79 protein-coding genes and 1 CRISPR repeat array (1 of these 80 only partly in view) are annotated in these 97701 nt (G+C 61.8%); of the genes, 41 read left to right on the top strand and 38 right to left on the bottom strand.

Annotated elements, in window-relative coordinates; translation table 11 throughout:
• The 7 genes from NCR98_RS18675 to cas6f all read left to right on the top strand — a co-directional run.
• Window positions 1-185, top strand: a 185-nt coding sequence (locus NCR98_RS18675) for a hypothetical protein (protein WP_250526910.1), incomplete at its 5' end; no start/stop codon positions are given.
• 231 nt (window positions 186-416) lie between these two features.
• Window positions 417-1409: a type I-F CRISPR-associated endonuclease Cas1f gene (cas1f, locus tag NCR98_RS18670; RefSeq protein WP_250526909.1), complete on the top strand. Its 993-nt coding sequence runs from the start codon at window positions 417-419 to the stop codon at window positions 1407-1409.
• Window positions 1406-4912 carry a type I-F CRISPR-associated helicase Cas3f gene (cas3f, locus tag NCR98_RS18665; RefSeq protein ID WP_250526908.1) on the top strand — a complete coding sequence of 1169 codons (3507 nt, stop codon included), beginning with the start codon at window positions 1406-1408 and terminating at the stop codon, window positions 4910-4912. The genes cas1f and cas3f overlap by 4 nt, the downstream gene beginning before the upstream one ends.
• A 263-nt stretch (window positions 4913-5175) precedes the next feature.
• Window positions 5176-6573 (top strand): type I-F CRISPR-associated protein Csy1, encoded by a 1398-nt coding sequence (gene csy1, locus NCR98_RS18660; RefSeq protein ID WP_250526907.1) that lies wholly within the window; start codon window positions 5176-5178, stop codon window positions 6571-6573.
• Complete coding sequence (gene csy2 / locus NCR98_RS18655; RefSeq protein ID WP_250526906.1) at window positions 6570-7637, top strand: type I-F CRISPR-associated protein Csy2; 1068 nt, start codon at window positions 6570-6572, stop codon at window positions 7635-7637. Before csy1 ends, csy2 begins: the two co-directional genes overlap by 4 nt.
• Window positions 7638-7704: 67 nt before the next feature.
• A complete protein-coding gene (gene csy3 / locus NCR98_RS18650) occupies window positions 7705-8721 on the top strand; it encodes a type I-F CRISPR-associated protein Csy3 (RefSeq protein ID WP_250470189.1) in 1017 nt (338 codons plus the stop codon).
• 5 nt (window positions 8722-8726) lie between these two features.
• Window positions 8727-9293 carry a type I-F CRISPR-associated endoribonuclease Cas6/Csy4 gene (cas6f, locus tag NCR98_RS18645; protein WP_250470187.1) on the top strand — a complete coding sequence of 189 codons (567 nt, stop codon included), beginning with the start codon at window positions 8727-8729 and terminating at the stop codon, window positions 9291-9293.
• 131 nt (window positions 9294-9424) lie between these two features.
• Window positions 9425-13550: a CRISPR direct-repeat array (repeat unit 28 nt; unit sequence GTTTGCTGCCGCGTAGGCAGCTGAGAAA).
• Window positions 13551-14226: 676 nt separating this feature from the next.
• Here the strand turns inward: cas6f and NCR98_RS18640 are convergent.
• Both NCR98_RS18640 and NCR98_RS18635 read right to left on the bottom strand, forming a co-directional pair.
• Window positions 14227-14559 (bottom strand): hypothetical protein, encoded by a 333-nt coding sequence (locus NCR98_RS18640; protein WP_250526905.1) that lies wholly within the window; start codon window positions 14557-14559, stop codon window positions 14227-14229.
• 55 nt (window positions 14560-14614) lie between these two features.
• Window positions 14615-15313, bottom strand: a complete 699-nt coding sequence (locus tag NCR98_RS18635) for a M35 family metalloendopeptidase (protein WP_250526904.1) — start codon at window positions 15311-15313, stop codon at window positions 14615-14617.
• A gap of 1544 nt (window positions 15314-16857) precedes the next feature.
• On the opposite strand from NCR98_RS18635, the gene NCR98_RS18630 reads away from it, so the two are divergent.
• Complete coding sequence (locus tag NCR98_RS18630) at window positions 16858-18309, top strand: aldehyde dehydrogenase family protein (RefSeq protein WP_244829239.1); 1452 nt, start codon at window positions 16858-16860, stop codon at window positions 18307-18309.
• 192 nt (window positions 18310-18501) lie between these two features.
• On the opposite strand, the gene NCR98_RS18625 is transcribed toward NCR98_RS18630, so the two are convergent.
• Window positions 18502-18846 carry a hypothetical protein gene (locus NCR98_RS18625; protein ID WP_250493641.1) on the bottom strand — a complete coding sequence of 115 codons (345 nt, stop codon included), beginning with the start codon at window positions 18844-18846 and terminating at the stop codon, window positions 18502-18504.
• Window positions 18847-18943: 97 nt separating this feature from the next.
• Window positions 18944-19888 (bottom strand): LysR family transcriptional regulator, encoded by a 945-nt coding sequence (locus tag NCR98_RS18620; RefSeq protein ID WP_244829679.1) that lies wholly within the window; start codon window positions 19886-19888, stop codon window positions 18944-18946.
• 438 nt (window positions 19889-20326) lie between these two features.
• On the opposite strand from NCR98_RS18620, the gene oxlT reads away from it, so the two are divergent.
• The 5 genes from oxlT (at window position 20327) to NCR98_RS18595 (ending at window position 24975) form a co-directional block, all read left to right on the top strand.
• On the top strand, window positions 20327-21679 hold the full coding sequence (gene oxlT, locus NCR98_RS18615) for an oxalate/formate MFS antiporter (protein WP_244829241.1): 1353 nt from the start codon (window positions 20327-20329) through the stop codon (window positions 21677-21679).
• Window positions 21680-21688: 9 nt separating this feature from the next.
• Window positions 21689-22630, top strand: a complete 942-nt coding sequence (locus NCR98_RS18610; protein ID WP_250526903.1) for a LysR family transcriptional regulator — start codon at window positions 21689-21691, stop codon at window positions 22628-22630.
• Window positions 22631-22907: 277 nt separating this feature from the next.
• Window positions 22908-23921, top strand: a complete 1014-nt coding sequence (locus tag NCR98_RS18605) for a 2-dehydropantoate 2-reductase (protein WP_250526902.1) — start codon at window positions 22908-22910, stop codon at window positions 23919-23921.
• Window positions 23922-24032: 111 nt separating this feature from the next.
• Window positions 24033-24254, top strand: coding sequence for a hypothetical protein (locus NCR98_RS18600; protein WP_244829244.1), 222 nt, complete (start codon window positions 24033-24035; stop codon window positions 24252-24254).
• Complete coding sequence (locus tag NCR98_RS18595; protein WP_244829245.1) at window positions 24244-24975, top strand: GntR family transcriptional regulator; 732 nt, start codon at window positions 24244-24246, stop codon at window positions 24973-24975. Before NCR98_RS18600 ends, NCR98_RS18595 begins: the two co-directional genes overlap by 11 nt.
• A gap of 203 nt (window positions 24976-25178) precedes the next feature.
• Here NCR98_RS18595 and sucD read toward each other — a convergent pair whose 3' ends face one another.
• Window positions 25179-26051: a succinate--CoA ligase subunit alpha gene (sucD, locus tag NCR98_RS18590; RefSeq protein ID WP_250467436.1), complete on the bottom strand. Its 873-nt coding sequence runs from the start codon at window positions 26049-26051 to the stop codon at window positions 25179-25181.
• Window positions 26052-26065: 14 nt separating this feature from the next.
• Entirely contained in the window at window positions 26066-27265 is a 1200-nt protein-coding gene (gene sucC / locus NCR98_RS18585; protein ID WP_250526901.1) for an ADP-forming succinate--CoA ligase subunit beta, read from the bottom strand.
• Between the two features lie 310 nt (window positions 27266-27575).
• Between sucC and NCR98_RS18580 the strand changes: the two genes are divergently transcribed.
• The 4 genes from NCR98_RS18580 to NCR98_RS18565 all read left to right on the top strand — a co-directional run bounded on the left by NCR98_RS18580 (window position 27576) and on the right by NCR98_RS18565 (window position 33765).
• Window positions 27576-29342: a thiamine pyrophosphate-binding protein gene (locus NCR98_RS18580; protein WP_250526900.1), complete on the top strand. Its 1767-nt coding sequence runs from the start codon at window positions 27576-27578 to the stop codon at window positions 29340-29342.
• 38 nt (window positions 29343-29380) lie between these two features.
• Window positions 29381-30637 (top strand): formyl-CoA transferase, encoded by a 1257-nt coding sequence (gene frc / locus NCR98_RS18575; protein WP_250526899.1) that lies wholly within the window; start codon window positions 29381-29383, stop codon window positions 30635-30637.
• A gap of 81 nt (window positions 30638-30718) precedes the next feature.
• Window positions 30719-32917 (top strand): acetate--CoA ligase family protein, encoded by a 2199-nt coding sequence (locus NCR98_RS18570; RefSeq protein ID WP_250526898.1) that lies wholly within the window; start codon window positions 30719-30721, stop codon window positions 32915-32917.
• Between the two features lie 59 nt (window positions 32918-32976).
• Window positions 32977-33765 (top strand): fumarylacetoacetate hydrolase family protein, encoded by a 789-nt coding sequence (locus NCR98_RS18565; protein WP_250526897.1) that lies wholly within the window; start codon window positions 32977-32979, stop codon window positions 33763-33765.
• Between the two features lie 112 nt (window positions 33766-33877).
• On the opposite strand, the gene NCR98_RS18560 is transcribed toward NCR98_RS18565, so the two are convergent.
• From NCR98_RS18560 to NCR98_RS18550, 3 genes are all read right to left on the bottom strand, one after another.
• Window positions 33878-34132: a CsbD family protein gene (locus NCR98_RS18560; RefSeq protein ID WP_244829251.1), complete on the bottom strand. Its 255-nt coding sequence runs from the start codon at window positions 34130-34132 to the stop codon at window positions 33878-33880.
• 109 nt (window positions 34133-34241) lie between these two features.
• Window positions 34242-34598, bottom strand: coding sequence for a response regulator (locus NCR98_RS18555; RefSeq protein ID WP_250526896.1), 357 nt, complete (start codon window positions 34596-34598; stop codon window positions 34242-34244).
• Window positions 34595-36106, bottom strand: a complete 1512-nt coding sequence (locus NCR98_RS18550; protein ID WP_250526895.1) for an ATPase domain-containing protein — start codon at window positions 36104-36106, stop codon at window positions 34595-34597. The genes NCR98_RS18555 and NCR98_RS18550 overlap by 4 nt, the downstream gene beginning before the upstream one ends.
• 1056 nt (window positions 36107-37162) lie before the next feature.
• Between NCR98_RS18550 and NCR98_RS18545 the strand changes: the two genes are divergently transcribed.
• Window positions 37163-37894 carry an OmpA family protein gene (locus NCR98_RS18545; protein WP_244829254.1) on the top strand — a complete coding sequence of 244 codons (732 nt, stop codon included), beginning with the start codon at window positions 37163-37165 and terminating at the stop codon, window positions 37892-37894.
• 76 nt (window positions 37895-37970) lie between these two features.
• Here NCR98_RS18545 and NCR98_RS18540 read toward each other — a convergent pair whose 3' ends face one another.
• From NCR98_RS18540 to NCR98_RS18530, 3 genes are read right to left on the bottom strand one after another with little or no spacing between them, the layout of a single operon-like run.
• Window positions 37971-38483 (bottom strand): methylated-DNA--[protein]-cysteine S-methyltransferase, encoded by a 513-nt coding sequence (locus NCR98_RS18540; RefSeq protein WP_244829255.1) that lies wholly within the window; start codon window positions 38481-38483, stop codon window positions 37971-37973.
• A 23-nt stretch (window positions 38484-38506) separates the two neighbouring features.
• A complete protein-coding gene (locus tag NCR98_RS18535; RefSeq protein ID WP_250467427.1) occupies window positions 38507-38767 on the bottom strand; it encodes a hypothetical protein in 261 nt (86 codons plus the stop codon).
• On the bottom strand, window positions 38760-39518 hold the full coding sequence (locus NCR98_RS18530) for a DNA/RNA non-specific endonuclease (protein ID WP_250526894.1): 759 nt from the start codon (window positions 39516-39518) through the stop codon (window positions 38760-38762). The genes NCR98_RS18535 and NCR98_RS18530 overlap by 8 nt, the downstream gene beginning before the upstream one ends.
• Window positions 39519-39719: 201 nt before the next feature.
• Between NCR98_RS18530 and NCR98_RS18525 the strand changes: the two genes are divergently transcribed.
• Complete coding sequence (locus NCR98_RS18525; RefSeq protein WP_409014884.1) at window positions 39720-40787, top strand: alpha/beta fold hydrolase; 1068 nt, start codon at window positions 39720-39722, stop codon at window positions 40785-40787.
• A gap of 20 nt (window positions 40788-40807) precedes the next feature.
• Here the strand turns inward: NCR98_RS18525 and NCR98_RS18520 are convergent, their stop codons facing one another.
• Window positions 40808-42187, bottom strand: coding sequence for an MATE family efflux transporter (locus tag NCR98_RS18520; protein ID WP_250526893.1), 1380 nt, complete (start codon window positions 42185-42187; stop codon window positions 40808-40810).
• 72 nt (window positions 42188-42259) lie between these two features.
• On the opposite strand from NCR98_RS18520, the gene NCR98_RS18515 reads away from it, so the two are divergent.
• A complete protein-coding gene (locus tag NCR98_RS18515) occupies window positions 42260-42580 on the top strand; it encodes a YnfA family protein (RefSeq protein ID WP_244829259.1) in 321 nt (106 codons plus the stop codon).
• Window positions 42581-42601: 21 nt separating this feature from the next.
• On the opposite strand, the gene NCR98_RS18510 is transcribed toward NCR98_RS18515, so the two are convergent.
• Window positions 42602-43618: a DUF2891 domain-containing protein gene (locus NCR98_RS18510; protein ID WP_502799769.1), complete on the bottom strand. Its 1017-nt coding sequence runs from the start codon at window positions 43616-43618 to the stop codon at window positions 42602-42604.
• A gap of 330 nt (window positions 43619-43948) precedes the next feature.
• Between NCR98_RS18510 and NCR98_RS18505 the strand changes: the two genes are divergently transcribed.
• Together NCR98_RS18505 and NCR98_RS18500 are read left to right on the top strand one after the other, a co-directional pair.
• On the top strand, window positions 43949-45244 hold the full coding sequence (locus NCR98_RS18505) for an MFS family transporter (RefSeq protein ID WP_244829262.1): 1296 nt from the start codon (window positions 43949-43951) through the stop codon (window positions 45242-45244).
• A gap of 269 nt (window positions 45245-45513) precedes the next feature.
• On the top strand, window positions 45514-46191 hold the full coding sequence (locus NCR98_RS18500) for a hypothetical protein (protein WP_250467421.1): 678 nt from the start codon (window positions 45514-45516) through the stop codon (window positions 46189-46191).
• Between the two features lie 3 nt (window positions 46192-46194).
• On the opposite strand, the gene NCR98_RS18495 is transcribed toward NCR98_RS18500, so the two are convergent.
• A complete protein-coding gene (locus NCR98_RS18495; RefSeq protein ID WP_250467420.1) occupies window positions 46195-46344 on the bottom strand; it encodes a hypothetical protein in 150 nt (49 codons plus the stop codon).
• A gap of 61 nt (window positions 46345-46405) precedes the next feature.
• A complete protein-coding gene (locus NCR98_RS18490) occupies window positions 46406-47479 on the bottom strand; it encodes an AraC family transcriptional regulator (protein WP_502799767.1) in 1074 nt (357 codons plus the stop codon).
• Between the two features lie 157 nt (window positions 47480-47636).
• Between NCR98_RS18490 and NCR98_RS18485 the strand changes: the two genes are divergently transcribed.
• From NCR98_RS18485 to NCR98_RS18475, 3 genes are all read left to right on the top strand, one after another.
• The gene (locus NCR98_RS18485; protein WP_305038183.1) at window positions 47637-48770 is read left to right on the top strand and encodes an acyl-CoA dehydrogenase family protein; all 1134 of its coding nucleotides are present in this window, start codon (window positions 47637-47639) and stop codon (window positions 48768-48770) included.
• A 55-nt stretch (window positions 48771-48825) separates the two neighbouring features.
• Window positions 48826-50523 carry an AMP-binding protein gene (locus tag NCR98_RS18480; RefSeq protein ID WP_250526890.1) on the top strand — a complete coding sequence of 566 codons (1698 nt, stop codon included), beginning with the start codon at window positions 48826-48828 and terminating at the stop codon, window positions 50521-50523.
• Between the two features lie 107 nt (window positions 50524-50630).
• A complete protein-coding gene (locus NCR98_RS18475) occupies window positions 50631-51350 on the top strand; it encodes a hypothetical protein (protein ID WP_502799766.1) in 720 nt (239 codons plus the stop codon).
• A 152-nt stretch (window positions 51351-51502) separates the two neighbouring features.
• Here the strand turns inward: NCR98_RS18475 and NCR98_RS18470 are convergent, their stop codons facing one another.
• The 3 genes from NCR98_RS18470 to NCR98_RS18460 all read right to left on the bottom strand — a co-directional run bounded on the left by NCR98_RS18470 (window position 51503) and on the right by NCR98_RS18460 (window position 54710).
• Window positions 51503-52132, bottom strand: a complete 630-nt coding sequence (locus tag NCR98_RS18470) for a DUF6572 domain-containing protein (RefSeq protein WP_250526889.1) — start codon at window positions 52130-52132, stop codon at window positions 51503-51505.
• A 188-nt stretch (window positions 52133-52320) separates the two neighbouring features.
• Window positions 52321-53478 carry an AI-2E family transporter YdiK gene (gene ydiK, locus NCR98_RS18465; protein WP_244829269.1) on the bottom strand — a complete coding sequence of 386 codons (1158 nt, stop codon included), beginning with the start codon at window positions 53476-53478 and terminating at the stop codon, window positions 52321-52323.
• 314 nt (window positions 53479-53792) lie between these two features.
• Window positions 53793-54710, bottom strand: coding sequence for a LysR substrate-binding domain-containing protein (locus NCR98_RS18460; protein ID WP_250467415.1), 918 nt, complete (start codon window positions 54708-54710; stop codon window positions 53793-53795).
• 104 nt (window positions 54711-54814) lie between these two features.
• Here NCR98_RS18460 and NCR98_RS18455 point away from each other — a divergent pair, with 104 nt between their 5' ends.
• A complete protein-coding gene (locus NCR98_RS18455) occupies window positions 54815-55804 on the top strand; it encodes a glutathione S-transferase family protein (protein ID WP_250526888.1) in 990 nt (329 codons plus the stop codon).
• An 8-nt stretch (window positions 55805-55812) separates the two neighbouring features.
• Here the strand turns inward: NCR98_RS18455 and NCR98_RS18450 are convergent, their stop codons facing one another.
• Both NCR98_RS18450 and NCR98_RS18445 read right to left on the bottom strand, forming a co-directional pair.
• A complete protein-coding gene (locus tag NCR98_RS18450; RefSeq protein WP_244829272.1) occupies window positions 55813-56664 on the bottom strand; it encodes a 3-hydroxybutyryl-CoA dehydrogenase in 852 nt (283 codons plus the stop codon).
• A gap of 51 nt (window positions 56665-56715) precedes the next feature.
• Window positions 56716-57195 carry a 2,4'-dihydroxyacetophenone dioxygenase family protein gene (locus NCR98_RS18445; RefSeq protein WP_250510247.1) on the bottom strand — a complete coding sequence of 160 codons (480 nt, stop codon included), beginning with the start codon at window positions 57193-57195 and terminating at the stop codon, window positions 56716-56718.
• A gap of 128 nt (window positions 57196-57323) precedes the next feature.
• Between NCR98_RS18445 and NCR98_RS18440 the strand changes: the two genes are divergently transcribed.
• From NCR98_RS18440 to NCR98_RS18425, 4 genes are all read left to right on the top strand, one after another.
• Entirely contained in the window at window positions 57324-58244 is a 921-nt protein-coding gene (locus tag NCR98_RS18440) for an ABC transporter ATP-binding protein (protein ID WP_244829274.1), read from the top strand.
• Window positions 58245-58289: 45 nt separating this feature from the next.
• Entirely contained in the window at window positions 58290-59051 is a 762-nt protein-coding gene (locus NCR98_RS18435; protein WP_244829275.1) for an ABC transporter permease, read from the top strand.
• Window positions 59052-59097: 46 nt separating this feature from the next.
• On the top strand, window positions 59098-59598 hold the full coding sequence (msrB, locus tag NCR98_RS18430; RefSeq protein ID WP_250526887.1) for a peptide-methionine (R)-S-oxide reductase MsrB: 501 nt from the start codon (window positions 59098-59100) through the stop codon (window positions 59596-59598).
• A gap of 230 nt (window positions 59599-59828) precedes the next feature.
• Entirely contained in the window at window positions 59829-60353 is a 525-nt protein-coding gene (locus NCR98_RS18425) for a hypothetical protein (RefSeq protein WP_250526886.1), read from the top strand.
• 22 nt (window positions 60354-60375) lie between these two features.
• Here NCR98_RS18425 and NCR98_RS18420 read toward each other — a convergent pair whose 3' ends face one another.
• Window positions 60376-61539 carry a metallophosphoesterase gene (locus tag NCR98_RS18420; RefSeq protein WP_250526885.1) on the bottom strand — a complete coding sequence of 388 codons (1164 nt, stop codon included), beginning with the start codon at window positions 61537-61539 and terminating at the stop codon, window positions 60376-60378.
• A 214-nt stretch (window positions 61540-61753) separates the two neighbouring features.
• On the opposite strand from NCR98_RS18420, the gene NCR98_RS18415 reads away from it, so the two are divergent.
• Window positions 61754-62362, top strand: coding sequence for a hypothetical protein (locus tag NCR98_RS18415; RefSeq protein ID WP_250510243.1), 609 nt, complete (start codon window positions 61754-61756; stop codon window positions 62360-62362).
• A gap of 57 nt (window positions 62363-62419) precedes the next feature.
• On the opposite strand, the gene NCR98_RS18410 is transcribed toward NCR98_RS18415, so the two are convergent.
• Together NCR98_RS18410 and gabT are read right to left on the bottom strand one after the other, a co-directional pair.
• The gene (locus NCR98_RS18410; protein WP_250467406.1) at window positions 62420-63880 is read right to left on the bottom strand and encodes an NAD-dependent succinate-semialdehyde dehydrogenase; all 1461 of its coding nucleotides are present in this window, start codon (window positions 63878-63880) and stop codon (window positions 62420-62422) included.
• A gap of 61 nt (window positions 63881-63941) precedes the next feature.
• Entirely contained in the window at window positions 63942-65267 is a 1326-nt protein-coding gene (gabT, locus tag NCR98_RS18405; protein WP_502799765.1) for a 4-aminobutyrate--2-oxoglutarate transaminase, read from the bottom strand.
• 253 nt (window positions 65268-65520) lie between these two features.
• Between gabT and NCR98_RS18400 the strand changes: the two genes are divergently transcribed.
• Complete coding sequence (locus NCR98_RS18400; RefSeq protein WP_250526884.1) at window positions 65521-66705, top strand: M20 aminoacylase family protein; 1185 nt, start codon at window positions 65521-65523, stop codon at window positions 66703-66705.
• Between the two features lie 217 nt (window positions 66706-66922).
• Here the strand turns inward: NCR98_RS18400 and NCR98_RS18395 are convergent, their stop codons facing one another.
• From NCR98_RS18395 to NCR98_RS18370, 6 genes are all read right to left on the bottom strand, one after another.
• Window positions 66923-68464, bottom strand: a complete 1542-nt coding sequence (locus NCR98_RS18395; RefSeq protein ID WP_250526883.1) for a methyl-accepting chemotaxis protein — start codon at window positions 68462-68464, stop codon at window positions 66923-66925.
• A 125-nt stretch (window positions 68465-68589) separates the two neighbouring features.
• The gene (locus tag NCR98_RS18390) at window positions 68590-68751 is read right to left on the bottom strand and encodes a hypothetical protein (protein ID WP_244829287.1); all 162 of its coding nucleotides are present in this window, start codon (window positions 68749-68751) and stop codon (window positions 68590-68592) included.
• An 18-nt stretch (window positions 68752-68769) separates the two neighbouring features.
• Window positions 68770-69345 carry a glycosyltransferase family 9 protein gene (locus NCR98_RS18385; RefSeq protein ID WP_250510240.1) on the bottom strand — a complete coding sequence of 192 codons (576 nt, stop codon included), beginning with the start codon at window positions 69343-69345 and terminating at the stop codon, window positions 68770-68772.
• A gap of 94 nt (window positions 69346-69439) precedes the next feature.
• Window positions 69440-71728, bottom strand: a complete 2289-nt coding sequence (locus tag NCR98_RS18380; protein ID WP_250526882.1) for an FdhF/YdeP family oxidoreductase — start codon at window positions 71726-71728, stop codon at window positions 69440-69442.
• 162 nt (window positions 71729-71890) lie between these two features.
• Window positions 71891-72385 (bottom strand): hypothetical protein, encoded by a 495-nt coding sequence (locus NCR98_RS18375; protein ID WP_250467402.1) that lies wholly within the window; start codon window positions 72383-72385, stop codon window positions 71891-71893.
• 164 nt (window positions 72386-72549) lie between these two features.
• Complete coding sequence (locus NCR98_RS18370; RefSeq protein WP_250467401.1) at window positions 72550-74049, bottom strand: UdgX family uracil-DNA binding protein; 1500 nt, start codon at window positions 74047-74049, stop codon at window positions 72550-72552.
• Between the two features lie 214 nt (window positions 74050-74263).
• On the opposite strand from NCR98_RS18370, the gene NCR98_RS18365 reads away from it, so the two are divergent.
• Window positions 74264-74986, top strand: coding sequence for a glycosyltransferase family 2 protein (locus tag NCR98_RS18365; RefSeq protein WP_250467400.1), 723 nt, complete (start codon window positions 74264-74266; stop codon window positions 74984-74986).
• A gap of 157 nt (window positions 74987-75143) precedes the next feature.
• On the opposite strand, the gene NCR98_RS18360 is transcribed toward NCR98_RS18365, so the two are convergent.
• From NCR98_RS18360 to NCR98_RS18345, 4 genes are all read right to left on the bottom strand, one after another.
• Window positions 75144-75731, bottom strand: a complete 588-nt coding sequence (locus tag NCR98_RS18360) for a nucleotidyltransferase family protein (protein ID WP_250526881.1) — start codon at window positions 75729-75731, stop codon at window positions 75144-75146.
• Window positions 75732-75860: 129 nt separating this feature from the next.
• Window positions 75861-78083, bottom strand: a complete 2223-nt coding sequence (locus NCR98_RS18355; protein WP_250526880.1) for a xanthine dehydrogenase family protein molybdopterin-binding subunit — start codon at window positions 78081-78083, stop codon at window positions 75861-75863.
• The gene (locus NCR98_RS18350; protein ID WP_250526879.1) at window positions 78080-79069 is read right to left on the bottom strand and encodes an FAD binding domain-containing protein; all 990 of its coding nucleotides are present in this window, start codon (window positions 79067-79069) and stop codon (window positions 78080-78082) included. Before NCR98_RS18350 ends, NCR98_RS18355 begins: the two co-directional genes overlap by 4 nt.
• Before the next feature lie 10 nt (window positions 79070-79079).
• Window positions 79080-79796 (bottom strand): 2Fe-2S iron-sulfur cluster-binding protein, encoded by a 717-nt coding sequence (locus NCR98_RS18345; RefSeq protein ID WP_250526878.1) that lies wholly within the window; start codon window positions 79794-79796, stop codon window positions 79080-79082.
• A gap of 434 nt (window positions 79797-80230) precedes the next feature.
• On the opposite strand from NCR98_RS18345, the gene NCR98_RS18340 reads away from it, so the two are divergent.
• Window positions 80231-82255, top strand: coding sequence for a tetratricopeptide repeat protein (locus NCR98_RS18340; RefSeq protein ID WP_250526877.1), 2025 nt, complete (start codon window positions 80231-80233; stop codon window positions 82253-82255).
• Here the strand turns inward: NCR98_RS18340 and NCR98_RS18335 are convergent.
• The 3 genes from NCR98_RS18335 to NCR98_RS18325 all read right to left on the bottom strand — a co-directional run bounded on the left by NCR98_RS18335 (window position 82240) and on the right by NCR98_RS18325 (window position 84902).
• Window positions 82240-82512: a DUF4148 domain-containing protein gene (locus NCR98_RS18335; protein ID WP_244829301.1), complete on the bottom strand. Its 273-nt coding sequence runs from the start codon at window positions 82510-82512 to the stop codon at window positions 82240-82242. The genes NCR98_RS18340 and NCR98_RS18335 overlap by 16 nt on opposite strands.
• A gap of 209 nt (window positions 82513-82721) precedes the next feature.
• Window positions 82722-83507, bottom strand: a complete 786-nt coding sequence (locus tag NCR98_RS18330) for a transporter substrate-binding domain-containing protein (RefSeq protein ID WP_244829302.1) — start codon at window positions 83505-83507, stop codon at window positions 82722-82724.
• Between the two features lie 120 nt (window positions 83508-83627).
• Complete coding sequence (locus NCR98_RS18325; RefSeq protein ID WP_244829303.1) at window positions 83628-84902, bottom strand: inositol monophosphatase; 1275 nt, start codon at window positions 84900-84902, stop codon at window positions 83628-83630.
• 188 nt (window positions 84903-85090) lie between these two features.
• On the opposite strand from NCR98_RS18325, the gene NCR98_RS18320 reads away from it, so the two are divergent.
• The 7 genes from NCR98_RS18320 (at window position 85091) to NCR98_RS18290 (ending at window position 96888) form a co-directional block, all read left to right on the top strand.
• Complete coding sequence (locus NCR98_RS18320; protein ID WP_250526876.1) at window positions 85091-85513, top strand: GFA family protein; 423 nt, start codon at window positions 85091-85093, stop codon at window positions 85511-85513.
• Window positions 85514-85807: 294 nt separating this feature from the next.
• Window positions 85808-87391 carry a S53 family peptidase gene (locus NCR98_RS18315; RefSeq protein WP_250526875.1) on the top strand — a complete coding sequence of 528 codons (1584 nt, stop codon included), beginning with the start codon at window positions 85808-85810 and terminating at the stop codon, window positions 87389-87391.
• 53 nt (window positions 87392-87444) lie between these two features.
• Window positions 87445-89136 carry a S10 family peptidase gene (locus NCR98_RS18310; protein ID WP_250510226.1) on the top strand — a complete coding sequence of 564 codons (1692 nt, stop codon included), beginning with the start codon at window positions 87445-87447 and terminating at the stop codon, window positions 89134-89136.
• Window positions 89137-89257: 121 nt separating this feature from the next.
• Entirely contained in the window at window positions 89258-91414 is a 2157-nt protein-coding gene (katE, locus tag NCR98_RS18305) for a catalase HPII (protein WP_350029512.1), read from the top strand.
• 196 nt (window positions 91415-91610) lie between these two features.
• The gene (locus tag NCR98_RS18300) at window positions 91611-94829 is read left to right on the top strand and encodes an ATP-binding protein (RefSeq protein ID WP_250526874.1); all 3219 of its coding nucleotides are present in this window, start codon (window positions 91611-91613) and stop codon (window positions 94827-94829) included.
• Window positions 94830-94933: 104 nt separating this feature from the next.
• Window positions 94934-95506, top strand: coding sequence for a hypothetical protein (locus tag NCR98_RS18295; protein ID WP_244829310.1), 573 nt, complete (start codon window positions 94934-94936; stop codon window positions 95504-95506).
• 383 nt (window positions 95507-95889) lie between these two features.
• Entirely contained in the window at window positions 95890-96888 is a 999-nt protein-coding gene (locus NCR98_RS18290) for a L,D-transpeptidase (RefSeq protein ID WP_502799764.1), read from the top strand.
• Window positions 96889-96891: 3 nt separating this feature from the next.
• On the opposite strand, the gene NCR98_RS18285 is transcribed toward NCR98_RS18290, so the two are convergent.
• Window positions 96892-97701, bottom strand: the 3' portion of a protein-coding gene (locus tag NCR98_RS18285; RefSeq protein WP_250526872.1) for a DMT family transporter. The gene runs 66 nt beyond the window's last position; only the last 810 of its 876 coding nucleotides appear in the window; its start codon lies beyond the right edge, outside the window; the stop codon is at window positions 96892-96894.

The following is a 97701-nucleotide window of genomic DNA, read 5'->3' as shown; positions in this document are numbered from 1 at the left end:
TGCGCTGGCGCGGCTCGGAGGACACGAGCAACTTCGGGGCGTGGTGGAGGTCGCTGCCCAAGTGCATCGGCAACGTATTGAGGGAATTGGACTCGACGAGCTACGACTACGACGAGCGCGGCAATCTGATCACGAAATCGGGCGGCGCTCAGCTGAGAAAACCTACGGCCGGTCACGAACATTGAGCCCTGCTATTTGCCGCCGCATAGGCAGCCAGGAACAACAGCTCCCGTCGCTCGACAACTCCGATCCCCAAAACACACCCCCTTCCAGCGCAATGCAATCCGCCAGCGTTGATCGCCAGGTTTCCGAGATGACGCAAACCTTAAAATAAACACACCGACACCACGTCCACAAAAAGCATTCGATCTCAAGCCTCCCAAGAAGCAAAGAAGCGAATAAAAAAAATCAAAGAAATGGATCACATAAAACCCACCGATCTAAAAACCATCCTCCATTCCAAACGCGCCAACCTCTACTACCTCGAACACTGCCGCGTCCTGGTGAATGGCGGCCGCGTCGAGTACGTCACCGATGCCGGCAAAAGAAACCTCTACTGGAACATCCCTATCGCGAACACGACCAGCATCCTGCTTGGCACCGGCACGTCCATCACGCAAGCCGCGATGCGCGAACTCGCCAAAGCAGGCGTGCTCGTGGGCTTCTGCGGCGGTGGTGGCACACCGCTCTTCAGCGCCAGCGAAATCGATATCGAAATCGCCTGGATGTCGCCGCAAAGCGAATATCGGCCGACGGAATATCTGCAAGCTTGGGTGCGCCTCTGGTTCGACGACGGCGCCCGCTCTCACGCCGCCCGACATTTGCAAACGAGCCGTCTCGCGCGACTTCGGCACGCGTGGACCGCGCGCGCCTTACGCGAGGCCGGATTCGCAGTCGACATCGAGCGTTTTGAAGCGCTGGTGCAGCAGTTCGGCAAACCGATTGCCGATGCCACCGATTCCGCCGCGTTACTACTCATCGAAGCACGTCTCACGAAAGCCCTGTTCAAGCTCGCGGTCGATGCAGTCGGCTACGGCGATTTCACGCGCGGTAAGCGCGGCAGCGGCACCGATCCCGCTAACCGGTTCCTCGATCACGGTAACTATCTGGCCTATGGTCTCGGCGCGACAGCCACCTGGGTGCTGGGCCTGCCTCACGGTCTGGCCATCCTCCATGGCAAGACACGGCGCGGCGGTCTGGTGTTCGATGCAGCCGATCTCGTGAAAGACGCCGTCATCCTCCCGCAAGCGTTCCTGTCTGCCATGCGCGGCGACGACGAGCAAGCGTTTCGCCGCAACTGCATCGAGGCGCTGACGCGCGACGAGTCGCTGGACTTCATCATCGACACGCTCAAGGCCATTGCGCTCGAAACTCCACATGGCATGCAGACATCGGATGCACGCTCATGAACGTCCTGTTCGTCTCGCAATGCTCGAAGCGCGCGCTTACCGAAACCCGGCGCATTCTCGATCAATTCGCCGAACGCCGCGGCGACCGCACCTGGCAGACGCCCATCACCCAGGCGGGTCTCGATACGGTACGCAAACTGCTGCGGCAAAGCGCCAGAAAAAACACGGCCATCGCATGTCACTGGATACGCGGGCGCGATCACAGTGAACTGATGTGGATAGTCGGCGACGCGCGGCAGTTCAATACGGAAGGCGCCGTGCCGACCAACACGACCACGAGCGACATCCTCCGCGCCGACGATGAAACAACGTGGCACCGGCTTCCCCTGATCTCGGCGCTGAGCGCGTTGGCCGCGCTGCTGCATGATCTCGGCAAGGCCACACAAGCATTCCAAGACAAGTTACGTAAGCCCGGCGTGCACGAGACTAACCATTATCGTCACGAATGGATATCGGTACGCTTGTTTCAGGCCTTTGTCGGCGATACGCGCAACGATGCCGACTGGTTAAGCCGCCTCTCATGTTGCGCCGACGAAGACATCGATCCGAAGACATTTCAGGCGCAATGGCTCGACGGCTTGCTGCGCGACGAACTGGATGGACTGAGTGCCCAGGATTGCAAGCCTTTTGCGACGCTGCCGCCGCTGGCGCAAACCGTTGCCTGGCTGATACTGACGCATCACAGATTGCCATGCTGGCCTGTGGAGATGACACATGGCAGCGTCGCCGACGATGTCGATGACCAGTGTCGCAAGTGGCGGCACTTTGGCGCGTACCCGGACGATATCAACCGGTCTCGTCTAGTCGACTTGCTCCGTCAAGTCGATGCCGACTGGAACCAGCCTCGCGAGGTGGTCGGCCGCGCCACGCTCGATGCGCATTGGCGTTTCAAACACGGCTTGCCGGTGGCAACGTCGCACTGGCGCAAACAGGCCGCGCGGTACGCGGGCAAGCTTTTGGAGTTGCACCGCCTGACGCTCGCTGCCGCCACGCTCGACGATCCATTCGTCAAGCATGTCTCGCGGCTGTGTCTGATGCTCGCCGATCATCACTATTCCAGCATAGAGGACGATGATCGTCGCAAGCGCTATCGCAATCCAGGTTATCCGTTGTATGCGAACACGCGTCGACAGCCGGGCGATGGACCGTCGCAAGAGGCGCGCTTCAATCAGACGCTCGACGAACATTTGCTGGGCGTACAGGCCCATGCATCGCTGGTGACGCGTTCCTTGCCGACGCTCGCGCGCAGTCTTCCCGCGCTGCAAAATCATCGCGGCCTCAAGAAGCGTAATACGGATGCGCGGTTCCAATGGCAGGACAAAGCGGCGGATCTTGCGGCCGGTATTCGGACGCGCGCGGCCGCGCATGGTGCGTTCGTGGTCGACATGGCATCGACGGGCTGCGGCAAGACCCTGGGCAACGCGCGGATCATGAATGCGCTGGCGGACCCGAAACTCGGCATGCGCTGTGCGTTTGCAATTGGTCTGCGAACGCTTACGCTTCAGACGGGCCGAAGTTATCAGCGCGACCTTGGTTTGAACGACGAGCACCTGGCGATCAAGGTGGGTGGCATCGCCAGTCGAGCCTTGTTCGATTACTGGGAAGCTCGAGCAGAAGCCACCGGATCTGCATCGTCCCAGGCACTGCTCAATGAAGACGGGCAGGTGCTTTTCGAGGGCAACGATCATCATCCGCTGCTGCAGCGACTTACCGACGACCCGAAAGTGCGTTCCCTGATCGCCGCGCCAATGCTCGTTTGCACCGTCGATCATCTGACGCCCGCGACCGAGAGCTTGCGAGGCGGACGCCAGATTGCACCGATGCTGCGCCTGATGACGAGCGATCTGGTGCTCGACGAACCCGACGATTTCGACATGGCCGATCTTCCGGCGCTGACCCGGCTCGTGCATTGGGCCGGAATGCTTGGCGCTCGGGTCTTGCTGTCTTCGGCGACGTTGCCGCCCGATCTCGTTCATGGATTATTTCTGGCTTATTTGGCCGGTCGAAGTCATCACCAGCGCAATCGCGGAGAGAGGCCGGCTGAGGTGCCGCGCGTGGCGTGTCTTTGGGTGGATGAATTCGCGCAATCTCATGCCGATTGTGCCGATGGCGAGACGTTCGCTCAAGCGCACGATGCCTTCGTGCGCAAACGCTCGGCGCAACTCGCCAAAGCCGAAGTGCGACGACGCGCGCAGTTGATCGCGATTCCGCTGCAAACATGGCGAACCATGCAGGAGCGGGATCGTCGCGATGCGTTTGCGGCACTCGTTTTGCAGTCTGCGTGGAGCTTGCATCAGGATGAGCAGAATCACGATGTCGATGCAACGACCGGCAAGCGCGTGAGTTTTGGCCTTATCCGAATGGCCAATATCAAGCCGTTGTTCGATGTTGCCCGGGCGATGTATCGGCAAGGCGCGCCAGCATCCGGTGTGCGTGTTCACTTGTGCGTGTATCACTCGCAGTTTGCGTTGCTCGCGCGATCGCATATCGAACAGCAACTGGATTCGGCGTTCGATCGTCGGGCGCAGGGACGCGGCGGGAATCCTGCGTTGCGGCATTCATCGGTGCGCGCGCTGCTCGATGCGCATCCTGAGGAAGATCATCTGTTTATCGTGCTGGCGTCGCCGGTGTGCGAGGTCGGGCGCGATTGGGACGCTGACTGGGCAATTGCCGAACCGTCGTCGATCCGTTCGCTGATCCAGCTTGCGGGGCGCGTGCGGCGGCATCGGGCGGGGGCGGTGGCGCGGGCGAATATCGCTGTGCTCGACACGAATCTTCGGTACTTCGAGCGACGTAATCAGAAGCTGGACGCGGTGTTCAGCAAGCCGGGGTTCGAGATGTCAGGCGGCGTTTCTCGGGAGTCGGGCGAATCGGCCTATTTCTTCCATTTGCAAACGCACTTCTTGAGCGAGCTGTTACCGCTGCCTGAAGGCAGTCATTCGTGGCCGATCGATGCTCGGCCGCGTATTTGTCGCGCCGACAAGTTGAAGCCTTCCAAGAGCCTGATCGACCTGGAGCATGGCCGAATGCGTGACACGATGCGGCCGCGCGATGCGAGCAGCATGTCCCGTACGCGCATATCGCACGATGCCACGCGGCATTGGCACGCCACGGACGACGAGCGCGTTCGAATCTGGTTGACGGGTGTGCTGCCGCAGATGCAGCGCTTTCGTCACGATCCACTGCGACGCGAAGATATCGCGTTGCTGCCTTCGGAGGACGAGGATGAGTTGCGGTTGCATCGGGTTATCGGTCGGCGGGAGCGAGGGAACGCGCCGTATGTCGATATTCACCACAAGTTCAAGCCGATAGCTGATTCCGAGTTAGTCGGCCCGGGGATTGGTTCGTGGTGTCATGTCGAATTGATGGACCTATTACGGCAATGGGCGGACGCGCATGGACAGAGCGCGTTGGCTAGCGCGGAGAGGGTTGCTACGGTTAGCTTGCATGAATCGCAGAATGGGTGGTGGTTTCACTCGGTGCTGGGGTTTAGGGAGGAGTGAGGCTTTGCTGCCTGTTCGGCAGGAATGACAAACACTATAGATTTGACTTTTGCTCAGCTACCTGCACGGTAGATCCAACAAACTACGTTAGCACGTTTGCAATTCACACATTTAAGAATTTTCGAACCACTAAAGATTTGACTTAGTGAAGTCTGCTCCCTTAATCTATTTCAGGCGAGTTCAGTAGTCAATCAAACACCGAATCTCGCCAATAAAGTTGAGTGGTCCGTTGACTGCTTTTTTAAGGAAAGTTAGGAGAACACATGTCATGTTCACATGCGCCGGGAGCATCTGATTGCTTCCGCGCAGCAATTGACGCCTTCTTGCCTGACCGTCTCCAAGCCAAACTGGACAAGCTTCCCCTCGATGATGCAAAGCGATCAGAACTGATCGCCAAGTATCAACGCGGTCCGTGGCTTAATGACGCGGCAAGGCGTGTAAAGCATATACAGGTCGTCACGCATTCGCTGAAGGCGATGCATCCACGAGCACGCGGCACTAATCTCTACATTAAACCTACGGAGTTGCCTTCTCTTAGTGAAGTTGGCAGTCATGCGTTAGGTAATCACTTTGTGGTCGACGTAACAGGTGATGCGGGTGCTCTTGACGTTTACAAGCTGCTTAAGATCGAGTCCGGTGGACGCAGTTTGCTTCAGGCTCTGCTGGACGACGACCAGGCGGCTCTACAGGCTCTCGCGGACGATCCTTCCGAGGCCAAGACGTTGCGAGAGGCGCTGATTAGCATCGTGGCCGAACGCGACGGCGGTCCTGCTTCCCACGGATACGCAAAGCAGTTGTACTGGCTGGTTGGCGACAACGCCGATGACGACGCGCAGTATCACCTTATTTCTCCGCTGCACCCAACCTCGCTTGCTCAGGTCATATACGAGGAAGTGCAAGACGCCCGCTTTGGTGATTCCAACAAGTTGGCGCGTCAAGCATATCGCGATGGCTCGATGTACGAGGGCGCTTATCGTGATTACCGTGATCTCGCAATCCAGAAATTGGGTAGCACTAAGCCGCAGATAGTCTCACAGCTCACTAGCGAGCGCGGGGGGAATAACTACCTGTTGTCGTCACTGCCGCCAATATGGAAAGCCCAACGCAACTTTCTTCCGGTACATACTACATCGATCTTCGCGCGATCCTTCGGCGCACGTCGCTCAGTGCGTGCTGCCGTTCACAGATTGCAGGAGCATTTGTCGAGCAGCCGTCCGAACAACATGCACTTTCGTGACCGCACGAATCGGCTAAGAGAAAGGATCGTCGACGAATTGGTTATCTATGCCGGAGAGCTATTGCTCCAGCCAGCAGGCTGGACGCGGGAACCTTGCTTCGACACGCTCGCTGAAGAGGAAAAGCTCTGGCTCGACCCGTTGCGTGCCGAATTGCCGGAAGAAGGCGACTTCCTGCAAAGGTGGCTCGTTATGGACTGGCCCGCGCAGATTGGCATCGGCTTCGGCAACTGGCTCAACGGCCAGTTGCAGGACAAATTGACTCGTGTCAGCTTTGAGGAGGCTCGCGAATGGCGTAAAAAATTGCTAGGCGAGGGCAGTAGCTGGGTGCAACACCTGCGTGATTTGCGAGATCGACTCGGGGCACCCCACTACATCCCATTTCGCAAGACGCATGGCGAACTGACGGAGCATGAACGCGCATGAAGAACATTAACAGCGCTAACACCGCCAAGGCGTTGCTCGTGTTGCCTCATCTGCACGTACAGAATGCCAATGCCATTTCCGGCGCGTTTACGCACGGCTTTCCGTCGATCACCGCAACAACCGGACTCATGTGGTCTTTGCAGCGCAAGCTCACCAATGAGGACGTTCCGCTAAGGCTGCAACAGGTTGGCGTGATCTGTCATCGATACGACGAGCAGGTGGCCCAGGGCTACGTCAAGACATTCCGTTTGACACGCAATCCCTTGGGCCGTGATGGCAAGCCATCCACGATCGTCGAGGAAGGACGAATGCACCTGCACATCACATTGGTGTTTCAGGTTTCAATCGACGACGCTATCGCTTCATCGATACTGGACCATGAAAAGCAATATGCCGAATGGGCCGATAAAGTTGGAGAGATCGTGTCGCGCATGCGAGTCGCTGGCGGAACGTTGCTGCCGGTCGGTCCCATGCCCGGACGGCGGACCAAACCCTGGATGGCCGAGCTCGCGGATAGCCACGACAAACGGTCGCGCGATTTCGCCCGATGGCGCCGTCAGTGGCTTCCGGGCTACGCGCTTATCGGCCGCGACGATATTTTGAAGAACCGCCACGACGCGTTGCGCGAAAAGCACCCTGACGCCAGCTTGATCGATGCCTGGCTGCACGCTGCTCGATTCAATTATCAGCCCATGCCGGAAAATGAAGCGGCCGATGACGCTGCATCGTCCACCGCACCCAAGCGCGTGCGTTGGGCCGATCCCGACAGACAAAAGGGCGAAGGCTGGACCGTGCCAATACCCGTGGGCTACGCCGCGCTCACTAAACCGTATCCGGCGGGCAGCGTCGAAAACGTGCGCGATCCGTCCATTCCCTGCGTATTCGTAGAGACGGTGTATTCAATCGGTCAGTGGATCAGCCCGCATCGGCTGAATAGTCTGGATGATTTGTTATGGCGAGCGGAAACCAATACGGAGTTCGGCTTGTATCGCTGTCGTAGCGGTTACGTACACGATCGCTCCGATACCGAGTTGGACGATGACGACGAATACGAATTTGATTGACCGCAGCGACCTTTCGCGTTCGTCGTGGTGTCTTTTGTTTTTATCTTGATTAGGAATATATAAAAAGATGTCTGAGAAAATTGCTACTGCTTCTGTCCTCGCTTTTGAACGTAAGCTGGATCCGTCCGATGCGGTCTTCCACTCTGGCCGTTGGGATGAACGCGACAACGGATCGAAATGGTCGCCAGTTCGTATCCGCGTGAAATCGGTTCGTGGGACGATTTCGAATCGGCTCAAGGCAAAGGGCGGTGATGCAGCCAAATTGGATGCAGCCGTCAATCATGCAAACCTGCAGACCGTGGACGTTGCCACGCTGCCGGCCGATGCCGACACGCTCCGAGTCACTTTCTCGTTGCGCGTTCTGTCGGGCACGGGCATGCCTTCGGCTTGTAATAACGCAGCGTATCGAGTGCGGCTTCAAAACGTGGTGAATGATTATGTCGCCAAGCATGACTTTACTGAGCTGGCTAATCGCTACGCCGCGAATCTGGCAAACGGACGCTTCCTTTGGCGTAACCGTATAGGTGCGGAAAGCGTGGCGGTCGAAGTATCGCGTCAAAAGAACGGCGAGTGCGTACAGAAGCTCACGTTCGATGCGTTGTCGCTTGGCTTGCGCACGATGGATCAATTCGATTCGAATGTGACGGCGCTAGGCGGACTTATTGCCGACGGGCTTGCGGGTAGAACCCATGTGCTTCTGCGCGTGACCGCGTATGTGCGTCTTGGCTTTGGTCAGGAAGTATTCCCGTCTCAAGAGCTGATTCTGGAGAAGACGGAAAAGAGCAAGACGCTTTATCACGTGGAGAACGTCGCGGCTATTCACTCGCAAAAAATCGGCAATGCCTTGCGAACGATTGATACTTGGTATGAGAACGCGCTGGAATCTGGCCCGATTGCGGTCGAGCCTTATGGGTCGGTCACGACTCAGGGCACGGCGTATCGCCATCCGAAGCTGAAGCCGACGCAAGACTTCTACAACCTCCTCGATGACTGGTTGCTCAAGGACAAGATGCCGGCGGTCGAGCAGCAGCACTTCGTCATGGCCGTTCTGATTCGCGGCGGTGTTTTTGGCGATGCGAACTGACGGCCATGACGAGTCACTATATCGACATCACGTTACGGCCCGATCCGGAGTTTAGCCGTGTCCATCTGCTTGGCGCTTTGGTGGCGAAACTGCATCGCGCGTTGGTGGAGTTTCGTGCGGACGACATCGGGATTAGCTTTCCGCAATACAGTTTGAGCCCGCGTTTTCTGGGCGACGTGTTGCGCCTGCATGGCGACGAATCGCGATTGCAGGAGCTGATGGCACGCGGTTGGATGCAGGGTATGCGGGATCATGTGAAGCTGACGGACGTTATGCGCGTTCCGTCGGGGGCGATGCATCGCGTCATACAACGGCGTCAGTTTAAAACCAATGTCGAGCGGATGCGTCGGCGTCGAATGCGACGTAAGGGCGAGACCGAAGCGCAGGCCGCTGCGGCGATTCCGGATACGGTCGAGCGTCGGCCTGATTTGCCTTACGTGCATTTACGTAGCGCGAGTACAGGGCAGCCGTTTTGTTTGTTTGTCGATCAAAAGGGCGAGGTGGCTGCGAGCGTGCCGGGGACGTTTAATAGTTATGGGTTGAGTTGCGGAGCAACTGTGCCGTGGTTCTAAACCCTTTTTCTGGAGCGCTGGTTTGTTGATTGGGAAATCAATGAGTTAGCGATATAGGGAGAATTTGGGTTGGTTTGGCGAGAACGGTGTCTTTTGTTGAGTAATCAAGGGGATGGCGTTTGAGTCGGCTAGTTTGCTGCCGTGTAGGCAGCTGAGAAACATCTCTTGAATCAGCGGCTCCATTTGATTGTGTTTGCTGCCGTGCAGGCAGCTGAGAAAATAAGTAGACCGCCCTGGATGCCGAGCGTGCTGTTTGCTGCCGTGTAGGCAGCTGAGAAAAGGCCGCGGCTTCGTCGAGCTTTGCTTTGATCGTTTGCTGCCGTGTAGGCAGCTGAGAAACATCGCAGGAGCAAGCAAATGACCGAACGTGAAGTTTGCTGCCGTGTAGGCAGCTGAGAAAATTTATCGTGGCTTTGCCCTCGCACGCTACAAGTTTGCTGCCGTGTAGGCAGCTGAGAAATGTATGCGCAATCATTGCGGAGATGAATAAATGTTTGCTGCCGCGTAGGCAGCTGAGAAAATATTCGTTACCGGTTCATCGGTGGACATGCCGTTTGCTGCCGCGTAGGCAGCTGAGAAAAGACGATGACGGCTCCGCCGCAGGCAGCGACGAGTTTGCTGCCGCGTAGGCAGCTGAGAAAGCTCGCGCGTCGCGCGATCGATGAGCGATTTGGTTTGCTGCCGCGTAGGCAGCTGAGAAAGACGAAAAAAAGGCGCGTCGCGAAATCCAGCTGTTTGCTGCCGCGTAGGCAGCTGAGAAACTACATGATCTCGCGGATCGACTCGGCATACGAGTTTGCTGCCGCGTAGGCAGCTGAGAAATCGATGCGCGGCCGCCGGCGCTGGCCGGCCCAGTTTGCTGCCGTGTAGGCAGCTGAGAAAGGCTTCATCGAGCTTTGACTTGATCCAGCCCAGTTTGCTGCCGTGTAGGCAGCTGAGAAATTCTTGCGAAGCGGCTCGGCGAGCTTGCAAGAGTTTGCTGCCGTGTAGGCAGCTGAGAAAGGCGCGGTTGCCGACTATTCGGGTTTGGAATTGTTTGCTGCCGTGTAGGCAGCTGAGAAACTCAAGCGGGTCAGCGGTGCGCGCAACCGGCGCGTTTGCTGCCGTGTAGGCAGCTGAGAAAGCGAGCGACGCAAGGGCAATCACACCGGACGCGTTTGCTGCCGTGTAGGCAGCTGAGAAAGACTCGATGCCGCGAACTTCGGCGATGGTGAAGTTTGCTGCCGTGTAGGCAGCTGAGAAAAATGGGCGAACGGTGTTCCTAGCTGGACACGTGTTTGCTGCCGTGTAGGCAGCTGAGAAAGCATGTCAGCGATGTACGGTGCGCGCTTCGCTGTTTGCTGCCGCGTAGGCAGCTGAGAAAGTTGGACGTGCCGCGACTGCGACTGCGTCGTGAGTTTGCTGCCGCGTAGGCAGCTGAGAAATTCGATGGTTTAGCGTTCTCGGGTTGCGCATCGTTTGCTGCCGCGTAGGCAGCTGAGAAAATAAAGGAGAAGAACGTGAGTGAACAGGCTGTGTTTGCTGCCGCGTAGGCAGCTGAGAAAGTCTCAGTTGATAGGCTCTTAGGGATTCGCTTGTTTGCTGCCGCGTAGGCAGCTGAGAAAATACGGGGGAAACTGCACGACGCCGATGTACTGTTTGCTGCCGCGTAGGCAGCTGAGAAAGACGACGCACCGCTGGGTCAAACATCCGCCGATGTTTGCTGCCGCGTAGGCAGCTGAGAAAATCAACAAGATTGCGCTGGCACTGAAGACGAAGTTTGCTGCCGCGTAGGCAGCTGAGAAAAACCGACGGCTTCGATTTGCGTGAGCAGAGCGGTTTGCTGCCGCGTCGGCAGCTGAGAAAACGTTGCGAGCAACGAGAACGAACGCAAGGAAGTTTGCTGCCGCGTAGGCAGCTGAGAAAGCTTTGGGGCCGATCGATATGGGTCGCGCAAATGTTTGCTGCCGCGTTGGCAGCTGAGAAAATCTCCTCGATAGCTCGCTGCGTGATCGGCTGGTTTGCTGCCGCGTAGGCAGCTGAGAAACACCCGTCGAGCAAAATCCGGTCGCACCAACTCGTTTGCTGCCGCGTAGGCAGCTGAGAAATGGTTCTCGGGCCTCGGTGCGAAATTCGCCGAGTTTGCTGCCGCGTAGGCAGCTGAGAAACGTGTTCGGGGTCTGCAACATGCAGCGCGAGGTCGTGTGCTGCCGCGTAGGCAGCTGAGAAAGCTGCAGCCACTGCCACAGCGATCTGTCTTTCGTGTGCTGCCGCGTAGGCAGCTGAGAAATTTTCTTTGCTGTCACCAACAGCGCGCGCTCGGTGTGCTGCCGCGTAGGCAGCTGAGAAATCGCCGTCGAAGTGCGCGAGCTCGATGGAGAAGTGTGCTGCCGCGTAGGCAGCTGAGAAAGCAAACGGGCAATATACGGGCATGCAAGCGCTGTGTGCTGCCGCGTAGGCAGCTGAGAAAATCAAGGTCGAAGTCTGTTCCGAGTCCGCCACGTGTGCTGCCGCGTAGGCAGCTGAGAAAAGCGTAAGTGATGAGAGAGAGCGCCCGTGCTGCGTGTGCTGCCGCGTAGACAGCTGAGAAGAAAGCGGCTGCGGCTGCCGTCATCGAGCAGGCGTGTGCTGCCGCGTAGGCAGCTGAGAAAGACCGTTCGAGTGGCGTGACTGCCGGACGCATGTGTGCTGCCGTGTAGGCAGCTGAGAAAAACGGCTCACCGGAGGCCATGCCGATCCTCCAGTGTGCTGCCGCGTAGGCAGCTGAGAAATTTCCCTCCCCCAAGTAAGAATTCGCCTAATGGTGTGCTGCCGCGTAGGCAGCTGAGAAAGCACAGATGACGTCAGGAAACACGAAACTGCTGTTTCTGCCGCGTAGGCAGCTGAGAAACGCCGCAGCTCATGGGCATTGTGCCGAGCAACGTTTTCTGCCGCGTAGGCAGCTGAGAAATACAACGTTGCACCGGAGGATGTGGCGGCAGCGTTTGCTGCCGCGTAGGCAGCTGAGAAACGGCAGGAACCGCCCTCCGTCCGAGTCGTACGGTTTGCTGCCGCGTAGGCAGCTGAGAAAAGTCCGGCAAAACGGAAGTCGCGCAAAACTGGTGTTTGCTGCCGCGTAGGCAGCTGAGAAAGGAACTTCGGCAACGGCGGCGCTGGCTCGACGGTTTGCTGCCGCGTAGGCAACTGAGAAAAGACTGCCGCCGAGCGGGACGAAGCAGTCAGAGTTTGCTGCCGCGTAGGCAGCTGAGAAACGCCATTGAATTGGCAATGCAGCCGGCTTCCCCGTTTGCTGCCGCGTAGGCAACTGAGAAATCGCAGCGCTGCAGCCGGGCCATGCCGAGCTACGTTTGCTGCCGCGTAGGCAGCTGAGAAACACGACGTTCAACAGCATCCCGATCCTCGCTGGTTTGCTGCCGCGTAGGCAGATGAGAAAAATCATCTGTTCATCAGTATCGAATCCGATGAGTTTGCTGCCGCGTAGGCAGCTGAGAAAAGGTACTGTGCGCCAGTGAATCGTTGCATGGTGTTTGCTGCCGCGTAGGCAGCTGAGAAACGGCTGAATGCGCCACGCCTCGGAGCGGCCATAGTTTGCTGCCGCGTAGGCAGCTGAGAAACACGATGGGGTTTCGAAGAGGGAGCGGCTCGCTGTTTGCTGCCGTGTAGGCAGCTAAGAAACGCGAGCACCTCGGTCGGCGCAGACTTCATATTGTTTGCTGCCGTGTAGGCAGCTGAGAAACAGAAATGACGAAGCGCGGGGTGACTGAAATAGTTTGCTGCCGTGTAGGCAGCTGAGAAATTCACGATGACATACACGATGGAGCTCGATGACGTTTGCTGCCGCGTAGGCAGCTGAGAAATCATGATCGAGCCAGTCCTTCTGTGCCTCTGTTGTTTGCTGCCGCGTAGGCAGCTGAGAAAAGTATGCTTGTCTCGGGGGCGCTCACGTTTGTGTTTGCTGCCGTGTACGCAGCTGAGAAAATTCACTACCGCAAGTATCAGCGAAACGCGGCGTTTGCTGCCGTGTAGGCAGCTGAGAAATGCAGTGTCGCCCGGCAACGTACTAACGGTGAGTTTGCTGCCGTGTAGGCAGCTAAGAAATCGTAAACGGACGCCGCGCCCGCCCCGCTTCTCTTTGCTGCCGTGTAGGCAGCTGAGAAAAGTCTCGGCGCCGAACACCTTCGCTTCGTGGGGTTTGCTGCCGCGTAGGCAGCTGAGAAACGACACGCGCGCAGTCACGGGGTCGATCCGCGGTTTGCTGCCGCGTAGGCAGCTGAGAAAGCGTAGAGGAAGCGATGGCCGATTTTGCCGCCGTTTGCTTACACGCGATCTTTCTCAGCTGCCTACGCGGCAGCAAACACGGCAATTACCGGCAGCCCGACTTTCACGTCTTTCTCGGCTGCCTACGCGGCATGTCCGCATTTTTAATCGCCTTATTAGGTTGGCCTTCCTCGTGCGAACACGGTTCCTCGTTTGCTGCCGCATAGGCAGCTGAGAAAGCATAAATTGGGAATGGTTCGGTTCCCACGTACATAACGCGGGGTGTTAAACATACTCTCCATCGAGCGTTACCATGGTGTCCACAAATGCGTTGCTTCGTGAATGATCGTAGATACTCTAGAGTCGCCATAAGCGCTCCAATCCCGCATTACGCAGAACGCCTTACTTACGGCAAAAGTGCGCGTTCTAGTATCCGGCGCGCAAACGTGCGCTGCCTTGCCGCGCGATGTCTATCGCCGCCTGACAAATAAAACAAAAACGCCCCGCAAGCAGCGTTGAACGATACGATCTTGCCATCGGGACATTGAGATCATCGAAACCGAAACGGAGGGCATCGTTGAACTCCGCAACTAGACCAACGGGCGGGCCTGAAAGAAGACGAAGCAGGATGGCAATAGAGAAGCCCGCTCGAAAGCGGGCTTGAGTGGACCTGGGCTTCTACACCGCTGGCGAAAGTTTAACCGCAAGGGTTTTCGCCAGGCAGGAACTCGATGAGCAATCGATCGCGCTCTGAAGAAGGAACTGTCGCTTCTCCCTTCAACTGCTCAACATCTCTGTTTAGCCTTGCGTCCGATACACCTAGTTGCCGTAGATATGCGATTGCAGAGTCTACTCGCATGTTCGCAATTGCACGTGCGCTTGGCCGATCAGCCTCGATGAAGCCATAGACAACAACGGCTCCATTTCTAGCAGCACTGTTCTTTGCGTCGATGAAGAGCTTCGCTATTTCCACGCGATCAAGATTGGAGATAGTCGCGTCGTTCGGTTCAATCTTGGCGGCATATTGCATCGAGAAACTGCAAGCGTCTGCGTTCTCAGTGTGCAAAAGCAAGCCAAGCATAATGCTACTCGTCAGCGCTGCAAACGTACCACGCAATATTATCCGCATTTTTCATCGCCATGTTTGGTTCTTCAATTGCGAGTCTTTGTGCCATGAATTGACCATAGTAGATGGATTTATAATCAACAGTTGCAAAGGTATCTTCGAAATGCGAGCATTCGTGTACGAGAGTAAGCTGCATCGAGTCTCTTCTGCTTTTTGTTACCTGTGGCAGCGTGCAAAATTTCTCGTGAATGGCAATGGTATGCGTAGCCGTGTCGGGTGAGCAAACATGCGCTACTACCCCGTCAGGGGCATTGATATTTGGCACGCAACCCAACACCTTTTCGGCTTCCGGGTCGGGACGAATAAAATTTTTTGGCCGCAATCCATTCATAACCCCGCTTAAGGCGTTTGATTTTTTGACTAGTTCTTGCCGCATCGCCTCGTCCGTGCTGCCGAAGTAGGCCTTGACTCGAGCTTGCTCTTTGGCCCAAAGCGTAGATAAGGCCAGCACTCGAAGATTGATAAGTTTGAGCGCGTCATCCCGCAATCTCATCATCAATTGCCGAAATTCGGCGTTCGTCATGTTAGGGCAGATGGGCGTCGTATTGACAAAAACATCAACCGTCAAACCTTCTACCGTGTTTGTCATCGCTTCGCCGACCGTGAACCATTCTGGATGATTCCCTCCACCCGGTGGCATGCCGTAAGTACTTTCCATTCCTTCTATCCTTTTTTCAACTCGCGACGTTTTTGCATTGCTTTTTTAATGCCGACGGTTTGCCTTGTGCGTCCGTGGTCCCGTCGAGCGTCAAACCCGAAGCCGTATGCCGGCGATATCGCACGCCGCACAACGGTTGAACAGTTTCGTCATGTTGAACGACCTGCTGGTTATAGATGACTAACGGCCTGAACAGACCGTCATGTTGCTTGTTGCTGAATGTCCTGCCGCACTGCCGCTGCTGTCTTCAATAAGAATGTCGGCATTACTTCCCGCATCACGCTATCCATGTCGCACGGGCACCGCACGCGGTTCCCGTTCAGCACGCTTGGGCGCACGTTCAACGTGAGAGTGTCACCGCTACCGTGTATGTTGAACCGGCGTTCGCATATCCCACACGTAGCCTCTCTAAATGAAGGGCTACTCGTTTCGCTTCATCGAAAGTTGTCGAGATAATGGCGAGTACCATGCCGCCCGTGGTAGTCCTATCGGCGTGTCGTACGGCAAATTTCATCATAGCTGTACGTCGAGTTGGATTGAGCCGGGTTTGCTTGTCTTGATGCGTTGAGTTCGCCCAGCTGTGTCCGTGGTTCCCTCAAAGAAGGCCCCGGAACCGGTACGCACGCGATAGCATACATTCGCGAGGGGTTCGCCTGTCGCATGGTCGCGCAACGTGAATGTTTCGTCATAGTTTAAGGCGGCGGACGACTTCGCGAAGCCGCTTGACACAGCGACCTCGGCCGACGCGGGGCGCGCTTCGCTGTCGTCAATGATCCTGTGCCGACGGCCGTAGACCGAAAAGATAGTAGGCATGGTCGCACATTTACACGCTACATGATCGCCGTCTACAGCCTGAAGTCTGCCGAGAATGTTCGTGCGTCGATGCCGCCTAAGCCGTGCGCCTTCGACAATCGTTCCCTCCGTGCCGCATGCGGCACAGAAAGCAAAGTCGCCGATACGTGCCGCAGTTCGGAGTCGGCCGCTTTGATCCGCGATCCTGAAAGGGGCGGCCCCTCGAATGACATAACTGTCTTTGTGACTGCTAAGTGGATCGCCTTCTACCGCAGCATAATAAATAGTCATGCCGTGCTCTCACGTCGTTAGCGCGCACAGATACTTAGTTTTGCCGTCTTGTGTGCTCACGTTTTATCTCCGTCCAAGGTTAAATGTCCTATGACGGTATCGCGAAATAGTTCGATGGAGCATTGAAATTTGTAAAATCAGTCTTGCAATGAGAGCGTTGCTAAGAGGCAGCGAGTGCGCAGCCGACCGAGAAAACTTAAGTTTGCCGACGCTTAGGCTTAGAAGTCGACCGGGAGCTGCAGCCTAGTGCAGAAGTTGTCTGCCGCCGCGTAGCCAACCGCCAAATAACCCCGACTGAAAAGCCATCACCCAAACCCCTCCGCCCGCTCGCCCAAGCCGCCAAAGAAACCCGAAACCACCCACCCATACACCCCACCCTATACAAACGATAAGAATGTTTTTCTATCGACAACGCCGTAAGTGCCCCACCATGACACGATTCGATAAAAGCGGAGACGATCATGGCAAGCACCACGGATTTGAAGCGCTACGAACTGCTGATCGGCGGCGAGTTCGTCCGGCCCGGCGGCGCGGAATACTCGACGAATCTCGATCCCGCCACTGAAGAGCCGATCGCCTACGTCGCGCAAGGCACCGCCGCCGATGTCGATCGCGCCGTGATCGCCGCCCGCGCAGCGCTCAAGCCATGGAACGCCATTCGCGCGGCGGATCGCGGGCGCATTCTGATGAAGCTCGCCGACCTCCTGCGCCAAAATCAGGACGAACTCGCCGCGCTCGAAAGTCTCGACGGCGGCAAACCGATCGCGGCCGTGCATCGGCAAGACGTGCCCGCCGCCATCGACACGCTGACCTACTACGCCGGCTGGTGCGACAAAATCAACGGCCAGGTCGTCCCCGCGCGACCCGACGCGCTCACCTACACCGTGCGCGAGCCGGTCGGCGTCGTCGCGGCCATCGTGCCGTGGAATTTTCCGCTGATGATCGGCATGTGGAAGATCGCGCCCGCGCTTGCCTGCGGCTGCACGCTGATCGTCAAGCCCGCCGAAATCACGCCGCTCTCCGCGCTGATGATCGGCCGGCTCGCGCTCGAAGCCGGCGTGCCGCCCGGCGTGCTCAATATCGTGACGGGCAAGGGTTCGGTCGTCGGCGATGCGCTCGTCGCGCATCCAGGCATCGACAAAGTGACGTTCACGGGATCGCCATCGGTGGGACGCGGCATCCTGCAAGGCGCGGCAGGCAACTTCAAACGCGTCACGCTAGAGCTGGGCGGCAAATCCGCCAACGTTATTTTCGGGGATGCCAACATCGACGGCGCCGTGCGCGCGGCCGCCTCGGGCATCTTCTTCAACGCAGGGCAGGTGTGTTCGGCGGGCTCGCGCATCCTGGCGCAACGCACGGTCTACGACGAAGTGGTCGAGCGCCTCGCCGAACGCGCGCGCACCATCAAGCTCGGCGATCCGTCGAAGCGCGAAACCAACATGGGCCCCGTCATCTCCGCCAAACAGATGCAGAGCGTGCTGAATTACGTGGACATCGGCAAGGAGGAGGGCGCGTCGCTCGTGACGGGCGGACGGCGCGTCGGCGAGCGCGGTTACTTCGTCGAGCCGACCGTATTCGCGAACGTCGAACACGAGATGCGCATCTCGCAGGAAGAAATCTTCGGACCGGTCGCAAGCGTGATTCCGTTCGATGACGAAGCCGACGCGCTACGCATCGCGAACGGCACGCTGTATAGCCTCGCGGCGGGCGTGTGGAGCGCGGATATCGGACGCGTGCATCGCATGGCGGCGGGGCTCAAGGCGGGCACGGTGTGGATCAACACTTACGGCTATACAGATGTGCGCTTGCCCTGGGGCGGCTCCGGCGATTCCGGCTTCGGCCGTGAACACGGCGATGTCGCCATCGAAAACTTTACGGAGCCCAAGGCGGTTTGGGTTTCATTGACGCCTTGATACGGGCTTTTCAAACAGCGGCAGCTTTGAATGTAGGCTGCTGCTTGTTTCTGTAGAGAGCGCGTTCGTCGGCGTTCGGATTGCCTCACCTGCACAACCCAATGCCGAAAGGCGACCCGCACTAATGCCGGTCCGCCTTTCGAAAATCATGAAAGCGCGTTCAACGTCCCATACGAATACCGAAGCCGAGAATCAAGCTCGCACCTCTTTTCCTTCGTCATCCCGCGCACGCCAAAGCCGCGCGCGCTGCGTGCTGTCTTCATACTGCACGGTGTTTTGGCGGCACGCTTCGATTGTCGAATTCTTCCGCTCGACAATTGCGCCGCAAAGAAACTCCGCGCTATAAGCCTTCAAAAGATGGGGCGAATGCGTCGCGATATATTGGGCGATCTTTCCGTAATCGCTTTCGGTCGAAGCGAGCGCGCGGTAGGTATCGGCATCCCAACGGAACATCAGGTCGAGCTCTTCGAATGCAGTATTGAAAGCGCACACTTGCGCCTGAACTTCGCGGTCGTCGCTTAAGGTCGCATGACTCATGTTCGTCTCCTGTATGGCCGTGGGGCTTCCATGCAGGATAGGGAACTCGATCCATTTACGAAAATTAAACTTTCTTCGCGTTTATATTTCGGATGACTTATACATCGGGTTTACCGGTACTCGCGACAATATGCGTAATCGCTTCGATCTGAGCCGCGCCTTCATCGACGAGAAATTGCTTGAATGCCAAGGCAACCGGAGGCAAACGCTTGTTGTTTCGATGAACGACGAACCAGTTGAGCATGACGGGAAAACCCTTGATATCCAGCACCGCGAGTTTGCCGACTTGCAATTCCATGCTGATGGTGTGAGCAGACAAAAAGCTCACGCCCATGCCCGCAATGACAGCCTGCTTGATGGTTTCCGTGCTGGTTATCTCCATTGCCACATTCAGATTGGCGAGCCGGCCGGCAAAGCCTTCTTCCATCGAATTCCATGTGTCGGAACCGCGCTCACGAACGATAAACGGTTCATCCGCAAGCGCTTCTAGCGGCACGTCCTTGAGCCCGACCAGCGGATGATCCGGCGGCGCAACGATCACATACGGATGCGGTGCGAAAGAGATATTCACCGTGTCCATGTCGCGCGGCGGCCGAACCATGACGGCCAGGTCGGTGAGATTATCAGTCAGTTGATGCAGCAGTTCCTCGCGATTATGGACCGCAAGGTTGAGGCGGACATCCGTATTACGTTTGGTGAATGCCGCAAGCAAGCGCGGAAAGAAGTAGTCGCCCGCGCTAATGACCGCCACGTTGAGCGTACCGCCCGAAACCCCTTTGAGCCGCGCCATGGCGTCATCGGCTTCGCGGAATTGTTCGAGGATCGCGCGGCTGTGATGAAGCATCTCGTTGCCCGCGGTCGTGAGATAAATCTTTTTGCCGAGTTGCTCGAAAAGCGGCATGCCTGCATGTTCTTCGAGCTGTTTGACCTGAGTGGAAACAGCCGGCTGAGTGAGATAAAGCTCTTCGGCCGCGCGGGAAAAGCTCAACCGGCGTGCAACCGTTTCGAAGATTTTGAGTTGACGCAGGGTAGCATTACGCAGCACGGCGGGCCCTCATCCATTCACGATACTGAATTTATACAATAATTTTTTCTAACTTTCCTTAATCGTTTATATCCCCCACGATGCTTTCACGTCCTGCCAGTCTGTAAGACTTTCAAGGGCGAAGCGCACGGCCCCCACGGCGCGGCATCTTTAGCACCCAGCCAAAAAACGAAGCCTGCAAAGGCCGCATCAACCATCCAGCTCTATTGGGAATCGCTCGAAATGATTCTTCGATCGCCTGACGCGGATGCTTGCCGGATGTTCTCATCCATCGCCTTGTTCGATACGCGTTGCCACGCCCACGCCCGCGTTGCGTTACCCGAGCACTTTCCCTGACCGACCGCCACGCCGCCGACGCGCATATCGATGCACTCGCGCCGGCATCTCGCTGTAAATCAAGCGCCGCACGAGCGCGAATGAATAACGGAGACAGACATGGCAAGCGCAGACACGGTTGTGTCCGGGCAACCGCACGGGCGTCATCACAACAGGTGGGTTCAGTTGACGATCGGTATCCTGTGCATGGGACTCGTCGCCAACCTTCAATATGCATGGACGCTGTTCGTCGTACCGATGGATGCCAAGCACCATTGGGGCCAAGCGGCGATCCAGACCGCCTTCACCATCTTCATCGTCACCGAAACCTGGCTCGTGCCCGTCGAAGGCTGGCTCGTCGATAAGTTCGGGCCCCGGCCCGTCGTCATAGGCGGCTCGATCTGCGCGGCCATCGGCTGGTGCATCGATGCGCATGCGACCAGCCTCATGCATCTCTACATCGCGGCCGTGGTGGCGGGCGTGGGCGCGGGCTGCGTGTACGGCACGTGCGTGGGCACGGCGCTCAAGTGGTTCCCGGACAAGCGCGGCCTTGCGGCGGGTTTGACGGCCGCTGGTTTCGGCGCGGGCGCGGCGGTCACGGTCATCCCCATCTCCAACATGATTCAGAGTGCGGGCTACGAGCACGCGTTCATGTTCTTCGGCATCTTCCAGGGCGTGTGCATCTTCCTGCTCGCGCTCATGCTGATTCGTCCGAAGCCGCCCTTGAACGTGGTTCCGGCCAAGCGCGTGGTGTCCACGAAAATCGACTACACCACCGGGCAGATGGTGCGTGCGCCGCTCTTCTGGGTGCTGTACCTGATGTTCGTGTTCGTCGCGGCGGGCGGCGTGATCGCCACGGCGCAGTTCGGCCCCATCGCCAAGGAATACGGCTTCGCGAAGATGCCCGTGAATATCCTCGGCGTGACCTTGCCGCTGCTTGCGATGACGCTGTCCATCGACAACCTGTGCAACGGTTTCACACGGCCTTTGTGCGGCTTCATTTCGGACAAGATCGGCCGCGAGAACACCATGTTCATCATCTTTCTGGGCGAAGGCGTGGCGCTGCTCGGGTTGATGCAGTTCGGCCACAACCCTTACATGTTCATGTTGTTCGCCGCGCTTACGTTCCTGTGCTGGGGCGAGATATTCTCGATTTTTCCCGCCACTTGCGCGGATACTTTCGGCAGCAAATACGCGGCGGCCAACGCGGGCACGCTTTACACGGCAAAAGGCACGGCGTCGATGCTGGTGCCGCTTGCCTCGGTGCTCGCGTCGATTGGTTCGTGGAACGCGGTCTTCATCACGGCGGCGATCACGTCGATTGCAGCGGGCCTGTGCGCTAAGTTCGTGCTCGCGCCGATGCGCAAACGCTGGATCGAAAACACGGTCGCCGAAACGGCCGCGGATTCGTCGATCAACGCGTCGTTTCAGGCGGGCTGGAGCGACGCGCCGCGCAAACCGTCGGTGCAGTGAGCGAGCGGCATGCGCGATCGTCGAGATGAAATCGCGCCGCCGCTTTGCGTATCGCTGCATCAGTTGCGGTTGTTCGTCACGCTCGCGCGGCATCGCAGTTTCACCCGCGCGGGCGATGAATTCGGTATCACGCAGTCGGCGGTCAGCCGCAGCATCCGCGAACTCGAGGATGAACTCGCGCTGCGGCTTTTCGACCGCACGACGCGTCAGGTCGCGCTCACCGATACCGGGCGTACGCTGCTCGGGCGCATCGCGCCGCTCGTCGAGGAACTCGAAGCGACGCTGCGGCCGCGCACCGCGAACGAAGCCGAACCGGGCGTCGTCAATCTTGCCAGCAGTTGCAGCCTGACCGCGAGCGTGTTGCCTGCGTTGCTCGGCTCGTGTCATGAGCGGCATCCGGGAATCGCGGTCACGGTGATGGACCGGCCGCAGAACGCCGTGCTGCAACTGGTGCGTTCGGGCGAAGCGGACATGGGGCTCGTGATCGCGCCCGGGAGTCTCGACGAACTCGTTGCGGAACCGCTATTCGACGACGACCTCGTTGCCGTCGTCAACGTGTCGAGCCCGCTTGGCGATGCGGACTATATCGACTGGACGCAACTGCGCGCTTCGCCACTTCTCCTCCTCGATGACGACACCGGCAGCCTCGATGCCATCGAAGGCGCGCTTGCGCGTCACGCGGTGACGGGCGCCTTGCGTCAGCGTCTCGCGCAGCCGATTGCCGTCGCGCGAATGGCGCAGGCGGGACTTGGCATCGGCGTCTTGCCGATGCATGCGCGGATGGCTTGCGAGACCATCGGCGTGCGGTTCGTGCCGCTTGCGCCGCGGGCCGTGCGAACGGTGATGCTCGTGCGGCGGCGCGGGCATGCGTTGCGGGCGAATGCGGCGCATGTGTGGTCGCATGTTGCTGCGTCTTCGTTGCGGAGTTCGATGGCGTTTCAGGCTGCGTGAATCTGCGCGGACGCCACGCAGGCGTGTCATACGTCGAGTGCTATGCATCGTCACCCCGCGGTGCGCAGAACCTTAGTCGTCGCTATCGAACTGTTTCACGCGGCGCGCGCGCTTAATTCGCTTAGCAGGCTCTCCCTAAACGACACGACACAAACGCGCTCCTCGTGCGGGTTTCCGCTCGCCCGAAACCGCGCGATTCGCCTTGTCGCTCCCCATCATGGAATGTAGTATCTTGTATATCAGAAGGTGATCCGCATACAACCTCAGGAGACGAATCATGAAGATCTGCGTGTATGGCGCCGGTGCGATCGGTGCATATATGGGCGCACAACTCGCGCGGGCTGGAGCGGACGTCAGCTTCGTGGCGCGCGGGCCGCATCTCGCGGCAATGCAAGCGAACGGCGTGAAGCTTCAGATCGATGGCGAGGAACACGTCGTCAAAGTCCGCTGCACGAACAATCCCGCCGAACTCGGCCCGCAAGATTTCGTGATCATCGCGCTGAAGGCGCATTCGGTGCCGGGCGTCGTCGATCTCATTCCGCCGCTCCTTGGACCCGATACGGCGATCATCACCGCCGTCAATGGCCTGCCTTACTGGTACTTCTACGAGCATGGCGGCGAACTCGCCGGAACGACGCTGCAAAGCATCGACCCAGGCGGGCGGCAGTGGAGCGTGTTCGGACCTGAGCGCGCAATCGGCTGCGTGCTGCTGCCGGCGGCGGAGATCGCGGAGCCGGGCGTCATCAAGCATGTGTACGGCAAGAAGTTTCCCATCGGCGAACCGAGCGGCGAGATCACCCCGCGCCTGCAGGCGCTGCACGACATCATGGCCGCCGCCGACATGGAAGCGCCGATGCGCGACAACATCCGCGATGAAATCTGGCTCAAGCTCTGGGGCAACCTGTGTTTCAACCCGATCAGCGCGCTCACGCATGCGACGCTCGACGTGCTGACGAGCGACCCCGGCACGCGCGCGCTTTCCAAAGCGATGATGCTGGAAGCAAAAGCAATCGGCGACAAGATCGGCGTCAACTTTCGCGTCGATGTGGAGCGGCGCATCAATGGCGCGGGCGCGGTGGGCGCGCACAAGACATCGATGCTCATGGACTGCGAAGCCGGCCGCCCGATGGAGATCGATCCGCTCATCACCGTCGTGCAGGAAATCGGGCGCCTCGTGAAAGTCGAGACACCGATGATCGATGCCGTTCTCGCATTGATCAAGCTGCGCGAAGGCGTGAACCAAGGCACGGCCAAGGCTTTACCGCCCCCGCAAACGCAGAAAGCCGCCTAAACTGCATCCAGGAAGCCGGCGTTGTTTCTGATATACAAGATGCAAAATATGTTGAAATGTATTGCAACGCAACATATACTGAGGGCTCTTGAAGATTAACCGGAGCCTGAAATGAGCATCGCCTTGTTGGTTGTCATCGGATTCGCGCTGGTTGCCGTGGGTGTGGGCGTTACGTTTATGATTGCGTCGGCGGTGCCGCAGGACATGCTGCAGCGCGCACAGGATCACGGTCGGTTTGCCGGTCTCGCGGCGGACGACCAGAACGGCGGTTCGGGCAAGCGTGTCGATGCTTCCCGCCCGCACATGGGAACTCAAGTCATCAATGCCATCTGATACTCAATCCGTAGACCGGCCGGACGTTCGCCCAAGCGGCCTTACGCTGTCGCTCGAGCCGATCAATGCCACGGTTTCGCTGCGCGATCAGGCGTACGCGAAGCTGCGGCAGGCAATAGCGGAAGCGGACATCTACCGTTCGCGGGAAGAGATCCGTCTCGACGAAAAAGAACTGACCGAAGCACTGGGCGTAAGCCGCACGCCCATTCGGGAAGCCATGACGCTGCTGGAACAGGAAGGTTTTCTGCGAACCGTGCCGCGTCGCGGCGTGTATATTTTGCGCAAGACCAAGCGCGAGATCGTCGAGATGATCCACATGTGGGCGGCGCTGGAAAGCATGGCGGCGCGCCTTGCCACGCAGCGCGCGTCGGACGAAGAAATCGCGCAGTTGCGCCACATGTTCGACAACTTCCGCGACGCCACGCCGGCAGAGCACATCGACGAATATTCGGAAGCGAATATCGCGTTTCATCAGGCTATCGTGCGGCTGTCGAAGTCGCAAATCATCTTCGACACGATCAAGAACATCTTCGTGCACGTGCGCGCCATTCGCAAGATGACGATCTCGCAGAGCGACCGCGCGTCGCGCTCGATCGTCGATCACATGCGGATTATCGAGGCGCTCGAGAAGCGCGACACGGAACTGGTCGAGCGGCTGGTGAAGCAGCATTCGCTGGATCTCGCCGCGTTCGTCGAGGCGAATTGCGACTTTCTCGATTGAGTCCGAACTGAAAGCTGGCAGGCAGGTTGACAAAGGCCGCGTGACGATTAACGTCACGCGGCCTTTTTTTATCCTGCACAGCCGAGACTGCGTTACCCGCTGCCGGTGGCTCGCGCGCGTCTGCACGCTGACAGGATTGACGACGGCTGTCCGACTATCTCGCCGCGCCGGGGGAGCCACTCAATTCCTCATGGCGCCCTTGCTCACCGCATCGCGTGAAGCATCGTTTCGCCGAGCGCGGCGGGGGAATCGGCGACATGAATGCCCGCTGACTTCATTGCGTCGATCTTCGCGCTTGCCGTGCCCGAACCGCCCGAAATAATCGCGCCCGCGTGCCCCATGCGGCGTCCCGGCGGCGCGCTCGTGCCGGCGATAAACCCGACCACCGGCTTCTTCGTGTTCGCGTCCTTCAGAAACTGCGCGGCTTCTTCCTCCGCCGATCCACCGATCTCGCCGATCATGATGATGCCTTCAGTCGCGTCGTCTTCGAGAAAGAGCGCGAGGCAATCGATGAAATTCGTTCCGTTCACCGGATCGCCGCCAATGCCGATGCAGGTCGTCTGCCCGAGCCCCGCAGCGGTGGTCTGCGCGACGGCTTCATAAGTGAGCGTGCCCGAGCGCGACACCACGCCTATTTTCCCCGGCCGATGAATATGCCCCGGCATGATGCCGATCTTGCATTGCCCAGGCGTGATGACGCCCGGACAATTCGGCCCGACGAGCCGGCTGCGCGAGCCGGTGAGCGCGCGCTTCACGCGCAACATGTCGAGCACCGGAATGCCTTCGGTGATACAGACGATGAACGGCACCTCCGCGTCGATGGCTTCGAGGATGGCATCGGCGGCGAAGGGCGGCGGTACGTAGATGACGGATGCATCCGCGCCGGTTTTCGCGACCGCGTCGGCGACGGTATCGAACACGGGCAGGTCGAGATGCGTCGTGCCGCCCTTGCCCGGCGTCACGCCGCCAACCATGCGCGTGCCGTACGCAATCGCCTGCTCGGAATGGAACGTGCCCTGCGCGCCGGTGAAGCCCTGGCAGATGACCCTGGTATTGCTATCGATCAGAACGCTCATTGTCGGCTTCCTCGTCAGTGATGAGCAGCGGCGACGGCGCCGACGATCTTGTCGGCGGCATCGGCGAGATTTTCAGCGGGGATGATGGTGAGGCCGGAGTTGCGCAGAATCTCGCGGCCCGCGTCGACGTTCGTGCCGGCAAGGCGCACGACGAGCGGCACGCGCAGGTCGATCTCGCGCGCGGCCGCGACCACGCCTTCCGCGATCACGTCGCAGCGCATGATGCCGCCGAAGATGTTGACGAGAATGCCTTGCACTTTGGGGTCGCGCAGAATCAGCTTGAACGCGGTCGCGACACGTTCCTGGGTCGCGCCGCCGCCCACGTCGAGGAAGTTGGCGGGCTCGCCGCCGTAGAGCTTGATGATGTCCATGGTCGCCATGGCGAGGCCCGCGCCGTTCACCATGCAGCCGATGTTGCCGTCGAGCTTCACGTAATTGAGGCCGTGTTTCGCGGCTTCGATTTCGGCGGCATCTTCCTCGTCTTCGTCGCGCAATGCTTCGATATCGGGATGCCGATACAAAGCGTTGTCGTCGAAATTGAGCTTGGCATCGAGCGCGATGACATCGCCGGAACCGGTGACGACGAGCGGATTCACTTCCACGATGGAGGCATCCAGATCGACGAACGCCTGATAAAGCGCCGCAATGAATTTCGATGCCGCCGCCACTTGCTTGCCGCTCAAGCCTAGCCCGAACGCGACTTCGCGCGTGTGAAAGGGCTGGAGACCCGTCGCCGGATCGACCGACACCTTGAGAATTTTCTCCGGCGTGCGATGCGCCACTTCCTCGATCTCCATTCCGCCTTCGGTCGACGCCATGATCGTGATGCGCGACGTGGCGCGATCCACCAGCATGCCGAGGTAGAGCTCGCGTGCGATGTCGCAGCCTTCCTCGATATAAAGCCGTTTTACTTCCTTACCCGCAGCGCCGGTTTGCTTGGTCACGAGCACCGACGCGAGCATCTGCTGCGCGTTTTCTTGCACCTCGTCGACAGATTTGACGACGCGCACGCCGCCTTTGCCGTCGGGATCGTTGGCGAAGCGGCCCGCGCCGCGTCCGCCCGCATGAATCTGCGATTTCACGACCCAGACCGGGCCGCCGAGGGCGCGCGCCGCGTTGGCCGCGTCGATCGCGGAGAAGGCAACCTGGCCTTGCGGTACGGCGACGCCGTACTTCCGCAGCAGCGCCTTCGCCTGATATTCGTGGATATTCATCGTGTCTCCCTAGTCGTCGGTTCTCTGAGCGCAACCGGGCTTCAGCGACTGCGACGGTGCGCTGAAATATGATATATCACATATCACGATAAGATTTCACGCCGTTTTGTTGATGCTCTGCAGCACGAAACACGCGCTTAAGAAGATGCGGAGGCGCTATGAAGGGATGACGCATTGCATCACAGGGTTTTCGCCATCGCTCGACACTTGACTAATACTGTGTGTGGAATATTGTATATCACAGCAACCGGACGGCAGCGCGACGTCACGGAAGCCTTGAACACAACCCCCTTCGAGGAGGAGACAAACAATGTCCGAAGTCGTCAGCAGCCGTCCGGAAGTCGCTCCCGCCACCACCACCGCGGATGACACGCTCAAACAAAAAACACGCGGCGCGGGTGTCGTCTCGGGCGGCCATTTGGTCGCCCGAGCGCTCAAGAACGAAGGCGTCGATACCATCTTCACGCTGTGCGGCGGTCATATCATCGATATCTACGATGGCTGCGTCGATGAAGGCATTCGCATCATCGATGTCCGTCACGAACAGGTCGCCGCCCACGCCGCCGATGGCTACGCGCGTCAGACCGGCAAGCTCGGTTGCGTCGTCACCACGGCCGGCCCCGGCTGTACCAACGCGGTGACAGGTGTCGCCACGGCGTTTCGCTCGGAAAGCCCGATCATCCATATCGGCGGGCAGGGCGCGTTGACGCAGCACAAGATGGGCTCGCTGCAAGACCTGCCGCACGTCGACATGATGGCGCCGATCACCAAGTTCGCCGCCACCGTGCCGAGCACCGAACGCGTCGCCGACATGATCTCGATGGCCGCGCGTGAAGCCTTCAACGGCGCGCCCGGCCCGGCGTACCTGGAGATTCCGCGCGATGTGCTCGACCGCGAAATCGATGTCTCCAAGGCCGTGATTCCGCAGCCGGGACGGTATCGCGCATCGACGAAATCGGTGGGCGATCCGCTCGATATCGAGAGGCTGGCCGATCTGCTGGTCGACGCCGAGCGTCCCGCGATTCTCTACGGCCAGCAAGTGTGGACCGCGCGCGGTCACGAAGAAGCCATCGCGCTGTTGCGCGGCCTCGACGTTCCCGGCTACTTCAACGGGGCGAGCCGCGGCCTCTTGCCGCCGGGCGACCCGCATCACTTCGACCGCACGCGTTCGCAAGCCTTCGCGAAGGCCGATGTGATCGTGATCGTCGGCACGCCATTCGACTTCCGCATGGGTTACGGCAAGCGCATCAGCCGCGATCTGAAGCTCGTGCAGATCGACATGGATTACCGCACGGTCGGCAAGAACCGCGATATCGATCTCGGGCTCGTAGGCGACCCGGGCGCGATCCTCGGTGCGGTGCTGCAAGCGGCGAGCGGACGCATCAAGAACGACAAGCGCCAGAGCCGTCAGGCGTGGATGCGCGAACTCGCAGCGGCGGAAGAAACCGCGACGGCCAAGCTGATGCCGCTCTTCACGTCCGACGCGAGCCCGATTCATCCGTACCGCGTCGCGCACGAAATCAACCAGTTTCTATCGGACGACACGATCTATATCGGCGATGGCGGCGACGTCGTGACCATTTCCGCGCAGGCCGTGCGTCCGCGCCGTCCGGGTCAGTGGATGGACCCCGGCGCGCTCGGTTCGCTCGGCGTCGGCACGGGCTTCGCCATCGCGGCGGGTCTTGCGAACCCCGAAAAGGAAGTACTCTGCTATTACGGCGACGGCGCTTTCTCCATGACTTCGTTCGACATGGAAACCGCGAATCGCTTCGGCGTGCCGTATCTCGCCGTCATCGGCAATAACTCGGCGATGAACCAGATCCGCTACGGCCAGCTCGCCAAGTACGGTCAGGAGCGCGGCAACGTCGGCAATCTGCTCTCGGACGTGCCGTATGGCCGCTTCGCCGAAATGCTCGGCGGCTATGGCGAGGAAGTGTACGAGGCCTCGAAGATCGCGGGCGCGTTGCAGCGTGCGCGGGAATCGATCGCCAAGACGGGCAAGAGCGCGGTCGTCAACATCTGGGTCGATCCGACCGTGTACGCCCCCGGCACGATGGCTCAAACGATGTACAAATAAAGCCACTGACAAGCCACTGAAGACATTGGGAGACAGCCATGAATAATTCGGGCAAGGCACTGGATGGCGTGCGCATCCTAGATTTCACGCACGTTCAGTCGGGGCCGACCTGCACGCAGTTGCTCGCGTGGTTCGGCGCGGACGTCATCAAGGTGGAGCGCGCGGGCGCCGGAGACATCACGCGCGAGCAGTTGCGCGATATCCCCGACGCCGACAGCCTCTACTTCACGATGCTCAACCACAACAAGCGTTCGATCACCATCGATACGAAGAATCCCGAAGGCAAGAAGGTGCTCGAAACGCTCGTCAAGAAGTGCGACGTGCTGGTCGAGAACTTCGCGCCGGGCGCGCTCGATCGCATGGGCTTTACGTGGGAGCGCATTCAGGAGCTGAACCCGAAGATGATCGTGGCGTCGGTCAAGGGCTTCGGGCCCGGACCGTACGAAGACTGCAAGGTGTACGAGAACGTGGCGCAATGCGCGGGCGGCGCGGCATCGACGACGGGTTTCGACGATGGCCCGCCGGTCGTCACCGGCGCGCAGATTGGCGACTCGGGCACGGGCTTGCACCTCGCGCTCGGGATCGTCACGGCGCTGTATCAGCGCAATGCAACCGGGCGCGGCCAGCGCGTGCTCGCGGCGATGCAGGACGGCGTGCTGAACCTGTGCCGCGTGAAACTGCGCGATCAACAACGGCTCGAACGTACCGGCACGATGAAGGAATATCCGCAGTATCCGAACGGCACATTCGGTGAGGCGGTGCCGCGCGCGGGCAACGCCTCGGGCGGCGGTCAGCCGGGCTGGATTCTCAAGTGCAAGGGTTGGGAGACGGACCCGAACGCGTATATCTACTTCATCACGCAGGCGCCGGTCTGGGGCGAAATCTGCAACGTGATCGGCAAGGAAGAGTGGATCGACCATCCTGATTACAAGACGGCCAACGCGCGCCTGCCGCATCTGAAGGACATCTTCGCGGAGATCGAGCGCTGGACCATGTCGAAGACCAAGTTCCAGGCCATGGAAATTCTCAACAAACACGACATTCCGTGCGGCCCGATTCTCTCGATGAAGGAAATCGCCGAAGAGCCGTCGCTCAGAAAAACCGGCACCGTCGTCGAAGTGGATCATCCGGTGCGCGGCAAGTATCTGACGGTTGGCAATCCGATCAAGCTGTCGGATAGTCCGACCGAAGTCGTGCGCTCGCCGCTGCTTGGCGAACACACCGACGAAGTCATGGCCGAACTCGGCTACTCGCCCGATCAGATCGCGACGCTGAGAAGCCTCGGCGCAATCTAAACGCCTCATTCGATGCCTGTCGCGCCGCCTCCTCGTGATGCGGCGTGGAGTGGCACGTCCATACGAACGGAGACAAGTCAGATGAACAGCACCGTTGTGCAGGAACGCAATGACTCTTCGACGCAAATCGCGAACGCTATCCCGCTGCATGCAGCCGATGCGAAACGCCGCGTGGCGGAAGTGTTCGATCGCGTGAAGGCGGAAGGGCGCACGTCGCTCACGGCGCCGGAAGGCAAGCTCGTCTGCGATGCATACGGCATCGCCGTGCCGCGGGAAGGCGTCGCGACGAGCGCGGACGATGCGGCGAAACTCGCGTCGTTCATCGGCTTTCCGGTGGTGCTGAAAATCGTCTCACCGGAGATTCTGCACAAGACGGAAGCGGGCGGCGTGCTCGTCGGCGTGAAGAACGAAGCCGATGTCAAAGCCGGCTTCGCGACGATCATCGAGAACGCGAAGAGCTACGACGAGAACGCCACGGTCCTCGGCGTGCAAGTTCAGCAGATGGTCGGCGCGGGACAGGAGGTGATCATCGGCGCGGTGACCGATCCTTCGTTCGGCAAGCTGATCGCGTTCGGGCTAGGCGGCGTGCTCGTCGAAGTGCTGAAAGACGTGACCTTCCGGCTCGCGCCCGTCACGCGTGACGAAGCCGCCTCCATGCTCGACGGCATTCAGGCGGCTGAAGTGCTGCGCGGCGTGCGGGGCGCGGAGCCGGTGCATCGCGAGAGTCTCGTCACGCTGATCGAGCGCGTGTCGCGCCTCATCGACGACTTCCCGCAAATCTCGGAGATGGACCTGAACCCGGTTTTCGCGAGCCCGAGCGGCGCGGTGGCGGCGGACGTGCGCATCGTGATGGACTTCGAGCCTGCCGCGCCGCGTTACCGGCCGACGCAGGAGCAGATCGTCGCGCAGATGAACCGCATCATGAAGCCAGACGCACTCGCCGTGATTGGCGCGTCGAACGAGGACGGCAAGATCGGCAATTCGGTGATGAAGAACCTCATCAACGGCGGCTACCAGGGCGCGATCTATCCGATCCATCCGAAAGCCGACGAGATCATGGGCCACAAGGCGTACAAGAGCGTGAAGGACGTGCCCGGCGTGATCGATGTCGCGGTGTTCGCCATTCCCGCGAAGTTCGTCGCGCAGGCGCTCGTCGAAGTCGGCGAGAAGCAGATTCCCGGCGCGGTGCTGATTCCTTCGGGCTTCGCGGAGACAGGCAATCACGAAGGCCAGGAAGAACTCGTGCGGATTGCGCGTCAATACGACATTCGCATGATGGGCCCGAACATCTACGGTTTCTACTACACGCCCAAGAATCTCTGCGCGACCTTCTGCACGCCGTATGACGTGAAGGGCAAGGCGGCGCTGTCGTCGCAATCCGGCGGCATTGGCATGGCGATCATCGGCTTTTCGCGTTCGGCGAAGATGGGCGTCTCGGCAATCGTCGGGCTCGGCAACAAGTCGGACATCGATGAAGACGACCTGCTCACGTTCTTCGAGCAGGACGACAACACCGAGATCATCGCGCAACACTGCGAGGACTTGAAAGATGGCCGCGCGTTTGCCGAAGCCGCGAAGCGCGTATCGAAGAAAAAGCCGGTCGTGGTGCTGAAGGCCGGACGCACGAGTCTCGGCGCGCGTGCGGCCAGTTCGCACACCGGCGCGCTCGCGGGCAACGACAAGATCTACGAAGACGTGTTTCAGCAATGCGGCGTGATCCGTGCGCGGTCGCTGCGCGATTTACTGGAGTTCGCGCGCGGCATTCCCAAATTGCCGACGCCCAAGGGCGAGAACACGGTCATCATCACGGGCGCGGGCGGCTCGGGCGTGTTGCTCTCGGACGCGTGCGTGGACAACGGCCTGTCGCTCATGACCATGCCCGACGATCTCGACGCCGCATTCCGCAAGTTCATTCCGCCGTTCGGCGCGGCGGGCAATCCGGTGGACATCACGGGCGGCGAGCCGCCGACGACCTATAAGAACACGATCAAGCTTGGCCTCGAAGACGAACGCGTCCATTCGATCATCCTCGGCTACTGGCATACCATCATCACGCCGCCGATGGTCTTCGCGAAGCTCGTGATCGAAGTGAAGGAGGAGATGAAGGCGCGCGGTATCGAAAAGCCGATCGTGGCGTCGCTCGCGGGCGACGTGCAAGTGGAGGCGGCGGCGGAGTATCTATACGCGCATGGCGTGCCGGCCTATGCTTATTCGACCGAATTGCCAGTGGCGGTGCTCGGGGCGAAATATAAGTGGGCGCGCGGCGCGGGATTGATCTGAGCAAAGCGGGGCGCTTAGGCGCCCCGCGGCGCCCCTTCCTAATCACACGGACCTTCATAGTGACCACCTGGATTCGTTTTCGCGATGCCGACGGCCGTATTGGCTTCGGCACGCTCGATCCGCACTCCGGCCGCGTCGTGCAGTACGACGGCGCATTGTTCGGGCAAGCACGTCCGACCGACATTTCCTTCGCCGCCGACGACCTCACCCTGCTCGCGCCTTGCGAACCGAGCAAGGTCATCGCGTTGTGGAACAACTACTACGCGTTGTCGCAGAAGCTCGACAAGGCGCCTCCTGCGCATCCGCTCTTTCTGATCAAGCCGCCAATGTCCGTGATCGGGCCAAACGAGTCGATCAAGCGGCCGAAAAGTTATCACGGCAAGATTGCGTACGAGGGTGAACTGGGAATCGTGATCGGCAAGACGGTTTCGGGCGCGTCGGTGGAAGAGGCCGAGGCGGCCATTTTCGGCTATACGTGCGTGAACGATGTCACCGCCATCGAACTCTTGCAGGAAGATCCCAACTTCGCGCAATGGTGCCGCTCGAAGGCCTTCGATACCTTCACGTGTCTCGGGCCCGCCATCGTTACGCCGGGCAACGGCTTCGACTGGCGCGCGGCCCACGTGGTCACGACGCTGGACGGCGTCGAGCGTCAAAATTATCCGCTCGACGACATGATCTTTTCGCCCGCCGAGCAGGTTAGCCTGCTGTCGCACGACATGACGCTCGTTCCCGGCGATGTCATCGCGTGCGGTACGTCGATCGGCGTGGGATCGATCAAGGACGGCGCGCGCGTGGAAGTGACGATTCGCGGAATCGGTACTCTGGCGAACACGCTCGCGGCCTGAAGCGGTGTGAGCGGTGTGAGCATCGTGCAATGAAAAACGGCAAAGCCGACTTGCGGACCTTGCCGTTTTTTCACGCCTGGCGCCATGCGAGATGGCGCCGCGCGTCGATGTCTCAACGATCGCGATTCCAAAGCGCGCCGAGCACGAAGCCCACGGTCGCCGCGATCAGCAAACCGTTGATCGGTTGACTCGCCACCGCCACGCGCAATTGATCCACGGTCTCACCGTAGCTCTGCTGCAGCGAGCCGAGCGCCTGCCGCGTCTTGCCGGCCACTTGCGTTTCCGAGTCGCCCGTAAGCGCGCCAACCGCATCCTGCACCTTGCCCACGACCTGTTGCGCCGCGCCTTCCACTTGATCCTGCACCATGGTGCCTCCCTTCTCGTCTGTAGCGGTTATGGTCAATGTTGCAGCGGGCTGATCTTGCGGCATCCCGGCAACGTCCGAGTGAAACAAGGAGCACGCTTCGTGCCCAAGGTCAGGCGTCGCCGAGTTTATGTTTAACCAGATCGAGCAAATCGTCGATGGAAAGCGGTTTGCGGCGAAACTGCGCGTTGGCGTGTTCCAGCGTGGGCGCATGCGCCGCCGCGCTCATGAGAATCACGGGAACCTGTGCGAGCGAGTCGTTCGCCGCCAGTTCGCGGATGAAGGCAACGCCGTCCATGTGCGGCATCATCCAGTCGGTGATGACGAGGTCGGGCGGATTCGCGCGCGCGGATTCGAGCGCCACGCGCCCGTTCGACGCGGTCGTCACTTCGTAGCCTTCCATTTCGAGAATGAGGCGCCAGGTTGTGAGGATGTCGAATTCGTCGTCGACGACGAGGATTTTTTTCATGCTCGCTGGCCGGGGTCCGACACAGAAAGCGCAGGCGCCAACGACGGATGTCCGGACAGCAGACCCGTCGAGCCGATGAACCCTTCGCTGATATGCAATCCGCGCGAATCGATCGCGAGACGGCGGATCGCCGTATCGTGCGAACCTTCGCGCTGTTTGACCACCGACACCATGCGATACAGCGACGAGTTTGCCTCGACATAGCGCAGGAGCACGATGTTTTCGGTCATCGCGGACGCCCGCAAGGTGGTGGGCGTCGTCGAATCGCCGTAGAGCGGCAACTCTTCCGTCACGAGCGTGGTGACGCCGGCTTCGCGCAGACGGTGCGTGAGCGCGTTCAAGAATAGCCCGAGGCGCTCGGTGCGGTTGGCCGACTGAAAGAAGCCGTCGACGCCATCCACCACGAGCCGCGACGCCTTCGAGCGCTGGATCGACGCAATCAGTTCCGAGGCAAGTTCGTCGATGGCGAGTTCCACGGCGGGATGCCATTCCAGTAGCAAATGGCCGCTATCGACAGCGTCTTTCAGGTCGATGCCGACCGACGCCGCCTTCGCGATCAGCCGCTCCGGCGACTCGTAAAGCCCGAAGTAGACGCACTGCTCGCCGCGCGCCACGCCCGCCTGCAAAAACTTGAGCGCGAGCAGCGTCTTGCCGACGCCCGAGGGCCCGATAAAGGTGGTGGTCGAACCGCGCACCACGCCGCCGCCGAGCATCTGATCGAAATCGGGGAAACCGAAGGCAAGACGGCTTTCGAAGTCCGGCACGTCCTGCGCATTCGCCGACGACGCTTCGAGTCGCGGGAAGGTCACGAGTCCGTCCGCCGTGATCTTGAAGAAATGCTTACCGAGCAGATGATCGCGCGCGCGCAGCTTATGCACTTCGATCTCCCGTGCGCGGCGCATTCCGGTGTTGTAGCGGTTCAGCTCGATCAAGCCATCGACCAATGTGTGCTCGGGATGCGGCTCGTTGCCGGACAGCGGCGCGAGGATGAGCGTCGTGCAACGCGCGGCGCTCACGAAGGCCGACAACTCGTGGATGAATTGCGAGAGTTCGAGTTCGGTCGAACTGAATTCGCGGGCGCTGCGAAAGCCGTCGATGACCATGAAACGCGGGCGGCTCGTGCGGATGGTCGCCGCGATGAGCGAGAGAAAGCCGGACAGGCCGTCGCGTATCAGTTCGTGGTAACCGCTCACGAACAGCATGCGTTCGGAGATGGCGTCGGCGTCGTAGAACGACATTGCCCGGAGGTGCGACAGCAGCTTCGTGTGCGATTCGGCGATCAGCGTGATGTATAGCACCATGTCGCCCTGGCCCACGCGATGAAAACCGATCTGCGACGAAAGGATCGTCTTTCCCGCGCCAGCCATGCCTTCGATCATGTACAAACCACCTTCGGCGAGACCGCCGCCCAGAATCTCGTCCAGACCTGCCACGCCAGTCGTGACGTTGCCGTCGTTGGGTATGGTCTGTCGGGGCGAAACGGTGGGGAGCTTGTCGTCTTGGGTCATGGAGTGTTCGTTTTACTTGGCGATCCGTTTGAGCGAACGCGAATTATGGCTGACTCCGAGCAACAATGGGATCTTCCGTCGGTCGTGAAAGCCCGTCTGCCTTGGCGCTGGATGGCAACCCATCGATGGGCAGAGGCGCGCGTTGGATTCCCGTTCCTGCAAAAAGGGTGGCGCTAAAGGTTTGAACTCTACTCGTCCGCATTTTTCACGCCCGCTCGTCTTCTCGGGAGCGCATCCCAAAAATAGGACGAAATTGAGAACCTTCTCATGGGCTATGACGCTTGGCCCTGTTGAAATGGCATCCATGCATTAACGAGGGCCGAAGATGGATCGAGGCCTTTTCCGTTCCAGGCGTTACGCGCCGTTTCATTTCAGGTCAACCATGTCCCGTCCGAACTCGCTTTCAAGCATCGTCACGCTCACGCTTTGTCTCGTTTCTTCGTTTCCGATTTCAGTTTCATGCGCGAATGCCGGCGAACGGCTGCCCGATTCGCGCATTCTTTCGGCGGCTCCGTTCAATTTTCACGCGGACAAGGAAATCTTCTCGCGCCTACCGGCAAAACCCGTGGATTCGCGCATCTTTTCGCCCAATAAGCCCGAACGCTACAACGGCGATTCGCGAGTGGCACAAACGCGATTCGATCACGCGCAAATGATTTGATTTGGAAGAGTAGAGCGCGCAGGTTGTTCTGGAATTAATCGGATTCTCTGACCATAATCAGATACGCATTAAGCTGGATGCGTAATCCGAATTGAGCAACTTGCCGGCGAAATGTCGCCGAATTGCATGACGTCGATGGTCGCAACAGTCGTTCAGATGGCGCACGCTTCGGTGAATAATGAGATGCGAAGCGGGATGTCGATTTTTGGGAATTGTCCCTGCGGTAAGTTCTTAAGCCGTTGCTAGAATCGCGGCGGCTTTCGGTCGTTTCAAGATCGCGATACCGAACTTCATCTATTTCTCAAAACGGGCTTATTCGCGCTTTCGCAATTCAGGCGCTGAAATAAGCGGAAATCCCGTCAATTGCCAACAGGCGCTCTGCTTACTCATTCAATATGTTCAACAAGACCATTGCCACTATTCTCGCGAGCGTCGCCGTTCTTGCCGCTTGCTCGTCCACGTCCAGTCCTGCGACCAGTCTTGCGTCCAGTCCCACGTTCAATCTCAGCGAGATTCAGACGTCGAACGGCCAAAAGGCTTTCCGCGCCGAATGCTACGGCTTGTTCGAAGGCGGCAGCCAATGCATGGCCGCCGCGCAGAAGGCATGCGGCAACCAGCCGGTGAACCCGCTCCAGAACGTCGCGGGAACGAAGACACCGGACAATGTCTCCGAGCTGATTTTTGTCTGCGGTGCACCGGCACAGCCCGTGCAGCCGGCGGCTGCGGAACCCGCGCCGCCAGCGGTGGTGGATACGGCGACCGTCGCGCCGGTCGCGCCGGCCGCACGCAAGATTTCCCTCGACGAAAAGACGAACTTCGACTTCAACAGCGCCCAGTTGACGCCGAAGGCCAAAGCCTCGCTCGATCAGATCATCTCGGAAGGACGCGGCACGACGTTCTCGTCTGTCAGCATCGAAGGACATACGGACTCTGTCGGCTCCGCGCCGTATAACCTGGCGTTGTCACAGCGGCGCGCGGAGTCGGTGCTCGAATACCTCAAGAGCCACGGTCTAAAGGCGAACGAGTTCTCCATGAAGGGCTTCGGCAAGTCTGTTCCAGTGGCATCGAACGCGACGAGTCAGGGTCGCGCCGAGAATCGCCGTGTGGAAGTGACGCTCAATCCGTAAGCCAGGCGCTGTCGAAGAAAAAGCTCGCGAGCCGAAAGGACCGCGAGCTTTTTTTCGTCGATACGCGCCGGAAGGATCAAAACAACAGCAGTTGCTCGCGCCCGCGTCCGCCTTCCAGCGTCAGCAGGTGACGCTTGCGCGCAACGCCGCCCGCGTAACCTGTGAGTTCGCCATCGCCGCCGATCACGCGATGACACGGCACGATGATCGACACCGGATTGCGCCCATTCGCGCCGCCGACCGCGCGCGATGCGCCTGCGGGCAAGCCAAGACGGCGCGCGAGATCGCCGTAAGTCCAGGCTTCGCCGAAAGGAATCTGACGCAGCGTGTCCCAGACTTGTTTTTGGAACGCGGTGCCGTCGAGCCGCAGCGCCACCGAAAACACCTCGCGCGCGCCCCCGAAATATTCGTCGACTTGCTCGCGCGCCTCGGCGATCACGCGCGGCACGCGCGCCGATGCGCGTGGCTCGTGCGATAAACCGTCCGGGCAATACTTCTGCCCGACAAAGAAAAGCCCGGTCAGGCAATCGCCTTCCGCGCGAAACAAAATAGGCCCGAGCGGGCTCGGGCTAACGTGGCTTTCGATCACGTCGCGTCTTCTCGCGTCCCGTTTCAGATGAACGGATTATCCGCCGTGCCGCCGGGCGCGGTCGGCTCGTCGGCAAGCTTCGCGGGCAGCGCCTTGTCTTTTTGAAGAACATCGACGATAGCCCCGAGCGCCTTGTACAACGCCTGCGCGGCGGCGAGCCCCGCCTGATCGCGTGCGATGGTGAGGTCGCCGCTCACCGACACACGCGTGGTGCCGTTCTGGATGTTGATCGCGTCGCCCGCGATGTTCATCACGTCGGTATCGTTGGCAAATGGTTTAAACACCGCTCAGTCCTCCAATTCGTTTGTCTTTCAGTGCATCGGGGATGCCGGGAAACGCAAGACCGCTCATGGCTTCCAGTTCGCGCACGGTTTTCATCGTATAGGTATTGGTCGGCACATTATCGACGACGACCACGAACGCGATTTGCCGCTTCGGCAAATAGACCACCTTGTACAACTGCGTCGGCACGAACACGCGCGACTCGCCGATGGTCTGCAACTGCCGCCCTGAAAAGAGCGGGCCGGTCACGACATAGGCATCGCCGGATTCTTCGGTCAGCCTGCGTACCGCTTGCTCGATGCGCGACCAGATGCGCCGGTTGTTCGACGGATCCTGCGGCACGATGTTCGCAAGCGAGAACGATTCGGCCATGCCTTGCCTGCTGGCTCGATCGCCCGCCGGGCTCATGTGGCCGCGATCGTAGCCGCTCCTTTTGTAGTCGTCGAGTTGCGCGCTGTCGCCGGCCGGCAGCCGCTTGTCGACGAAAAAGCGATTGGTGCGCGTGTTGTTCTTCGCGTCATCGACGCTCTGCGCGGTCAAATGCTCCGCCGACCAGAGCGGCCCGTGCGTGACGCCGGAATGCAGCAGAGCGAAATCGGTATAGCAGATTTCCTGCGTGGACGCGCGCATCTTCTGATTGACGACGACGGGCGCGCGGCCGCCTGGACTGAACTGCGGACAGTCGCTCGCGACCGCCGCGACCGACGCGGCGCCTAGAAGCGCGACGACGAATGCCTTGATGCGTACTTGCATGCTGAGTATGAAGATCCGTGCTGATGCGTGAGAACTCGCCGCCTGATGGTCAGCCGTTCGGCTTAAGCCGGGCGAATCGAGGCCGCAGAGTATAAGGCAGTGCGGTGCACATGGAACGGAGAAAATTCATCCACGCTAGAATGCGTCGGCTCGGGCCGCGCCGTAGGCGAAGGCCGCATCGAAACGAATGGAAGGAAGCCAATGAACGCCAAGCGCCGCAAGCTTGATATCGCGCGAAACCTGCTGCTGTCGCTCGTCTCGTGTTGCACGATGTTCACCGCGAGCCAGGCTCACGCGCAAGACGCGCCCGCCAACGATGGCCCAGCATACGGACCTGAACTGCAAGGCTTCGACTATCCTTATCCGGTCGCGCGGTTCTCCATTTCGTCGCAACGGCAGGTCGTCCAGATGGCCTATATGGATGTGCATCCCGCGCATCCCAATGGCCGCACGGCCGTGCTTCTGCATGGCAAGAACTTCTGCGCGGCGACGTGGAAAAAGACCATCGATACCTTGAGCGAAGCCGGGTATCGCGTGGTCGCGCCGGACCAGATCGGCTTTTGCAAGTCCACCAAACCGGCGCGTTATCAGTACAGCTTCCAGCAGCTCGCGCGCAATACGCATGCGCTGCTTGCGGCGCTTGGCGTCACGCATCCCACGTTGATCGCGCATTCGACGGGCGGCATGATCGCGGTGCGTTATGCGCTGATGTACCCGCGCGAGACCGAGCAACTCGTGCTCGTGAATCCCATTGGTCTGGAAGACTGGAAGGCGAAGGGCGTGCCGTCCATTTCCATCGACGACTGGTATGCGCGCGAGCTCAAGACCACGGCCGACGGCATCCGCAGCTACGAGACCAGCACGTATTACGCGGGGCATTGGAGCGCGGACTACGAACCGTGGGTGCAGATGCTTGCGGGAATGTATCGCGGACCGGGGAAAGATGCGGTCGCGTGGAACTCGGCGTTGCTGTACGACATGATCTATACGCAGCCTGTCGTCTATGAGTTCGATCAGTTACGAACCCCGACGCTGCTGATGATCGGCGATAAGGACACGACGGCCATCGGCAAGGATCTGGCGCCGCCGGAGATTCGCCCGACGCTGGGCCGTTATCCTGAGCTGGCGAAGCTTGCACAGCAGCGGATCGAGGGCGCGAAGCTCGTCGAGTTTGCCGAGCTCGGTCATGCGCCGCAGATGCAGGACCCGGTGGCGTTTCACAAGGCGTTGTTGGAGGGGATGGCGGCGTTGAAGGCGAAGGCGGATTGAGTCAGGCCATCCACTCCACGTCAATCCACGCACGATCTCCGCTCGATCGCGGGCAACTGCACCAGCAACGTAATGGCGCGCGCGATCATCAAGATGGCGAGCGCGAGCCACAATCCGTGGTTGCCGAACCAGCCGTTCAGCAACCACGCGGCAAATAGAAAGATGCCAAGCGATACAGCCGTCGACACCATCAGCTCCCGCGTGCGCGTCGCGCCGATAAACACGCCATCGAGCTGAAAGCTGATGACCGATGCAAGCGGCATCACCACGGCCCAAGGCAAGAAGCGCAGCGCGGCGGCACGCACGTCCCGCTGATCCGTGAGCTGGCCGATGATCCACTCGCCCGCGAGCCAATAAACGAGTGAAAAGCCCGCCGCGCCGATCGCCGACCACAGCATCGTCACCTTCACGGCCTGGCGAAACGCGTGGCGGTCGCGCGCGCCCGTGGCCGCGCCGACCAGCGCTTCGGCGGCGTGCGCGAAGCCATCGAGTCCGAAGGCCATGAAGGTCTGGAAGTTGAGCAGGACGGCGTTGGCCGCGAGGATCGCATCGCCCTGACGCGCGCCCATGTGGGCGAACCATCCATACGATCCGAGCAGGCACAGCGTGCGAATGAAGATGTCGCGATTGAGCGCGACGAGGCGCTTCATCGCGCGCGCGTCTAGCAGCGTGCGCAGCGCGAGCGCCGGAAGTCCATGTGGACGCAAACGCCAGAGAATCGCAAGACCGAGCGCGAAGCCGCAAAAATCCGCAGCCGCCGTGGCCGCGCCGATGCCCGAAATACCCCAGCCGAAGCGATACACGAATAGCAGGACCGCCACGATATTCACCACGTTGATGAACACTTGCGTGACGAGCGCGAGCCGCACGCGCTGGCAGCCGAGCAACATCCCGAGCACGACGTAGTTGCCAAGCGCGAAGGGCGCGGCCCAGATGCGCGCATGGCAGTAGGCGCTGGCCGTGCTCTGGACGGCCGCGCTACCGCCGAGCGCGGCGAGCGCATAACGGATGACCGGCACCTGTAACGCCAGCACCGCCATGCCGATGAAGAGCGCGAGCAGCATCGCCCGCAATACGCTTGCGCGCAGGGCAAGCGCATCGTCTGCACCGAACGCCTGCGCGACGAGGCCCGTCGTGCCCATGCGCAAAAAGCCGAAGCTCCAGAACACGAAGCTGAACACGAGCCCGCCGAGCGCGACGCCGCCAATATATTGCGGTCCGTCGAGATGACCGGCGACGGCGGTATCGACCGCGCCTAGAATCGGCTGCGTAAGATTTGCGAGGACGATGGGAAACGCGAGCGTCAGCACGCGCTTGTGCCAGTGCACCGGCACGGCGGCCGGATGCTCGATAGTGTCGGGAGCGTTCAATTGCAGGGCGAGGTGAGCAAGAGGCGTCATTGTGCCGTGTCAGGGCGACGCTTGCTGCCGAAGCAGCCGATAATGCGCGTCGAACCCGCTGCCCGACTGTCCATGAAAACTCTTCTGCTTTATGTCGTGACGGCCATCGCGGAGATCGCCGGTTGCTACTTTCCGTATCGATGGCTGAAGCTCGATGGCTCGCCCTGGCTGGTCGTGCCCGGCGCGCTTTCGCTTGCGTTGTTCGCGTGGCTCCTCACGCTGCACGATGCGGCGGCAGGACGCGTCTATGCGGCGTATGGCGGCGTGTATATCGGTGTGGCGATCGCATGGCTGTGGGCCGTGGATCGCATCCGGCCGACGATGTGGGACGTGACGGGCGCGGTCATCGCGCTCGCGGGAATGGCGGTCATCGCGTTCCAGCCGCGCGTCTGATTCAGCGTGGCGCTCGGCGCGTCACGCTTCCAGCGCCAGCAACGCAAACGTGGCGAGCCAATGTTCGCCCATGTAGTCGCCCGCCACGTGCGCGATGCCCGCCGCCAGATGCTCGTCGGCGCTCGCGTCGAGCACGCCGATGCGCGCATCGCCCGCAGGCAGCGCCCGCGCGATGGTCCGCTGACACCACGCGCGGCTCAGGTTCAGGCCGTCGAGATGCGCGAGCTTGCCGTCGCTGCGATCGGTGACGGTGGCCGGCACGAAGAGCGTCGCGGGTTCGCGCACGGCAAGACGCGGCAAGAAGCGTTCGAGCCAGCCGTTGAACGATGCATCGGGCAACACGTGGCGCATCAGCACGGCTTCCATCAGCGACGGCGAGAGGAATTCGTCGCCGGCCGGTTCCCACGCCTGACAGGCTTCGTCATTGGCGAACCAGCGCGTGGCCGTATCGACGAGAAGGCGCTCGAAATCGCCATCACGAACCACACGTGCATAACCGAGCGCCAGCGTCAGCGCGAACGCCATGTTGAAATGCGTGCCGACGCGCAGCGGATACGTCGACTTCGGCAGGAATTCGACGAAGCGCGCGATGAAGGCATCCGCAAGCGGTTGCAGCGTACGGGCCCAGCGCGCGCCTTCCTCGGTGTGCATCGAACGCAATTGGCCCGCGAGCGCGAGCAGCCACGCCCAGCCGTAGGGCCGTTCGAAACCGCGCGCGGCCGGGCGTTCGAGGTAGGCGACTTCGGCGGCGACGTTGGCATCGGTGAAATGTTCGTCGATGACCGAGCGAATGCGCGCGGCTTCGGGCAGCGTGGGAAAGCGGTCGACGAGACGCGCAAGCAGCCAATAGCCATGCACGCACGAATGCCAGTCGAAGCTGCCATAGAAGACGGGATGCAGCGCGCGCGGGCTTTGCACGTCCGCTGCGCTCGCCATGACGTGATCGAGCTTGTTGGGGTACTCGCGCGTGAGATGACCCAGCGCGACTTGCGCGAATTTCGACGCCAACGCGTCGTTCAGCACGATAAGGCGCGGCATGTTCATACGAAACTCCAATGATGGACGAGCGAGACTTTATCGATAAATCCGCGGCGCCGTGTTCGATAAGGGAAATTCCCTAATCCGTGGCCACGCCGGGAAACATGCAAATGGCGTAAGCCGCGCGAAGGCTTTGGCGACAAGCCGCGTCGGCTGAAAGCATAAACATGGATGCCGCCTTTGTCGCGCGCCGCATTGGGGAGATCACAATCATCTTTGCGCGCTTTTCCGCGAATCGTCGTATAAACTTGCGCCCGAACGCCGCAGAGCGATTCGCCCCGGCAGTGTCGAGCCGGCCGATCAAACGCCGAGACCAGGAACAGACTACCCATGAACGACATTCCCGCCTACACCGCTGAAGATACCCGTCGCCGCGTATTCGCGATCGTCGGGGCATCGTCGGGCAATCTCGTCGAATGGTTCGACTTCTATATCTATTCGTTCCTTGCGCTGTATTTCTCGGCGGCCTTCTTCCCGAGCGGCAATCCGACCACGCAATTGTTGAATACCGCGGGCGTGTTCGCGGCGGGCTTTCTCATGCGCCCGATCGGCGGGTGGCTCTTCGGCCGTATCGCCGACAAACACGGCCGCCGCAACGCAATGATGATTTCCGTGCTAATGATGTGCGGCGGCTCGCTCGTCATCACCTTTCTGCCGACGTATTCGAGCATCGGCGCGTGGGCGCCGTTCTTTCTGCTGATCGCGCGACTGTTCCAGGGCTTGTCCGTCGGCGGCGAGTACGGCACGAGCGCAACCTATATGAGCGAGGTGGCGCTGCGCGGCCGTCGCGGTTTCTTCGCATCGTTTCAATATGTGACGCTAATCGGCGGACAGCTCGCCGCGCTGCTCGTGCTGGTCATCCTTCAGATGTTTCTCTCGACCGAAGAGCTCAAGGCGTGGGGCTGGCGCGTGCCGTTTTTCGTCGGCGCTTGCGCGGCGCTGATCTCGCTTTTTCTGCGTCGTTCGCTCGAAGAAACCACGACCGCCGAATCGCGGCAACGCAAGGAAGCGGGCACTTTGCGCGGCCTGATGCAGCACAAGGGCGCGTTCATGACCGTGGTCGGCTTCACGGCGGGCGGATCGCTGATCTTCTATACGTTCACCACATACATGCAGAAATATCTGGTCAATACGGCGGGCATGCACGCCAAGACGGCCAGTAACGTGATGACGGGCGCATTGTTCGTCTACATGATCATGCAGCCGCTTTTCGGCGCGCTGTCGGACCGCATCGGGCGTCGTCAGTCGATGCTTTGGTTCGGCGCGCTCGCCACGCTCTGCACGGTGCCGCTGCTGCACGCGTTGCGCGACGTGACGAGCCCGTTCATGGCGTTCGTTCTGGTCGTGGCCGCGCTTGCCATCGTCAGCTTTTATACGTCGATCAGCGGTCTCATCAAGGCGGAGATGTTTCCGCCCGAAGTGCGCGCGCTGGGCGTCGGGCTGTCGTACGCCGTCGCTAATGCGGTGTTTGGCGGATCGGCGGAATATGTGGCGTTGTGGCTGAAGTCGGCGGGCAGCGAATCGGCGTTCTATTGGTACGTCACCGCCATGTGCGCCATCTCGCTTGTCGTGACTTGGCGCATGCTCGATCCGAGCAAGGTGGGCTACTTGCGCAACGAGCCTTAATATAGTGGCCGCGACGGGTTGGCAAGCGCTCTTTGCGCGGCCTGTCGCGTTCCAGTCGTAATCACCGGCGCCATTAGCGCGGACCCTTATGTCCGCCGGGCTTGCCGATCAAGGTAGTATGGTGTTTGATGCGGTATGAATCTGCAGGTGAAGCGCGCCCCACGGCGCACGGACGCAAGAAGCGCAAGCCGGAAGCGCTGGCGCGCGACTCGAACGCGCGCATTGTCGACATGCGCCTTTGGGTGCATCGGTCAGCCGGGAGCCCTTTCATGGAAGATTTCGATGAAACGCTATTCGTCGTCTGGCGAGCCAACCTGAATGTTCTGGTGGGTTCGCCGGGCGGCGCTGCGCGACTCGCGCGGATGATGAGCTTCTCGCCTTCGCTGATGAAGCTCATCGTCGCGGGTCAGCGCGACTTCAACGAGGAATTCGTGCGCGGTATCGAGCTCGTGACGGGCTTGCCGCCGCACTGGATGGACGAGCGCCGCAACCCCGCCGAAGTGCCTTCCGGCGTGCAACGCGCGCTCGACGAAGAAGCGCCCGTCGCGGTGTTCCGCGGCACGGCGCATCCCGCGCCCAAGCGTTCCGTGTTGCGCGGTCCCGATCCGCTGCTGTCGCAAACGGAAGCAACGCGCCGCGTGGCCGATCTTGCACAGCAGCAGGCGGAAGCCAATCGTCGCGATCTTTTGTTTCGCAAGAATCGCGAACTGCTGTCGCAGGATTTGCGTCGGCTGGAACGCCAGCTAGGTTTGCTGCAAGTCGAGCCAATGCTGCCCAAGGCCGATGAACTCATCGCCTCCGACCGCATGAGCGAAGCGGCGAAGGCGGACCTTTCGGGCCGTCTCGAACAGATCGACAAGCATGTGAAGTTGCTGCATCAGCACGTCGACAAACTGGTGACGCTCCTTTCGACTCCAGATGAACCGGGTCCGAACGATCCCCTCTGAATCTTACTTAGCCCGCTTGCGTTCCTCGTTGTCTTCCGGCTCGGCGTCCACGGCAATCGGATCGCTTGCCGGGAAGGTCTCATCCAGCGCTTCGTCGAGCAACTCCTCTTCGTGGGTGGGCGTCGCGGGTTCGTCGGGCCGTGCTTTCGTCATGATGCGCTCCGTGGGCAATTCTTCGACGCCTCAATATAGCAGCGTCGATATCCGCGCGCTCTCAGCGTGCGCGGCGATAATCCGCCGGCCGCACGCCCGTCCATTTTCTGAAGGCGCGCCTGAAAGCGCTCGGTTCGGCAAAGCCGAGCGCGCTCGCAATCTGAGCGATGGTTTCGTCGGTATCCGCAAGACGCGAGAGCGCCAGATCGCGGCGTAGCGCGTCCCTGATGGTTCGATACGTCAGCCCTTCCTGCGCGAGACGCCGACGCAAGGTGGCCTGCGCGATATTCAATTCCGCCGCCATGCGGTCCGCCTCGGGCCAGTCGGCCGGCGCGGTCTGCCGCAAGCGCTGCCGAATGCGCGCCGCGAGCGATTCCGAATTCCGATATTTGACGATGAAATTCGCGGGCGCGTCGCGCAGAAAGCGCCTGATCGTGGCGGTTGTCTGCACGACGGGCAGCGCGGCGCATTCGGGCGATAAATCGACGAATGAACGCGGCGCGTCGAAACGAAGGGTGTCGCAGAACATCAGCTGGTATTCGTCGCTATCCGCTGGTTCCTCGCAACGAAAATCGGCCGCAAGCACCGGAATGCGTCGCCCGACGAGCCAGCACAACAATCCATAGACGAGGATGAAGCCGGTCGCGCAGGCGAACATGCTCTTGGGCTTGCGTTCGCCGTGTCCGTCGTTCAGCCAGAGGCGCACGCGCGTCGCGCCGATATCCGGCTCAAACGATAGGTCGTCCAGCACGAGCCGCATGAATCCGGCGATGCGCCCGAGCGCCTGTGCGCCGTCGCGCGCGCTCAACGCGGCGTGCGACATCAGCACGAAGCTGCCGCGCCGCATCGGGTGCGCGTCCTGGCCGAGGAACTCGTCGTCGAGCGCGTCGGCGATGGCGTGCCACAGGCGGCCGTACTGCGCGGGCGTGACGCGCGCATGCGGCGTGTCGAGCAGCGCGGGCGCGATCTGCGCGGCGTCGAGCAGTATCGCGCGATCGACGCCGCGTGCTTGTGCGCAGCGCAAGGCTGCGTCGACGAGACTCGCGGCGATCGAATCCCGTTCGATGTCCTTCGTGGATGTTGGGGTTGTCACTAGGTGGCCAAAGCGCTCAGTTAGCGTGATCGTTTCAGGCATCGGCTAATGTCCGGCGATTGCCTAGACTCGTGCACACGCCACGCGCGCCGCGCATGATCGAGGCATGACTTGCAACGCGCCGCAGCGCCGTTTCCGAAAGACGCGGCGAGCAAGTTTATCCGATCGCTTCAGGCACCTTCTACGAGCTCCGACCATGATCGACAGTTTTCTTACCGAAGAGCAGCGCATGATTCGCGACGCCGCGCGTCAGTTCGCGACCGAAGTGCTTGCGCCGAACGCGGGTCAGTGGGACCGGGACGGCGCATTGCCCGACGCCGTCGTGCGGCAACTCGGCGAACTGGGTTTGCTCGGCATGATCGTGCCTGCGGAACTCGGCGGCACGTTCAGCGACTACACCGCCTATGCGCTCGCGATGGAAGAAATCGCGGCGGGCTGCGCGTCCTGCGCCACGTTGATGAGTGTGCACAACTCGGTCGGCTGCGGCCCGATCCTCGCTTTCGGCACCGACGCGCAAAAGACCGAATGGCTGCCGAAGCTCGCGAGCGGCGAAGTGATCGGCGCGTTCTGCCTCACCGAACCGCAGGCGGGCTCGGAAGCGAACAATCTGCGCGTGCGCGCAACCGAGCGCGACGGCAAATGGGTGCTTTCGGGCAGCAAGCAGTTCGTGACCAATGGCAAGCGCGCGGGCGTGGCTATCGTCTTCGCCGTGACCGATCCCGAACTCGGCAAGCGCGGCATCTCGGCGTTCATCGTACCGACCGGCACGCCTGGCTTCAATGTCGGGCCGCCCGAGCACAAGCTCGGCATTCGCGCATCGGATACCTGCGCCATCACCTTCGACGATTGCGCGATTCCCGCTGCGAACCTGCTCGGCAAGCGCGGCGAAGGGCTCAAGATCGCGTTGTCGAATCTGGAAGGCGGGCGCATTGGCATTGCGGCGCAAGCGCTCGGCATCGCGCGCGCGGCCTTCGACGCGGCGCGCGCCTACGCCCACGATCGCAGCCAGTTCGGCAAGCCGATTCTCGAGCATCAGTCGGTCGCGAACATGCTCGCCGACATGCACACGCAACTGAACGCCGCGCGCCTGCTCGTGCTGCACGCGGCGCGCATGCGCACCGAGGGCATTGCGTGTTTGTCGGAGGCTTCGCAGGCGAAGCTGTACGCGTCCGAGATGGCGGAGCGCGTCTGTTCGCATGCCATCCAGATTCACGGCGGCTATGGCTATCTGCAAGACTATCCGGTGGAGCGGCATTATCGCGATGCACGCATCACGCAGATTTACGAAGGAACCAGCGAAGTGCAGCGCATGGTGATCGCGCGTCAGCTCTGAAACCGGCTTTCAAGCGCGCGCCGCACGGGGCAATCAAAACAATCACGGAGACGAAATGAACCCGGCAGAGCCTTTCATCGAAGCACGCGACTTTTTGCTGCGACATCGCACCGATTACGACACCGCGTATCGCGAGTTTCAGTGGCCGGCGCTTAGTCGTTTCAACTGGGCGCTCGATTATTTCGATCCGATGGCGCGCGGCAACCATGCGGCCGCGTTGCATATCGTCAACGAAGGTGGCGGCGAGACGCGTCTTTCATTCGCGCAGATGAGCGAGCGTTCGGCGCGCGTCGCCAACCATTTGCGCGCGCTGAACGTCACGCGCGGCGAGCGTATCTTGTTGATGCTGCCGAACCGAGTCGAGTTGTGGGAGACCATGCTCGGCGCGATGAAGCTCGGCGCTATCGTGCTGCCCGCGACCACGCAACTCGCGCCTGCCGACTTGCGCGACCGCATCGCGCTTGGACGCGTGCAACACGTGATCGTCGATGCGGGCGAGACGCACAAGTTCGAAGGCATCGACGTGACGGGACTGCGTATCGCCGTGGGCGAGCCGCGCGATGGCTGGCTTGCCTACGACGCGGCCTACGAAGCGTCGCCGGACTTTACCGCAGATGGCGAAACGAACGCCAGCGATCCCTATTTGCTGTACTTCACTTCGGGCACGACGTCGAAGCCCAAGCTCGTCGCGCATACGCACGAGAGCTATCCGGTCGGGCATCTTTCGACGATGTACTGGATCGGCCTGCAACCCGGCGACGTGCACTGGAACATCAGCTCGCCGGGCTGGGCGAAGCACGCGTGGAGCTGCTTTTTCGCGCCGTGGAATGCACAGGCTTGCGTCTTCATCTACAACTTCAGCCGCTTCGATGCGGCGCGCACGCTCGATGCGCTCGTGCAATACGACATCACCACGTTATGCGCGCCGCCGACCGTGTGGCGCATGCTGGTGCAAGAGCCGCTGGCGTCCTACCCGGTGAAGCTGCGGGAGATCGTCGGGGCGGGCGAGCCGCTCAATCCCGAGGTCGTCGAGCGCGTGCACACGGCGTGGGGCGTGCCTATCCGCGATGGCTACGGCCAGACTGAAACCACCGCGCAGATCGCCAATACGCCGGGTCAGCGGGTTGCGCCGGGGTCGATGGGACGTCCGCTGCCCGGTTATCGCGTGGCGCTGCTCGATCCAGATGGCGCGCTCGCCGACGAAGGCGAGATCGCGCTGGTGCTGAATCCGCCGCCGCTCGGCCTGATGACCGGTTACGCCGATAACCCGACCGCCACCGAAAACGCGATGCGCGGCGGCTTCTATCGCACCTCGGACGTCGCCTCGCGCGGCGCGGATGGCTACTTCGTCTACGTCGGCCGCGCGGACGACGTGTTCAAATCTTCGGACTATCGGCTGAGTCCGTTCGAGCTGGAGAGCGTGTTGATCGAACACGAGGCGATCGCGGAAGCTGCTGTCGTGCCGAGTCCGGACCCGTTACGGCTCTCCGTGCCGAAGGCGTTCGTTACCCTGCGACACGGCTTCGCAGTCGGACCGGAACTGGCGCGAAGCGTGTTCGCGTTTTCGCGCGAGCGGCTCTCGCCATATAAACGCATTCGAAGAATCGAATTCGCCGAGTTGCCGAAAACCATCTCGGGCAAGATTCGGCGCGTCGATCTTCGTCGACAGGAAGCCGCTCGCACCAACACTGCGGTGCGCGGCGAGTTCGAATTTTGGGAAGAGGATTTTCCGGAGCTTCGCCAGACAAAATGATTTCGCCGAACATTTCTCCTGACGCAATCGCAAGCAAATGTAAACAGCGCGAACCGTCAATTTGTCTGAAGGTCGAACCGAGCCTGTTCGATCATCGGACAAGTCAAATGGAGGAACGCAACATGGTGAAGCGCTCGTTGAGGTTTGCGCTACTGGCGGCTGGTTTGACGGGAGCGCTTGTCGCGCCGGTCGCATCCAACGCGCAAATCAACCTGCAACAGTTCGGATTCGGCAGCGGCAAGTCGGATGTGTCGGGCAGCGCGGGCACGCAGTCGTCGGGATTGGGTTCGCTAGTGCAAAGCTATCTCGGCGCGAATCAACAAGTGTTGAGCGGACAATCGAATCTTGCTTCGGCCATGGGAATGTCCGGCGTCGCGAGTCAGGCACAGTCGGCGGCGGGACTGCTGTCGAGCGCGTCGGGAAGCGGCGGTGTGCCGAGCAGCAGTGCGCTGTCGCAGCTTGGCGGTACGCAGCAAAGCGTGTCGCAATCGCTGATTCAGGCTTTTTCCAGTGGATCGACCACGCCGCCGACGGCCGCGAGCAAGCAAACTTTCACGGATGGGCTAGCTTCGCTGGGTCAAGGCGTCAAGCAATACGCGGGGCTGCAATCGAATCTGAGTTCGGTCAAGAATTCGATGAACGTGTCCTCGCTCATGCAGGCCGGCTCGAATCCTGGCACGGCGCAGGCGGCAACGTATATCGCGCAATCGGCGCCGGGGCAGTTGCAATCGCTGATGCAGACGCTTACGCAGGCTGTGCAGTACGCGAAGACCAATAATATTGCCGTGCCGTCCATCGCGACGTCGGCGTTGAGTCTGGTGCAGTAACTTCGGAAGTGCCCACGAAAAAGCGGCGAGGCTTTCAGGCCTCGCCGCTTTATTTGCTTCCCGAATTGGCTCACCGGTGTATCCCGTGAGAGCTCCCCCGTGTTTCCGAAGCGCGCTCGTCGCGCACCGAACGGCTCCGAGTACAACGAAATTCAGTTCATTGCCGCGCGCCGCAACGACAGGCGGGTAAGAACCGCCGGGAGAGTCTGCGCCTGTTGCGCCTTGGAAGGCATCAACGGCGGCAGATAAGAGATGTCGGTCACGTCGGCGAGGCGACTGCGCGGGTCCGCATCGAGCACTTCGATAGCTGCGGGTTCGACCAGCTCGGCTTCAACCTTGGCGACGTCGTCGACCTTGATGCCGAGCGAGCGCCGAACATCCACGGCGCGCACACGTACATCGAAACCCGCCGCGTGGATGACGCGCTCACGCGTTTTCCAATACTGCAGCGCGCTGGGCGTCATTTTGTGCATCGACACGTATTCAAATACGATCTGATATCCGCGAACGTGCGGATAATTCATAAGTAACTGACCCGAGCGAATATAACGGTTATAGCCGTCTATTTTCCGCGTCAGCAAATCCTCATGCATTTTTTCATCGTGCCAGTCGCATTCATCGAATATCCCGACATACACGCGCTTGAGCAAGGAATTCACTCCGATGTAGTCGATGACGTCCACGTCGCGCAGAGACATGGTCATTCCCCTACGCCCTGAGAGGGCAAGTATCAAAGAAGTGCATTGTAGCGGAATATGTCTCTTTAAATCACAGCGAAACATTGTGTGTTTGCTTGCGATTTCTCAAATTAATCAGAGTCCTAAGCCATTGCTTAAGCGATTTCTTATTTTGGGATGATTCAAAATATAAAGCTAGATTTGGATCGCGTCAGATACGCTTTAGGTGTTTTCCTAATTTTGCGCCCAGTGCCGGTTCAGCAGATATAAGGGTAATGTTTTGCGCCGTCCGCTCATACGTCGCTTATGCCTCGCGCGGCCGTCGATCCGGTCAGCTCTTCCTTACTCATGGCGTCTACTTGCGGCAATGAAGGCTGTTCGTTGATCCACGCGTTCAATATTGCCGAGGTGACCGCGAGAATGACCGGGCCAATAAACAATCCGACAATTCCGAATGCGAACATGCCGCCAAGCACGCCGGAAAGAATCAGCAGCATCGACAAATTGATACCGCGGCGGATGAGTATGGGACGTAAAAAATTGTCGAGCATGGCAATCATGATCGACCAGATCAGCAACAGAATCGCGGCGACGTGCGACCCGTGCCAGAAAAGCCACGCGACGCCCCCAAGCAGTGGCAAGAGCGGCCCGATTTGCGCGAGGCACAACATCAGCATGACGGCGGTGATGATGCCCGCGGCCGGCACGCCCGCGATCCACAAGCCGATTCCTCCGAGCGCCGATTGCGTCACGGCCGTCACAACAATGCCGAGCGCCACCGCGCGAATGGCGAGGCCGGCGAGTTTGATGGCTTCGGCGCCACGCTGCGCGGCAACCCGCGTTGCGAACCGCACGATGAAGCGGCCCGCTGCCTCGCCCTGCATGTAAAGGATGCCGGAGATGATGATCGTGATCACCATGTGCATCACGAACACCCCGACGACGGCTGCGTGCGACAGCATCCAGCGCGCTGCGATCGTCACATACGGTTCGATGCGGGCGAGCAGGCCGCCGGGGCCGGCGTCGGAAAGCGTCTGCCATTCGGCCGAGACGCGCTGACCGGCGAGCGGCACGTCGTGTACCCAACTCGGCGGCGGGGGAAGTGCATACGTGGGCAGGCTCTTGATGGCCGACATGATCTCGGCGCCGTGCAATGCGAGCGTGGAGATAGCCTGATACAACGGCAGCACGATGACGATCAGCAGCACGAGCAGCATGACAGTCGTCGCGGCCCAGCGGCGATTGCCGCAGCGGCGTTGCACCGCGACCATCAACGGCCAGGTGGCGACGACGATCGTCGTGGCCCAGATCAGCCCGGGCAGAAACGGCCGCAGGATATAAAGGCTGCCAACAGTCAGCGCAGTCAGAATGGCAATGACGAGCAGAATGCGCGCGATATCGACTGGCTGGCGCGGGTTCAAATTCGGCGGCCCGTTCGGAGTGGTGGACATGGTGCCTTGAATGAAAAGAGATCAGTGAGACGGGGCGTTTTAGCGCCGGCATCATAGCGGTAAGTTCGGCGGCATCCAATCCATACTACTAAAAATTGCCGATGGCGCACGGTATTCGGGCGCGCTGGCAATGTGCGGTGGCTTCGCATACGCTTGACGAAACGATCACTCGACGAGATGGCAATCATGCTCAGGCAAGCACGTGAAGACGACGGCCGGCGACGCAGGCGGCTGCGAGGCCTCTTTGTATATTCGCTGTGGCTTTTATGCTGTCTAGTCTTTTCGTTGCCTTCGGTGGTCAAGCTGCCGTAGTTTTAGGCGAACGCGTCGATGCCATCGACCAGACGCCTGGCCAGACGCGCCTGACGGAACTGCTCGATCCACCATTGCAACGCGCGGCCTTCGTGATCGCCGCGCCATGCCACGTATAGAACGTTAGGCTCGCGCGGATCGCCGGTTTGCTTTGCGATCAGTTCGCCACGCGCCAGCAACGAAGCCACTCGATGCTTCGGCACCCAACCGCAGCCAAGTCCTTGCCGTTGAGCAAGAATCTTCGCGCGCATGCCCGGCACGGCGAGCGCCGCTTGCCCGCCGAGCACGCCGTAAGCGCGTCCCGCCGATCCATGCGATGAATCCGCGACCGCCACCGCGCGATGCGCCGCGATCTGCTCGCGCCCGAGCGGTTCTGCCGCCTTCGCCAGCGGATGGCGCGGCGCCACGGCGAACACCCATTCCATCACGCCGAGTTCGAACCAGCGCAGGCCGGGAATCGCGGGCGGTTCGTTCGTCGCCCCGACGATGAGATCGGCGCGGCCATCGCGCAGTGCTTCCCACGTGCCGCCCAGCACTTCATGCGTCATGCGCAGGGTCACGCCGGACGCGAGCGCGTCGAACGCCTGCACGACCGGCAGCAAGGTCTCGAACTCGAGTATCTCGTCGCAGACTATCCACAACCGGTCTTCCCAGCCGCTCGCGATCTGCTTCACGCGCTGCGTCAGACGCGACACGTCGATCATCAGACGCGCGGCTTCATCGGCGAGAAGATGGCCCGCTGGCGTCAATTGCAGGCGGTAACGACGGCGGTCGAACAGCAGCGCGTCGAAGCGCGTTTCCAGTTGCCGCGCGGCATGCGAGATCGTCGAGGGCGCGCGGCCGAGTCGCGCCGCCGCGCGGGAAAGGCTGCCGGTCGAGCGGATTGCATCGAGCAGGGCGAGTTCTTCCTCGGATAACATGTTCGACTCCATCGAACGTTCATCGGCGCGATGGTACGGCAAGAGCGGCGGCGCGGTCCACCACGTGCTTGTGATGACGCAAACAACGATCAGGGAGCATGCAGATGGGACTTCTCGTCGACGGGCAATGGCAGGACAAGTGGTACGACACGAAATCGACTGGCGGGCGCTTCGTGCGCAAGGACGCGGCGTTTCGCAACTGGGTCACGGCCGATGGCGCGCCCGGTCCGAGTGGCGAGGGCGGCTTCAAGGCGGAAGCGGGCCGTTATCACTTGTACGTGAGCCTGGCGTGTCCGTGGGCACATCGCACGCTTATCGTGCGCGCGCTCAAGGGGCTGCAAGAGATGATCGACATCTCGGTCGTTCACTGGCTCATGCTCGAAAACGGCTGGACGTTCGCGGATGGTCCGGGCGTCGTGCCCGACGCCATCAACGGCGCGCGCTTTCTGCATCAGGTCTACACGGCGGCGGACGCGAGCTACACCGGCCGCGTGACCGTGCCGATTCTCTGGGACAAGGCGCGCGGCACGATAGTCAGCAACGAGTCGTCCGAGATTATTCGCATGCTGAATGCCGCGTTCGACGGCCTGGGCGCCAAAGCGGGCAATTACTATCCGCCCGAGTTGCGCGCGGAGATCGACACGCTCAACGCGCGCATCTACGACAGCGTGAACAACGGCGTCTACAAAGCGGGCTTCGCGACCACCCAGGCCGCGTACGAGGAAGCCGTGCAGCCGCTCTTCGATACCCTCGACTTCCTCGATGCGCGCCTTGCCTCGCACCGTTATCTCGCGGGCGAGCGCTTCACCGAAGCCGACATCCGACTGTTCACGACGCTCGTGCGCTTCGACGCCGTGTACGCCGGCCACTTCAAATGCAATCTGCGGCGCATAGCGGATTATCCGAATCTCTCCAACTACACGCGCGAGATTTACCGGATGCCGGGAGTCGCGGACACGGTGAACTTCGAGCACATCAAGCGGCATTACTACGAGAGTCATCGCTCGATCAACCCGACCGGGATCGTGCCGGCCGGTCCCGTGCTTGACTTCGCCGCGCCGCACGACCGAGAGCGTCTGCCGAAAAGCGCGTAAGCGTGAGCTCAGTCGTACCGATAAACGCCGCGCTTCGTCTTGCGGCCGAGATAACCCGCGGACACGAGTTCGCGCAACAGCGGGCACGCTCGATATTTCGAATCGCCGAAATCCTTCAGGAACACGTCCATGACCGAGAGACAGACATCGAGGCCGATGAGATCGGCAAGCGCGAGCGGACCGATAGGATGGTTTGCGCCGAGCTTCATGCCCGCGTCGATTTCCTCGGCGCTCGCCACGCCTTCATAGAGCACGAAGAAGGCTTCGTTGATCATGGGCACGAGAATGCGGTTGACCACGAAGCCAGGCGAGTTCTTCACGCCAATGGGCGACTTGTCCAGCTTCTCGGTGAGCGCGCGCACGGCGTTCGCGGTGTCGTCGCTCGTCTGTACGCCGCGAATCACTTCGACGAGTTGCAGCAGCGGCACCGGATTGAAGAAGTGCATGCCGATGAACCGCTCGGGCCGCGCAAGCGTTGCGCCAAGCGCGGTGATCGAAATAGACGATGTGTTCGACGCGATGATCGCCTCGGGCCGCGCCGCTGCTTCGATCTGCTTCAGAATGCGGTGTTTGAGCTCGACGTTCTCCGTGGCCGCCTCGATGACGATATCCGCGTCCTTGAGCCGCCCGTAATCCGTGGATGTCTGGATGCGCGCAATCGCGGCATCGCGCACCGACGCTTGCAGCTTGTCTTTCGACACCAGCCGTTCCAGGCTGTTCGTCAGCGTGGCCACGCCCTTGGCGAGCGCGGCGTCCGTCACGTCGATCAGCACGATGTCGAATCCCGCCACGGCCGCGACCTGCGCGATGCCGTTGCCCATGGTTCCCGCTCCGACGATACCCACCGTCTGTATGCTCATGCGCGCTTCCTCCAGTGGATGTTTGTGCGATGCACGATTCTAACCACGCCTTCAGCCGAACGCCGTCAAGTCGCGTGTTTTTAATCCATGCGCGCGGCAATAGGCAGCGTAGCGCTCCCAGCCGCTGCGCCAGTCTTCGGCGGCAAGTATTTGCCCGTTTTCGTTTACGAAGAGCAGCTCGCCCTGAATGATGTTGAGCGTGACGATCTGATCGCTGCCGTCCACCACTGGAACGGCTTCCGGCGTGTGACTGGAACCTGCGGTCTCGTACACGATGCTGCCTTTGTCCGCGATCCACGCATGTTCGCGATACTTCCAGCGCCCTTCGACCGTGTAGACGATTACCGTGCCCGTATGCCGATGCCGCGGCATTTGTCCGCGCGCCGGCGCCTTCAAAAGGGCGATGGTTTCGCCGCGAACCGGATCGAGCTTGAAGTATTTGACGAGCACGTGCTCGCTGTATGGCGTGAAGGGCACCCACGGCACGTCCGCGTCGTTGATGCAAGCGGTTTGAATCTGTTCGAACAGCATGTCGGCTCCCTTGATCAGACGCCCATTGTATGCAGCGCGGCACGCGCCGTGCATCGGCCAAACGGACGACCCCTGAAAGCCCCGTTTCGATCCAGCCGGATCGCGCCTTATCTGCTATCGTCCGTGCCATGCCAACCATCATTACCATTTCAAACCTCTCCAAGACCTACGAGTCGGGGTTCAGCGCGCTCCGGGACGTGAATCTGGAAATCCGGCGCGGTGAGATTTTCGCGTTGCTCGGTCCGAACGGGGCGGGCAAGACCACGCTCATCAGCACGGTTTGCGGCATCGTGAATCCCAGCTCGGGCACGGTCACCGTGAACGGACACGACATCGTCACGGACTATCGCGCCGCGCGCGCGATGATCGGGCTCGTGCCACAGGAACTCACCACCGACGCCTTCGAAACCGTGTGGGCGACCGTATCGTTCAGCCGGGGCTTGTTCGGCCGGCCGAAAAACCCGGCGCATGTCGAGAAGGTGCTGAAGTCGCTGTCGCTCTGGAGCAAAAAGGACAACAAGATCATGACGCTTTCGGGCGGCATGAAGCGGCGCGTCCTGATCGCCAAGGCGCTCGCGCACGAGCCGCAGATTCTCTTTCTGGACGAGCCGACGGCCGGCGTCGATGTCGAACTGCGCCGCGACATGTGGAACCTCGTGCGCGAACTGCAAGCGAACGGCGTGACCATCATCCTCACGACGCATTACATCGAGGAAGCGGAAGAGATGGCGGATCGCGTAGGCGTGATCAATCGCGGCGAGATCGTGCTGGTCGAAGAGAAGGCCGAACTCATGCGCAAGCTCGGGCAGAAGAAGCTCGCGCTGCAATTGGATCACGCGCTGGCTGCCGTGCCCGCGTCGCTCGCGCCCTACGGCCTGCAATTGTCCGCCGACGGCAACGAACTGACTTACACCTACGACGCCCATGACGAGCCGGGTCGAATCATCGCGCTATTGCGCCATGTCGATGAAGCCGGCGTGCGCTTCAAGGATCTGCAAACGACGCAGAGCTCGCTCGAAGACATCTTCGTGAGCCTCGTGCGCAACTAGTCGTATCGGACCGGGAGCATCGATTCCGGTCGACAGGGAGACCACATGAATCTTCACGCAGTACGCGCGATCTATCGCTTCGAAATGGCGCGCGCCGGACGCACGCTCATGCAGAGCATCGTGTCGCCCGTCATTTCCACTTCGCTCTATTTCGTGGTGTTCGGCGCGGCCATCGGCTCGCGCATTCCGCAAGTGGACGGCATCAGCTACGGCGCGTTCATCGTGCCGGGACTCGTCATGCTGTCGCTGCTCACGCAGAGCATCGCGAACGCTTCGTTCGGCATTTACTTTCCGAAGTTCACGGGCACCATCTACGAGCTCTTGTCCGCGCCCGTGTCGTATTTCGAGCTCGTTCTGAGTTACGTCGGCGCGGCGGCGACCAAGTCGATCATTCTCGGATTAATCATTCTCGCGACTGCGCGGCTCTTCGTGCCGCTGCGGATCGACCATCCGTTTTGGATGATCGTGTTTTTGCTGCTGACATCGCTGACATTCAGCCTGCTCGGATTCATCATCGGAATATGGGCAGACGGTTTCGAGAAACTTCAGATCATTCCGCTCTTGATTGTCACGCCGCTCACGTTCCTCGGCGGCAGCTTTTATTCGATCAACATCCTGCCGCCTTTCTGGAAAACGGTCGCGCTTTTCAATCCGGTCGTGTATCTCATCAGCGGCTTTCGCTGGAGTTTTTACGGTCTCGCGGATGTTTCCGTAGGCGTAAGCCTTGCGATGACGTTAGTATTTCTGGGTGTGTTCATCGCTATCACGGCGTGGATCTTCAAGACCGGCTATCGCATCAAATCGTAGCGGTTGGCGCCGGCGGGCGTCGTCACCATCAAGAGGCGTTCATCGAATGAAAATCATGAAACGCACTAAACGCACTTTCTTCGGCGCGGTCACGGCCACTTTCACGAGCGGCTCCATTGCCTCGCGCGGCGCGGACACGGCGCTTGCCGACCCGTACGAGATGAACCTGAGCGATGCCGGATGGCGCCGCCGCCTTTCCACTGAACAATATCGCGTGCTCAGGCGTGGCGCGACCGAGCCGCCGAACGCCAGCCCGCTGATCAACGAGCGTCGCAACGGCTCGTTTTTTTGCGCGGGATGCGGATCGCCGCTCTTTGCCTCGTCGGCGAAGTTCGATAGCGGCACCGGATGGCCGAGTTTCTCCATGCCAATCGACGGCGCCGTCGCCACCCGCGCCGATGCAACGCCCGGCTCCCTTCGTCACGAAGTGCTTTGCCGGCGTTGCGGCGGCCATCTTGGGCATGTCTTCGACGACGGCCCGAATCCCACTGGTCTGCGTTACTGCCTGAACGGCGCTGCGCTGCTTTTTCGCCAGACCGAAAGCTGACCTGGCCAAAGCGCGTAGAACGGATACGGTCGCCGGCGCACGCGCCGAACGCTTTGAATTCGCCTTGAAGCAAGGCAAGCCTTTCGCGCATCAAAACGATCGGTGACAAAATTTCGCACTCCGTCTCAATCATCTCGGAGGGTTGACAGGGCAGAATCGAAACAACATCCTCGTCAGGATGTATGCGAGAGAAAGCCTGGCTGGCCTCGCTGACATTGAGAGACTGAGCCATGAAAATCAAAATAATCGACTTCTGCACAGCGTTGCTGATCGGCTCGCTGACTGGCCTATTGAATGGCGGCAATGCGTTTGCTCAACGTCAACCAAGCGCAAAGGTTGCTGCGCTGTCCATCGAAGGCAAGATGCTCGTGCAGATCATCGGCGAGGTAAAAGCTGTCGATCCGGACGCGCATCGCGTCACCGTGGTCAATGCGCAAGGGCAGGAGACGCAGTTGAACGTCGGGCAGGAGATGCAGGATCTGAACAAGTTGCCTATTGGCACACGAGTGAATAGCACGGCCCTTCGCGCGGTTACGCTCACGCCCGTCAAAGCGCAGCCTTTGCAGGAAATGCTGCCGGGGCAAACGCAGTTCGTCGGGCAGGTTACGGGCGCCGACAGTGCAACCGGCGTCGTCATGCTGAAGGACGCCAACAGCTTGCCAATCGAGATACGTACAACCCATCCCGGCGACGCTGCCGCGCTCGCATTCGGCGCGACCGTGAAAGTGGTCTGGAAAAGTGTTTCAAAGCGCTGACTCCATGCAGGCCAAGCTCGATTCAAGCTGCAGGCGCCGCGACCAGCCTCACGCGCGTGATTTCGGAAGGCGCGCCGAGGCGCTTGGGCGGTCCCCAATAGCCCGTCCCTCGACTCGTGTACACCCAAAGTCCGTTGAATTTCACGAGACCCGACACGAACGGCTGCTGCAGCTTGACGAAGAAGTTCCACGGAAAGAACTGTCCGCCATGTGTATGCCCCGACAGTTGCAGCGTGAAACCCGCATCGGCGGCGGCGGTCGCGCTGCGCGGCTGATGGGCAAGGAGCACGCGCACGGTGGCATCGGCGGGAGCGCCTTCCATCGCTTTAGCCGGGTCGCTCCGGTGCGCGGGATCGAAGCTGCCCGCGCCGTAATCGGTGACACCGGCGATCACGGCTTGCGCGCCGTCGTGGTTCAGCACCACATGCTGATTGAGCAGCACATTCATGCCGAGCCGCCGGAATTCGACGATCCACTTGTCCGCGCCCGAGTAATACTCGTGATTACCCGTGACGAGGAACGCGCCGTGCCGCGCGCTCAATTCCGCGAGCGGGCGTGTATGAGCAGCGAGGTGCGGCACACTGCCATCGACCACGTCGCCCGTCACCGCGATCAGATCCGGCTGCAACGCATTGACGGCCGCGACGATTCGCTCGACATAGTGCCGCTTGATGGTCGGGCCGACGTGGATATCGCTAATCTGCACAATGGTGAAGCCTTCGAGCGCCGCCGGCAAATTGTCGATGGGCACGTCCACGCTCTTTACCGGCGCGCGCTTTCGCGCGTTGTAAAAGCCGGCGACGGACGAGAGCAACGCGAGCAACGGCACGGCCAGCGCACTCTCGGCAACGAAGCGGGGCGAGCCTATGGGCGTGCCGCGCAGCCAGTCGAACACATGCACGGACAGCAGCACGAGATCGCGCGCGAAGGTCAGCAGCAGGAGCGACGAGAAGAAGCCGAGCGCGGTCAGTCCGAACCAGGCGAGCCGATCCGCAAGCGGTTGCTTTTCGATCGATCGCGCGGACATGCCGAGCGGAATCAAAATCAGCGAGGCGACGAGCAGTGCGCTGGCAAGCGCCTTGAGCGCCGGGCCGACGGGCGCATCGGGAATGAGCCGCACGCCAACGTAGATATGAAAGAGAACACCAATGCCAATGAAGCGGATAAAAAATGCCGAACGTCGCATAACGCCCCTAAAAGGTCAAAAATGCGGCGGGCAAGAATACGCGTGACGCGTCGGCGCGTCGAATATACGCGTCGTTGCCCTGAGCCGGTCCTGTCGATCGATTCTACCGGTTCGGGGCCATATCCGCCGTGGGCGTGCGTCTGGGCGTAGCCGTCTGCATGATATCGTCGAGCGAATTTGTTTGGACTACCGATGTGCAACGAGGAGTGATCAAATGAAATCAGGCTTTCGCGCGCTTTCTCTCTTTCCGATGACGGCAATCGTCGTGGCGTCCGGCACCGCTTTCGCTCAGACCAACGACGCATTGACGAACCAGGCGCGGCAGGTCATCGGCGCGGCGCAGCCTATCCACGTTCAAGCCGTCATTACGGGCATCGACCCGTCGACGCGCACGCTCATCGTGCATGGTCCGCGTGGCGATTCGACAGTGCTCGTCAATAAGGAAGTGACGGGTTTCGATCAGCTTCATGTCGGCGACAAGGTCGATGTCCAGTACAAGAACGCTTTGCTTTCGAACGTGGAAAAGGTAACGGGCAAGGATCAGGGCCTGCGCAAGCGCGTGGACACGCAAACCTATTCGCCCGCTTCGGGCGCGAACGGCGCAAGCGGCTTCGATTCATCGCGTCAGGTCGAGATTCTCGCCACGGTCGTGAGGGTCGACAAGAAGCACCACACCGTCACGCTGCGCGGACCGTGGCGCACCGAGACCATGGACCTTCCGCCCGATGTCGCAGCCGACAACCTCAAGAAGGGCGACACCGTGCATGCGGTGTTCGTTTCCGCGGCTGCGGTGAAAGTGACGCCCGTCGCGGCATCGAAATGAGCGAAGGCCCCGGCGTTAAACACGCGCGGGGCCTTCGCTCGGTGCATCGGCTAAAAATCAGACCTGCAGGCACAGATACTTGATGACGACGTAATCGTCGATGCCATAGTGCGAGCCTTCACGGCCCAGTCCCGATTGCTTGACGCCGCCGAACGGCGCGACTTCGTTCGAGATCAGGCCGGTGTTGATTCCGACCATGCCGTATTCGAGCGCTTCCGCCACGCGCCACACGCGTGCAATGTCGCGGCTGTAGAAGTATGCGGCGAGTCCGAATTCGGTGTCGTTGGCCAGGCGAATGGCTTCGTCGTCGGAAGAGAATTTGAAAATCGGCGCGAGCGGGCCGAACGTCTCTTCTTTCGCCACTTGCATGGCCGGCGTGACGCCGGTAAGCACGGTCGGCTGAAAAAAACCGTGGCCGAGCGCATGCCGCTTGCCGCCGGCCGTCAGCGTCGCGCCTTTGGCCAGCGCATCCTCGATATGCGCTTCCACCTTCTTCACCGCCGCTTCGTTGATGAGCGGGCCGAGCAACACGCCGTCATCCGTGCCGCGTCCAACCTTCAGGTCGCCTACAGCCGTCGCCAGTTTCGCGGCGAACTCGTCGTAGACGCGCTCGTGCACATAGAAGCGATTCGTGCACACGCACGTCTGACCACTATTGCGATACTTCGATGCAATCGCGCCTTGCACCGCCGCGTCGACATCGGCGTCTTCGAACACGAGGAAGGGCGCGTTGCCACCGAGTTCCAGCGTGACTTTCTTGACCGTAGGCGCGCTTTGCGCCATCAGGAGACGGCCTACCGCCGTCGAGCCTGTGAACGAGAGCTTGCGCACGGTCGGGTTGCCCGTCATTTCGCCGCCGATGGCTTTCGGGTCGCCGGTCAGCACGCTCAACACGCCCTTCGGCACGCCCGCGCGCTCCGCTAGCACGGCCAGCGCGAACGCGGAGAATGGTGTGGCCTCGGCCGGCTTCACGACGATAGGACAGCCCGCCGCCAGCGCCGGACCGACCTTGCGCGTGATCATCGCTGCCGGGAAGTTCCACGGCGTGATCGCCGCGCACACGCCGATTGGTTCCTTCGTCACGACAATGCGCTTGTCCGCGGCGGGCGTGGCGAGCGTGTCGCCCGCCACGCGCTTGCCTTCTTCGGCGAACCATTCGATGAACGAAGCCGCGTAGACGATCTCGCCCTTCGCTTCGGCGAGCGGTTTGCCTTGTTCGGTCGTGAGGATGAGCGCAAGGTCGTCGGCGTTGGCGATCATCAGGTCGTACCAGCGGCGCATGATGACCGCGCGTTCCTTCGCGGTTTTCTTGCGCCATTCGGGCCACGCGGCGTTGGCGGCCGCGATGGCGCGGCGTGTTTCGCTCGCGCCCATTTGCGGAACGGCGCCGAGCGATTCGCCGTTTGACGGATCGAGCACGTCGAAGGTGGCGCCGTCATCGGCTTGCTGCCATTCACCGGCGATATACGACGCGTGACGAAGCAGTGCCGGGTCCTTGAGTTGGTCTTTGAGGCTCATTTGCTTGCGATTCCTTCTTGAGATTTCTGCATTCAGCATACGACGAAGGGGCGAACCGTGCTCAAGCCGCGGCGGCGATGGTTTCGCTCAACACTTCGTCGAGAATGCCGAGGGCTTCGTCGAATACAGGCTCCTGGATAGTGAGGGGAAACAGGAAGCGCACGACGTTGCCATACACGCCGCACACGAGCAGTAACAAACCGCGTTCCAGCGCGCGCGCCTGCACGCGCCTGGCGAAATCGGCATCGGGTTCGTGCGTGCCGGGCTTGCAGAACTCGGCGGCGATCATGGCGCCCGGACCGCGCACATCGGCGATCTGCGGCACGTCCCGACGAATCGCTTCGAGCTTGGCTTTCAGCTTGTCGCCGAGCATGTTGGCGCGTTCGCAGAGTTGCTCTTCGTCGATGATATCGAGCACCGCGTGCGCCGCCGCCACCGCGAGCGGATTGCCCGCGTAAGTGCCGCCGAGACCGCCTGGCGCCGCGCTGTCCATGATGTCCGCGCGGCCCACGACGCCCGATAGCGGCATGCCGCCCGCAAGACTCTTCGCGATCGTCATGAGATCGGGAACCACGTCGTAATGCTCCATCGCGAAGAGTTTGCCGGTGCGCGCGAATCCCGTCTGCACCTCGTCGGCGATCAGAAGAATGCCGTGCTCGTCGCAGATCCGGCGCACGCCGCGCACGAAGTCCGCGGGCGCCGGATTGAAGCCGCCTTCGCCTTGCACGGGTTCGAAGATGATCGCCGCGACGCGCTTGGCTTCGATATCCGCCTTGAACAGATGCTCGATGGCGCGCAGCGAGTCCGCCACCGATACGCCGTGCAGCGCGTTGGGAAACGGCGCGTGATAGACGTCGGCGGGGAACGGCCCGAAACCGATCTTGTACGGCGCGACCTTGCCGGTGAGCGCCATGCCCATCATCGTGCGGCCGTGAAAGCCGCCCGTGAAGGCGATCACGCCGGGCCGCCCGGTTGCCGCGCGCGCGATTTTCACGGCGTTTTCGACGGCCTCCGCGCCGGTCGTGAAGAACGCGGTCTTCTTCGGCGCTTGACCGGGCGCACGGGCGCTAATTTTTTCCGCGAGGGAAACGTAAGATTCATAAGGCACGATCTGATAGGCCGTATGTGTGAAGCAGTCGAGTTGCGCGCGCATGGCCTCGACGATCTTAGGATGCCGATGCCCCGTGTTGCACACCGCGATGCCCGCCGCGAAGTCGATGAAGCGGCGGCCTTCGACGTCCCAGAGTTCCGCGTTCTCGGCGTGCGCCGCGTAGAAGTCGCACATCACGCCGACGCCGCGCGGCGTGGCGGCATTCTTGCGGGCCTGAAGGTCCGCGTTGGTGGCCCGAGTGACGTTGGCGGGCGAGGTTTGAGGAAGTTTGGACACGGCGAAGTTCTCCTTGGGGCGCGGCGCGCGGTTGCATCAGTCGGATTCAGAGCCGACTATAGTTAAATTTGGCTCTCCTGGTCAGAGCCATTCCGATGCATCCAATGGAGCCAATTCCACTTGGTTCGCCGCCATCCTAGCGATCGAAATTGGCAAAAAATCGCGCGGAAGTGGCACGCGACGCGCGACTGGAGGATCATGTGCGCCGTTCGTGTTTCCGTTTTCCGTTTCGATTCAGCCAAGGTTCCTGCAAATGACCCGACTCTTCACCGAACTCGCCGATCTTTCCGACGATGCGCCCGCGTTGCGCGAGATCCGTCACGACATCCACCGCCATCCCGAACTCTCGTTCGAGGAGACGCGCACCTCGGCGCTCGTCGCGCAGAAGCTCGAAGAGTGGGGCTGGGAAGTGAGCCGGGGAATCGCCGGAACGGGTGTCGTCGGTACGCTGACGGCGGGCGATGGCACGAAGCGCATCGGCCTGCGCGCCGACATGGACGCGCTGCCGATTCACGAGCAGACCGGCAAGCCGTACGCGAGCGAGTCGCCGGGCAAGATGCACGCGTGCGGCCACGACGGCCATACGACCATGCTGCTCGGTGCGGCACGGCATCTAGCGCGCACGCGGCGTTTCAATGGCACGGTGCATCTGTATTTTCAGCCGGCGGAAGAGCACGGTTTGCCGAGCGGCGCGCAACGCATGATCGCGGAGGGGCTCTTCGAGCGCTTTCCTTGCGATGCCGTATTCGGCGTGCACAACCATCCGGGCGTCGCGCCCGGCACGTTCCTGTTTCGCAAGGGGCCGTTCATGGCGGCGTGCGATCAGGTGTCGATCGAGATCGAAGGCGTGGGCGGGCATGCGGCGCGTCCGCATTTGAGCGTCGATCCGGTGGTGGTGACGGCGAGCATCGTGATGGCTTTGCAGACTATCGTCGCGCGCAATGTCGATCCCGCGCAACCGGCCGTCGTCACGGTCGGCTCGATGCACGCGGGCACGGTCAACAACGTGATTCCGAATCGCGCGACGCTCGAACTGTCGGTGCGCTCGTTCAGCAAGCCGGTGCGTGAGTTGCTCAAGCGCCGTATCTGCGAACTCGTGGATGCGCAGGCGGCGAGCTACGACGCAAAGGCGACGATCAAGTATCTGGAAGGCTATCCGGTGGTCGTCAATTCGGATGCCGAAACGGAATTCGCGGCGCAGGTGGCGCGCGAGTTGGTGGGTGCCGAGCACGTGGTCGACCACACGGATTTGCTGATGGGCAGCGAGGACTTCGCGTTCATGATGCAGGCGCGGCCGGGGACGTTTTTGCGCATCGGCAACGGCGCGGGCGAGGACGGTTGCATGGTTCACAACCCGCACTACGATTTCAACGACAGGAATCTGCCGGTCGGGGCGGCTTATTGGGCGCGATTGGTGGAGCGGTTTTTGGAGCAATGAGCAGCCGACGATCCAGAACCGCACCACGATTTCGGTGATGAGAATCCGCTGGTCGGAACGGCTTATCGGGCGCGGTTCGTGGAGCGGTTTAATAAGAGTAAGCGGCCGATAATTCAGCCTTGGAGCGATCGCCTTCACTATGCAAGCGACGGCGATTGCTTCAGCCATTCAAGAAGCAGCGCAACCCATACCTCGACAATCCGCGCCGATCCACTCCTCAAGCCGGCAAATGAAAACTGCCGATTGCCTCCCGCAACCCATCCACCTGATCCTTCAACGAATGCGCCGCAGCCGCTGCTTCTTCCACTAGTGCCGCGTTCTGCTGCGTGACCTGATCCATCTCGACGACTGCGCGATTCACCTGCTCGATGCCCGCGCTTTGCTCGCGCGATGCATTGCTTATTTCATCGAGAATCTCGTTCACACGACGCACCGACGACACGATCTCGCCCATCGTCGAACCGGCGTTCGTCACGAGCGACGCGCCTTCCTGCACCGTATGCGTCGACGTCTCGATCAGCGCCTTGATTTCCTTGGCCGCCGTCGCCGAACGTTGCGCGAGGCTGCGCACTTCCGCCGCCACGACCGCAAAGCCGCGTCCTTGTTCGCCCGCGCGCGCCGCTTCGACCGCCGCGTTCAACGCCAGGATATTGGTCTGGAACGCAATGCCATCGATCACGCCGATAATGTCGCCAATCTGCTGCGAGCTTGCCGTGATACGCGTCATCGTGTTGATGACTTCGTCCACCACGCCGCTTCCGCGCGTCGCGACATCGGCGGCCTGACCCGCAAGGCGCGCGGCCTGCGCGGCGCTCTCGGCGTTGTTCTTCACGTTGGCCGTCATCTGGTCCATGCTCGATGCGGTCTCGACCAGCGCGGCCGCTTGCTCCTCGGTGCGCTGCGACAGATCGGTGTTGCCCGCCGCGATTTCCGACGCGCCCACGTTGATGTTTTCCGTGCCGTTACGCACACGCGACACCGTCTCGACAAGGCCGAGCTGCATCACCGAAAGCGCGTGCAGGAGGCTCGATGTATCGCCGGCACGCACCGGCACGGCGGCCGTCAGATCGCCACGCGCAATGCGATGCGCCGCATCCACCGCGAGTTCCAGTTCGCCGCCCAGATTGCGCTTGATGCTGCGCAGAACGACGAGCATCGCGGCCGTCGCGATGGCGCCGAGCAGCATCGTGATGGCAAGCCAGCGCAGTGCGCTTGCATAGAATGCGCTCTGCACGTCGTCCATATACATTCCGGTGACGACATACCAGTCCCACTGGCCGAAACGCTGCGCATACGAGAGCTTCGCCACGGGCTTGTCGCTGCCTGGCTTCGACCACAGATAGCTGATGAAACCGCCGTCCGGCTGATCGCCCGCCTTGACGATATCGACGAACAAGTGATTGCCCGCCGGGTCGGTGTATCCCGAAAGATCCTGCCCGTTCATGGCGGGCTTGATCGGGTGCATGACCATTTTCGGCTTCGAATCGTTGATGGAAAGATAGCCATCCTTGCCGTAGCGGATCGTGCCGATGACATCCAGCGCGCGCTTCTTGGCTTCTTCTTCGGTGAGGGTCTTGTTGGCGGCGAGCGCCGCGAAGTGCGTGACGACGGCATGTGCCTCGTCGACCAGCGTCTTCAACTGTTCCTTGCGATCCTCGATCATCGAAGTGCGGTTCTGCCATGCTCCGATAATGCCGATCGCAATCAAACCTATCCACAGCACGGCGATCATCGAGCCGAGCTTTTTGTTCAACGTCATTCCATTCATTTGTGCGCCCCGCAGTCTTTTTACGTTGTCCTAGACGGTGCGGCGACGCGCGCGCCGCCGCATGCCCCTCTTACGGCATACGGCGCGGCAAATGTAGGGTGGGGGTTTCCCCGGTGTCAGAAACGCCGGATCGGGTCCTTGTCCGGCGGGGCATCAGGATGCTGCGGCTCGTCCGGGCGATGCCCCGGCGACGGCGGCGTGAGCGGATCGGCTTCCGGATCGCGGTTCGGATCGGCGATCGGATCGGGAACGGGACTGGTTTGCAGATCGAATTTCATGGGAATTCCCGAATGGCGTCAGGCCGCGTCGTGTTCGACCGGCATGTGCAGTGTGAAGGGCGTGCCGGGGTGCGCGCGCCGCGTATCCGACAGTTCGGCGCGTGCCCGTTCGATGATGGCCTCGCTGTCCGTGCCGCGCGGATGCTCGTCGAGCACGATATGCGGCGTGCCGAGCGCACGTGCGGCGGCGGCGGGCGAAGGCGCGATGGCATCGTCGGAAAGGAGCAGGCGGGCGTCGGCGATCAGGCGCGGCAACGTGCGCGGTGCCACGGCGCCGGCCAGAAAAAGCGCGGCGGTTTGCATCGCGCCCAGGACGCCGGCCGTGCGCTCCGGATCGGGCGCGTCGCCGATGATCGCGATCTGCCAGCCGTCGGCGTTCAACTGATCGGCAACGTCGGCGTATTGCTGCGCGGACCACGCGGGCGTCGCCTTGTGGCTGCCTGGATGAATCAGCACCAGACGCTCGCGCTCAATGCCATGAAACGCCACGAGTTCGTCATATTGGGCGTCGGACAACGGCGAAGCGGCAGGCGAGTCCGCAATCAGCGAAGGCGCCAGGTCGTCGATCAGGGGAGAAAACGGGTTGGCTCGCATCTGCGCTCCTGCAAGGCCGTGGCCTCGATGGAAAAATCGTGAAGTCGGCCAAGCGTGAGCACGGGACATGCCCGGCTGCGCCTCACGCCGGGATTTACGTCGCGCGCACGCGCACCGGAACTGCCTTCGCCGCAGGCACCTTGCTGCGTTTTGCGTGGTGCGCAAGCGGAATCAGCGGATTGCATTCCGGGTAATAGCCCATCGCGCAGCCGGCCGGAATATCGAATGCATGGGCCCGCAATCCGTCGATACTGCGCGTCACGTCATCGCTGGATACCGTCGTCACGGTGATCGTCTGATCTTCCGCGATGTTCAGCCGCGCCATGTCGTCACGGTTCATCAACAGCACGTCTCGGGTATTGAAGACGCCGCGAAAGCGATCGTCAAGCCCGTACACGGTCGTATTGAACTGGCTGTCGCCGCGCGTGGTCATGAGCCGCAAGGTGCGCTCGCCTTCGAAAGACATGTCCGGATCTTCGCCCATGCCCTCCGGCGTGATGAAATTCGCCTTGCCGTTCTTCGTCTTCCACTCGCGTTTGGCCGCCGGAATCGGCCGATGAAACCCGCCCGGCTGCGACATGCGCGCGTTGAATTCGTTGAACTGATCGGGATAAGTCTTCTCGATCGCCTCGCGCACCAGCGAATAATCGGCCGTCCAGGCGTCCCAGTCGACCTTGCCGCGACGTCCTTGCAGCGTGGCCTTGGCCAGTCCCGCGACGATCGCGGGCTCCGACAGCAACGTCTTGCTCGCGGGTTCCGCGAAGCCCTTCGACGCATGGACGCACGCGGTGCTGTCCTCGACCGTGACGATCTGCGGGCCGCTCGCCTGCTGATCCACCTCGATACGCCCGATGCAAGGCAGCAGATATGCCGCACGCCCGTGCAGCAGATGGCTGCGGTTCAGGTGCGTGGCAATTTGCACCGTCAGCGGCACGTTTTGCCACGCCGGTTCCAGCACGTGATGATCGGGCGTCGCGCGCGCGAAATTGCCGCCGAGGCTGATGAACGCATCGAGTTCGCCGTCGCGCAGCGCCGCGCAGGCATCGACGGTGGACATGCCTTCGTCGCGCGGCGGCTCGAACGCGTACATTTCCGCGAGCTTGTCGAGCGGCACGAGCGCCGGCTTCTCCGTGATCCCGACCGTGCGCTGACCCTGCACGTTGGAATGGCCGCGAATCGGGCAGATACCCGCGCCCGGCTTGCCGATGTTCCCGCCTAGCAGCATCAGATTCGTCAGCATCTGCACGGCGAGCACGCCTTCGCGATGCTGCGTGATGCCCATGCCGTAGAGAATCATCACGGCTTCGGCCCGCGCATATTCGGTGGCGGCGGCTTCGAGCGCGGCGCGCGTCAGGCTCGATTGCGTTTCGATGTCGCTCCAGTCGGCGGCGCGCATCGCGGCGGCGAAGGTATCGAAGCCGTGCGTGTGTTCGGCGATAAAGGCGGCGTCCAGCACGCGCGGCGTCTGGTTTTCTTGCGCCAGGTCGTCCGCTTCGATCAGCGCCTTGCACAAGCCCGTGACCGCGGCAATGTCGCCGCCGATCTTCAGTTGCAGATATTGCGTGCTGATGGCGGTCTGGATCGGCGACAGCATTTCCACCGGCGACTGCGGATTCGCGAAGCTCACGAGCCCGCGTTCCTTGATCGGGTTGAAGGTGATGATGCGCGCGCCGCGCTTTCTCGCTTCCTGCAAGGGATGCAGCATGCGCGGCGCATTCGTGCCGGTGTTGTGCCCGAAGAAGAAAAAGCAGTCGGTGTGCTCGAAGTCGTCGAGCGTCACGGTGCCGACCGGCGCGCCGATGGTCTCCGGCAGCGCCACCGACGTGCTCTCGTGGCACATGTTCGAGCTGTCCGGCAGATTGTTCGTGCCGTAAAGCCGCGCGAACAACTGGAACATGTACGACGTTTCGAGCGATGCGCGCCCCGACGTGTAGAAGACGCTGCGCTTCGGCCTGGCGTCGCGCAGCATCGCGCCGATTTCGTCGAAAGCCTGTTGCCACGGAACTGGCACGTAACGGTCGGTGGCGGCGTCGTAACGCATTGGCTCGGTCAGGCGGCCTTGCGATTCGAGCTCGAAATCGGTCCACGCCGTCAATCCCGCGAGCGTGTGATGCGCGAAAAAATCCTGATCGATCCGCTTCTTCGTCAATTCCCACGCGGTTGCCCGCGCGCCGTTCTCGCAAAATTCGAAGAGATGCGGATCGGCCGGCTTCGCCCACGAACAGCTCACGCACGCAAAGCCGTCCGGCTTGTTCTGATGCAGAAGAATGCGCGCGCCGTTGAGCGCGACGTGTTCGTTGACGAGTGCCGAGGTAACTGCCTTGACCGATCCCCAGCCGCCCGCCGGGTGATCGTACTTTTCGATATGCGGCAGTTTGCTCATGCTTGGCCTCTCCCGTGAATGGTCCGTTCGCTTCACATTCAGCAAGAAACAGGCACAGCGGCGCGCTTTTAATGAAAAGAAAGCCGCCGCCCTGCATGGACAAGGCGGCGGCTTTTCGGTTCACTTTTTGTCCTGGCGCGGGTGCCGGGACTTATCTTCCGGTCAGGTTTCCGGATTACCGTCTTCTGCCGGTAGCGTCTTCGGAATGAAGGCTTCGGCGCGGCGGCGAATGTCGTCCACCTCGCCGGTCACGAAAGTGCGGTTGTCGGCGGCGAGCGCTTGCTGATACTGCGCGCCTTCCGGCACGCGATGCAAAAGCGCGCGCAATTCGCCCTGCGTGGTTTGTTCGACCGGCTCGAAGCTGTAAAGCCCGAGCATGAGTTCGGCGCGCTCGTGCAGCAGAAAGAGGCACGAGGCGAAAACGCCGACCGCGATCACTTCCTGCACGCCGAAGCGGAATTCCTGCTGCACCGACGAAAACGGCAGCCACGCGACGACCAACAAGCCCAGCAGCGCCAGCACGATGGTCGCGTTCAGGAACATGCCGGCGCGGGCAATGACGCGCTCGCGCTCGGTTTGCAACTGCCCGGCCGATTTCGGCACGAGCGCGGTGATGGATTGTTGTTGGCGGAGTGCTTCGAGGGGAAGAGCGGCCATGGATGTGTCGTCGGAACGATTCGTGAGTGAGCGCCAACAGGCAAAGAGCGGCGCGACACGGGTATAACGCATGGCTTACAGGAAGGTTGACGGCGCTTTCGTCTTGTTGCGTCCTGTTTCTTCTCGTTGCAATTGGGGTTTGTGATACGCGGCTTGCACGAATGCTAGCGCGTCCGATCCTTCACCGGCGTGCGGATGGTCGCGGTGCCTTCGGCGATCTGCCGCGCGAACACGAGCGCCTCGACGATGGTGCCGAACACTTCGCCGCGAATCTTTTCGTCGGTTAGCCGCAGCAAATACGACGGATGATAGGTCGGCACCACGATGCGCCCCTTGTGCTCGATGGTCTTGCCGAGATACTCGGACAGCGCCGTGCGATGCCCCGTCAGCGCCTTGAGCGCGGTGGCGCCAAGCGCCACGACCACTTTCGGCGCGATCCGCGTCAGTTCCTCCTCCAGCCAGAACCGGCAGGCCTCGCGTTCGCGCTGTCCGGGCGCAACGTGCTGCCGCTCATCGCCATGCGGGTCGAATTTGAAGTGCTTCACCGCGTTGGTCAGATAAAGCGTTTCGCGCGCGAGTTGCGCCTCACCGATGGCCTCGTCCAGCAGCTTGCCCGCCGGACCGACGAACGGCTTGCCTTCGCGGTCTTCGTTATCGCCAGGCTGCTCGCCGACCAGCATGACGCGCGCGTTCGCCGGACCGATTCCGGGCACGGCCTGCGTCGCGTTGCGCCAGAGCGAACAGCGTTTGCACGCGTCGAGCGAGGGCGGCTCCTTCAGCGACGTGCCCTGAAGCGGCTCCAGATCCGTGTTGAGGGCCACTTCCATGTCCGCGGGAACGTTGCGCGGATGCCGGTCGCGCCGCGAATAAGGATCGGCGCGCGAGATCAGCGTGGGATCTGCGCGCTGGTTTTCCGGGCTCTTCCAGTAGCGCACCGGCATGTGCGATGCCACTTCGGCGGCATTTTCCACCGCCGACGTAAAGGTGCTTTCGTAATAAGCGAGCCACAGCGCTTCGATGGCGTCTCCGCTCACGGCCTCGCCGCTCATCGCGGTATCGCCGAAATCCATTGGCTTTTCTTCCGGGTCGCTCGTGCGGTCCACCCGCAGCAGCGCGCCGTCCCAAAAGGCCGCGCCGTGCGGCGTCGCGATCATCCACGTGGCGCTGCCCATGCGCGTGGCGAAGTGCATGGCGGCGTGCTCCAACAGGTCGTGCACGGGCTCGCACCAGCTGATGAACTCGGGCGGTCCGAGCGACGAATCGCGATGCCTGAAGCGCAGCACGCGACGCATCTCGTTTTCCTCGGCCTCCACGGCTTCGATCATGTGTTGCAGGCGCTGCCCGTCGGGATCGTCCGGCGATACGACCGCGCGATCGCCCTGGGTCCAGCGCCACAACACCTTGTAGAGAAACATCCAGCGGGCCGGCGTGCGATAGCAGGCGGCCGTTGCCAGCATCGCGAGGAATTCGCGGGCGATCTTCACGGGCTTGGGCGCGTCGGGGTTCTCGGGGCCGGGCGGCGGTCCGTCGATGCTGCCGAACACGGTTGCCGAGGAATCCGATTCCAGCCATACGACGTCTTCCGGCCGCGCGCCTTCCATGAGGAGCGTGCGCGCGGCGGAGCGCCAGGCGGCGAAGGACGGATCGAAGACGACGCTTTTCATCGAAGAGAGGAAGCCGGAAGGAACGAAAAGTACTGTATATCCATACAGTGAATTCTATCGGCGCTTCGGCTTTTGGGGCAACTTTTTTGGGATGGTCGTGCCCTTAAGAGCGGTTGCGACTTTCGCCGCGTGCGCATGGGTACACCCATTGCTGTACCTCGAAACAATCGCGGCTTTGACTGCCGATGAACCACAAAATCAAAACGGAGTCGACATGCTTGCCATAGTCATCCCTGCTCATAACGAAGCCGCGCATATCGGCGCGTGCGTGACTGCCGCCCGGCGCGCGGCGGACCATCATCAATTGCTGGGAGAAGAAGTGCGCGTGATCGTCGTGCTCGACAGTTGCAGCGACGAGACGGGCGAAATCGCCTCCGCACTCGGCGCGCACGTCACGAGTATCGATGCGCGCAATGTCGGCATCGCGCGGGCGCATGGCGCGGAGCGGGCGCTTGCGCTCGGCGCGCGCTGGCTCGCCTTCACCGACGCCGACACGACCGTCGCCGACGACTGGCTCTCGCGCCAGCTCGACTGCTGCGCGGATGCGGTGTGCGGCGTGATCGGCGTGCATGACTGGTCGCCGCATCTCGGCGCGGTGCAGGAGCATTTCGGCCGTACTTATACGGATGCGGACGGGCATCGCCATATCCACGGCGCGAATCTCGGCGTCTCGGCACGGGCTTATTTGCAGGCAGGCGGTTTTCCGCCGCTCGAATCCAGCGAGGATGTCGCGCTCGTCGAAGCGTTGATCGAAACGGGCGCGCACATCGAGTGGAGCGCGGCGCCGCGCGTGGTGACGAGCGCGCGTACCGATTTCAAGGCGAAGAAGGGCTTCGGCGCGACGCTGGTGGAAGTGAGCCGGCGTTATCTGAGCGCGAACGTCAATGCCAACGCGGACGTGGCAGGCCCGGCGGATGTGACGGCGATTGCCGCGTAGGCGTTATTGCGAGGTCGACGGCGCGGGGCAGGCGCCGTCATTCGGATGCGGTGCATTGGAGAGCATGACGGCGATTGCCGCAGGAATATCGACGACGGCCGAGGCATGTCCATGCCCGCGCTCGTTGTGCATGATTCCACGCAACGATGCAACCGCGTCAACCGTCCGATAAATCGCCAGGCAAGTCTACGTCACGCAGCACGTTCCGGTCATTCACTTCGATGACCGTCGGCGTTTCCATGGCGAAGATGCCGCGCGCGCCTGCGTCGCCATCGAGCGTGGCGAGCGCCGCGCCGTACTCGATGCCAAACCCCACCGGATGTCCCCGCGTGCCGCGATAAAACGGCGCGACGAGCCGCGCGCCTGCGTCGAGCGGACGTGCGACGGCTTCGATGGTCGCGGGCTCGATCCACGGCATGTCGCCGAGCGCGACAAGCCAGCCTTCCGCGTCGGCGGTGGCGCGTACGGCCACGGCGAGCGTCGCGCCCATGCCGCGCTCGGCATCGATGCTGAAAATGACCTTGCAGCCGGCTTCGTTCAGCACTTCCGCCAGCTTTTCCGCGCCCGGCCGAACCACCGCGATCACACTCGAAGCAACCGAAAGCAGCCTGCGCGCCGACTGAAACACGACCGGCGTGCCGTTCGGCAAGGGCGCCAGCAGCTTGTTGTGAATGCCGGAAGGATCGAAGCGGGTGCCGAGCCCTGCGGCCAGCAGGATGCCGGTCGCGCTTGACGAGTAGGTCATCGGTGCGGCTCGCGTGGGGAAGAGGATCGATTGTGCAGCGCGTCGATAGTCGCCGCAAGCGTCAAAAAAATCCGCGCGGCGCAATGTGCATTCGTGCCATTGAGCGCCGCGCGTACCGTTCCTTCCGCACTACACCATCGTCTTCGGCATGACTTTATCGAGCGTGATCGGCAAGTCGCGCACGCGCACGCCGGTCGCGTGATACACCGCGCTGCCGAGCGCGCCCGCCACGCCCGTGATGCCGATTTCCCCGATGCCGCGCGCGCCGTCCGGATTGATATGCGGATCGGGCTGACCGACAAAGGAAACATCCAGCAAGCCGATATCCGCGTTCACCGGCACGTGATACTCCGCGAGATTGGCGTTGGTGTAGCGGCCGTAGCGGCCGTCGAGTTCGCCCTTCTCGAAAAGCGCCGAGCCCACGCCCCAAACGATGCCACCCATCAACTGACTGTGCGCCGTCTTCTCGTTGAGCAAGGTGCCGACGTCATAGACCCCGACGACACGCGGCACGCGGATGATGCCCAGGTCCGCATCGACATGCACTTCCACGAATACCGCGCCGAACGAGTGAAACGAGTACTGCTTTTTCTCGTCGCCGGGGCGCACCGTGGCCGTCGCTTCGATAGCCTTGCCGCCGTTTCGCGCGATGATCGCCGCCGCAGGATCGCGCTTGTCCGGCGTCGAAACGCTCACGACCCAGCCATTGCTCACCGTGACGTCCTCGCGCGACAAACCGGCGACGGGCGATCCGCGATCCGCGAGCGCCATCGCGATCAACTGATCGCGCGCCTGCGCGGCCGCCGCACGCACCGCTGGCGACACGCTCGCCGCCGACTGCGAGCCGCCCGATACCGGCGCCTTCGGCAAGGATGAATCGCCAAGCGCGAAGCGCACGAAGTCGGGCGGAAAACCGAGCGCGTCGGCGGCGACCTGCGTCATCACGGTGTAGGTGCCGGTGCCTAGATCCTGCGTGCCGGAAGCGACCATCGCCGTGCCGTCGGGCAGAATGCGCGCGATCGCCGATGCCTCGCTGCGGTTCGCCGGATACGTCGCCGTCGCCATGCCCCAGCCGATCAGCGTGTTGCCGTCGCGCATCGAACGCGGCGCCGGGTTGCGGCGCGCCCAGCCGAACTTTTCCGCGCCGCGCTGATAGCACTCCATCAGCGACTTGCTGGACCACGGCTTTTTCTCTTGCGGCTCCATGTTCGCGTGATTTTTCATGCGCAGCGCGAGCGGGTCCATGTGCAACTGATACGCGAGTTCGTCCATCGCGGTTTCGAGCGCGAACGAACCGCTCGTCTCGCCGGGCGCACGCATGAATGTCGGCGTGCCGATGTCGAGCTTCACGAGCTTGTGCGAGGTCGATTGATTCGGCACCGCGTACAACATGCGCGTGAGAATGGCCGAACTCTCGGTCCAGTCCTCGAAGGTCGAGGTGGTCGAGATGACGTCGTGCTTCATGCCGGTCATCGTGCCGTCGCCGTGCGCGCTCACCTGAATGCGTTGTTCGGTGAACGGCCGGTTGCCGACCATGCCGAACATCTGCGGACGTTCGAGCACGAGCTTCACGGGACGTCCGGTCTGTTTCGATGCCATTGCCGCCAGCACGACATGCGACCACACCGAGCCCTTGCACCCGAAGCCGCCGCCGACAAACGGGCAGATCACGCGCACATTCGTTTCCGGAATGCCGAAAAATTTCGATACCGCGCCGCGCGCGCCGGAAACACCTTGCGTCGCATCGTAGAGCGTGAGATTGGGGCCGTCCCAGCGCGCGAGCGTCGCGTGCGGCTCCATTGGATTGTGATGCTCGTAGGGCGTCGTATAGACGGCGTCGAGGCGCGTCTGACCTTGGCGCAGACCGGCATCGACATCGCCGCGGCTCGTGGTGATCGGGCGGCCCATCATCTTTTCGGGTTGATACGCCGTGCCGCGCGCACGCACGTATTCCGCGTTTGGCATGGCGCCCTCGTAGCGGACGATCACATGGCGCGCCGCGCCTTGCGCATGTTCCAGCGTGTCCGCGACGACCACCGCCACCGGCTCGTTGCTGTAGCGCACTTCGTCGGTTTGCAGGAGCGTGAGCTTGCGCACGGCGGGCGGTTGCGCGTCGGGCACGCCGCCGTTGGGCAGACGCATTGCGTTCTTGTGCGTCAGGACGAGCAGCACGCCGGGCATCGTGTCGGCGCCGCTGGTATCGATAGAGGCGATGCGGCCCTTGGCGATCGTGCTCGTGATCAGCACCGCATGCGCGAGCTTGGCGTCGTTGTTGTCGGCCGAATAGCGCGCCTGGCCCGTGACCTTGAGCACGCCGTCGGTGCGATCGAATGGTTTGCCGATGATGCTCATGCCGTGCCTCCCGCTTGTTCCACTGCCCGAACGATCGCCCGCTGGGCGAGCGCCACCTTGAAGCCGTTCTCGCGCAGCGGCCTGGCATCGCGCACGGCAAGCGCGGCCGCGTTTTGCAGCGACGCGCGATCGAGTGGTTTGCCGATGAGCGCGCTTTCCGTCGCGTTCGCGCGCCACGGTTTGTGCGCGACGCCGCCCAACGCGATGCGCGCGGCCTTCACGGTGTTGCCGTCCATCTGCAAGGCGGCGGCAACGGAGACGAGCGCGAACGCATAGCTCGCGCGGTCGCGCACCTTCAGATACTTCGAATGTCCCGCGAAAAGCGGCGGCGGCAGATCGACCGCCGTGATGAGTTCGCCGGGCTTGAGCGTGGTATCGAGATCGGGCCGGTCACACGGCAGCCGATGAAACTCCGCGAACGGAATGGTCCGCTCGCCTTGCGGGCCGGTCACGCGCACGACGGCATCGAGTGCGGCGAGCGCGACGCTCATATCGGAGGGATTGGTCGCGACACATTGACTGCTCGCGCCGAGTATCGCGTGAATGCGGTTGTTGCCTTCGAGCGCGGCGCAACCGCTGCCGGGCGCGCGCTTGTTGCATTGAGGAAAGCCCGTGTCGTAAAAGTAATAGCAGCGCGTGCGCTGCATCAGGTTGCCGCCGACGGTAGCCATGTTGCGCAATTGCGCCGATGCGCCCGCAAGCAATGCCTGCGACAAGAGCGGATAGCGCTCGCGCACCCAAGCGTGATTCGCGGCGTCGCTATTCCGCACCAGCGCGCCGATGCGCAGCCCGCCATCGGGCAAGGTCGTGACGCCGTTCAGGGCGTCGATGTGGGTGATATCGACGAGACGAGTGGGCCGCGCCACGCCGCCTTTCATGAGATCGAGCAGATTCGTGCCGCCGCCGATGTACATCGTGCCGGGCTGGCTGGCCGCCTGCAGCGCCGCACGGATGTCGGCGGCGCGCTGATAAGAGATCGCGTCCATGTGCTCTCCCTTAACCTTGCGACGAAGCGACGAACTTCACCGCCGCCACGATATTCGGATACGCACCGCAGCGACAGATATTGCCGCTCATACGCTCGCGGATTTCATCGTCGGAGAGTTGCGCGGGTCGGAAGCGCACGTCGGCGGTGGCGGCGCTGGCATCGCCTGCACGGTATTCGTCGATGAGCGCGGTCGCCGAGCATAACTGCCCGGGCGTACAGTAGCCGCACTGAAACGCATCCTTTTCGATGAACGCGCGCTGCAACGGGCTGAGCGCATCGCCGCCGGGAGCCAAGCCTTCGACGGTCGTGATGCTCTCGCCTTCGTGCATCACGGCAAGCGTCAGACACGAGTTGATGCGTCGCCCGCCCGCGATTACCGTGCACGCGCCGCACTGGCCACGGTCGCAGCCTTTTTTCGTGCCGGTGAGGTCGGCGTATTCGCGCAGGGCGTCGAGCAAGGTCGTGCGCGCTTCGACCTGAAGCTCGTACGGATGACCGTTGATGGTCAGCTTGACCGGCATCGTCGGCGCGGAGGTGACGGGTGGCGCGATGGCGGGCGTTGCAGCTTGCTGTTGCGCGCGCGCGGTCGACGCAAGCGGCGCGGCGGCTACGGCCGCGCTCGCTGCCGCCGATTGCAGGAAGCGCCGACGCGACGGCTTCTGGGCCGCGTCGTCGGTATCGCGTGTATCGGGTAAAAGGGGTGAAGGCGTTTTGACTGGGGACATGGCGATTGAATGCTCCTCGCTCGTTCGGTTGGGCGCGCCACGCCGTGCAGGTCTCGATGAACCACGTCCCTGAGGTCTTGAGGATGGCGCGTGATACGCGAGCCGCCTTCGTTCGATCGCTGTAAGACGACCGAACGTTCGACCATTCGCGCAAGCCAAGAGTGACAGCAAGTCCAATGCCATCGTCGGCAGACGCTGGTGCGCCCGACTACTCGCTCGTCTGAACACGGACCATGCAAGTAAATACTGCATGGCTGCGTAAATAAGCTGCGAAAACGTGTCGGCAAAGATGACGCGAACATGGCCGTTTCGCCCGGCGAGCGCCATATGGCGCACTTTGTGACGCTTCGATCATCGAGCGCGCCTCAAAATATTCGCTCGACGTCAGCCGCCATTCGCCGTGGCTCGACATGTTTGAAACACCTATCCAACCCATGCCATCCGATACGAATCGCTATCACGAGGCGGCTGCGTTCTATTCGAACGGACGCTACGCCGAAGCGCTGGAGACGCTCGCGCCCTTGGTCCTCGACGCCGACGCGCTCAATCTCGCCGCTGTCTGCGCCTATCGACTCGAACGTCACGACGAAGCGGAGCGCTACTGGCTGCGCGCAATCGATGCGCGTCCCGACGACGCCGGGATGCGCAACAACCTGGCGAATCTGTTCAACGAGTTGCAGCGTTATCGTGAAGCGGAAACGCTTTATCGGAACGCGCTCGCACTTCTTCCGGACTATCCGGTCGCGCATTACAACCTCGCGAACGTGCTTGATCGGCAAGGGCGCGCGGACGAAGCCGAGGAGGGTTATCGTCGCGCGCTCGCGCTCAAACCCGATTTCGCCGAGGCTCATGCGAATCTTGCCGCGTTGCTCGCGCGCACGAACCGGTTGCCGGAGGCCGAGGCTGAGTATCGCCACGCGATCGATGCACAGCCTGCCTTTGCCGAAGCACGAAATAACCTTGGCAACGTGCTTCGGACCTTGGGTAAGCTCGGCGAGGCGCGCGCACAGTTCGAGCACGTGCTTGCCGCACGGCCCGACTGGGCGGACGCGCATCTGAACTTGGGCAACGTCTTGAAAGATGCCGGGCTCGTTGTCGATGCCGAGCATGCGTATCGGCGGGCTGTCGGCTTGCGGCCGGACTACGCGGCGGCGTACACCAATTTGGGCATCGTGCTTGGGGAACAAGGGCGGCTCGCCGAGGCGGAAGTCGCGTATCGTCATGTCGTCGACCTTGCGCCGCAAAACGCCGATGCGCATTTCAATCTCGCCGATGCGATCTACGACATAAGCGCTCATGGCCGTTTCGACCGCCTGCACGAAGCGCAAGCCGCGTATGAAAAAGCCTTGGCCATACGGCCGGATTTCATCGCGGCGCATTTGCATCTGGGCAACGTGTATCGTGAGGACGAAACACGTCTCGCCGATGCGGAAGCGACCTTCCGGCACGCGCTGTCGATGGATCCGGAGTGCGTCGATGCACAGATGAATCTGGCCACCTTGCTGCTCGGCACGGGCCGTTATGAACAAGGATGGCCGCTCTTCGAGGCTCGCTGCGACGAGCGCTTCGCGCAGCGCGGCGCGCTTCCGCCAGCGTTGCCGGGTCCGCGCTGGCAGGGCGAAGCGTTGACGGGCAAGACACTCATCGTGATGGCCGAGCAAGGCTTCGGCGACACCATTCAGTTCAGCCGTTACCTTCCTGAACTCAAGGTGCGTGGGCTAGATCGTCTGACGGTGGTCTGCCCGCCGGCCTTGGTCGCGTTGATCGGCGCGATGGATTGCGTGGACGCATGCATCGCGCCGGCCGATCTGCACGCGCTACCGGCCCACGACTACAGTTGCTTCCTGATGAGCCTGCCTTTCCTCATGGGGACGACGCTCGCGACTATTCCATCGACCGTTCCTTATCTGCGAGCACCGCGCGAAAAGGTCGAGTTCTGGCGGGCTCGGTTGCCCGCGGGCACGTTGAAAGCAGGCATTGCCTGGACAGGCGAGCCGCGTCCGGGACTGCGCGACGCCTTTGCCGCTTTTAGCCGCCGCTGGCTCGCCGCGCGTCAATGCGAGCGCTTGCTGACCTTGCCCGGCGTGCACTTCGTCAGTCTTCAGAAGGGCGCGACGGCGCGCGCGGAATGTGCCGCGCTGCCCGACGCCTGGCGTTTGTACGACCCGATGAACGAAGTCGCCGATTTCGCCGATACCGCCGCGCTCATCGAATCGCTGGATCTCGTCATGAGCGTGGATACATCCGTGGCGCATCTCGCGGGCGCGCTTGGCAAGCCGCTGTGGATACCACTGTGCTCGAACGCTTGCTGGCGCTGGCTCGCCGGACGCGACGACTCCCCGTGGTATCCGACCGCGCGGCTTTTCAGACAGCAAGCGCCCGGAGATTGGGACGATGTGATCGAGCGCGTCGCCGATGCGCTGACCGTCTGGCAACGCGACACTCAGCTACGCGGATAACTGCCCGGTGCGCCGCGCGCCGAACGCGCCGGCCCGTATGGATCGGGATTGCCATAGCGCGGGATGGTGCCATCGGCGCGAGCGCGTGCAAGGTCCGCGCGGACTTCGGCGCGCGAAAGCGGCGTGTTGGCCGCCATCGTCATGGGCGTAGGCATCGGCATGGCTTGCGGTGCGGCGGCCGGGTCCATTGTCTGCGCCGATGCCGCAGCGCTCATGGCGAATGCTGCAAGGGCGGCCAAGCGGATCGCTGGTTTCATCGTCGTTCTCCTGAGCGGTGCGAAGCGGTGAGCGAATGCCTATCTATACGCGCTTCGGCGACAAACGGATGAATAGGGATGAATAAGCGCGACGGCAACTAACCGTCTTTCGTGCCAGCGCCTGCAAGGACGGGCTTTGCGTTGCAAGGGCGCAAAAGAAAAAGCCGGCAGCGCCGGCTTCCCATGCAAGCCATGCCGTTGGCAAATGCTCAAAGATCCGCCGGATACGGCGCCTTCAGCCACTTCGTCGAAAGCGTGTTGAGCGTGCCGTCTTTTTTCGCTTGAACGATCGCCGCATCGACTTCCTTCAAGAGTCGGGGCTCGTCCTTGTTCAATCCGACATGATCCGGCGAACTGAACAACTGAAACTTCTGCTCGGGCTGCACGGGCGGATTACGCGCGATGATCGTTGCGCCAACATCGTTGCCGACTACCAGCAATTGCGCTTGACCGGCCAGAAACGCGGAGATCGCGCCGTTCGGGTCTTCGAAACGCTTGATATCGGCCGTGGGCGGCGCCACCTTGCTCACGCTCAAGTCTTCGAGCGTGCCGCGCGCCACCGCTACCGACTTGCCCGCGAGATCGGCGGTCGTCTTCACCGCCAGCGACTTCGGTCCGAACACCGCCAGATAGTACGGTGCATAAGGCCGCGAGAAATCGATCACCTTTTCGCGCTCGGGCGTCTGACCGACCGAGAGCAGCAAGTCGGCCTTGTGCGTGGCGAGATAAGCCATGCGGTTTTCGCCGGTGATCGGCACGAACTCGACTTTCGCCTTGAGCGCGCGCGCCAGGTATTCGCCCATCTCGATGTCGTAGCCTTGCGGCTTCATGTCCGGGCCGATAGAGCCGAACGGCGGATAGTCCATGAATACGCCGATGCGCACCACGCCGTTTTTCTGGATGGTGTCGAGCGTGTCCGCATGGGCGAACGAGACGGCGAGGGCGAACGAAGCGGCGAGCAGGCCGCGCAGAAACCGCGAGAGGCGAAGCGTCATGGTGGGGATCGAAAGGTGAGGGGATCGACGCACTCTAGGCACGCCAAAATCCCCTCACAATCGAAATCTGCGCATGCCAGCCATGTCGCGTGCGCATGGCTGGCTTGTAGAGCAACTTCCTCAGGCTTCGCTTTCCATGATCCGGTCGATCAGCCGCGCGTTCTCTCCCGCCGAACCGATGCCCGCGTGCCGCGCCATTGGCACGAAGAAATGCGTGGCGATAGGCAGCTTCGAGCGCGACAGCCAGTTGCTCAGATGAGTCGCGAGCCTGCGCGCCGGCGTCTTCAGTTCCTCGCGCAGCACGGCGGGCAGCTTGTCGAAGTGACGCATGTCGGTCTGATACGGCTCGGGCGCGACGCATAACGCGTTCGGGCGGCCATCGACATCGGCGGGCAGGCGTTCCAGCGCCTCGTGCAACAGCGCGACGCCGAGACCCTCGCCGCGCCACGGCTTGCGCACTTCCCACAGGCTGATATAGATCACGCGATGCGCATTGAACACTTCGCACAGCCGTTCGGGACCGAGCGCCTCGGTGGCCGCGAGCGCGAGCGACAGCATTTCGCCGGAATAGGTGTCGAGCGTATAGACGAGATCGGCGCTGCTGTGAAGCGGCGGCACCTTGACGAGTTGAAGCTTGACCGCGGCCGCGACGATATCGCTGCCCGCCTCGTGGAACACGGCAAAGGCGGTGCCAAGCCGTTCGTCGTCGACTTGCGGATACTCGTGGCGATACGTCATCGTGAAGAGAAACGGCCCGATCTTTTCGCGATACGCGAGCGGCCGGTCGACATCGTAATCGGCGGCGCCTTCGAGGCCGTAGGGATCGTAATCGCGCTTTTCACGCCGTTCCGCCGAGGCGAGCACGGCGAGCGGTCGGCGCGATTCCGGCACGAGATCTTCTGGCAACCCTTCCCAGTTGAGCCGCAAAAATTCGCGGCTGCCGCGATAGTGCGTCTCGAAGAGAGAGAGAATCTGTTCGCTCGCCACCGGGTCGAGAATGCGCTGCGCGCATTCCACCGCGCGGTCGAGGAGTTGATCGGCCTCGGCGGGATCGGGCGCGAGGGCCGGTTCGTGCGCCTGCGGCATGGCCGGCAAGCCGCGCGCGATGCGGTCCCGATGCGCCAGTTCTAGCCATTCGTCGGCGGCGCGTTCGGCGATATGACCCGCCGCGATACGATAGCCTGTCAGCACGATCGACTGACCGGTCTGGCCGAGCGGGAAGACGTACTCGTCGGACATCGCTTCCTCGACCGTCACGTCGCGAAAGGTTTCGCGCAGGGCGGGCGCGTTGGCTGCCGAGTTGAAGCGATCGTGCGAGAGCACATGCGCGACGAGATCGGACGCGGCTGGGCCGGATTCGGATGCCACGCCGGGCAGTAGCTTAAGGAGTGACAAGGTGGGAGTCGTGCTCGATGTGCTCATGGGTGCCGCCCGTGCCTGATGGTTGCTGTGGGTTGCTGTCGGTCGCTGTCGATTGCCGCAGGTCGCAGGTCGCAGTCGCGAAGGGCTATCGTAACAAACACGGGGGCGGATCGGTGCCGGCGGTGCAGTGCGGCAAAACGGAACATTCAAGGAGTCGCTCGATGAATCAGCAAACTGAAGCAATCGATGAAACCGTCACGAACGAAGGCGGCTGCGCGTGCGGCGCATTCCGGTTCCGCGCGATAGGCCGGCCGTTGCGCGTCGGCATGTGCCATTGCATGACGTGCCGGCGCGTGCACGGCTCGGCGTTCGGCTCCTACGTCATCTATCACCGCGGCAACGTGGAGTTTTCCGGCCGCACATCGACGTGGCGCAGTTCCGACGAAGGCAGGCGTCATTTCTGTCCCGAATGCGGCTCCGTGGCGTACATGGAGTACGTGACGCGCGACGAAGTCGATGTGCCGCTCGGCGCGTTCGATCTGACCGGCGTTTTCGAGCCGGCCTACGAACTCTGGTGCGAGCATCGCGAGCCCTGGCTGCCTCAAGGCGTGCGCAAGGAGTACGCGCAAGAGCGAACGGGTTAGCCGTTGCCGCGACCCATTCTTGCGGGTCGGTGCGCGCGGCATCATCGTTGCCGACCGAGACAAAAAGCAGCCCGAAGGCAAATAACTAACTTCGATATCGAGACACGCTTTGTCCTGCCGGAACTGCATCCTTCAATCAACGGTCCGAGCAATTGCAATCGATTGCGGAAAATAAGACGATATGCGGCGCGCACGTTTTTCAGAGCGAAAGCATCGAAAGAAACGACATGCGCCGGATGCGCCAAGCAGCAGGATCGGGCCTAAAACGAATTGCCAACGAGGAGCATCGACACCATGGCAAAGCAACCGGTAAGCGGCAGCGGCAAGAGCAACCCCGAAGACGCAAAGTGCGTCGGCGCGTGCGATCCTGGCGAGCAGATCGAAGTCATCGTCATGCTGCGCCGCAAGGACGAAGCAGCGTTTGATCAGATGATGAAGCACATCGAAGCCGGCGACGCCCCGGCGCAGTCCGTGACCCGCGCGGACTTCGGAAAGCGCTTCGGCGCGTCGCAGGAAGACGTCGACAAGGTCAAGAAGTTCGCCGAGCAATACGGCCTCACGGTGGTGCGCGCCGAAGCGGAAACGCGCAGTGTCGTGCTCAAGGGCACCATCGAGCAGTTTCAGAAGGCGTTCGACGTGAAGCTCGAACGTTTCCAGCATCACAACATGGGCGAGTATCGCGGCCAGGCGGGACCCGTTCATGTTCCCGACGAAGTGCACGACGCCGTCACCGCCGTGCTCGGCCTCGACAGCAAGCCGCAAGCGCGTCCGCATTTCCGTTTCCGGCCGCCGTTCAAACCGGCGCGCGGCCTTACGGCATCGTCGTTTTCGCCGCTCGATCTCGCGCAACTCTATGACTTCCCGGAAGGCGACGGCGCGGGGCAATGCATCGCGATCATCGAACTCGGCGGCGGTTACAAGACCAGCGACCTGACGGCGTACTTCTCGAAGCTCGGCGTGAAACCGCCGAAAGTGGTGTCCGTCGGCGTGGACGACGCGAAGAACGCGCCCACGGGCAATCCGAATGGTCCGGACGGCGAAGTGACGCTCGACATCGAAATCGCCGGAGCGGTCGCGCCGGGCGCGCGCATCGCGGTGTATTTCGCGCCGAATAGCGACGCAGGCTTCGTCGATGCCGTCAATCGCGCCATTCACGACGACACCAACCAGCCGTCCGTGGTGTCCATCAGTTGGGGCGGACCGGAATCGAACTGGTCGGCGCAATCCATCGGCGCGTTCAACGACGTGCTGCAAAGCGCGGCGGCGCTCGGCGTCACGGTATGCGTGGCATCGGGCGACAGCGGTTCGACCGACGGCGTCGGCGACGGCGCGGATCACGTCGATTTCCCGGCGTCCAGTCCCTACGTGCTCGGCTGCGGCGGCACGAGCGTCGCGGCATCCGCACAGAAGATCACGAAGGAAGTCGTGTGGAACGACGGCAATCAGGGCGGATCGGGTGGCGGCGGTGTGAGCGGCGTGTTCGCGCTGCCTTCGTGGCAGAAAGGGCTGAGCGTCGCGCATGCCGGCGGCAAGACGACGGCGCTCGCCAAGCGCGGCGTGCCGGATGTATCGGGCGACGCGTCGCCGCAAAGCGGCTACGAAGTGCTGATCGACGGCGAGCAGACGGTCGTCGGCGGCACGAGCGCGGTCGCGCCTTTGTGGGCCGCGCTGATCGCTCGCATCAACGCGATCAACGGTTCCCCCGCAGGCTTCATCAATCCGAAGCTGTACAAGGCGAAGGGCGCGTTCCACGACATCACGCAAGGCGATAACGGCAGTTTCGCGGCAGCGGCGGGATGGGATGCCTGCACGGGGCTTGGCAGCCCGGACGGCGCGAAGATCGCGGCGGCGCTCAAACCCGCGAAGAGCACGAGTTGAGACGGGCAGTGACAGTGAACAACAACCACGATGACGATTCTGGAGCGTTCAAGATGAACTCCGATCCACTGGCAGCAGCAGGCGCAGACAAACCCGAAGAACCGGCGCACGGCAACGCGCACGCAGCGGCGAAGAAAACGCCGAAGAGCAAGGATCAGCCGTACTTCGATCCCGTCGCCTACGGCAACGGTCCCGACGATTCCGTCGAGGCGACCGAAGCCGACGAAAACGCCGCGATCACGCACCATAGCGTGACCGTGGGCGGCGAGAAGATCGCTTACACGGCCACGGTCGGCCACCTCGTGACGGTGGACCCGAGCAGCAGCAAGCCGGATGCGAAGATGTTCTATGTCGCCTTCACGAAGGACGGCGCAAAGGAAGAACAACGGCCGCTCACGTTCTTCTATAACGGCGGGCCGGGCTCGTCCTCGGTGTTCGTGCTGCTCGGTTCGTTCGCGCCGCGCCGAATCAAGACCGCCATGCCGAGCTTCACGCCGCCCGCGCCCTACGAGATGGAAGACAACGCGGACAGTCTTATCGACAAGAGCGATCTGATTTTCATCAATCCCGTGGGAACGGGATATTCCGCCGCCATCGCGCCGAACAAGAACCGCGACTTCTGGGGTGTGGATCAGGATGCGGATTCGATCAAGCAGTTCATCAAGCGCTATCTGACGAAGAACAACCGCTGGAACTCGCCCAAGTTCTTGTTTGGCGAATCGTATGGCACGGCGCGCAGCTGCGTCCTGGCGTACCGGCTGCATGAAGATGGCGTCGATCTGAACGGCATCACCCTGCAATCGTCGATTCTCGATTACCGCCAGGCGGGCAACCCCGTCGGCGCGCTGCCTACCGCCGCTGCGGATGCGTGGTATCACAAGAAGCTCGGCGTGCATCCCACGCCGACCAACCTCTTGAACTTTGCCGAGGAAGTCGCGGAGTTTTCGCGCTCGGACTATCTCAACGCGTTGCGCAAGTTTCCGCAGACCGACGATGAAGTGGTCGAGAAGCTCTCCGAATACACGGGCATCGACAAGGTGACGCTGCTTGCGTGGAGTCTGGATATCGCGGCTTACGACAGCCGTGGCAATTCGCTCTTTCTGACGACGCTCCTGAAGTCGAAGGGCGAATCGCTCGGCTCGTACGACGGGCGCGTGACGGCTATTTCGACGGGCATCGCGGGCAAGATCGATCCGAACTCGGGCGGCAACGATCCGACCATGACAGCGGTGAGCGGCGTCTACACGACCATGTGGAACAGCTATCTCAACGAGCAGTTGAAATTCACGTCCACTTCGTCATTCACGGACCTGAACGACCAGGCTTTCCTCAACTGGGACTTCAAGCATACGGACCCGACCGGCGAACAGAAGGGACTGGATTCGAAAGGCAACGTCGTGCTCTATACAGCGGGCGATCTGGCCGCCGTGATGGCGCTCAACGTGGATCTCAAGGTCTTGTCCGCAAACGGCCTATATGACTTCGTGACGCCGTTTTATCAGACCATCATCGACCTTCAGCAGATGCCGTTGATCAACAGCGTCGTCAGGCAGAATCTTTCCGCGGCGTTTTATCCATCGGGACATATGGTTTATCTCGACGGAGCATCGCGCACGCAACTGAAGGCGGATCTCGCGAAGATGTACAACGAGGCCACGTCGAACCATGCGGCCATGACGCGCATCATCTCCTTGCAGAAGGTAACGGCGGAGAAGGCATTGTCGCCAGCGAGTACCGGTGTCTGATAGTCACAAGCGGGCGAGGCTTCGGCTTCGCCCGTCGCGCCCCGCCGGGCGTCCCGCTGCAAGCGGAAACCCTATCTCCTTCGGGAACAAGGCTTGCGAATGGCCCGAGAGGCTAAAAGCAATCTTCCCCAAGGAGTCCCCTCAAATGGCAACAAAGAAGCAACCCACGAATAGCACCGCGCGTCCGCCTTCGCAGAGCCCGAACGCCGCGACCAACAAGAAGATCGAATCGCTCGAAGCCTTCCGCAGCGATGCAACGAATCAAGCCCTGACCACGAACCAGGGTGTAAAAGTCTCCGATAACCAGAACACGCTGCGCGTTGGAGCGCGCGGTCCGTCGCTGCTCGAAGACTTCATCATGCGTGAAAAAATAACGCACTTCGACCACGAGCGTATTCCGGAGCGCATTGTTCATGCGCGCGGTTCGGCGGCGCATGGCGTGTTCAAGGTGTACGAGTCGCAAGCCGACTTGACCAAGGCCGGTTTCCTGCAAGACCCGTCGAAAGAGACGCCGGTCTACGTGCGCTTCTCAACCGTGCAAGGCTCGCGCGGTTCCGCCGATACCGTGCGCGACGTGCGCGGCTTCGCGGTCAAGTTCTACACCGACGAAGGCAACTTCGATATGGTCGGCAACAACATGCCCGTGTTCTTCATCCAGGACGCGATCAAGTTTCCCGACTTCGTGCACGCCGTCAAACCGGAGCCGCATAACGAGATTCCGCAAGGCGCGTCGGCGCATGACACCTTCTGGGATTTCGTCTCGCTCGTGCCCGAGTCGGCGCATATGGTGATGTGGGCGATGTCCGACCGCGCCATTCCCAAGAGTCTGCGCACCATGGAAGGCTTCGGCATTCACACGTTCCGTTTCGTGAACGCGGAAGGCAAGGGGCGCTTCGTCAAGTTCCACTGGCGGCCGACCATCGGTTCGGCTTCGCTCTTGTGGGACGAAGCGCAGAAGATCGCGGGTAAGGATGCCGATTACCATCGCCGCGATTTGTGGGAAGCCATCGACAAGGGCAACTATCCCGAGTGGGAACTGGGCGTGCAGATTGTCGAGGAAGAGGACGAGCACAAGTTCGACTTCGATCTGCTCGATCCGACCAAGATCATTCCCGAGGAACTCGTGCCGCTCAAGATGATCGGCAAGATGACGCTCAACCGCAATCCCGACAACTTCTTCGCGGAAACCGAGCAGGTCGCGTTCTGTCCGGGACATATCGTGCCGGGCATCGACTTCACGAACGACCCGCTCCTGCAAGGACGTCTTTTCTCCTACACCGATACGCAGATCAGCCGTCTGGGCGGCCCGAACTTCCACGAGTTGCCGATCAACCGCCCGATCGCGCCGCTGCATAACGGTCAACGCGACGCGATGCATCGCCAGACCATCGACAAGGGTCAGGCTTCCTACGAGCCGAATTCGATCGATGGCGGCTGGCCGAAGGAAACGGCGCCGGCAGCATCGGGCGGCGGCTTCGAAACCTACACGGAACGCGTGGACGGCGAGAAGATTCGCGTGCGCAGCCCGTCGTTTGCCGACCATTTCTCGCAAGCAACGCTCTTCTGGAACAGCCAGACGCAACCGGAGAAGGATCACATCGTCGGCGCGTATTCGTTCGAGTTGAGCAAGGTAGAGCGCAAGTTCATCCGCGAACGCGAACTTGCTCTGCTCGCGAACATCGACGAGGTATTGGCCGCGCGCGTCGCGGAAAATCTCGGCATGCCCGCGCCCAAGAAAAACGCGAGCCCGGAGCAACTCGGCAAGTCGTCGGTGACGGAATCGCCGGCGCTGTCGATCATCGCCAAGGCCGTGCCGTCGATCAAGACGCGCAAGGTCGCGATTCTCGCCGCGAAGGGCGCGGACGCCGCGAGCATCAAGGCCGTCAAGGAGGCGCTTGCGGCGGGCGGCGCGCAAGCGCTCGTCATTTCGCCGACGCTCGGGTTCCCTGCCGAAGGTATCGAAGCGGACGCCACCATCCTCGGCATGCCGTCCATCATGTTCGACGGAATGATCATCGCGGACGGCAAGGCAAGCGCGAAGACGCTGTCCGAATCCGGCGACGCGCGTCACTTCGTGCTCGAATCGTTCAAGCATCTGAAAGCGATCGGCGCGATTGGCGACGGCGAGGATGTGCTTGCCGCATCGCATCTGCCTGGCGGCGATGAAGGCGTGGTCGTCGGCAGCGACGCGAAGACCGTCCTCAAGACCTTCATCGAAGCACTGGGCAAGCATCGCGTGTGGTCGCGCGCGCAGAAGGCGGAGTCGGTGCCCGCGTAATCGTCCGGCAGCACGTGTTTCGCGCCGTGCAACGCAGGGCGCGTGCGTGGGCGCGCCGGCGATAGGCGCGCCGGCGCGTTTTTGAGACACTGGCCGCACCGCTCGATTTCGGGGGTGCGGCTTGTTTCATTCTGCGATTCGTCGAGCTGACGGAACACGGCGACAGCGTTCGCGCCGTTTGCTGTGGACGCTTTGTGTGCTGCTCGGCTGGTGGCTCGGCGATGCCTTCGCGGCACCGCCGCTGATCGTCGGCGCGGTGCCGGGCATGGTGCCGCCGCTCGAACTGGCCGTGTCCGGCGCGCCATCCGATTCTTCGGCGTTGCGCGGCATTTCGGTCGATGTTCTGAACGCCATTTCCGAGCCGCTCGGGATGACGCCGCAATGGCGCCTGTATCCGGATCGCCCCGCGATGCTGGCCGCGCTCGAACGCGGCGAGATTGACATGGCGACGAGTTCGGCGGGCTTCGATGCCGGTGCGCCGCTCGAACTGAGCCATTCGTATTTTCCGGTGAAGCCGGTGTATTTCGCGCCGCTCGCGGCACATGCGCCGACGCATCGGCTCGCTTATGTCGACACGCAGATGGACCCCGCGCGGTTGCATGCGGCGTATCCGTCCTTGCAGCCGGAGGCGTATCCGGATGTGCTCGCCGCCGCGCTGGCCGTCTCGCTCGGCCGTGCCGACGGCTTCGTCGGCGACGTGACGACCGCCGTGTATGTCATCAGTCATCTGGACTTGCCGAACATCGGCGCGCGCGGTTTCACTCCGTTCGATGCAGACGGCTATCGCTTTGCTTTCGCAGCCAACCGGCCGGCCGCGCGCGCATTGCGTGAGCGTGTCGATGCCGCGCTGGCGCAATTGCCGCCGAATTTCCTGCTGACGATGAACGCGCGCTGGTACGTTTCGATGACCGCGGTGACGCTGGATCGTCCGCTCGACTTGACACCCGAGCAGCGCGCGTGGATCAAGGCGCATCCAGTCGTGCATTACTCGATGCTTTCGCAAATTCCGCCGCTCATGTTCCGCAATTCGCACGGCGAACCTGCGGGTCTCGCCGCCGACCTGCTCGATGTGATCTCGCGGGGAACGGGCTTGCGCTTCGAAGCGCGAATGCGCGGTTCTTTGTCTCAGATTGCCGCCGACTTGACGAGCGGTAAGTCCATGTTCACGCCCTACGGCGTTTCCCCCGCATGGCAACCGGTGCCGCTCACGGCGTCCGTGCCGTTCGGCGAGAGTCTGGTCGGCATCGTCACGCGTGCGGGTCAGGCGCCCCTGCGCGATGAGACCGCGCTCGCGAACAAGCGGGTGGCGCTCCCGGCCGGGATTTCGGCCCTAGCGTTGAAGCGCGAATTCGTGCGGCATCTGCGCATCGTCGAGATGCCGTCATTCGACGAGCAGTTCAGCGCGGTCGTGAACGGCGATGCCGACGCGGCTTTGGTCGATCTGACGCTCGCGAATTACGCGGTCGCCAATCCTTACCGCGGCAAGCTCGTGGTGAGCGGCGTGCTTTCCGGCAAACCGCTCGAGCAAGGCTTTCTCGTCTTGCGCAATGAGCCGATCTTGCTGGGCATCATCAACGACGCGATTGGCCATCTTCGCGCTTATCAACTCGAAGCACTGCGCGGGCGCTGGCGGCTTGGCGATCATCCTGAGACATTGTGGGAGCGCCGCCGTCCGCAAGTCGAGGTAGGCGCGCTGCTTGGCGGTGCGCTTGTTTTCGCGCTGATCGGCTGGGCGGTGTCACTGCGCACACAGATCGTGCGCCGGATTGCCGCCGAACAGGCAATGCGCGCGGCGAAGGAGGAAGCCGAAACGGCGAACCGCGCCAAGTCGACGTTCCTCGCCACCATGAGCCACGAAATCCGCACGCCGATGAACGCGGTGCTCGGCCTCATCGAACTGGAACTGCGCGCGCCCGGCGAGCGCGCCGCGACCGAACGCGCGCTCGGCACGGCGCATCGCGCGGCGGCGGATTTGCTCGGCATGATCGACGATCTGCTCGACGTCGCGAAAATCGAAGCCGAGCGGCTGGTCCTCACGCCCGCGCCGCTCGAACTCGAAACGTGGATGACGAGCGTGGCCGCGATATACGAGCCCGCCGCGCGCGCCAAGGGCATCGCGTTGATCGTGCGCCGCGCGGATTCGGGCGAAGTCTGGTTGCTTGCCGACGGGCAGCGTTTGCGGCAAGTCGTCGGCAATCTGCTATCGAACGCGATCAAGTTCACGGATATCGGGGCGGTGACGCTCGACTACCGTGTAGACGCGCCACAGGGCGGCACGCGGGCGCTGACATTCGCGGTCGCGGACACGGGCGTGGGCATCGCGCCCGAGCGGCAAGGCGCGCTTTTCACGCCGTTCGTGCAGGCACACGATGGCGGCGCGCGCCGCTATTCGGGCACGGGCCTTGGCCTCACCATCTGCAAGCGGCTCGTCACGATGATGGGCGGCGAGATCACGCTCGAAAGCGAGCCGGGACGCGGCACACGCTTTACGGTCTGCGTGAGCTTGCCGGAGGCATCGGCGTCCGAAGCGGGACGCGCGCCGGAGCACGCATCGGTGGCTCCGACCGGTGCGACGCTCGCGGGCTTGCGGGTACTCGTCGTCGACGATCATCCGGCGAACCGGATCGTGCTCGAAGGGCAGATCAGGCTGCTCGGCGGCGCGCCGCAATTGGCCGTCGATGGCCGCAGCGCGCTCGTCCGCTATCGCGGCGATCCATCCGCGTTCGATGTGATCCTTACCGATTGCTCGATGCCCGAAATGAGCGGCGAGGAACTCGCGCAGGCGATCCGCGGGGACGAAAGCGCGCGCGTGCAAAAGGCGCGGCCGTTGCCTGTCGTCGGCCTCACGGCGAACGCGCAACCGGAGGCGGCGCAACGCGCGGTCGCGGCAGGCATGACGATGTGTCTCGTGAAGCCCATCTCGCTCGACGGCCTGCGCGATGCGCTCGTTGCGGCGACCGAAGGTGTCGCGCGGCGAAGCGGGCCGGTGCGGGAGAAAGCGGCAGAAGTCTTCGACAGCGCGCTTGTCGCGAGTTACGGCGATCAGGCCGCGACGCTCGCCGGCACCCTCAAATCCGCGCATGCGCAAGACCTGATCGACGCCGAGACCGCGTTCGATGCTTGCGACCACGCGCTCTTGCGCGACATCGCGCATCGCATGAAAGGGGCGGCGTCGCTGGTCGGCGCCGTGCGCTTCACCGATGCATGCGTCGCCTTGCAGCACGTATGCGATCGCGCCATCGACGAAGACCGCAACGGCGAGGACGACGCCAGCATCGCGGTCGCTTACGGCTCCTTTCATGCCGAGGCGCTTGCGCTCGGCCGCGCGCTCGACGCCGCGCTTGCGTCTTCGAGTGCGGCGAGTGCGGCGCAGACCTTGCCGCACGCATCCACGGATCGGCTCGCGGACTTTTGAGCCACAGCGCGATGCACGCCTTTGGTGTGTTCTAATGCGATTGTTCAATATCTCAAAAATAAGCGGCGTCGCATTGGCCGCATGATGATTTGCACTTCCGAGGCATGGATCGAAGGGATATACCCATCTTCAAGCGACGCTTCGCGCGTCACGCTTATGCGACCGCTGCCGCTCGTCCCGCGCGCGCGGCGTTTGGCGCGCTCCTGATCACGCTCAATGGCGCGCTCATGGTGTGGCCTGCAAGCTCGCGGGCGCAGCGTCCCGATTGGCTCGATCCGCATGTCACGCAGTCGACCATCGTCGAGACGATCTGCGTGCCGGGTTATGTCGATCGCGTGCTGCCGTCGTTCGAGACGCAGATGCGCCAGAAAGAAAAACTGCTCAAGCAACGTGGCATCGATGCTTCGTTCGCATCCGAATATGCGCTGGATCATCGCATGCCCGTATTGCTCGGCGGCTTGCCCAATGCGCCCGCGAATCTCGATCTGCGCCGCTGGGAAGGCCGTGCCGGACAGCGCCGCAAGGAGCGGCTCGCGGTCTATCTCAAACGCTGTGTCTGCACCGGCGACATGACGCTGAAGGATGCGCAGTCGACTATGTCCGGCGACTGGCCGAACCGCTATCCGAATTTGTCCAGCATGACGTGCGGCGCGTTCTCGGGCCCATCGACGGAATGAACTTTGCTGCGCCAGATGCAACGAACGAAGCCGGTGCGCGTCTTTGCGTGCATCGGTTCTTGAATGTTCGGGGCTGGGCGATCGATATGGATCGCCAGGCTTGAGTCTGGTCAGGCAAGGCGGATTAATCAATGCATCTGGCAGGGAAAAGAGAAACAGCATTTGGCGCGAGAGCAATCGTCGTTGGAGTGGCTGCCGCGCTTGTGGCGTATGCGGGGGCGGTCGGTGCGCAGCAGGCGCGCCTTGCGCCAGAGTCCGCTTCGGCATCTTCTTCGAATGGAAGTGCGCCGTCGGGTTTGCAGCGAAGCACATCGCCTGCGAACGTGCTCCAGGGGCACGTTACGTCGACGCCCGCATCGCCGCCGTTGATTTCAGGCGCAAGCGTGCCATCGAGTGCAAGCGCGCCCGAACGCGCATTGCCCGGCATGCCGGTGCCGATGAAGCCGCAAGTTGCTTCGGGAGCTTCGGAGGCGTCGGCGGCCTCTGCTGCCTCTGCTGCATCGACCGTGGAACCGGCATCGGCCGCGAGTGCCGCATCGGAGGCCGAGGCGCCCGAAGTCCCGCTGCCGCCCGAACCGCCCGAGCCCAACTTGGCGCAACGCCATGACCTGCCGCCCGCCGGAGCCTTCGCCATGCGACAGACTTTCGCGAAAGAGGTGGACCGGCGTCTCAGCGTTTCCCAAGCGGATCAGCAGGCCTACGGTCGCGTGTTGCAGCATGCGCTCGATGAAAGCGGACATGGCGATCTCGCCAATGAGTTCGTCGTGCTGGTCGATCGCAGCGCGAACGTGCAGGCGCTCATGCTTTTCTTCCGCGCGAAGCCGGCCGATGCCTGGTCGCTGATCGGCGCATCGCCGGTATCGACAGGACGGCCGGGCACTTACGATCACTTCGTCACGCCGCTCGGCGTGTTTCAGCACGTGCCGGGCAACATGGATTTTCGCGCGGAAGGCACGCTCAACGAGTTCAAGATTCGAGGATACGGCGCGCGCGACATGCGCATCTACGACTTCGGCTGGGCCGATGGCGAGCGCGGCTGGGGCAAGGGCGGCATCTCGCCGATGCGCTTCCAGATGCACGCCACCGATCCGCAGAAACTCGAACCGCTTCTCGGCATGCGCCATTCGAAAGGCTGCGTGCGCATACCGTCGACGCTCAATACTTTCTTCGATCATCGCGGCATCCTCGACGCGCAATACGAAGCCCGTGCCGCCGAAGGTCAGTCGATGTGGATACTCAAGTCCACGCGTAACGCGACGTCCTGGGCGGGTCACTTTCTAGTCGTCGTCGATACGGCGAGAAAGGCGCGTCCGGCATGGTCGCCGGGTCCGAGGAAGGCGGTGCGTGCGAATATCCCGGCGGGCGCCGATACGGCCGATTGACGGCTATTTCGCCCGCGCCAGCAACACGCCCACGAGCGCCACCCCGAACCCCGCGATCTGCGCCGGCCCGAGCGTTTCGCCAAACGCCAGATAGCCTTCGATCGCGGCAAGCGGCGGCGCGAGAAACAGCAGCGCGGTGGCACGCGAGGCATCGCCACGGCGGACCATCCACACGAAAAGCGTGGTCGCGGCACCCGAGAGCATCACGATGCCCCATCCAAGCGAAACCCAAGTCGTCGCCGAAGCAATGAAGCGATGTTCCCCGAGCGCGAAAATCAGCAGCAACGCGACGAGCGCGGCGCCCGCATTCTGCAACGCGCTCGCGCTGCGGATATCGGCGCGTGCCAGCGAGCTCTTCTGATACAGCGTGCCCGCGGTAATCGCCAGGACGGCGAGCAGCGCCGCCATGACGACGAGCCAGGAAGGCGCGGCTCCGTGTGTCGGTGACGCATGACCCGTCATCACCTTCGGCGCAAGCACGAGCGCCACGCCAGTGAGCCCCAGCACGAGCCCGCTCCATGCACGCGGCGAAAGACGTTCGCCGAAGAAGCGCGCGGCAAACGCAGCGGTCAGAAGCGGTTGCAACGCGCCGAGCAGCGCCATGATGCCCGCAGTCAGCCCCTGTGCGACGGCCCAATAACCCGCGCCCAGATAAACGCCTTGCAGCAGCGCGCCTGCAAGCAGATGCCGTAGAACATCGGCGCCTTTCGGCCAGCTTGCCCGGCTTGCGAGCGCCACGACGACAAACAGCAACGCCGTGCCGCAGAAGCGCGCGAACAGGTACACGTTCGGATCGACGTAAGGGGTAATCGC

Source organism: Caballeronia sp. GAWG2-1 (assembly GCF_023631405.1).
Classification (GTDB): Bacteria; Pseudomonadota; Gammaproteobacteria; order Burkholderiales; family Burkholderiaceae; genus Caballeronia.
Note: the sequence above shows the minus strand (reverse complement) of the source record. Positions and strands in the feature narration are given on the sequence as shown.

What these genes read in the sequence shown, in the direction of transcription:
- NCR98_RS18625 (WP_250493641.1), bottom strand. Translation starts at nt 18,846, where the DNA reads ATGAGTCATGCGACCTTAAGCGACGACCGCGAAGTTCAGGCGCAAGTG.
- cas6f (WP_250470187.1), top strand. Translation starts at nt 8,727, where the DNA reads ATGACGAGTCACTATATCGACATCACGTTACGGCCCGATCCGGAGTTT.
- csy3 (WP_250470189.1), top strand. Translation starts at nt 7,705, where the DNA reads ATGTCTGAGAAAATTGCTACTGCTTCTGTCCTCGCTTTTGAACGTAAG.
- NCR98_RS18420 (WP_250526885.1), bottom strand. Translation starts at nt 61,539, where the DNA reads ATGCGACGTTCGGCATTTTTTATCCGCTTCATTGGCATTGGTGTTCTC.
- sucC (WP_250526901.1), bottom strand. Translation starts at nt 27,265, where the DNA reads ATGAATATCCACGAATATCAGGCGAAGGCGCTGCTGCGGAAGTACGGC.
- NCR98_RS18370 (WP_250467401.1), bottom strand. Translation starts at nt 74,049, where the DNA reads ATGAAAAGCGTCGTCTTCGATCCGTCCTTCGCCGCCTGGCGCTCCGCC.
- NCR98_RS18445 (WP_250510247.1), bottom strand. Translation starts at nt 57,195, where the DNA reads ATGCTGTTCGAACAGATTCAAACCGCTTGCATCAACGACGCGGACGTG.
- oxlT (WP_244829241.1), top strand. Translation starts at nt 20,327, where the DNA reads ATGGCAAGCGCAGACACGGTTGTGTCCGGGCAACCGCACGGGCGTCAT.
- NCR98_RS18340 (WP_250526877.1), top strand. Translation starts at nt 80,231, where the DNA reads ATGCCATCCGATACGAATCGCTATCACGAGGCGGCTGCGTTCTATTCG.
- NCR98_RS18360 (WP_250526881.1), bottom strand. Translation starts at nt 75,731, where the DNA reads ATGACCTACTCGTCAAGCGCGACCGGCATCCTGCTGGCCGCAGGGCTC.
- NCR98_RS18470 (WP_250526889.1), bottom strand. Translation starts at nt 52,132, where the DNA reads ATGTTTCGCTGTGATTTAAAGAGACATATTCCGCTACAATGCACTTCT.
- NCR98_RS18570 (WP_250526898.1), top strand. Translation starts at nt 30,719, where the DNA reads ATGAACAGCACCGTTGTGCAGGAACGCAATGACTCTTCGACGCAAATC.
- NCR98_RS18315 (WP_250526875.1), top strand. Translation starts at nt 85,808, where the DNA reads ATGGCAAAGCAACCGGTAAGCGGCAGCGGCAAGAGCAACCCCGAAGAC.
- NCR98_RS18490 (WP_502799767.1), bottom strand. Translation starts at nt 47,479, where the DNA reads ATGCCTGAAACGATCACGCTAACTGAGCGCTTTGGCCACCTAGTGACA.
- NCR98_RS18530 (WP_250526894.1), bottom strand. Translation starts at nt 39,518, where the DNA reads ATGCAAGTACGCATCAAGGCATTCGTCGTCGCGCTTCTAGGCGCCGCG.
- NCR98_RS18320 (WP_250526876.1), top strand. Translation starts at nt 85,091, where the DNA reads ATGAATCAGCAAACTGAAGCAATCGATGAAACCGTCACGAACGAAGGC.
- NCR98_RS18510 (WP_502799769.1), bottom strand. Translation starts at nt 43,618, where the DNA reads ATGCCGCGCCTTATCGTGCTGAACGACGCGTTGGCGTCGAAATTCGCG.
- NCR98_RS18595 (WP_244829245.1), top strand. Translation starts at nt 24,244, where the DNA reads ATGCCATCTGATACTCAATCCGTAGACCGGCCGGACGTTCGCCCAAGC.
- ydiK (WP_244829269.1), bottom strand. Translation starts at nt 53,478, where the DNA reads ATGTCCACCACTCCGAACGGGCCGCCGAATTTGAACCCGCGCCAGCCA.
- NCR98_RS18400 (WP_250526884.1), top strand. Translation starts at nt 65,521, where the DNA reads ATGACCCGACTCTTCACCGAACTCGCCGATCTTTCCGACGATGCGCCC.
- NCR98_RS18480 (WP_250526890.1), top strand. Translation starts at nt 48,826, where the DNA reads ATGAACCCGGCAGAGCCTTTCATCGAAGCACGCGACTTTTTGCTGCGA.
- NCR98_RS18345 (WP_250526878.1), bottom strand. Translation starts at nt 79,796, where the DNA reads ATGTCCCCAGTCAAAACGCCTTCACCCCTTTTACCCGATACACGCGAT.
- csy1 (WP_250526907.1), top strand. Translation starts at nt 5,176, where the DNA reads ATGTCATGTTCACATGCGCCGGGAGCATCTGATTGCTTCCGCGCAGCA.
- NCR98_RS18440 (WP_244829274.1), top strand. Translation starts at nt 57,324, where the DNA reads ATGCCAACCATCATTACCATTTCAAACCTCTCCAAGACCTACGAGTCG.
- NCR98_RS18475 (WP_502799766.1), top strand. Translation starts at nt 50,631, where the DNA reads ATGGAGGAACGCAACATGGTGAAGCGCTCGTTGAGGTTTGCGCTACTG.
- NCR98_RS18380 (WP_250526882.1), bottom strand. Translation starts at nt 71,728, where the DNA reads ATGAGCAAACTGCCGCATATCGAAAAGTACGATCACCCGGCGGGCGGC.
- NCR98_RS18395 (WP_250526883.1), bottom strand. Translation starts at nt 68,464, where the DNA reads ATGACGTTGAACAAAAAGCTCGGCTCGATGATCGCCGTGCTGTGGATA.
- sucD (WP_250467436.1), bottom strand. Translation starts at nt 26,051, where the DNA reads ATGAGCGTTCTGATCGATAGCAATACCAGGGTCATCTGCCAGGGCTTC.
- NCR98_RS18455 (WP_250526888.1), top strand. Translation starts at nt 54,815, where the DNA reads ATGGGACTTCTCGTCGACGGGCAATGGCAGGACAAGTGGTACGACACG.
- NCR98_RS18355 (WP_250526880.1), bottom strand. Translation starts at nt 78,083, where the DNA reads ATGAGCATCATCGGCAAACCATTCGATCGCACCGACGGCGTGCTCAAG.
- cas3f (WP_250526908.1), top strand. Translation starts at nt 1,406, where the DNA reads ATGAACGTCCTGTTCGTCTCGCAATGCTCGAAGCGCGCGCTTACCGAA.
- NCR98_RS18415 (WP_250510243.1), top strand. Translation starts at nt 61,754, where the DNA reads ATGAAATCAGGCTTTCGCGCGCTTTCTCTCTTTCCGATGACGGCAATC.
- NCR98_RS18515 (WP_244829259.1), top strand. Translation starts at nt 42,260, where the DNA reads ATGAAAACTCTTCTGCTTTATGTCGTGACGGCCATCGCGGAGATCGCC.
- NCR98_RS18365 (WP_250467400.1), top strand. Translation starts at nt 74,264, where the DNA reads ATGCTTGCCATAGTCATCCCTGCTCATAACGAAGCCGCGCATATCGGC.
- NCR98_RS18410 (WP_250467406.1), bottom strand. Translation starts at nt 63,880, where the DNA reads ATGAGCCTCAAAGACCAACTCAAGGACCCGGCACTGCTTCGTCACGCG.
- NCR98_RS18500 (WP_250467421.1), top strand. Translation starts at nt 45,514, where the DNA reads ATGGAAGATTTCGATGAAACGCTATTCGTCGTCTGGCGAGCCAACCTG.
- frc (WP_250526899.1), top strand. Translation starts at nt 29,381, where the DNA reads ATGAATAATTCGGGCAAGGCACTGGATGGCGTGCGCATCCTAGATTTC.
- NCR98_RS18550 (WP_250526895.1), bottom strand. Translation starts at nt 36,106, where the DNA reads ATGACCCAAGACGACAAGCTCCCCACCGTTTCGCCCCGACAGACCATA.
- NCR98_RS18545 (WP_244829254.1), top strand. Translation starts at nt 37,163, where the DNA reads ATGTTCAACAAGACCATTGCCACTATTCTCGCGAGCGTCGCCGTTCTT.
- NCR98_RS18435 (WP_244829275.1), top strand. Translation starts at nt 58,290, where the DNA reads ATGAATCTTCACGCAGTACGCGCGATCTATCGCTTCGAAATGGCGCGC.
- NCR98_RS18635 (WP_250526904.1), bottom strand. Translation starts at nt 15,313, where the DNA reads ATGGAAAGTACTTACGGCATGCCACCGGGTGGAGGGAATCATCCAGAA.
- csy2 (WP_250526906.1), top strand. Translation starts at nt 6,570, where the DNA reads ATGAAGAACATTAACAGCGCTAACACCGCCAAGGCGTTGCTCGTGTTG.
- NCR98_RS18525 (WP_409014884.1), top strand. Translation starts at nt 39,720, where the DNA reads ATGAACGCCAAGCGCCGCAAGCTTGATATCGCGCGAAACCTGCTGCTG.
- NCR98_RS18350 (WP_250526879.1), bottom strand. Translation starts at nt 79,069, where the DNA reads ATGGACGCGATCTCTTATCAGCGCGCCGCCGACATCCGTGCGGCGCTG.
- NCR98_RS18560 (WP_244829251.1), bottom strand. Translation starts at nt 34,132, where the DNA reads ATGGTGCAGGATCAAGTGGAAGGCGCGGCGCAACAGGTCGTGGGCAAG.
- NCR98_RS18385 (WP_250510240.1), bottom strand. Translation starts at nt 69,345, where the DNA reads ATGCGAGCCAACCCGTTTTCTCCCCTGATCGACGACCTGGCGCCTTCG.
- msrB (WP_250526887.1), top strand. Translation starts at nt 59,098, where the DNA reads ATGAAAATCATGAAACGCACTAAACGCACTTTCTTCGGCGCGGTCACG.
- NCR98_RS18495 (WP_250467420.1), bottom strand. Translation starts at nt 46,344, where the DNA reads ATGACGAAAGCACGGCCCGACGAACCCGCGACGCCCACCCACGAAGAG.
- NCR98_RS18640 (WP_250526905.1), bottom strand. Translation starts at nt 14,559, where the DNA reads ATGCAATATGCCGCCAAGATTGAACCGAACGACGCGACTATCTCCAAT.
- NCR98_RS18610 (WP_250526903.1), top strand. Translation starts at nt 21,689, where the DNA reads ATGCGCGATCGTCGAGATGAAATCGCGCCGCCGCTTTGCGTATCGCTG.
- NCR98_RS18555 (WP_250526896.1), bottom strand. Translation starts at nt 34,598, where the DNA reads ATGAAAAAAATCCTCGTCGTCGACGACGAATTCGACATCCTCACAACC.
- NCR98_RS18335 (WP_244829301.1), bottom strand. Translation starts at nt 82,512, where the DNA reads ATGAAACCAGCGATCCGCTTGGCCGCCCTTGCAGCATTCGCCATGAGC.
- NCR98_RS18375 (WP_250467402.1), bottom strand. Translation starts at nt 72,385, where the DNA reads ATGGCCGCTCTTCCCCTCGAAGCACTCCGCCAACAACAATCCATCACC.
- NCR98_RS18390 (WP_244829287.1), bottom strand. Translation starts at nt 68,751, where the DNA reads ATGAAATTCGATCTGCAAACCAGTCCCGTTCCCGATCCGATCGCCGAT.
- cas1f (WP_250526909.1), top strand. Translation starts at nt 417, where the DNA reads ATGGATCACATAAAACCCACCGATCTAAAAACCATCCTCCATTCCAAA.
- NCR98_RS18580 (WP_250526900.1), top strand. Translation starts at nt 27,576, where the DNA reads ATGTCCGAAGTCGTCAGCAGCCGTCCGGAAGTCGCTCCCGCCACCACC.
- NCR98_RS18450 (WP_244829272.1), bottom strand. Translation starts at nt 56,664, where the DNA reads ATGAGCATACAGACGGTGGGTATCGTCGGAGCGGGAACCATGGGCAAC.
- NCR98_RS18460 (WP_250467415.1), bottom strand. Translation starts at nt 54,710, where the DNA reads ATGTTATCCGAGGAAGAACTCGCCCTGCTCGATGCAATCCGCTCGACC.
- NCR98_RS18310 (WP_250510226.1), top strand. Translation starts at nt 87,445, where the DNA reads ATGAACTCCGATCCACTGGCAGCAGCAGGCGCAGACAAACCCGAAGAA.
- NCR98_RS18505 (WP_244829262.1), top strand. Translation starts at nt 43,949, where the DNA reads ATGAACGACATTCCCGCCTACACCGCTGAAGATACCCGTCGCCGCGTA.
- NCR98_RS18600 (WP_244829244.1), top strand. Translation starts at nt 24,033, where the DNA reads ATGAGCATCGCCTTGTTGGTTGTCATCGGATTCGCGCTGGTTGCCGTG.
- NCR98_RS18425 (WP_250526886.1), top strand. Translation starts at nt 59,829, where the DNA reads ATGAAAATCAAAATAATCGACTTCTGCACAGCGTTGCTGATCGGCTCG.
- NCR98_RS18520 (WP_250526893.1), bottom strand. Translation starts at nt 42,187, where the DNA reads ATGACGCCTCTTGCTCACCTCGCCCTGCAATTGAACGCTCCCGACACT.
- NCR98_RS18330 (WP_244829302.1), bottom strand. Translation starts at nt 83,507, where the DNA reads ATGACGCTTCGCCTCTCGCGGTTTCTGCGCGGCCTGCTCGCCGCTTCG.
- NCR98_RS18295 (WP_244829310.1), top strand. Translation starts at nt 94,934, where the DNA reads ATGGATCGAAGGGATATACCCATCTTCAAGCGACGCTTCGCGCGTCAC.
- NCR98_RS18605 (WP_250526902.1), top strand. Translation starts at nt 22,908, where the DNA reads ATGAAGATCTGCGTGTATGGCGCCGGTGCGATCGGTGCATATATGGGC.
- NCR98_RS18630 (WP_244829239.1), top strand. Translation starts at nt 16,858, where the DNA reads ATGGCAAGCACCACGGATTTGAAGCGCTACGAACTGCTGATCGGCGGC.